Source organism: Streptosporangium jomthongense, assembly GCF_042650425.1.
GTDB lineage: Bacteria > Actinomycetota > Actinomycetes > Streptosporangiales > Streptosporangiaceae > Streptosporangium.
This window is the reverse complement of record NZ_JBHSBC010000012.1, coordinates 381,238-495,669: the sequence shown is the minus strand read 5'-3', so window position 1 is coordinate 495,669 and position 114,432 is coordinate 381,238. Positions and strand designations below refer to the sequence as shown.

Here is a 114,432-nt window from a genome sequence, read left to right as displayed (position 1 = left end):
GGTCAGGTTCGCGGGCAAGCTCGTGGACGGCTTCCTGCTCGAACGGGCCGAGGACACCGAGCACGAGGGCGGACTGGCCAGGCTTGAGCGGGTCGTCTCGCCGGAGCCGGTGCTCGCCCCGGAGATCGCCCTGCTGGCCAGGATCGTGGCCGACCGCTACGCGGGGACCATGGCCGACGTGCTCAGGCTCGCCGTCCCGCCCCGCCACGCCAGAGTCGAGGCCGAGCCGCAACCCCAGCGGGAACCGGCAGAGAAGCCGTCCGGGGAGAAGACCGGCGGAGACCTGGGGCCGTGGGCCGGCTATCCGGAGGGGGCGGCCTTCCTCACGGCCCTGGCCCAGGGCCGCTCACCCCGCGCGGTGTGGAGCGCGCTGCCCGGGACGGGACGGGACGGCCTCGAATGGCCGAGGGCGGTCGCGGTCGCCGTGCGGGAGACCCTCCGGGGGGACAGGGGCGCCCTCGTCGTCCTCCCCGACGGCAAGGACGTCGCGCTGGCCGACGCCGCGCTCGGCGCGGTCCTGGACCCCGGGACGCACGTCGCGCTCACCTCGGACCTGGGCCCCGCGGAGCGCTACCGGCGCTGGCTGCGTGTCCGCAGGGGCCACGTGCGCGTCGTCGTGGGCACCAGGGCGGCCGTCTTCGCGCCGGTCAGGGATCTGGGCCTGGTGGTGATCTGGGACGACGGCGACGATCTGCACGCCGAACGGCTCGCGCCTTATCCGCACGCCAGGGAGGTCCTCGCGCTGCGCGCCCACCACGGCAGGGCGGGACTGCTCATCGGTGGCCACGCCCGTACGGCCGAGGCCACCAGGCTCGTCGCCACCGGCTGGGCCGGTGCCATCGTCGCGGACCGGGAGACGATCAGGGCCAGGGCGCCCAGGGTCCGCCCCGCGGGGGACGACGCGGAACTGGCCAGGGACGAGGCGGCGCGGGCGGCCAGGCTGCCCAGCCTCGCCTGGCGGGCGCTGCGCGCGGGCCTGGAGACGGGGCCGGTGCTGATCCAGGTCCCCCGGCGGGGATACCTGCCCGGCCTGGCCTGCCAGAGTTGCCGGACCACGGCCAGGTGCGGGCACTGCGGAGGGCCGCTCGCGCTGCGCGGGGGACACGCCATGCCGTACTGCCGCTGGTGCGGCCGGATCGCGGGACAGTGGCGCTGCCAGTCCTGCGGCGCGGCGCGGATGCGGGCGCAGGTGGTCGGCGCCCGCCGTACGGCCGAGGAACTCGGCAGGGCCTTTCCCTCGGTGCCGGTCAGGACCTCGGGCAGGGACGGGGTGCTCGCCGCGGTCGGTGACGCGCGTGCCCTGGTCGTGGCGACCCCGGGGGCCGAGCCCGTCGCGGAGGGCGGCTACGCGGCGGCGGTGCTGCTGGACGGCTGGGCCATGCTGGGCAGGCCCGACCTGCGGGCCGCCGAGGAGACGCTGCGCCGGTGGATGAACGCGGCCGCGCTGCTGCGGCCACGGGCGGAGCTGGTGGTGCTCGCCGACTCCTCGGTGCCCGCCGTGCAGGCGCTGCTGCGCTGGGACCCGGCCACCCACGCCGAACGTGAACTGGCCGACAGGACAGAACTCCGTTTTCCCCCGGCGGTAAGGATCGCCACCCTGACCGGGTCCCCCGGCGCGGTACGGGAAATGCTCGGCGACGTCGAACTGCCCGGGCAGGCGCAGGTGCTCGGGCCCGTCCCCCTCGACACGCCAAGGGGCGACCAGGTGCGGGAACGTGCCATGGTACGGGTCCCGCAGGCGGCGGGGGCGGCGCTGTCCGCGGCGCTGAAGGGGGCGGCGGGAGTACGCTCCGCCCGTAAGTCACCGGAGGTGGTCCGGGTGTGCATTGACCCCCTGGACGTCATTTGAGTTGTTTCCCCGATTCGCGGTGCTGACAGTAAGCCGTTAATTTTCCTCTGTGTCGATCGAATGGGTGAATCAGGCCGTAGACGATCTGCGCGCGTGGGGGCGTGCGCACGGCCTGGCCGTTGACGTGGACGAGGTACGTCTGCTCTGCGACTACGCGAGCGACTATCTGGACGTGAACGAGCTGGGCGACTTCACCCCGGGCACCTTCGAGGAACTGCTGCTCAACATCTACCCGCGGAAGGTCATCGCCCCGCCGGAGAGTGCCCCAGAGACCGTCGCCGCCGCCCGTACCCTGGTCGACTTCCTCCTCGCGACCGAGGAGATCGGCGGCAAGATGGCGACCAGAATGCGATCCGTACTGGACCGAATCGAACCGGAGATGCCGATCGCGCTCGCCGACACCTCCCGGTTCGGCATGGCCAAGAGCCTGTTCAGCGCGATGGGCGCCGAAGCCCTCGAACAGGGCTTCTCCCTCACCCCGGCCGAACGGCCCGCGGCCCAGGCCGTCCGGGAGGAGAGCGAGGACGGGCCGTGCGACTGCCCGGGATGCGCCCCCCTGCCCCCCGTACGGCTCGCCGCCCGCGAGGCACTGGCCGAGGCGGCGCTACGGGTCCCCATGGTGACCGACGCCCGGCGGCTGGTGCAGTGGATGCTCGCCGGAGGCCGCACTCCGACCGTCAAGGGGCGCCTCAGAGTCCGCGACGCCGCCGAGGCCACCGCCCAGCTCTCGGTCGCCGAACCCGCCCTGCTGTGGGACCTGGCGGTCTACGCGGGACTGGTCGAGATCGAGGGCACCGCCGTCTTCGACGCCGACGACCTCGACCCGCTCGACGTCTGGGCCTCGGTGGTCGAGTTCGTCGTGGAGAAGGAGACCGGCGGCGCCGTCACCGGCAATCCGGCCCTCGACGAGGAGCTCTACGGCCTGTGCGACGTGCTCTACCGGCTGCAGACGCCGATGCCGGTCCCGCTGCTGATGGAGTACGCCCAGGAGGCCGGGCTGACCGACGAGGCCGAACTCGACCCTGAGGAGGCCATCGGGCGCCTGGCCTACTGCGGCGTCGTCGAACCGGACCGGATGGAGCTCGCACTGACCCCGCAGGCCGTGTGGGCCCTGCGGGAGCTCTACACCGGGCTCGGCATCGACGCCCCCGAGGCCGCCGACCTGGCCGCCGTGGACGCCTCCGAACTCATCGAGGGACTGCTGTCCGGCATCCCCACGGAACTGGCCGAGGCCGAGATCGAGGAGTGGCTGCGGAGCAGAAGCGCGGCCGAGGCCGCGGCCGAGCTCCTCGGCGCCGTCACCGGCGCCCCCTCCGTCGCCAGGGGGATCGCCGTGACGATCGTCGACAGGCTCGGCCCCGAGGCAGAACGGGCGGTCAGAGGGCATCTGCAGGAGGCGGAGCTGCGCCCCCACGTCATCCACTGGCTGTCGGCGCGCGGCCTGCCCGCCCCGGCGCTCACCCAGGAGGAGGTCCTGTGGATGAGCGTGGACACCCTCGCCCTGGCCGTCTCCGCGGCCGAGGACGACCCCGAGACGTTCGCCGAGAACATGGCGGCGTCCGGTCCGCCCGCCCATATGATCGACGAGATGTGGCGGGTCGACCACCCGGACGTCGTGCAGGTCCTCGAACTGCTCGGCCGCTCCCTGCACGACCAGAACGTCGCCAAGGCCGCGCGCAAGGCCGCCTTCAAGGCCAGATCGCGCGCGATCGGCTAGCCGTACACCCGTGGGGCCTGAGTGCAGTAAGTTTCACGAGTGGCAAAGAGCGGGAACACGGGCAACGTCTTCGACCTCGGCGAGTTGCGCAGGCTCGTCGGCGAGCTCGGGGCGGCACCCGGAGAGCTGCGCGCGGCCGTGCTCGACGCGGTCGGCGCCACCGAGGCGGACGGCGACTGCGACTGCTCCGACTGCGGCACCGAGGTGCTGAGCTTCCCACCGGTCGAGCTGGCCGCCGACGGCGAGCTGGCCGAGGCCGTGCTGAGGGTCCCCCTGGTGCTGGACGCCCAGCGGCTGGCCGTCTGGACCGGCACCAGGCCGGTGACCCCGGAGGGCCTGCTGCCCGACCCCTTCCTGGCGTGCGCCGAGCTCGGCCTGCCCGGCCCGGCTCGGTTGCACCTGCTGTGGGTCGTCGCGGTCAACACCGGCATGCTCCGCATCTCCAGGGGCATGGCGACGGAGGGCCCGCTGGCGCTGTCGGCAGAGCTGCCGCACCGGGCGATGCTGGAGTTCTGGGACGGCGTGGTCATGGACGTGCTCGACCGGGCGGACGAGGGCCTCACGGGCTCCGCCGTGGTCGACGACCACCTGGCCGAGATGCTCGCCACGATGTACGCGGTGAGCGACGGCCTGTCCGCCGCCACCCTCGTCAAGGGCATCCTCCAGTCGCACGAGGTGGCCTGCCAGGCCCGCCCCGCCGAGATGCGGGCGCTGAGCGCCTCCCTGCCCGGCGAACTGGACGCCGCGCTGTCCCTGCTCGGCTACTGCGGTCTCATCGAGCCGTCCGAGACGGGCAGGCCGAGGCTGACCCCCCTGGGCGTCTGGGCCGTCCGCCAGGACCTCATCCGTGAGGGCCACGACGCGCCGACGGGGGCCGAGGTCGCCGTCTTCGCCGACCTGGGCGCAACCGAGCTGGTCGACGCCATCATCAAGCGCTCCGCGGCCCCCAGCGCCGTCACCGTCTGGCTTGAGTCCCGCACCCCGGAGACCGCCGCCCGCGAACTGGTCAGGGTCGCCGCCTCGGGTACGGCCGGCCAGCGCGGCACCGTCGGCACGATCCTCGAAGAGCTGGGCCCCGAGGCGGAGGCCCCCCTCAGGGAGGCGCTCCAGGAGCCGTCCCTGTGGCGTTACGCCGCCTCCTGGCTGCACATCCGCGACCTCCCGGCCCCGGCCCTCGCCCAGGAGGACCGCACCTGGAGCGCCGTCGACACGCTCGCCTCGCTGGCCCAGCTCGGCAGGACGGCCGAGGCGATCCGCGAGTTCGACGCGCTCGAACCCGGTGAGGACCTGGTCAGGCTGGCCGAGGAGATGGCCGCGGCCGACCACCCCGACACCATCGCCGTGCTCGACCTGCTGGGTGCCCGTCACCCGGACCCCACGGTCGCCAAGGCGGCCCGCAAGGCGGCGATGAAAACCCGCTCCCGTTAGTCCGGCGGCGCCCGAGGGGCGCCGCCGGACTAACGGGGTGCCTTTTTGCGCCGCCTTCGGCGTCGCGGGCTTGGGCGCTTCGAGCCGGCGCTTTCCCTCGTCGCTCATCCGCTTCGCTCCTGCGTTCCTCAGTCCAAGCACCGACGCGCCCAAGCCGGAACCCCTCACTCCCGGCACCGGTAAAGCACAAGATCAAACCCCTCACTCCCGGCACCGGGGCGTCGGAACCGACTCTGAACAGGACGGCCGACAACGTCCGAGAGCGAGGAGTCCAGCGTGGACTTACCGACACCGGGCGCGAGGGGTTGGCCTGTGCCTTACCGGTGCCGTGTGTGAGGAGTGTCCGGCTTGGGCGCCGTCGGCGCTTGGACTGAGGAACGCAGGAGCGAAGCGACGGAGTGACGGAGTGACGAGGGAAAGCGCCGACTCGGAGGCGCCCAAGCCCCGCGACGCCGTCAGGCGGAGCAAGGAGACACAGTGACGAGGGAAAGCACCGACTCGGAGGCGCCCAAGCCCGCGACGCCGCAAGGCGTCGCAAAGAGACACAGCGCCCGAGCCCGCGACGCCGAAGGCGGAGCAAGGAGACACAGATACACTGAGGCTTCCGAAAAGCACTGAGGAGATCCCTGTTGGCCATTCAGCCGATCCGTCTTTTCGGCGACCCGGTGTTGCGTACGCCGGCGGAGCCGGTGAAGGACTTCGACAAGGAGCTGCGCAGGCTCGTCAAGGACCTCACGGACACGATGATGGACGCGCCGGGGGCCGGGCTCGCGGCGCCGCAGATCGGGGTCGGCCTGCGGGTGTTCACCTACTACGTCGACAACCAGCTCGGTCATCTGATCAATCCCGACCTCGACCTGTCCGAGGAGAAGGACGAGGAGGGTGAGGAGGGCTGCCTGTCCTTCCCCGGTCTGTCGTTCCCGACCCCCAGGGCGATCAGGGCCGTGGCGACGGGGTTCAACATGCACGGTGACCCCGTCACGCTTGAGGGCACCGACCTCATGGCGCGCTGTTTCCAGCATGAGACCGACCACCTCGACGGGGTGCTCTTCATCGACCGGATGGACCTCAAGCAGCGCAAGCTCGCGATGAGGGAGATCCGCGCGGCCGAGTGGAGCGGTCTGTCCGCCCCCGCGTTCAAGTTCTCCCCGCACGCGACCCACGGGAAGGCTCTGTAGGAACCTTGCGTCTGGTCTTCGCCGGAACTCCGGAAACCGCCCTGCCCTCGTTGAGGGCCCTGCTCGACTCGCCGCGCCACGAGGTCGCCGCCGTCGTCACCCGCCCGGACGCCCAGTCGGGCCGGGGCCGCAAGCTTCAGCCGAGTCCGGTCGCCGAACTGGCGCAGGAGGCGGGGGTGGAGATCCTCAGACCGGTCAGGGCGGGGGACCCCGAGTTCCTCGACCGGCTGCGGCTGATCGCCCCCGACTGCTGTCCCGTCGTCGCCTACGGGGCTCTGCTGCCGCAGAGCGCCCTGGACATCCCGCCTCGCGGGTGGGTCAACCTCCACTTCTCGCTGCTGCCCGCCTGGCGGGGCGCCGCGCCCGTGCAGCACGCCGTACTGCACGGTGACGAGATCACCGGCGCGGCCACCTTCCAGATCGTCAGGGAGCTGGACGCGGGACCGGTCTACGGCGTGGTCACCGAGGAGGTCAGGCCCGCCGACACCAGCGGGGAGCTGCTGGCCAGGCTCGCCGAGTCGGGCGCCGGGCTGCTGGCCGCGACCCTCGACGGCATCGAGGACGGCACGCTGGAGGCGGTGCCCCAGCCCGCTGAGGGGGTGAGCCTCGCCCCGAAGATCACTGTGGACGACGCCAGGGTCGACTGGTCGGCGCCGGCCATGCGGGTCGACCGGCTGATCCGGGCCTGTTCCCCCGCTCCCGGCGCCTGGACGGAGTTCCGCGGCCTGCGGGTCAAGCTCGGCCCGGTGCGGCCCGCCCCCGGGGCGCCCTCGCTCGTCCCGGGGCGGATCGCGGCCTCGAAGAACACGGTGCTGGTCGGCACCGCGACGCACCCGGTCGAGCTGGGTGAGGTGCGGCCACAGGGCAAGCGCGCGATGAGCGCGGGGGAGTGGGCCCGCGGCGTGCGGCTCACCGAAGACGATCGGCTGGGCTAGGACATGAACGAGCGGGGGAGCGGTGGCCGCCGTGCGGCGGGCCACTCACGGGACGATCAGACCGCCTCTCGCGGCGGAGAGCGGCGGGGGGCGGGTCGTGGAAGCAGGCGCCCGCGCCCGCCGAAGCCGGTCCGTGACGAGGCCAGGAACGTCGCCTACGACCTGTTGCGCGCGGTGGACGAGCGGGACGCCTACGCCAACCTGCTGATGCCCGCCCTGCTGAGGGAGCGCCGCCTCTCCGGGCGTGACGCGGGCCTGGCGACCGAGCTGGCCTACGGGACGCTGCGCGGGCTGGGCACCTACGACGAGGTCATCGCCGCCTGCAGTGACCGTCCCCCCGAGGACCTCGATCCGCCGCTGCTCGACGCGATCCGGCTCGGTGTGCACCAGTTGCTCAAGACGCGTGTCCCGCCGCACGCCGCCGTCGGCACGACCGTCGACCTGGTGCGGCTGCGGGTGGGGACAGGCGCGTCGAAATACGCCAACGCGGTGCTCAGGAAGGTCGCGGGCCGTTCGCTCGACCAGTGGGTCCCGATCGTGGCTCCCGATCCCGGGCAGGATCCGGTCGGCCACCTGGCGGTCGCCCACAGCCACCCCCGGTGGATCGTCAACGCGCTGCGCGACGCCGTCGGCGGTGGTTTCGACGAGACCGCCGCCCTGCTGGCCGCCGATAACGAGCGTCCCCGCGTCACCCTGGTCGCCCGTCCCGGACGGGCCTCGGTCGAGGAGCTCCTGGCCTCGGGCGCCGAGCCCGGCGAGTACTCCCCGTACGCGGCCTACCTGAAGGAGGGTGATCCGGGCTCCATCCTGGCGGTGGCCGAGGGGCGCGCCGCCGTACAGGACGAGGCGAGTCAGCTGGTCGCGCTGGCGCTGACGCGGGTCCCGGTCGAGGGCGGGGACAGCCGCTGGTTCGACATGTGCGCCGGTCCCGGCGGGAAGGCGGGCCTGCTGGACGCGCTGGCCGTACGGGGCGGGGCGAGGCTGCTGGCGGCCGAGCTGCAGTATCACCGCGCCCGTCTGGTCAGGCAGGCCACCCGTCAGGCCGCGGTGGTCGCCGCGGACGGTACGGTGCCCGCCTGGCGGCCGGGTGTCTTCGACCGGGTCATGGTCGACGCGCCCTGCACCGGTCTCGGCGCGCTGCGCCGTCGCCCCGAGGCGCGCTGGCGCCGTGATCCCCGTAGCCTTCCCGAGCTGGGCGCGCTCCAGCGGGAGCTGCTCTCGCACGCCCTGGAGGCCGTCCGTCCCGGAGGGGTCGTCGCCTACGTGACCTGTTCGCCGCATCTGGCGGAGACGGTGGCCGTCGTGGGTGACGCGCTGCGCAGCCGTGCGGACGCCGAGGCGCTGGACGCCCGTGCCTTCCTGCCCGGCGTCGAGGGGCTGGGTGAGGGGCCGTACGCGCAGTTCTGGCCGCACCGCCACGGTACGGACGCGATGTTCCTCGCCCTGCTGCGCCGCCGGTAACGGGATTTGAACTCTTTGTGAAGATAGGTTAAGGAAGTCCGAATCTTGCCCCCACGTTGAGATGAATATCGGTTCTGCGGACAATGCAGGAAATCGCCGATGGGACGTGGGGATTTACTGATGTGTGGAATCTCCGGGTGGGTGGACTTCGAGCGTGACCTTGGGCCGTCCCGGGACGTCGCGCAGGCCATGACCGACACGATGGCCTGCCGGGGGCCCGACGACGAGGGGTTGTGGACGGCCCCGCACGTCGCGCTCGGCCACCGCAGGCTGGCCGTCATCGACGTCGAGGGCGGGCGTCAGCCGATGGTCGCCGACCAGGACGGTGAGCCGCTCGCCGTCCTGGTCTACAGCGGGGAGCTGTACGACTTTCCCGAGCTGCGCGCCGAGCTGGCCGCGCGGGGCCACCGCTTCCGCACCCGGAGCGACACCGAGGTCCTGCTGCGGGCCTACCTGGAGTGGGACGAGGACCTCCTCGACCGCCTGAACGGCATGTTCGCCTTCGCGATCTGGGACGTCCGGCGTCAGGAGCTGCTGCTGGCGCGCGACCGGATGGGCGTCAAGCCGCTGTACTACCACCCGACCCCCTCGGGGGTGCTGTTCGGTTCGGAGCCTAAGGCGATCCTCGCCAACCCGCTCGCCCAGCCCGCCGTGGTCGATCTCGACGGCCTGCGGGAGATCTACGCGTTCAGTAAGACGCCCGGACACGCCGTCTACCGGGGAATGCACGAGGTGCGGCCAGGCCAGGTGATCCGGGTGAGCCGTGCGGGCCTGAGCAGGCGGTTCTACTGGCGGCTTGAGGCCCGCGAGCACCCCCACGACCTCGGGACGACCGTACGGACGGTGCGCGGGATGCTGGAGGACGTCGTCGGGCGCCAGCTGGTCTCCGACGTGCCGCTGTGCACCCTGCTGTCCGGCGGCCTCGATTCGAGCACGGTCACCGCGCTGGCCATGGACCGGCTGCGGAAGGACGGCAAGGAGGGGGTCCGCTCCTTCTCCGTCGACTTCGCCGGCTACGACGAGAACTTCACCCCGGACGCGATTCGCTCGACCCCGGACACGCCGTACGTCCTCGACGTCGTCCGGCACGTCGGCTCCGACCACACCTCCATCGTCCTGGACCCGGCCGACCTCATGGACCCCGCCGCGCGCGCCGCCGTACTGCGGGCGCGCGATCTGCCGCTCGGGCTCGGCGACATGGACACCTCGCTCTACCTGCTGTTCAGGGCGATCAGGGAGCACTCGACGGTCGCGTTGTCCGGGGAGTCGGCCGACGAGGTCTTCGGCGGCTACCGCTGGTTCCACGAACCGGCCGCGGTCGGCGGCGACACCTTCCCGTGGCTGGCGATGCCGGGCGTCGAGCGGTTCAACGGGGTGGTCGGGATCCTCAGCGAGGAGCTGCTGCGGGAACTCGACCTGCCCGCCTACCGCGCCAGGCGCTACCGGGAGGCGCTCGACGAGGTGCCCAGGCTGCCGGGGGAGGGCGGGCTGGAGCGGCGGATGCGGGAGATCGGCTACCTGAACCTGACCCGCTTCGTGCAGAACCTCCTCGACCGCAAGGACCGGATGAGCATGGCCGTCGGCCTTGAGGTCCGGGTGCCGTTCTGCGACCACCGGCTGGTCGAGTACGTCTTCAACATCCCCTGGTCGATCAAGAGCTTCGACGGGCGCGAGAAGAGCGTGCTGCGCGCCGCGGCGGCGGACATCCTGCCCGGTTCGGTGCTCGAACGCCGAAAGAGTCCCTACCCCACGACCCAGGACCCCGCCTACGACCAGGCCCTCAGCAAGCAGGTCGCCGGGCTGCTCGACCGGGGTGGGGTCGCGGCCGCGCAGCTGGCCGACCTCGGCAGGGTGCGAGCCGTCCTCGACCGGCAGGAGGGGGAGGCGGACCTGGACGGCAGGGCGGCGCTGGACGGCTTCCTCGGGCTCAACGCCTGGCTTGAGGAGTACGACGTGCGGCTCAAACTCTGAGCGCGCGCGGGGGCTCCGCCCGCCCGGTGACCGGAGGGCGGCGCCCAATAGACTCGGCCGCACTATGGCCGTACAGATCTCGCCCAGCATCCTGTCCGCCGACTTCGCCCGCCTCGCGGAGGCGGCCGCGGCGGTGCCCAACGCCGACTGGTTGCACGTGGACGTCATGGACAACCATTTCGTGCCCAACCTGACTCTTGGCCTGCCCGTCGTCGAGTCGCTGCTCAAGGCGACCTCGACGCCGCTCGACTGCCACCTGATGATCGAGGACCCCGACCGCTGGGCACCTGCCTACGCCGAGGCGGGGGCGGGCAGCGTGACGATCCACGTGGAGGCCGCCAAGGCCCCGGTGCGCACCCTGCGGCAGATCCGCGCCGCCGGGGCCCGCGCCGGGCTCGCGCTGAACCCCGCCACGGCGGTCGAGCCGTACGAGGACCTGCTCGGCGAGGTCGACATGCTGCTGATGATGACCGTGGAGCCCGGCTTCGGCGGCCAGCGGTTCCTGGACATCGTGCTGCCCAAGATCCGCCGGGCCCGCGGGCTGATCGACGGGCACGGCGGCCAGATCTGGCTGCAGGTCGACGGCGGGGTCTCGGCCGAGACGATCGAGCGCTGCGCGGAGGCCGGGGCCGACGTGTTCGTCGCGGGCAGCGCCGTCTACGGCGCCGCCGACCCGGCCCGTGCGATCGACGAGCTGCGGTCGGCGGCGGAGAAGGCCTGACGGCCTCCAGATGTTCGAAGGCCCCGGGACGCCATTGGGCGCCCCGGGGCCTTCGAGAAGCCGCGAGAGTGCGTGGAGCGGGCGGGCTAGCCCTGCAGGGCCGGGTCGAGGATCACGCCCTCGCCGCTGACGGTCGGCTCCTCGGGGAAGTGGCAGGCGGTCAGATGCCCCTCCTTGTTGCCCTCCAGCCGGACCAGGGGCGGCTCCTCGGTCGCGCACTTGTCCTGTGCCTTCCAGCAGCGGGTGCGGAAACGGCAGCCGGACGGCGGGTCGATGGGGGAGGGCACGTCCCCGGCGAGGCGGATGCGCTCGCGGGCACCCGCCTCCGTGGTCGCCTCGGGCACCGCCGACAGCAACGCGTGGGTGTAGGGGTGCCGGGGGCGCTCGTAGAGGGAGGACCTGTCGGCTATCTCGACGATCTTGCCGAGGTACATGACCGCGACCCGCTGCGAGAAGTGCCTGACGATGGCCAGGTCGTGCGCGATGAACAGGAACGCGATCCCCAGGTCCCTCTGGAGCTGCTGGAGCAGGTTGACGACCTGCGCCTGGATCGAGACGTCAAGCGCGGAGACCGGCTCGTCGGCGATGATCAGCTTGGGGTTGAGGGCCAGCGCGCGGGCGACCCCGATGCGCTGGCGCTGACCGCCGGAGAACTCGTGCGGGAAGCGGTTGTAGTGCTCGGGGTTGAGACCGACGGTCTCCAGAAGCTCCTTGACGCGCTTCTCCCTGCCACCGGGCGGCTCGATGCCGTTGATCTCCATCGGGCCACTGATGATCGTGCCCACGGTGTGGCGGGGGTTGAGCGACGAGTACGGGTCCTGGAAGATCATCTGGATCTCGGACCTGATCGGCTTGAGCTCCTTGCGGCCTGCGTGCGTGATGTCGTGGCCCCGGTAGCGGATGGAGCCCCCGGTGGGTTCGAGCAACCGGGCGGCGAGCCGTCCCGTGGTCGACTTCCCGCAGCCGGACTCGCCGACCAGGCCGAGGGCCTCACCGGTGTGCACGGTCAGGTCGAGCCCGTCGACCGCGTGCACCTTGCCGACCTGCCGCTTGAAGATCAGCCCGCCCGTCACCGGGAAGTGCTTCTCCAGCCCGGACAGCTCCAGCAGTTCCTCGCTCACGCGTCCTCCCTCGCAGACGGCGTCCGCGAGCCGCCAAGCCCGTTCACTGGCCGTCCTTGCTTCACTTGTGGATCTCCCGCTTCTGGGCGAGGGTCAGATAGCACGCGTCGCCGTGGCCGCGGTGCGGGGACAGTTCGGGCCGCTCACCCTTGCACAGCTCGGGTCCCGCCTGGTCCATGTAGTCGCACCTGGGGTGGAACGGGCAGCCGGAGGGAACGTTGAGCAGGCTCGGCGGGGTGCCGCGGACCGGCTTGAGCGGGATGTCGACCGAGGAGCTCAGCCGCGGCATCGAGCCGAGCAGACCCCAGGTGTAGGGGTGACGCGGGGTGTCGAGGACCTCCTTGACCGTGCCGCGCTCGACGGCCCGGCCCGCGTACATCACCAGCACGTTGTGCGCGGTGTTGGCGACCACGCCCAGGTCGTGCGTGATCATGATGATGGAGGTGCCGGTCTGGTCCTGGAGCTCCTTGAGCAGGTCCAGGATCTGGGCCTGCACGGTCACGTCAAGCGCGGTGGTCGGCTCGTCGGCGATCAGCAGGTCCGGGTCGCAGACCAGGGCCATCGCGATCATCGCGCGCTGCCGCATGCCGCCGGAGAACTGGTGCGGGTAGTCGTCCACACGGGTCTTCGGCTGCGGGATGCCGACCCGGGTCAGCATCTCGATCGCGCGGGCCCTGGACTCGGACTTGCTCGCGCCGGTGTGCTTGCGGTAGACCTCGCCGATCTGCCTGCCGATCGTGTGGTACGGCGAGAGCGCGGTCAGCGGGTCCTGGAAGATCATCGCGACCTTGTTGCCGCGAAGCTTCTCCATGGTGGACCGGGAGGCGCCGATCAGCTCCTGACCGTCGAGGTGGATCTCACCGCTGATCTTGGTGGTCTCCGGGTTGTGCAGGCCGAGCACGGTCAGGTTGGTCACCGATTTGCCGGATCCCGACTCGCCCACGATCCCCAGGGTGGTGCCCTTCTCCACGTCGAAGGAGAGCCCGTCCACCGCGTGGACGAGGCCGTCCTCGGTGTGGAAGTCGACGGTCAGGTCACGGACCGACAGGAACGGGTTCGACACTTCTTCCAGCTCCTAGCTCAGCCGCACGCGGGGGTCGATGACGGCGTACAAGACGTCCACGATGATGTTGAACACGACGATGGCGCCTGCGGCCACCATCACCGTCGCCATCAGCATAGGCAGGTCCGAGCTCCAGACGGCCCTGATGGACAGCTGCCCGATTCCCTGCAGGCCGAAGGTCTGCTCGGTGATGATCGCGCCGCCGATCAGGGTGCCCAGGTCGACGCCGAGGATGGTGACGATGGTGATCAGGGTGCCGCGCAGCGCGAACCTCATCACGACCGAGCGGTTCTGCATGCCCTTGGCCCGAGCCGTCCTGACGTAGTCCTCGGAGAGCTGCTCCACCATCGTCGAACGGGTCATACGGGTGTAGTTGGCGGTGAAGATGATCGCCAGCACCACCCAGGGCAGCATCAGCCCCATCGCCCAGTCCAGCGGGTTCTCGGTGATGGGGACGTAGCGCGGCTGCCGCAGGATGTGGTTGTGGTAGACGAGGAAGTACAGCGCCAGCGTGCCGACGAAGTAGATCTGCAGCGAGGCGCCGATCAGGGAGGAGACGCTGGCGATCTTGTCCAGCGCCTTGCCCTGCCTGAGCGCCGCGACGATACCGGTCGCCACTCCGAACAGGAGGAAGACGATGGCCGCGCCGATCGTCAGCGAGACGGTCAACGGCATGCGGTCGAGGATCGTGTCCAGCACCGGGGCCTTGTTGACGAAGGAGAACCCCAGGCAGGGGGCGGCGCAGTTGCCCAGGCCCTCGTAGTCGCGGCCGACGAAGATGCCGGCGACCCAGGTCAGGAACTGCACGAACAGCGGCTGGTCCAGTCCCAGGTTGTGCCGCGCCTGCTCCAGCAGCTCGGGCGGGCAGACCTTGCCGCAGGCGAGCCGGGCGGGGTCGGCTGGAACGGCGAAGAAAAGGAAGAACGTGCACGCGGCGATGATCAGCAGGGTGACCACGGCGCCGAGGGTGCGGCGAGTGATGAATCGAAACATGGCCCGTTTCCCGACGGTTGCTGGGAGACCGCCGCGGGGGCCGTGAAGCCCCCGCGGGCCGTGGCCCCGCCTGTCAGCGGGGCCACGGCCTTTGCCGTCTCTACGGCTTCACGAAGATGGTGTCCGGCTGAACGATCCACTGCTGCGGGTCGATCTCGGCACCGCCCACCTTGGAACCGTGGAGCATGGTGGCGATCCGGTTCTCCGCGACGACCAGCGGGGTGATCGTCTCCTGGATCTTCTTGTCGAGCGCCATCCACGCGGCGTTGGCCGCGTCGATGTCCGTCATGGCGGTGATCTTGTCCATCTCGGCGGTGAGCGCCGGGTCCTTCAGGTGCGAGTAGTTGGGCGCACCCTCGGCGACCGGGCCGAAGATGATCGGGAGCACCGTGGAGCCGGACGGCCAGTCGGCGCCCCAGCCGCCCCAGTACATGTCGAACTGGTTGCCGAGCTTGCCGATCGAGTCGTAGTAGGTCTTGCGGTCGAGCGGCTTGGCCACGACGTTGATGCCGGCCTTCGCCAGGGCGCTCTTGATCGCGACGGTCACCTGCTCCTGGACCGGCGTCTGGTTGTAGGCGTAGACGATGGTCGGCGTCGGGGTGCTGGTCTGAGCCAGCAGCTCCTTGGCCTTCTCGACGTCACCCTCGGGCTTGGTCTCCTTGTTGAACAGGTCGTAGGACTGGTAGCCGACCGTGGTGTTCTCGTTGAGAATCGTGGTCGGCAGCGCCGCGGCGGCCGGGCCGCCCATGACCTGCTGGATCTGCTTGGACGGCCAGGCGTAGTTGATGGCCTGACGGACCTTGGGGTCCTTCACCCGGTCAAGGTTGAAGTAGTAGTAGTTGCCGTACGGCGAGGGGCTGTTCATCCGGCGGGAGGCCAGGTTGGGGTCGCTCAGCACCTGCTGCAGACGCTCCGGCGGCGTCGAGGCGTAGAAGGTGAAGGCGGTCTGGTCGGCGCCGGAGTCCGCCACGAGGCGGTCGGTCACCTGCAGGGCCTCGAAGCCGAACTCAAGGTGCCACTTGTCCGGGTAGGCGCCGCGGATCGGGTCGGTCGCCGGGTCCCAGTTCGGGTTGCGCTCAAGGTCCATGGTCTTGTCGACCACGTGCGACTTGATGATGTACGGCCCGCTGGAGACGGGCTCCTTGTCGTACTGCTCCTTGGTGTCCTTGGCCTTGGGCACGATGCCGTAACCGGCCATGGCGAAGGCGTAGGCCGCGTCGGCGTGCGGCGTCTTGAACTTGTAGATGATCGTCTTGTCGTCCGGCGTCTCGATCGCGTCGAGTTCCTTGCCGTCGTACGGGCCGGGGTAGGCCTTCTTGAAGTCGACGTCGGTCAGCCACTGCTGGATGTAGGTGGGGCCCTGGGTGACGAACGGCGCGAAGGTCCGCTCCATGCTCCACTTGACGTCCGCGGAGGTGATCGGCGTGCCGTCCTGCCACTTCACGCCGTCCTTCAGCGTGAACTTCCAGGTCTTGCCGCCGTCGGACTGGGTGCCGGTGTCGGTGGCCAGGTCGCCGACCAGCTTGAACTCGCCCTTGGCGACGCGCTTGTAGCCGGTCAGGGTGCGGGAGATCAGCCGGGCGAAGTTCGCCTCGGTGTTGACGTAGATCTGCGCGGGGTCGAGGTGGGAGAAGTCGTCACGGTCGATCATCGTGACCGTTCCGCCCTTGACGACGCCCTCCGGCGGGATCGCGGGGCCCTTGGAGTCCTCCGCGGTGCCCTGGGTGATGACCGCGGGCTTGTAGGCGGCGGCGGGGGCCGAGGAGGCACCGTTGGAGCTGCCGGACGGCTGGGCGGCCGGAGCCCCCTGGTTGCCCTCGGCGCAGGCGCTGGTGACGGCCAGCACACCGATGGCCAGGACGGCCACGGCTGACCGCTTTCTGACTGTCATCTCTCTCCTATCTGTTCAGCGCTTGAGCTGGGGCTAGCGCTTGAGCTTGGGGTCGAAGGCGTCGCGGACGGAGTCGCCGAGAAGGTTGAAGGCGATCACGAAGATCACCAGCGCGACGCCCGGGAAGATCAGGTACGTGATGTCGTTCTGGTAGACCTCGGTACCGCGCCGGAACATCCTGCCCCAGTCGGGGATCGGCTCGATCATGCCGACGCCGAGGAAGGACAGGGCGGCCTCCGAGGTGACCAGCGCGGGCAGCAGCAGCGTCGCCTGGATCAGGATCGGCGTCCACAGGTTGGGCAGCAGTTCCTTGAACACGATCCGCGCGGGGGAGGCGCCGGTCACCCGGGCGGCCTCGATGAACTCGCGTTCGCGGAGCGTGAGGACCTGGCCGCGCAACAGGCGGGCCAGACCGGCCCAGCCGAACAACGTCAGCACGAGCACCAGCGTCACGGCGCGCAGCCAGACCGGCGTCTCCTGGTCGGGACTGACGAAGAGGTTCTCCACCACGGGCATGAACGCGATGATGAACAGCACCGAGGGGAAGGACAGCACCGTGTCGATCACGCGGCCGATGACGTAGTCCGTCTTGCCGCCGGAGTATCCGGCCACGATGCCGATCACGATGCCGATCAGCGTGGTGAGGATCGTCGTGATGAGCGCGATCAGCAGCGAGGTCCTGATTCCGTAGACCAGCTGGGTGAACACGTCACGGCCGAGGTTCGGCTCGATGCCGAACCAGAACTCCGAGCTGATGCCGCCGTTCGGGGCGATCGGATAGCCGAAGTCATTGAGCAGGCCCGGGGTGTCCTGGCCGTAGAGGGTGTACGGGTCCTTGCCGTACAGCCAGGAGATCACCGGTGCGAGTATCGCCACCAGGATGAAGAAAATCACCACGATGGCCGAGGCGACCCCGGTCCGGTCACGGCGGAAGCGGAGCCACATCAGCTGCCCTGGTGAGCGGCCCACCGTTTCCGGTGCCTTCACCACGGGCGCCTCATCGGCGGTGGTCGCGGCAGGTGCAGGGATGGTCATCGTGCGGGAGCCCCCAACGAGCATGACTGAGCGGGATCTGGGGGAACCATTGCAAAACAGTCAGGGGCAAATCAATGGCCTAGCTGTTACTTGTTTTTTTGTTGTGCAATATAGATCAGGTTGTGGCTGCAATTCCATTGACCTGGGTGGGGGGTCGGATGGAATGATGAGATTCCCCACCGTCTCTTATTCACGGATTTGTGACATACCTATGACACGACCATGACGGTCTGTGTGGTCGTCGTGTCACCTCTCGTCGTGTGGTGTCCGCAGGTGGGGCGGAAGGCGGTCCGGCCGCCGGGTGAGTGCGTGAACGCGTGTTGACTACGGGTGACCCGTCCGGGTCCCGCTCGGCCCCCTGTGGCCCCGCGCCCCCTTCGTCCCTGTTCCCTTCGTACCACCGTGCCCGGCCCGGGCGCGAGGGTGCGCGGCGTGCCTCTCCCCGATGTCCGGTTGTTCCATCTGGTGGGAGGGGGACACGTCATCTTTTGCCGGACGTGGCACACTGGAGGGAGAGCAGCGTGCTCCGGGGTCGGTGAAATTCCGAGCCGGCGGTTACAGTCCGCGACCCGTCCGAAGCCATCGGCCGGTTGACCTGGTGAAACTCCAGGACCGACGGTCAAAGTCCGGATGGGAGGAAGCGCGCGGGCGGCAGGGACGTCCCTTGGCGGGGCGCCTCGCCGCCAATGGGTGTACGTGCCTGTGATCCCCCGGGGCCCGCCGTGGCAGAAAGCTACCGGCGAGTAGGAGTCCCGGATGTGTGGTCGGGCGCACCCGCGTCAGCCGACCGGCCTGCCCGCGCGTGGTCGCGGCGCCGCCGGTCCCCTCTTCCGTCTCGCCCGCCGTGTCCCCGCGATCTCCACGGCCTCTCCCGGTGAGCCCGTACGGCCTGGCCGGCTTCCACGTGCCCACGTCCTGGGAAACGCCCGCCGTACCGGCTCCCCGGTCCCGGCGGGCCCCGTGAGGCCAGGAAGACGGGCGGCCCCGCGCGGGTTCACTCCCGATGTCATCTACGCACGCCCTGCGAAGGAGCTGTGAATGTTCACCGGAATCGTTGAGGAACTCGGCGAGATCGCGGAGATCGAGACGCTGCGCGACGCCGCCAGGCTGTCGATCCGCGGCGGGGTCGTCACCGGCGACGCCGGGCACGGCGACTCGATCGCCGTCAACGGGGTCTGCCTGACGGTGGTCGACGTCGAGGGGGAGGTCTTCACCGCCGACGTGATGAAGGAGACCCTGGACCGCAGCAGCCTGGGGGCCCTGCGCCCCGGCTCCAGGGTCAACCTGGAGCGCGCGGTCCGCGCCGACCAGCGCCTCGGCGGCCACATCGTGCAGGGCCACGTGGACGGTACCGGCGTGCTGCTCGCGCGTGAGCCGGACGAGCACTGGGAGGTCGTGCGGATCTCCCTGCCCGCCGCGCTGAACCGCTACGTGGTGGAGAAGGGCTCGATCGCCGTCGACGGGGTCAGCCTGACCGTGGTCGGCGTGGACGACGAGGGCTTCTCCGTCAGCCTCATCCCCACCACGCTGCGGCTGACCACCCTCGGCGCCAAGCAGCCGGGCGACCCGGTGAACCTCGAAGTCGACGTGATCGCCAAGCACGTGGAGCGGCTCGTCGGCGCCTACGCCCCCGGGAACGGGTCATGAACTGGGTGAACGAGGGCTTCCAGCTTCTCGGGGTCAAGGTCCTGTGGACCGACCTGGTCGGCAACGTGGCCGCGCTGGCCACCGTGCTGCTGGCGATCCGCAGATCGATATGGACCTGGCCGGTGCAGCTCACCGCCGCGGTCCTGCTGTTCGTCACCTCCCTCAGCGCCCACATCACCGGCAACGCCCTCAAACAGCTCATGTTCGGCGGCCTGGCCGTCTACGGCTGGTGGCGCTGGACCCGCGGCACCCGGGCGGGCCAGGGCCTGGCCGTACGGCCCGCGACCGGCTGGGAACGGCTGGCGATGGCCGCCACGATGCTGCTGGGCACGGCCGTCGTCGGCGTGCTGTTCTTCGTGACCAAGCTCTCCTGGGGCGCGCTGGTGCCGCCGCCGAGGGGCTATCTGCTGGTCGCGGCGGACGCCTACATCTTCGTCGGCAGCGCCGTCGCCACCTGGGCCCAGGGGCGCGCGCTGGTGGACTTCTGGATCATCTGGGTGGCCGTGGACCTGGTCGGCGTGCCACTGGCCTTCAGCTCGGGTCTCGTCGTCTCGGGGGCCGTCTACGGGGTCTTCTTCGTCCTTGTCCTCATCGGACTCTTCAACTGGCTCAAGGAGTACCGGTCCAGGACCGTGCTCGTCCCCAAGGAGGCTGTGTGACCGAGCTTGACCCCATAGAGCGGGCGATCGCCGACATTCGCGAGGGCAGGCCCGTCGTGGTGGTCGACGACGAGAACCGTGAGAACGAGGGTGACATCATCTTCGCCTCGGCCAAGGCGACACCGGAGCTGCTGGCCTTCACCATCAGGCACACCAGCGGCGTGATCTGCGTCTCGCTGCCCGGTGAGGACCTCGACCGGCTCGGCCTGCCGTTGATGGTGCACGAGAACAGGGAACGCCTGCGCACCGCCTACACGATCAGCGTCGACGCCCGCGACGGGGTGACCACCGGCATCTCCGCCTCCGACCGCGCCAGGACGATCCGCACCCTGTGCGACTCGGCCACCGAGCCCGACGATCTGGTACGGCCCGGCCACGTCTTCCCACTGCGCTACCGCGAGGGCGGCGTGCTGGTCAGGCGCGGCCACACCGAGGCGGCCGTGGACCTGGCCAGGCTGGCGGGGTTGCGGCCCTCCGGAGCCCTCGCCGAGGTCGTCAACGACGACGGGACCATGAAGCGGCTGCCCGAGCTGCGCGAGTTCTGCGACGAGCACGACCTGGCGCTGGTCTCCATCGAGCAGCTGGTCGAGTTCCGGCGCCGCACGGAACGGATGGTGAGCAGGGTCGCGGAGACCCGCCTGCCCAACGCGTACGGGATGTGGCGCGCCTACGGCTACGCCAGCGCCCTGGACGGCGGCGAGCACGTCGCCCTGGTCTACGGCGATCTGGAGGACGGGGAGAACATCCTGGTCAGGGCGCACTCCGAGTGCCTGACCGGGGACGTGTTCGGCTCCCTGCGGTGTGACTGCGGGGTCCAGCTCGACCACGCGATGTCGGAGATCGCCGCCGAGGGCCGTGGTGTCGTGGTGTACCTGCGCGGGCACGAGGGCCGTGGCATCGGGCTGCTGGCCAAGCTGCGGGCCTACGGCCTGCAGGACGCGGGCAGCGACACCGTGGACGCCAACCTGGAGCTCGGCCTGCCGGTCGACGCCAGGGAGTTCTCCAACGCCGGCCAGATCCTCGCCGACCTGGGGGTGAAGTCGGTCAGGCTGCTGACGAACAACCCCGCCAAGCTGCGGGGCATGGACGGCTACGGGGTCAAGGTCCTCGGCCGTGAGCCGATGCCCGTGGCGATGAACCCCCACAACGAGAGGTACCTGACGGCCAAGCGCGACCGTCTGGGCCACGAGATCAACAAGGAGAACGTATGAGCGGCGCGGGACGTCCCCAGGCCGAGGCCGTCGAAGCGGCCGGGCTGACCGTCGGCATCGTGGCCGCCCGCTGGCACGAGAAGATCACCGATCAGCTCGTGGCGCGGGCGGTGCTGGCCAGCGCGGACAGCGGGGCGAGCGCGACGGTGATCCGCGTCGCCGGGTCCCTGGAGATCCCGGTCGTCGCCCAGGCGCTGGCCAGGCGCTGCGACGCCGTGGTCGCCCTGGGCGCGGTGATCCGCGGGGAGACCGCCCACTTCGACTACGTCTGCGAGTCGGTCACCTCGGGGCTCACCCGTGTCTCGCTCGACGAGGGAACGCCGGTCGGCAACGGGGTGCTGACGTGTGACTCCCTCGACCAGGCCCTCGACCGCTCCGGACTGCCCGGCAGCCACGAGGACAAGGGCTACGAGGCCACCGTCGCGGCCCTGGAGACGGCGCTGCTGCTGCGGGACCTCAGGGACGCCTGAGGTCCCCGAGCGTCTTGGACGCGGGGCCGGCCGGGGCGTGCGGTAGGTTTCCTATCGCCGTGACCGGTGCTTTTCCCGAAGGAACGTGATCTCCAGGTGAGTCAAGAGAACGTCTCGCCCCCCGAGCTGCCCGTCGTGTGGCGGCCGAGGAAGGGACGCGTCGTGGCGTACGGCTTCGCCGGTTTGATCATCGTTGGAGCCGTGGTCCTGGCGATCCTCCTGCCGCCGCCGTTCACCGTGGTCGACAAGGTCGCGATGGTGGTGCTCGGCGCCGCCGTCGCCGGGGTGCTGCACCTGCTCGGCCGCTGCCGGGTCGAGGCGGACGAGACGGGCGTCACCCTGGTCAACGCGCTGCGGGTGCACCGCTACGAGTGGCCGGAGGTGCTCGCGGTGACGCTGACCGACAGCGAGCCCTGGGCGAAGATCGACTTCACCGACGGCGCGACGATCGGCGCCATGGGGCTGCAGGGCTCGGAGAAGGAACGGACCGTCCAGCAGGTCCGTCAGCTCGCCGCGCTCATCAGGGAACGCGGCGAGGCCAGGGACGAGGGCGGCAACGGCGGACGGGCTGGGGACGACGACTGAGGCCCGGCCTGCGCGGCCGGGCCGGAGACGACGCCGGGCGTCTCAGGTCTCCTCGGCGAAACGCTCGGCCATACCCGTCTCGCCCGCGACCAGCAGAACCGTGTTCCCGTGGATGGCCGTGTCGGAGGTGGCGTAGGTGAACCTGCCGCCGGGGCTCTTGATCCCGACCACGGTCACGCCGTACTTCGTGCGGATGCCCAGCTCGCCCAGCGTCCTGCCAACCGCCCAGCCCGGCGCCTTGGTCTTGACCAGGGCGTAGCCCTCGTCGATCTCGACGTAGTCGAGCATCCGCCCGGTCACCAGGTGCGCGACCCGCTCTCCCATGTCGTACTCGGGCTGCACCACGTGGTGCGCGCCGACCCGGTCCAGGATCCGGCTGTGCTGGCGGCTGATCGACTTGGCCCAGATGTCCGGCACACCGAAGTCGGCCAGGATCGAGGTGGTCAGGATGCTCGCCTCGATGTCGCCGCCGATGCCGACCACGACCCTGCCGAACTCCTCGACGCCCAGCTGGGTCAGCGCGTCCGGGTCGGTCGAGTCCGCGCAGGCCACGTGCGTGAGCTGCCCGGACAGCTGCTGCACGATCTTGGGGTCGCTGTCCACGCCGAGCACCTCGACGCCGCGCTCGGCCAGTTCGAGCGCCAGCGCGCTGCCGAACCGGCCGAGGCCGATCACCGCGACTGCGTCGCCGCGGTCCTTCCTGTCAGCCAACGAGAGGGCCCTCCTCCGGATAACGGAACCTGCGGGTCTGGACGTGCAGCGCCAGCGCCGCGCCGAGTGTCACGGGCCCCAGTCTGCCGACGAACATCAGAACCGTCAGCACCAGGTGTCCCGGGGCGCCGAGATCGCCGGTTATCCCGGTGGACAGGCCGACCGTGCCGAACGCCGAGACCACCTCGAACAGCACCCGGTCGAGCTTGAACGGGGTGAGGGCCATCAGGACGAACGTGCCCAGCGCCACCGAGGCCACACTGAGCAGGGCGATGGTCAGCGCCTGGCGCTGGAGTTGCTCGGGCAGGCGGCGGCGGCCGACCGTGACGTCGGGCTCACCGCGCAGCTCGGCCAGGATGACGTAGCCGAGGAGCGCGAACGTCGTCACCTTGATGCCGCCGCCGGTGCTCGCGCTGCCCGCTCCGACGAACATCAGCACGTCGCTGATCAGCCAGGTGGTCTCGTGCATCTGCGAGACGTCCACGGAGTTCATGCCGCCGCTGCGGGTCATGGAGCTGTGGAAGAACGCCGCCATGATCCGCTGCCAGGGCGGCAGCCCGCCCAGGGTCGCGGAGTTCTCCCACTCGGTGAGGGCGACGGCCAGCGCCCCGCCGAACAGCAGGACCGCGGTCATCCCCACGGTGATCCTGGCGTGCAGCGACCAGAGCCTGGGACTGTGCCAGCTGCGGCGGAGCGCGGTGTAGACGGGGAAGCCGAGCCCCCCGACGACCACGGAGATCGCCAGCGGCAGGCAGATCCACGGGTCGTGGACGAAGCGCACGACGCCGTCCGGCCACAGGGTGAAGCCGGCGTTGGTGAAGGAGGAGACCGCGTGGAAGAGCCCCTGGTACAGGGCGCGGCCGGGCGACTCGCCGTACCCGATGAGGAAGCGGGCGGCCAGCACGGCCGTGGTCAGCGCCTCGGCGGCCAGCGTCACCTTGGCGACGCCCGCGATCAGGCGGCGCACCTCGCCGGGACCCAGGGTCCGGGTCTCGGCCTGGGCGTTGAGCCTGGCGCGCAGGCCGAGCTTGCCCGAGACGACCAGCGCCAGGATGGAGGCCATCGTCATGATCCCGAACCCGCCGATCTGCATCAGCGCCAGGATCACCAGCTCACCGAAGACCGACCAGTGCGTCGCGGTGTCCTGTACGGCCAGGCCGGTCACGCAGACCGCCGACGTCGCGGTGAAGAGCGCGGACGTCCACGACGCCGCCCGCCCGGCCTCGACCGCGACGGGCAGCGACAGCAGCGCCGAGCCCGACATGACCACGACCAGGAAGGCGGCCACGACGACCCTCGACGGCGTGTTGATCCGCCGCAGAACGTTCTTCACGAGGGGTGAGAATACGCCGGGGAGACGACCGCCACGTCCGCCCCACGTGCCCTGTCCCGTCAGCGCCCCATCAGTGCCCCATCAGTGCCCCGTCGGTGCCTCGTCAGCGGCCCCCGCGGCGTAGCCTGAGGTGATGCTGAGGGGGACGGTCAAGACCTCTGACGTGGAGTCACCGGGACATCTGGGGGAACTCCTCGACCGGTGCGCCTACCTCGCGGACGAGGGGCTGGCCACGGCGGCGTTCCTGGCGCTGCGGATGGGCCGCCCGCTGCTGCTCGAAGGTGAGGCCGGGGTCGGCAAGACCGAGCTGGCCAGGACGCTCGCCACGGTGCTCGGCGCGCCGCTGATCAGGTTGCAGTGCTACGAGGGGCTCGACGGCCCCCAGGTGCTCTACGACTGGGACTTCGCCCGCCAGCTGCTGCACCTCAAGGCCGCGGAGGCGAGCGGGATCACCGACGCGGCGCGGCTTGAGGGGGAGGTCTACGACCGGCGCTTCCTGATCGCCAGGCCGTTGCTCAAGGCGGTGGAGACCCAGCCGAGCGTGCTGCTCGTCGACGAGGTCGACCGGGCCGACGTGGAGTTCGAGGCGATCCTGCTTGAGGTGCTGTCCGACTTCGCGATCTCCATCCCCGAGCTCGGCACGGTCCGGGCGCAGAGCCCGCCGGTCGTCGTGCTGACCTCCAACCGCACCCGCGAGCTGCACGACGCGCTGAGACGCCGCTGCCTCTACCACTGGCTCGAACACCCCTCCTTCGAGCGGGAGGTGACGATCCTGCTGCGCAGACTCCCGGGCTGCTCCAGGGCCCTGGCCGAGCAGGTGGCCGGGGCCGCGGGGCGGCTGCGCGAGGCCGGTCTGGTCAAGCCGCCGGGCGTCGCCGAGAGCCTCGACTGGGCCGAGGCACTGCTGACCCTGGGCGCCAGGGAGCTGGACCCCGGCCTGGCCGCGGCGACGCTGGGTGCCCTGCTCAAGCACCGCGAGGACCACGAGACGGTCCTCGGGAACGGATTCTTCGATGTCTCCCGTGGCTGAGGGCCCCCTGGAGGGGCCGGTGGACACAGTGGAGGACGCGGTGGAGGACGCGGGGCGCGACCTGGTCGCGGTCATGACCGGGTTCGCCAGGACGCTGCGCGCCGCCGGGGTGCCCGCCGACCACGAGCGGACCCAGGCCCTGTTGCGCGCGCTGGCCGTCCTCGGCGCGGCCGTCCCGCGCGGGGTCTACTGGGCGGGCAGACTCACCCTGTGCGCCTGTCCCGACGACCTGCCCCGCTACGACCGTGTCTTCGACGCCTACTTCGGCGGCACGCGGGCACGTCCGGTTCCCCCGCCCACGGTCAACGTCACCCGGGGCGTCACGACCCTGACCGGCACCCGGGGACAGGCGGGGGACGGTGAGGAGCGGGCGGCGGCCGCCAGCCCGGCGGAGGTCCTGCGCAACAGGGACGTGGCCGCGATGACCGGTGCCGAGCTGGCCGAGGTACGACGCCTGCTCGCCCTGCTGCGGGTGGATCGCGAGCGGCGCGGGTCACGACGGTTCGGCCCCTCCCACAGGGGGCGCCTCGACGGCGGGGCGACGATCCGCGAGACCCTGCGGCACGGCGGCCAGACCGTACGGCTGCGCCGCCGCGCCCACCGCACCAGGCCCCGCGGGGTCGTGCTGCTCGTCGACGTCAGCGGCTCCATGGCCCCCTACGCCGACACACTGCTGCGCCTGGGACACGCCCTGGTGCGCGCGGAGCCGAGGGCGACCGAGGTGTTCAGCGTGGGCACCCGCCTGACCAGGATCACCGCCGAGCTGCGCCCGCGTGACCCGGCGGCGGCGATGGAGGCCGTCTCCGCCGCCATCCCCGACTGGAACGGCGGAACCCGCCTCGGTGAGGAACTGCGGAGCCTCCTGCGGCTGCACGACGCGGCGGGCGCGACCGTCGTCATCGCCTCCGACGGGTGGGAGCGGGGCGACGCCTCGCTGCTCGGCGCGCAGATGGCCAGGCTGTCCAGGACCGCCCACCGGGTGATCTGGGTGAACCCGCACAAGGGGCAGGAGGGCTACCGCCCGCTCACCGCCGGGATGCGGGCGGCGCTGCCGTACGTGGACGACTTCGTGGCCGGGCACAGCCTGGCGGCCTTCGAGGCGCTGGCCCGGCTGCTGGGAGGGCGGAATGCGTGACATCCTCTCGCAGATCACGCGCTGGTGGGAGGCGGGTGAGACGTTCGGCCTGGCGACCGTGGTCGAGACCTTCCGCAGCGCGCCCCGGCCACCGGGAGCCTCGATGGCCGTCCTCGGGGAGGAGGCGGCGGGCAGCGTGTCCGGTGGCTGCGTCGAGGGAGCCGTCTACGAGCTGGCCCGTGAGGTGGCCGCCTCGGGGACCCCGGTGCTGCGGCGCTACGGGGTGAGCGACGACGACGCCTTCTCCGTCGGGCTGACCTGCGGGGGGATTCTGGACGTCTTCGTCGAGCCGGTCTCGCGCGGGACGTTCCCCGAGCTGGGGGAGGTCGCCGCGGCGGTGCGGGAACACGAGCCGGTCGCGGTCGCGACCGTGCTGTCCGGCCCGGGCGCCGTCGGGGCCCGCCGGGTGGTCGGCCCTGAGCGCGCCTCCGGCTCGCTGGGCCCGGCCAGGCTGGACGACGCGGTCGACGACGACGCCCGCGGCATGCTCGCCCAGGGTCTCACCGGGATCCGCCGGTACGGCCCGCATGGTGAGCGGCGCCTCGACGACCTGGCGGTCTTCGTGCACTCCTTCGCCCCGCCGCCCAGGATGCTGGTCTTCGGCGCCATCGACTTCGCCGCCGCGGTCGCCAGGATCGGCAGGTTCCTCGGCTACCACGTGGTGGTGTGCGACGCGCGTCCCGTCTTCGCCACGGCCAGGCGCTTCCCCGAGGCCGACGAGGTGGTCGTCAAGTGGCCGCACGACTACCTCAGCTCGGTCACCGTGGACGAGCGGACCGTGATCTGCGTGCTCACCCACGACCCCCGCTTCGACGTCCCGCTGCTGGAGGTGGCGCTGCGCACCCCGGCGATCTACGTCGGGGCGATGGGCTCCCGCCGTACGCACGAGGACCGGCTGGCGCGGCTGCGCGAGGCGGGCCTGGGGGAGGAGGAGCTCGGGCGGCTGCGCTCGCCGATCGGCCTCGACCTGGGCGCGCGGACACCGGAGGAGACCGCGGTCTCCATCGCCGCCGAGCTGATCCAGTTGCGCTGGGGCGGCTCGGGACGGCCGCTGAGCGACGGCTCGGGCCGCATCCACGCACCCGGCCGCCGGACATGACGCGGGCGGCGAGCGCGGGGCTGCTGCTGGCCGCAGGCGGCGGTTCCCGGCTCGGCACCCCCAAGGCGCTGGTCGAGCTGGACGGTGAGCGGCTGGTCGACCGGGGGGTCAGGCTGCTGCGTGAGGGCGGCTGCCATCCCGTGGTCGTCGTGCTCGGGGCCGCGGACGCTCAGGTGCGCGGGGCGGTCGTCGTGCGCAACCCGGACTGGCGGAGCGGCATGGGCTCCTCACTCAGGACCGGCCTGGCGGCGCTTCCCGGTGACGCGGAGCGGGTGGTGATCGCCCTGGCCGACCAGCCGTCCATCGGGCCGCGGGCCGTGCTCCGGCTGGTCGAGGCCGCGCGCCTGGGGGCCTCCGTGGCCGTCGCGACCTACGCGGGCAGGCGGCGGAACCCGGTGCTGGTCGCCAGGGAGCACTTCGCCGAGGTCGCCGGGCTCGCGGCCGGTGACGTGGGCGCCAGGGCCTTCCTCAGGGCGCACCCCGAACTGGTCGTCGAGGTGCCCTGCGACGACGTGGGCGACCCGGCCGACATCGACACCCCCGGCGACCTGGCGGCTTGGCGACGGCGGGGCTGAGATCAGGGGGTCTCCCGGTGCAGCCGGAAGGAGGCGACGGCGGCGCGGTGGTCACTGCCCGCCGCGGCCTCGACGCCCGCGGTGGCCGCGGTGAGGCCCCGGTAGAGGATGTGGTCGGGCCTGGTCACGGGGAAGGAGGCGGGCCAGGTGAAGCCGAACCCGGTCCCGGCCTCCTGCTGGGCGTCCAGGAGCGGCGGCACCAGGCCGGAGCGCTTACGGTCGGTCGTGGCGGTGTTGAGGTCGCCGAGCAGGAGAAGGCGCCGGCTGCCGTCGCGCTCGACGAGCCTTCCCGCCTGGGTGAGGGTCTCGTCCCGCTGGGCGGTCTGGCCGGGACGGGCCGAGGCCAGGTGCATCACGTAGACGGTCAGCCTGCCCTTCGGCGTCTGGACGACCGCCCGCAGCGCCCTGGTCCAGCCGAGGCCGATGTCCACCCGGCGAGCCTGCAGGATCGGGAACCTGCTCCACAGGCCGACCGTGTTCACCTGGTAGCGGTGCGGGAAGCGGTTGTCGAGCTCCTTGGCCGCGGGACCTCCCTCGGTCAGCTCCTGCACGGCGACCAGGTCCCGTCCGCCGGAGACGGTCCGTACGGCCCGCGCCGAGTCGCCGTTGGCCGCCCCCACGTTGATCGTGGCGACCGAGACGTCGCTCGGGCCGCCGGGGACGGCGCGCAGCAGCGTGGGGCCGAACATGATCCCCCAGACGGTCGCGGGCAGCAGCGCGGCGACGATCACCGGCCATGACCGGGTGACCAGGGCGCCGAGCAGCAGGAAGGGGACGGTGACGCCGAGCCAGGGCAGCAGGCTCTCCAGCACCGGGGTGAACCCTCCCAGGTCGGGCAGGAGTCCGTGGCCGCCGAGAACGAGGGCGAGCGCCCCCGCAAGCACCATGATCGCCCGCCTCAGCACACCGCTCCTCGTCCGCGCCACCATCGCGGGCCGTCCGCCCCCGCCCGCACGGGCCTCCCGAGCCCGAGACCCGTACGCTACCGGCCTCGTGCGGGCGGCGCGGGTCTTGGAGCGGGCCGGAAGGAGTCGATAGCCTTCTGGGCAGAGAGAACGGAATAACATTCGGTTCCTGTGGCGCGGGAAGGACGATCCTGACGATGCGTATCGGTATGGCCCTGAGTTACGCGGGGGGCTTCAAGGAGACCGTGGACGAGCTGGCCGACTACGAGAGGGCGGGGCTGGACATCGTCTTCGTCGCCGAGGCGTACAGCTTCGACGCGGTCAGCCAGATGGGCTACATCGCGGCCAGGACCGAGCGGCTGCAGATCGCCTCGGGCATCCTGCCCATCTACTCGCGCACCCCCGCCCTGCTGGCCATGACCGCGGCCGGCATGGACTACGTCTCGGGCGGCCGTTTCACCCTGGGCATCGGCGCCTCGGGGCCGCAGGTGATCGAGGGCTTCCACGGCGTGCCGTACACCGCGCCGCTCGGCCGCACGCGGGAGGTCGTCGAGATCTGCAGGCAGGTGTGGCGGCGCGAGCGCCTGGAGTACGAGGGAAGGCACTACACCCTTCCGCTGCCCGAGGGGGAGGGGACGGGGCTGGGCAAGTCGCTGAAGCTCATCAACCACCCCGTCCGCGAGCGCATCCCCATCGTGATCGCGGCCATCGGCCCGAAGAACGTCGAGCTGTGCGCCGAGCTGGCCGAGGGCTGGGAGCCGATCTTCTACATGCCGGAGAAGGCCGCCGAGGTCTGGGGGGCCTCCCTGGCCGTGGGAGGGGCCAGGCGCGACCCCTCGCTGGGAGCCCTCGACGTCATCGCCCAGGCCCCGCTGGCCATCGGCGACGACGTGTCCGGCCTGGTCGACCTCGGACGTCCCGTCGCGGCCCTCTACATCGGCGGCATGGGCGCCAAGGGCAGGAACTTCTACAACGACCTGGCCCGCCGCTACGGCTACGAGAAGGAGGCCGAGGAGATCCAGGACCTCTACCTCGCGGGCAAGAAGGAGGAGGCGGCCGCGCTGGTCCCCAGGGAGCTGCTTGAGGCCGTCTCGCTGATCGGGCCGGAGGGTCATGTGCGCGACCGCCTGCAGGCGATGCGCGACTCCGGCGTCACGACCGTCAACGTCACCCCGCTCGGCCGTACCCACGCCGAGCGCGTCCGGCTCGTCGAGAAGGTCGGGGAACTCGCCTCCTGAGCCCTGTCCGGGCCTTCTCTGGCCGGGGAGAACGTGATACTGATCACAGGTATAGATGAAATTTCCTACCAGAATAGGTGGTTTCACGCCCTGTGAGGTTCTCCCCGGTGACCCCTCTGCTCGTCGGGCGGCCGTATGTGGATCTGTGCCGCCTGAACGGCCAGCTCTGTCACTGAACGCATTTCCCGCTCCCTCCCGCCCCGCGCGGGCACGTTCTCACGTCGGAGTCGCGTTCATGAAGAAAGTCTCCTTCTCCCTGCAGTTGCTGCTCGGCCTGGTGGCCGGTGCCGCACTCGGCTTCCTCGCCCGCGCGGGCGAGATCGCCTGGCTGACCACCACCCTGACCGAGGTCGGCAGGCTCTTCGTCCAGCTCCTCAAACTCGCCGTCCCGCCGCTCGTCCTCACCGCGGTCGTGGTCAGTGTCGCCAACCTGCGCAACGTCGGCGGAGCCGCCAGGCTCGCGGGCAAGACACTGCTGTGGTTCCTGGTCACCTCGCTGATCGCGGTGGTCATCGGCCTCGGCCTCGGCCTGGTCATCAACCCCGGCGAGGGCGTCACGATCTCCACCGCCGGGGCCAAGGCCCCCGACCTCGACGGCGCGGGGACCTGGCTCGACTTCGTGACCGGGATCATCCCGACCAACGTCGTCACGGCCTTCACCGAGCTTAACGTCCTGCAGATCGTCTTCATCGGGGTCGTCCTCGGCGCGGCGGCCCTGGCGGTCGGCGAGGCGGCCGAGCCGTTCCTCGTCCTCAGCCGCTCGGTGCTCGAACTGGTGCAGAAGGCCCTGTGGTGGGTCATCAGACTGGCCCCGATCGGCACCGCGGGCCTGATCGGCAAGTCCGTCGCCGCCTACGGATGGGACCTGCTGGCCCCGCTGGCCAAGCTCGGAGCGGGCGTCTACATCGGCTGCCTGCTGGTGCTGCTGGTGAGCTACCCGCTGCTGCTCGCCCTCGTCGGCCGGGTCAGCCCGCTGACCTTCTACCGCAACGCCTGGCCCGCGATCGAGCTGGCCTTCGTCTCCCGCTCCTCGATCGGGACCCTGCCGCTGACCCAGCGGGTCACCGTCGAACGCCTGGGCGTCGACCGCGACTACGCCTCCTTCGCGGTGCCCTTCGGGGCGACCACCAAGATGGACGGCTGCGCCGCGATCTATCCCGCCCTCGCCGCGATCTTCGTGGCCCAGGTGTACGACGTCCCGCTCGGCCTCGGCCAGTACCTGCTGATCGCGTTCGTCTCGGTGGTCGGCTCCGCCGCGACCGCGGGCCTGACCGGCGCGGTCGTGATGCTCACCCTCACCCTGAGCACGCTCGGCCTGCCCCTTGAGGGCGTCGGCCTGCTCCTGGCCGTCGACCCGATCCTCGACATGATCCGTACGGCGACGAACGTGGCCGGGCAGATCGTGGTGCCCGTGCTCGTCGCCCGGTCCGAGGGCCGTCTCGACGAGGCGGTGCTGAACGCCCCGCCGCTGCCCCTGGACGAGACGTCCGCCAGACCACTGGTCACCGGGGGCGCCCCCGCCCCCGCCTGACGCCCCGAGATGGCGGGCGGCACCTGCGGCCCGCCACCGCCTCTCCCGCCCGCCGCCGCCCAAGGTGTGGCGGGCGGGGGTGGAGACAGGGGCGGAGGAGGTCAATAGCATGCGAGGCATGACCGCCACCCACGCCACGCGCCGTACGCGTCTGGCGGAGCTGCTGCCCGCCCACGACGTGGACGCCGTCCTGGTCACCCGGGGGGTGAACGTGCGCTACCTGACCGGCCTGGCGAGCTCGAACGCCGCGGTGCTGGTCACGGCGGACGGCACCGCCACGCTGGCCACCGACTCCCGATACACGGAGACCGCCAGGCGCCTGTGCCCGGATGTCGAGGTGCGCCAGGAACGCGACGTCGCGGGAAGCCTGGTCGCGACGGCGGCGGGCCGGGTCGGCGTCGAGGCGCACCACATGTCCGTGGCCGACTACTTCCGTCTCGGCGGGGACCTGCCGCGGCTGAGCGGGCTGGTCGAGTCGGTGCGCAGGGTCAAGGACGAGGAGGAGATCGACCTCATCCGCACCGCCTGCGCGCTCACCGACCAGGCCTTCGGCGACGTGCTGCCCAGGCTGCGGCCCGGAGTGACCGAACGGGAGGTCGCCAGGGCGCTGGAGACCCGGATGATCGAGCTGGGCGCGGACAAGCCCGCCTTCGACTCGATCGTCGCCTCGGGCCCGAACGGCTCGATCCCGCACCACTCGCCCTCGGAGCGTCCCCTGCAACGGGGAGACCTCGTGACCATGGACTTCGGGGCGCTGTACGACGGCTACCACGCCGACATGACCAGGACCGTGGCGATCGGGGAGCCCGCCGCCTGGCAGCGGGAGCTCTACGACCTGGTCAGGGCCGCCCAGCGGGCCGGCCGCCACGCCGTACGGCCGGGCGCGCTCACCCACGAGGTGGACGCCGCGGCCCGCGACCTGATCACCGCGGCCGGGCACGGTGAGCGCTTCGGGCACGGCCTGGGACACGGCGTCGGGCTGGAGATCCACGAGGTGCCGTTCCTGGCTCCGCCGAAGCCAGACAGCGATGCCGGGCACGCTAGACTAGAGGATCGAGTTCCGGTCACCGTCGAGCCTGGTGTCTACCTGCCGGGTATGGGCGGCGTCCGCATCGAGGACACGCTCGTGACGCGTGATGCCGGACCGGAGCTTCTCACACGGACGACCAAAGAGCTGCTTGTCCTTTAAAGAGCGGCCGTACGCAGGAGAAACTAGTGGCGACGACGAACGACCTCAAGAACGGCCTGGTGCTCAAGCTCGACGGCGGTGAGCTCTGGACGGTTGTGGAGTTCCAGCACGTCAAGCCCGGTAAGGGCGGTGCGTTCGTCCGCACCAAGCTGAAGAACATCAAGTCGGGCAAGGTCGTCGACAGGACCTTCAACGCGGGCGTCAAGGTCGAGGTGGCCAACGTCGACAAGCGCGAGATGCAGTTCTCCTACATGGACGGCGAAGAGTTCGTCTTCATGGACACCGAGACCTACGACATGCTCAACGTCTCCCGGGTGGCCGTCGGCGACAGCGCCAACTACCTGCTGGAGAACATGCTCGCCACCGTCGCGGTCAACGAGGGCAACGTGCTCTACGTCGAGCTGCCCGCGGCCGTCGACCTGATCATCGCCGAGACCGAGCCGGGCCTGCAGGGCGACCGCTCCACCGGCGGCACCAAGCCCGCCAAGCTGGAGACCGGCGCCGAGATCAAGGTGCCGCTGTTCATCACGACCGGTGAGAAGGTCAAGGTCGACACCCGCACCGGCGAATACCTCGGCCGCGCCTGATGTCCGCACGGGGTAAGGCGCGCAGGCGCGCGCTGGACATCCTCTTCGAGGCCGAGGCGCGCAGCCAGGACCCGCTCGCGGTTCTGGCCGAGCGTCTCGAAAGGGCGGAGCCGCCCGTCAACGAGTACACCGCGACCATCGTCGAGGGCGTGTGCAGGCACCGCGCGCGCATCGACGAGCTGATCACCACCTACGCCGAGGGATGGACGCTCGACCGCATGCCCGCGGTCGACCGCAACCTCCTGCGCGGCGGCACCTACGAGCTGCTGTGGATGCCCGACGTGCCCGAGGGCGTCGTCATCAGCGAGTGGGTCGGGCTGGCCTCCGAGCTGTCGACCGACGAGTCCCCGCAGTTCGTCAACGGCCTCATGGCCCGGTTCAAGCAGCTCAAGCCGTCCCTGGCGCTGTAGGTCACATCCGTGGGGAGGACCCCTCTCCGGTCCTCTCCACGGACGCGCCCGCGGGAGCCGTGAACGGACCTTTCCGTTCCGACCTCCTGAACCACGCGGCCCCGGTCCGAACTCCTTCCACGCCGGGGAAAGAGCAGATCGAGCCCGGCCCCGGTTCCTCCCCGGACGGCACCGGGTACGGCCCGGCGTAGGCTGGGGCTCGTACCGCGAAAGAGGAGGCGATCTTAAGTTGCGCGCCGTAGGCATCTCACGCCCGTCGGCCACTCCGGCGGTCCGCACCGCCGTCGTGTGGGACGTGTTGCGGGCAGTGCTCGCCGACCGGGTGGCCGCGACCGGCAGGGATCGGCTCGACATCGTCGACGCCGGAGGGGGCACGGGCGGCTTCGCCGTACCGCTGGCCGGGCTCGGGCACGCCGTCACCGTCGTCGATCCCAGTCCCGACTCGCTGGCCGCGCTCGAACGCCGGGCCGCCGAGGCCGGGGTCGGCGTTCGCGCCCTGCAGGGGGACGCGGCCGACCTGAAGGAGATCCTCCCCACGGACGGGGCGGACCTGGTGCTGTGCCACAGCGTCCTGGAGTACGTCGAGGACCCGGCGGGCGCCCTGGGCGCCATCGCGGGCCTGCTGCGCGAGGGGGGCGCCATCAGCGTGCTGGCCGCCAATCCGCTCGCCGCGGCCCTGCATCGTTCCATCGCGGGCCGGTTCGAGGAGGCACTGCAGGTCCTGGACGACCCGCAGGGGCGCTGGGGCGACCGCGACCCCACGCCGCGGCGGTTCACCTGCGAGACCCTGGCCGTGCTACTGTCCGCCGCCGGGCTCACCCCCGGTGAGGTCCACGGTGTGCGGATCTTCGCCGACCTGGTGCCCAGCCGCCTGCTGGACGGGGAGCCGGGGGCCGCGCGCGCCCTGGTGGCCCTCGAACAGGCCGCCGCGGCCCACCCCGTGCTCAGGGACATCGCCACCCAGCTCCACGTCCTCGGCAGAAAGTGAGTTCTCGCCGAACGTGTGTTCCCATGTGTCTCGTACAATGGCCTCGTGTCGAGGAAACAGCAGGTGCCGCGTCCGGTCTCGGCGCTGGGCACGGACGACACCGGTTGTCCGATCCTCCACGTCGACATGGACGCCTTCTTCGCCAGCGTCGAGTTGCGTGAACGTCCCGAACTGCGCGGCCTGCCCGTCATCGTGGGCGCCCCCGGCCCGCGGGGGGTGGTGCTCAGCGCCACCTACGAGGCCAGGCGGTTCGGGGTGCACTCGGCCATGCCCATGATCCGCGCCCGGCGCCTGTGCCCCAGGGCCGTGATCATCCCGCCGAGCCGGGGAAAGTACTCCGAGGTCTCCAGGGGCGTCATGGAGATCTTCCGGACCTTCACCCCCGAGGTCGAGCCGATCGCCTCCGACGAGGCCTTCATGGACGTCGGCGGAGCGCGCAGAAGGCTCGGCCCGCCCGCCGCGATCGCCGCCATGATCCGTGAACGGGTCGCCGGCGAGCACGGGATCACCTGCTCCGTCGGGGTCGCCAACAGCAAGTTCGTGGCCAAGCTCGCCTCACAGCACTGCAAGCCGGACGGCCTGATGGTCGTTCCCGCGGACCAGGTCGTCGACTTCCTCCACCCGCTGCCCATCGCGGCGCTGTGGGGCGTGGGGGAGCGCACCGAGCGCTCCCTGGCGCGCCTGGGCGTCAGGACGGTCGGCGACCTCGCCAGGATCCCCGTCGAGACCCTCCAGCACGAGCTCGGCCAGGCCGTGGGAACCCACCTGGCGGCGCTGGCCTGGGGCCGTGACGAGCGCCGGGTCACCCCGCACACGCCGGACAAGAGCATCGGCGCCGAGGAGACATTCGCCACAGACGTCGACGACCCGGAGCGGATCCACCGGGAGCTGCTGCGCCTGTCGGAGCGGGTCGCGGCCAGGCTCAGACAGGCCGGTCACGCGGGCCGCACGGTCAGCGTCAAGCTCCGCAGGGCCGACTTCACCACCATCTCCAGGTCCCGCACCCTCAGAGAGCCGACCGACGTCGCCCGCGTCCTGTACGCCACGGCCCGCGACCTTTACGGCGCCTCCGGCCTGCTGGGAGTGCGGTTGCGCCTGGTCGGGGTGCGGGTCGAGAACCTCGTGCCGGCGGCCGGGGTGACCAGGCAACTCGGCCTGGGGGAGCGCGAGACGGGCTGGCGGGAGGCCGAGCAGGCGATGGACAGGGCGGCCCGCAGGTTCGGTCAGGATGCGGTGCTCCCGGCGTCGCTTGTTCGCCCGTCGTTTGGTGAAATAGATCTATGACACCGCCTCCGGTTTGGACTACGTTGGACGTTTTCTTTCGTCTACGTCTACAGCCTCGTATTCTGGGGATAACCGACCGCGAGGTTCGGACACCCCGTGTCGTCCGTCACCGTCTTCCCCGTACTGGGGCTGTCCTTGGGAGGCGCCGTGCCGCTCTCTGAGCACGAGCAGCGCTTGCTCGACCAGATCGAGCAGGCCCTCTACGCCGAGGACCCGAAGTGGGCCAATACCGTAAGGATCAGTGATCCACGCAGCCATTACAAGCGCCGCCTGGTGAAGGCCTCCATCGGCTTCGTCCTGGGCGTCGTCCTGTTGATGGTCGGCGTCGTGAACTACATCCCGCTCGGAGTCGGCGGTTTCGTGGTCATGCTCGCCGCGTGTCTGTGGGGTCTGTCCAGCTGGAAGCGCATGAACGGCTTCGGTGAGACCTCAGGGGCCGGCGGCCCCTCCCGCCAGACGGGCAGGGCGGGCCGCAGGAGTGGTCCCAAACCGAGTTTCATGGAGCGGATGGAGGAGCGCTGGCGCCGTCGTAACGACGAGCGCTGAGCCTCTCCCCGCACCCTCTGGGACGGCACGCCCTCGGGGCACGGAGTCCGGCCGGGTCCTGTGCCGGCTGGACCGTGCCACCTGGGTCATGCCGTCCGGACGTCTCCCCGAACCGTCCCCCGTGACCGCCTCCCTGTGACCGGTCCCCGGCCGGTGCCGCCGAACGGACCACGCCCGCGCCCGGATCTGTCCGGACGCGGGCGTGTGGGCGCTTCGCGGTGGGGTCAGGCCTTCCTGCCGGTGAGGCGGAGGTTCTCCAGCCGGTCGAAGACGTCCAGCAGACGTGTGCCCAGGGTCCGCATCCCGGTCAGCGTCGAGGGCGGCAGCAGCACCGCGCGGATCCTCCTGCTCCGGGGCGCCGAGGCCGCCAGCGCCCGCCGTACCACGCGCAGGTCCTCACGCGGGGAGCCGGTCTCGCCGGGGGTCCTGGCGAAGAGCATCCGCTCGGCCGAGGCGGCGATCCGCGTCACGGCGGCCTCCGCGTCCGCGTCGAACCCGTGCTGGGCGCTCAGCCGTACGGCCAGTGCCCTGGGGGTCTCACTGGGCGCGCGAGACACCCCGTAGTCGTACAGCGTGTCACCGAGCTCCGCCCAGACGGCCGTCGTCGCCTGCTTCCACAGTCCCGTCCTGACCGTGACGGTTCCCGGCGCCTCCGCCAGAACGACGGCCGGTCGTGCCGCGCGGGAGCAGATCCGGCGGCGGTGCCCGCGCAGCCGCAGCCGCAGCATCGCCGGGATCAGCACGACGAACGCCACGGCCGCGACACCGAGGCCGATCCTGACCGCGAGAGGGGTCTCCTCCTCGACCACGATGGGCCCGCTGCCGCCGTAGTCGAGCTCGGGCCTGCGGTTGCGGGGGTTGCTCGCCGACCCGTTGGCCAGGTCGGAGGAGCCGGAACCGATCGCGGGAGCGGCCGAAGGCTGGTCGCCGGGCTCGTTCGCCGCCTGCGCGCGGCTGTAGGAGGGAACCGTGGCGCTGCCCTGCCCGGTGAGACCGGTGGGGGTCGGCTCGAAGCGCAGCCACCCCGTCCCCTCGAAGTAGAGCTCGGGCCAGGCGTGGGAGTCGTGCGTGCCCACCTGCCAGTGGTCTCCGACCCTGCTGCCGCCGGTGTAGCCGACGGCCACCCTGGCCGGGATGTGGAGCACCCTGGCCAGCACCGCCATCGCGGCGGCGAACTGCTCGCAGTATCCGGCCTTGTTGCGGATCAGGAAGTCCGTCAGCGCCTGCCCGCCGTGTCCCTGAGCGGCCAGGGTGTAGACGAAGCCGCCCTTGCTGGTGAAGAACTCCTGCAGCCGGACCGCCCGGTCGTAGGGCGTCCTCGCGTCCTTGGTCTCCCTCGCCGCCAGTTCCTTGACCTCCCTGGGCAGGTCCCTGGGCAGCTGCAGGTAACGGTCGGTGATCTGCTGGGGCGCGGCCGCGGCCGACCTCAGCCTCTCCGCGGTCGGCCTGGGCTCGTCGCTGACGACCGTGTAGGTCATCCCCTCCGCGGTGTCCTCGGTGGAGAAGACCATCAGGGAGTCACGGTCCGGCCGCCAGTCGCCCTCGATCCCGATGCGGTTCGGCGGGTACGGCAGCGGCAGGAACTCCAGCCCCTTGAGGGTCTTGCTCACCGTGATCCTGGTCGTCACGGTCGCGACGGGCGTCTCACGGCTCTGACCGGGAGGCGGGGGCAGCGGCCCGCGTGAGATCCGGTCCTCGGGAAGGCCGCTGGGCCCCGCCATCGTCCACTGCTGGCCGTCGAAGATGTCCAGCGAGTACATCCGCAGGTAGCGCGGCAGGTTGTCACTGGTGGTGTAGCTGAGGACGTCGGCGTTGGCCGGCAGCGACAGCGAACCCCGCAGGCCGACGATCGGGTTGGAGATGCTGATCGAGTTGTTGCCCTTCCCCCTGCCGTTGCCGACGCCGAAGCCGAACAGCGGGGAGGGTTCGAGTGTGGGCAGCAGCGCGGGCAGCAGGACGGCCAGCACCACCGCGGTGAGCCCGATGCGCTTGCCGGACAGGCGCAGCGGGCCGACGTCGGCGACGGTCCGCGCCGTCACCGAGGCACGGCGCACCAGTACGGCCCTGCCCCAGTGACCCACGCGTTCCCTGCCGTCGGCGACCAGCAGCCCGAGGTAGCCGGCGGCCGCGACGATGAACGCGGGCCAGCTGACCGGCTCGGTCGCCACCGCGGCGGGGACGGTGAACAGCGCCAGCAGCGGCAGCCCGCACAGCGCCGCCCTGCGCGCGCGGGAGGCGAGCAGGTCCACCAGGACGGCGATCAGGGCGACGCCCCCGCAGGTCAGCAGGGTGATGGAGGTCGTCGCGGGCACGGGCGCCGCGAAGCGCTGGATGTCGGCGAAGCCGCCGACCAGCATCCTGGCCAGCGCGACGACCGACTCCCTGGTCGGGACGACCCTGCCCCACGCCTTCTCCGGGGTGAAGACGGCCGTCAGATAGATCCAGATGGCGACGACCTGGCCGAGCGGCGCCAGCCAGCCCGGCAGGCTGTAGCGGCTGGCCGGTACGCCGACCGCCGTCACGACGACGACGGCCCCCAGACTCGCCCAGAACCAGGCGCCCCCCTGGAAGAGGGGGTAGAGCGAGACGGTGACCGCCATGGTCGCCGCGCCCGCCGCGATCGGAAGTCTCATGAGCCGCCCCCACTGAGTACGAATCGCCCGCCCTGCGCCGCCTTCGGCCACACGTTCGCGATCGTCGCGCCAGAGGGCAGTGGCACGACACGCCATCCGGCCCCGGCCAGCACGGCCTGGGCCGCCTGGTGGCCCTCATCGTCGCCGAGTTCCGGCCGTTCCCAGCCGGCGACGTCCAGCAGCACGGCGACCCCGGTCATGTTGCCGTGCCTGAGCCGGGCCAGTTCCCGGGCCTGCTCGGCGTCGACCGTGCCGAGCACGGCGACGATCAGGCCCTCGCCGCCGCCCTGCCGGAGAGCGGCCACGCCGTACTCCAGGGAGCGGGCGGAACTGGTGCGCATCTCGGCGAGGGTGTCGAGCAGCGCCCAGCTCAGCCCGGTCTCCGGAAGCCGTTCCGCGCCCTGGTCGGTGACCAGGCGCAGGCCGAGCCCCTCGTGCGCCAGATGGAGCCCGATGGAGGCCGCGGCGGAGACCGCGACCTCGAAGGAGGAGCGGGGTCCCTCACCCCGGTGGGCGTACCTGCGGGTGTCCAGCAGCAGCGCGCCCCTGCTCTGCCACTGCTGCTCCTCACGCCGCACCATCAGCTCGCCGTACCTGGCGGTCGAGCGCCAGTGCACCCGCCGCAGGTCGTCGCCCTGCCGGTACTCGCGCGGCGCGACGTCGTCGTCACCGGCCGCCGCCACACTCCTGGTACGGCTCTCGCCCCCGCCCGCGAGCTCCCCGGAGAGGCGGACCCGGGGCAGCGGGACGACCTGGGGCGTCACCACGAGCGTGTCGCTGATGGTGAAGGACCTGGTCAGCTCGACGAGGCCGAACGGGTCGGTGATCCGCACGGTGAGCGGGCCGATGCCGAACCGGCCGCGCAGGTCGGACCTGACCCGGTAGTCGATCTCGCGGATTCCCAGCGCCTCCACCCGGTCCAGGACGAACCTTGGACGGGCGCCCAGGGCGTACGGGACGGTGTCCTCGATCATCAGCAGACCGGTGGGCAGCCGGGTGACGTTCTCCAGGCGCAGCGTCACGGTGGTCTCGCCGCCGACCGGGACCCGGGGCGGGTCAAGGCGGCGCGCGCAGCTCAGCCGGTAGCGGGTGCGGCTGACCACCATCGCCGCGAGCAGCGGCAGCGAGATGATCAGCACCCCGATCCTGAGCAGGTCGTGCTCGCCGAGGAAGAAGGCGCACAGCAGCGCCGCGGCGCCGGAGGCGAGAAATGACCAGCCGCGGGCGGTGAGCGCTCTGAGGCCCGAGGTCACTTCGTCTGGACCTCGGGCACGGGCACCCGGCGAACCAGGTCTGCCACCACCTGCTCCGGCATGCGTCGCTGCCCCTGGGCCTCGACACTGGGCAGCAGCCGGTGCGCCAGCACCGGCACGCACAGGTCCTGCAGGTCGTCGGGAATGACGTAGTCACGCCCGGCCAGCGCGGCGTGCGCCCTGGCCGCCCTGACCAGCTGCAGGGTCGAGCGCGGGGAGGCGCCCAGCCGCAGCTCGGGGCTCTGCCGGGTCGCGGTCACCAGGTCGATGGCGTACTTCTTGATCGGCTGCGAGACGTAGACCGCGCGCACCGCCTCGATGAGCGCCCGCACCTCCGCGGTCGTGGCGACCGGCTCCAGCTTGTCCAGCGGCGAGGCCGCCCCGTGAACGTCGAGCATCTCCAGCTCGGCGCCGGGTTCGGGGTAGCCCATCGCGATCCTGGCGGTGAAGCGGTCGCGCTGCGCCTCGGGGAGGGGGTAGGTGCCCTCCATCTCGATGGGGTTCTGCGTCGCGATCACCATGAAGGGGCTCTCCAGCGCGTAGGTCGCGCCGTCCACGGTGACCTGGTGCTCCTCCATGCATTCGAGCAGCGCGGACTGCGTCTTCGGCGAGGCGCGGTTGATCTCGTCCCCGACCACGATGCTGGCGAAGACCGGGCCGGGCTTGAACTCGAACTCCCGGGTCTGCTGGTTGTAGGCGCTGACCCCCGTGATGTCGCTTGGCAGCAGGTCGGGGGTGAACTGGATACGGCGGACCGGACAGTCGATGGAACGGGCCAGGGCCTTGGCGAGCATCGTCTTGCCGACACCGGGCACGTCCTCGATGAGGAGGTGCCCTTCCGCGAGGAGAACGGTCAAGGTCAGGCGGACGGCGTCCCCCTTGCCCTCGATCACCGACTCGATCGCCTGGCGGATGCGATGCGCCGTGACGACCAGATCATCGAGCCGAGGTGAGATGTCATGGGTTACTGCCACCAGGCCTCCATGAAGCTGCGGCGGTTTCACGCCGGGGGTTGGTATTTGGGGGTCTTTATAGGCCCTTTTCCATTGTGCGTACCGACACTACGACGCCCGAGGTTCCAGAGCGACTCTATGTGGGTATTAGGGCTGTTTCCGGGTGGACAGCCACAGTGTGTGAGCTGAGCGTTCTGTTCGTGTGGAGGACGTGTCCGGATCTTGTGACGGGCCGTGGGGCAAGGCCTTCCGGCGGTCGCGCGCTCCACTTTCCCTCTGCGGTGCCGCCGATTGGTTCATTCCTCGATTGTCCGACTATCGCTTACCTTCTCGACACGCCCGTGACATACCGGAGGCGCCTTGCCCCTCCACTCCGCTCCACCTGTTCTGAGCTGGGAAAATGGCGGCGAAACCCATCGTTAAGAGCCGCGGAATCAGTTGACGGTGGAGAGAAGTGGAGTATGGTGGTGCGCAGTGGAGGGCAGGGGCCACAGCGCCAGGTGCTCCGCTAGGCACGGGAGGTGAGGCCGATGTTCCTCGGCACCCACTACCCGCGCCTCGATGACAAGGGACGGCTGTTCCTGCCGGCGAAGTACCGTGAGGAGCTGGCGGAGGGTCTGGTGATCACCAAAGGCCAGGAGCGCTGCCTCTACGTTTTCCCCGTAGAGGAGTTCCAGCGCATAACCGAGGCTCTGCGCACAGCGCCGGTGACCGCCAAGGCGGTCCGTGACTACAGCCGCGTCTTCTTCGCGAGCGCCTCCGACGAGGTCGCCGACAAACAGGGTCGGGTCACCGTCCCGCAGGCCCTGCGCGATTACGCCGGGCTCAGCCGTGACTGCGCCGTCATCGGCGCCAACACCCGGCTGGAGATCTGGGACGCCCAGGCCTGGGACAAGTACCTGGCCGACCAGGAACAGGCATTCTCCGACCTGTCGGAGGAGGTGCTGCCAGGGATTCTGTGACTGCACGGTCGACTCATCGGTGAAAACGTCGTTCGGCGAGGTCTCCACCCGCAACCACATGTTCGTCAGCTGATGCACCTTCCCCGGTGTCAGGTGGCGACGGAAAGCGGGTGCGGATGGGGACCTGGCCGGACGGCCCCCGGGGGTGGGAGCCAGGAGAAAGACACCGATGGGCGTCCGCCGCGTGACCGCGCGGGAGACGCGGCGAGAGGGGGGTTGGCGCTTCATGCGCGCCGAAGACGACAAGAGGGATTCCCAGGGCCGGGGCGGCCATGTTCCCGTGATGCTCGACCGGGTGCTTGAGCTGCTGGCGCCCGCGCTCTCCGGACCCGGCGCCGTCGTGGTCGACGCCAACCTCGGCCTCGGCGGTCACGCGGAGGCACTGCTCGCGGCCCACCCCGCGCTGCACCTGGTCGGAATCGACCGGGACCCCACCGCCATCGAACGCTCCACCGCCAGGCTCGCGCCGTACGCCGACAGGATCACGCTGGTCAAGGCCGTCTCCGACGAGCTGGCCGAGGTGCTGGCCGACCTCGGGCGCCCCCGGGTCAACGGGGTGCTGTTCGACCTGGGTGTCTCCTCTCCTCAGCTCGACGAGGCCGAGCGCGGCTTCGCCTACTCCTACGACGCGCCGCTGGACATGCGGATGGACGGGGGGCAGGAGCTGACCGCGGAGATCGTGGTCAACACCTACCCGATCCCCGAGCTGATCCGGATTCTCCGGGATTACGGCGAGGAGCGATTCGCCCCGCGTGTCGCGCACCTAATCGGCAAGGAACGGGCCAAGGAGGCCATAACGTCGACTAAGCGGCTTGCGGAGATTGTCCGTGAGGCCATCCCCGCCGCCACTCGACGAACCGGGGGCAACCCCGCCAAAAGGACCTTCCAAGCGTTGCGGATCGAGGTGAACGCGGAGTTGACGGCACTGGAACGCGCCCTCCCCGCGTCGCTCGACGCGCTGACGCTCGGCGGGCGCGTGGTCGTGCTCGCCTACCACTCCCTTGAGGACCGGCTGACCAAACGGGTCCTCGCGGCGCGGACCAAGGAGACGGGCCCTCCAGGGCTGCCCGTCCCGCTGCCGGCTCACCAGCCGCGGTTCGCCCTCCTGACAAGGGGAGCCGAGCTCCCGAGCGAAGAGGAGGTCGCCCGCAACCCGCGGGCCGCCTCCGCCCGGTGCCGGGCGGCAGAGAGGATTCGTGAGGCAGTTGACGAGGAGTGAGCAAGACGTCCGCCGCGGTGCACCGGTCCGCGGCGGGCGGCCCACGCGCGTTCCCCGCACGATGCCCCAGGTGCGCAGGACGCGTCCGGCCAGGAACGTTCCCGCGACGGCAGCGGCGGGGGCGGCCAAACCGTCCGCGGCCCGCGGGCGGAAGGCGCCGCGCACGCCGTTCGTGCTGCTCGTCATCGGCCTGCTCTGCGGTGGCCTGGTCAGCCTCCAGCTACTGAACACGATCCTCAACCAGGACTCCTTCAGGGCCACCGAGCTGCGTAACGGCAACAACCAGCTCCGCCAGAAGAAGGAGTCGCTCAAGCACCAGAACGCCCTGATGGACACCCCGGAGTGGCTCGCGGGCAACGCCGAGAAGCAGGGACTCGAACCCGACTGGGACAACCCGAACGTCATGGTCCCCGGCCGCCCCACTCCGGGAACGCCCAAGGAGGGCGCCCCGGTGGGGGCCGCGGGGGAGAGCCCCGTGGGCGCCGCCGGAAACGACGGCCAGACGCCCGCGGGGCAGGAGCGAGCGCCGGGCACGGGCCGGTGAGAGAGGCCGGCGGGCGGGGTCCGAGACCCGGCAGAGGCGGCTCGGGCGGCGGTTCCGCCGGAAACCCGGGCCGCAGGGGACCGGGCGGGCCGGGCCGTACCGGCAGACCCTCGGGCCAGGACGGCGCGGGGAAGCCGGGGCCGCAGGGCCGCCCTCCCCGCCAGGACGGGCAGGGTGAGCCCGGCCGCCCCCGGCGCCCGGAGGGACAGGGCGGCCACGACGGCGGCAGGCAGCAGGGCTCAGGACGGCCAGGCGCCCCCGGCCGTAAGGACGGTACGGGCAGGTCACGCCCCGACGGCTCGACCGGCAGGCCGGGCGGTACGGCACGGCAGGGCGGGCAGGGAGCCCAGGGCGGCTCCGGCAGGCAGGGCCGCCCGGAGGGCGCATCGGGCAGGCCGGGTGTTCCCGGTAAGCAGGGCGGTTCCAAGGGCGCTTCCCCGAACAGGGGCACCGGGTCCCAGCCGGCGGGCAGGCCGCGTCAGGAACGGCCGCCGGCCGGGGCGGACCTCAGAGTGGGTCTGCGGGCAGGCCCGCGAACGGGCAGCCGGGCCGTCCGCGCCAGGCAACCCCCCAGGACGGCTCCACGCGGGGCGGCAGGCCGGCGGGCCCCAGAACGACCGGGTCACGGGCGGAGGCCCCTCCCCCCGGGCAGGCACGCCAGGCGCGCCGGACGCCGGCGTCCGGGCCGGGGCCGGTGGGCGGCGGCCCCGCGCGACCGAGGGCGGCGGGGCAGGCACGCGCGGAGGCACCGGGCAGACCGGGCCCGCCGCGAGGCCGCAGGCCTCCGCGACCCTCACCCTTCTCCCAGATGGTCCAGGGGCTCGTCTCCAGAGCCGGCTGGACGGGTGATCCCGGCTCCGGCAGGGGCAGGCCTCCGGCGCGTCCGCCGGCCGTACTGCGCCTGGGCAACCCGGGACGGCGGATCAGCATCGGCCTGATCGGGATGACCTTCGTGCTGTCCATCTTCGCCGGGCGGCTGATCCAGCTCCAGGGCCTCGACTCCAAGGTCTACGCGGCCAAGGCGGCCGAGCGGATCAGGCCGGAGAAGCTGCCCGCACGGCGTGGGGCGATCACCGATGTCAACGGCCACGAACTCGCGCTGACCCTGGAGGCGCGCGAGATCTTCGTCGACCCCGGCGTGGTGACCACCCCGCAGCAGCGCGACCGGGTGGCCACGGCCCTGGCCGCGGAACTCAGCGTGCCCAAAGAGCAGATCATGGCGAAGTTCGCCGCGGGCGGCCGCTACCAGCAGGTGGCGGCGGCGGTCGACCCCGTCGTCGCCCAGCGGATCATGGACCGTGACTTCAAGGGCGTCGGCAGCAAGCACCGTTACCGGCGCGACTACCCGGGCGGTAACCTCGCGGGCACCCTGCTGGGCTTCATCGGCGCCGACGGCAGCGGCCTGAGCGGGCTGGAGAGCACCTACAACAAACTGCTCGCGGGCCGTGACGGGGAGCAACTCGTCGAGACGGGCGCCGGGGGGCAGCGCATCCCGATGACCGGCAGCACGCTGCAGACGCCGGTGGACGGCGGGAGCGTGCGCCTGACCATCGACCGCGACATCCAGTGGGCCGCGCAGAAGGCCATCGCCGACCAGGTCAAGGCCGTCGGCGCGCGCACGGGCAGCGCCATCGTCCTGGACGCGCAGAGCGGGCACGTGCTCGCCATGGCCAACGCGCCCGAGCTCGACCTGAAGAACTGGCAGAAGACCGCTCCGGAGGACTGGGTCAACCGCTCGGTGACGGACGTGTTCGAGCCGGGCAGCACCAACAAGGTCATCACGGCCGCGGCCGCCCTGGAGTCCGGGGCGGTCAACCCGGACAGCGTGTTCTCGGTCAGGGACAACATCCGCTGCGCCGACCAGGTGCTCAGGGACTCCCATCCGCACCCGGTCGAGCGGCTGACCTTCTCCGGTGTCGTGGCCACTTCGAGCAACGTCGGCACGATCCTGGCCGCGCAGAAGGTCGGCGACCAGAAGCTCTACGAGATGCTGAAGCGCTTCGGCTTCGGCACCAGGCCGGGCACCGGCCTGCCGGGCGAGGAGGCGGGACTGCTGCCCGACTGGCGCAAGTGGTCGGGCAGCCAGCGCTGCACGGTCGCCTACGGCCAGGGCGTCTCGGTGACCGCGCTGCAGACCGCCAGCGTCTACCAGACCATCGCCAACGGCGGGGTACGCGTGACCCCGCAGATCGTGGCGGGGACGACCGGCGCAGAGGGCGCCTTCACCCCCGCCGCGCCCGCCGGGCGGACCCGGGTGATCGGGCAGGACACCGCGGCGCAGATCTCGGGCATGCTCGAGGCCGCCGTGAGCGAGGAGGGCACCGGTAACCTCGCCGCCATCGACGGTTACCGTGTGGCCGGTAAGACCGGTACCGCGATGCGCTATGACGCCAAATGTCAGGGCTACTGTGGATACACTGCGACATTCGTGGGCTTCGCCCCCGCGGACAAGCCCCGCCTGGTCGTTCTCGCGGTGGTCCAGGACCCCCACAGGGGGTACTACGGTGGGGAGATCGCCGCTCCCGTCTTCAAGAAAGTGATGACGTTCGCGTTGAAGAGCAAGAAGATCCCGCCGACCGGAACCAAGCCGCCCGCGGTGCGGATACGCGCCGGGGAATGAGCAGGGAAGGTACGCTCTCGCCGTGCGTTTCCCGTCGTCCATGCGACCTTCGAACAACTCATCCCGCCCGCTCTCGGGACTGGCGAGCCTGCTCGGCGTGCCCTCGGGCGCGTCACGGGCGCCGCTGGCCCCGGTCTCCGGGGTCACCATCGACTCGCGTCAGGTCCAGCGCGGCGATCTCTACGTGGCCCTGCCGGGAAACACCTCCCACGGCGCGGACTTCTCCGCGCAGGCTCTGGCCGCGGGAGCCTGCGCGATCCTGACCGACCCCGACGGGCGTGAGGCGGCGGCCGCGACCGGCCTGCCCGTCCTCGTCGTGCCGGACCCGCGCGCCGTCCTCGGCAGGGTCGCCGTCTGGGTGTACGGCAGGCCCGCCGACGCCGTGACGGTCATCGGTGTGACCGGGACAAGCGGCAAGTCCACGATCGCCTTCATGCTGGAGGCGGGGCTGCGGGCCGCGGGCCACCGGGCGGGCCTGATCGGCGGCGTCGAGATCCACGCGGGCGAGCTGTGCCTCACCCCGAAGCTCACCACTCCCGAGGCCAGCGACCTGCAGGGATTGTTCGCCCTCATGCGGGAGCAGGGCGTGACGGCGGCGGCGATGGAGGTCTCAAGCCACGCCCTGGCGCTGGGCCGCGTCGACGGGGTCTTCTACGACGTCGCGCTGTTCACCAACCTGTCGCAGGACCACCTCGACTTCCACAAGGACCTCGACGACTACTTCGCCGCCAAGACCCGGCTCTTCACCCCGGAGATGAGCCGGGTGGGTGTCGTCAACATCGACGACGCCCACGGCCGGGAGCTCCTGGCCGTCGGCAAGATCCCGATGACCACCTTCTCCGCGTCGGGCGCGGCCGAGGCCGACTGGCGGGCAGTGGACGTCCGCCTGGACGCCGAGGGCAGCGCCTTCCGCGTGGTGGGCCCGGGAGGTGTCGAGGAGGAGGCGACGGTGGCCCTGCCGGGGCCGTTCAACGTCGCCAACGCGCTGGGCGCGATCGTCGCCCTCGTCGAGTCGGGGGCGCCGCTGCGCGCCGCGATCGCGGGCGTCGCGACGCTGACCGGGGTGCCGGGCCGGATGGAACGGGTGCCGGGCGGCGACGGTTTCCAGGCGATCGTCGACTACTCCCACAAACCCGGCGCGGTCGAGTCGGTGCTGAACGCCCTGCGCGAGGTCACCACGGGCAGGCTGACCGTGGTGCTCGGCTGCGGCGGTGACCGCGACAAGGGCAAACGGCCGATGATGGGGGAGGCGGCGGCCAGGCTCGCGGACGTGGCCATCCTCACCAGTGACAACCCGCGCTCCGAGGACCCGCTGCGGATCCTCGCCGAGATGCTGGACGGGGCCCTCGCCGTGTCCCCGCACGAACGCGCACATGTGATCATTGAGCCGGACCGGGCCGCCGCCATCGACCTCGCCGTCGCCGGGGCGGGCCACGGCGACGTCGTCGTCGTGGCGGGCAAGGGGCACGAACAGGGCCAGTACGTCGGGGACCAGGTGCTCCCGTTCGACGACAGGCGGGTCGTCGCCGACGCGATCGTCAGGCGACGCGACCGGCCCGGGCACGCAAGCACGTATGGAGAGTAGGGAAGACTCATCATGATCCCGTTGCCGCTGGCCAGGATCGCCGAGATCACCTCGGGCGCCCTCGCCGGCATGGCCGATCCCCGTGCCGTGGTGCGCGGCCCGGTCGTCATCGACTCCCGGGCCGTGGAGCCGGGGTCGCTGTTCGTGGCAATCAAGGGCACGCGGGCGGACGGGCACGACTTCGCAGCCGGGGCCGTCGAGGCGGGAGCCACCGCGGTTCTGGCCTCCAGGCCCGTCGACGCCCCCGCGGTCGTCGTCGGCGACATCCTGGCGGCGCTCGCCGCGCTGGCCAGCGCCGTGGCCGCCGAGCTGCCGCTGGCCACCGTCATCGGCGTGACCGGGTCGGCGGGCAAGACCACGACCAAGGACCTGCTGGCCCGGCTCGCCGCCAGGCTCGGTCCGACGATCGCCCCCGTCGAGTCGTTCAACAACGAGATCGGCCACCCCCTGACCGTCATGAGGGCCGATGAGGAGACCCGTTACCTGGTGCTCGAACTCAGCGCCAGGCACGCGGGTCACATCGCGGACCTCGCCCGCGTCGCGCCGCCCAGGATCGGTGTCGTCCTCAACGTCGGAACCGCCCACCTGGGCGTCTTCGGCGGCAAGGAGGCCATCGCGCAGGCCAAGGGTGAGCTGGTCGAGGCACTGCCCGCGGACGGCGTGGCCGTACTGAACGCCGACGACCCGCTGGTCGCCGGGATGGCCGGGCGCACCGCCGCCCGCGTCACCTGGTTCGGCAGGGGGCCGCGGGCGGCGGTGCGCGCCGAGGAGGTGACCCTCGACGAGCGGGGCCGTGCCCGTTTCACGCTGCGCACCCCGTCGGGGACCGCGCCGGTCGCCCTGCGTCTGTACGGCGAGCACGCAGTGGAGAACGCGCTGGCCGCCGCGGCCGTCGCCTACGAGCTCGGCCTGCCGGTCGCCGCCATCGCCGAGGAACTGTCAGAGGCCGAGCCGCGCAGCCGCTGGCGGATGGCGGTCAGCGACAGGCCGGACGGCGTCACCGTGATCAACGACGCCTACAACGCCAACCCCGACTCCATGCGCGCGGCCTTCGGCGCCCTGGACGCCCTGGCGGGCGGCAGGCGCAGGTTCGCGGTCATCGCCGCCCTGCGGGAGCTCGGTGAGGACGGCGACGCGCTGAACGCCGAGGTCGGGCGGATGGCCGCGAGCTCGGGCCTGGAGGCCCTGTTCGTGGTCGGCTCCGACGCCGCCCCGGTCCTGGCGGGCGCGGCGTCCGTCACGGACGCGCCCGAGGCGGGGGCACCACCGGGGGCACCTCGGCAGGCGCTGCCGGGAAGACCGACCAGAGTCGTTCACGTGGCCGACGTCGAGGAGGCCTCGGCCGGGCTCGAGGCGCTGCTCGCCCCAGGGGACGTGGTGCTGATCAAGGGGCCGCGCGTCACCGGCCTCGAACGCGTCGCGCAGGCCCTGACCGGGGGTGAGCGCCAATGATGGAGATCCTCATCGCGGCGGCGGTCGGACTGCTGCTGTCGATGTTCGGCACTCCGCTGGCGATCCGTCTGTTCTCCAGGCGAGGCTACGGCCAGAGCATCCGTGAGGAGGGGCCCTCCGGCCACCACGACAAGCGCGGCACGCCGACCATGGGCGGAACCGTCATCGTGATCGCGGCGCTGCTCGGCTTCACCTGCGCCCACCTGTACAGCAGGACCCTGCCGACCCCCTCCGCGAGCCTGGTGCTGTTCCTGATGACGGGCCTGGGCGCGGTCGGTTTCCTCGACGACTTCATCAAGATCTACAAGCAGCGCAGCCTCGGCCTGCGCAGCGGCGCCAAGGCCCTGGGCCAGCTCATCGTCGGCGCCGTCTTCGCGATCCTGGTGACCCGCTTCCCCGACGGCCACCTGATCACCCCGGCCGACACCCGCGTGTCGTTCCTGCGGGACTTCGGGCCCTCCATCGGCATCGTCGGGTTCACGATCTGGGTGCTCATCATGATCGTGGGCTTCTCGAACGCGGTGAACCTCACCGACGGCCTGGACGGCCTGGCCAGCGGCGCGACCGGCGTCGTGCTCGCCTCCTACGTCCTGATCGGCAACTGGCAGCTGCGCAACAACTGCACCACCCAGCTCGGTCCCAACTGCTACTGGGTCCGTGATCCGCTGGACGTGGCCGTCGTCGCGGCGGCCGTACTCGGCGCGTTGCTGGGCTTCCTGTGGTGGAACGCCCCGCCCGCCAAGATCTTCATGGGCGACACCGGGTCGCTGGCGCTGGGCGGTGTGATCGCGGGCCTGGCCATCACCACCCGCACCCAGCTCCTGCTGATCATCCTGGCCGGTATGTGCGTGCTCATCACCCTGTCGGTGATCATCCAGGTGGGCTCGTTCAAGATGACGGGTAAACGCGTCTTCAGAATGGCCCCCCTCCAGCACCACTTCGAGTTGTCCGGCTGGGCAGAGACGACCATCGTGGTCCGTTTCTGGCTCATCGCGGCCCTGTGCGCCGCCGCCGGTCTCGGGCTGTTCTACGTGGAATGGATGCCGAAGCAGTGATGATCTGCGTCGCCGGACTCGGCGTCTCGGGCGCCGCCGCCGCCCGTGCCATGGCCGCCAGGGGAGAGAAGGTGGTCGTCGTCGAGAGCGGCGACGGCGAACGGGTCAGGAAGACCGCGGCCGAGCTGGCCGAGGCGGGCGTCGAGGTCCGCCTCGGCGCCTCCACGCAGGAGCTTCCCGAAGGCACCGGCCTGGTGGTCACCACCGGCTGGCCGCCGGGTCACCCGTTGATGCTCGCCGCGGCGCGGGCGGGCGTCGAGGTCGTCAGCGAGGTCGAGCTGGCCTGGCGGCTGCGGCCCGAGGGCGCCGCGCCGTGGCTGGCGCTGACCGGCACCAACGGCAAGACCACCGCGGTCAGGATGCTCACCTCGATGCTGAAGGCCGCCGGGCACCGGGCGCTGGCCGTCGGCAACGTCGGCACCCCCGTCGTCGAGGCGGTCACCGGCCCCTGGGACGTACTGGCGGTCGAGTTGTCCAGCTTCCAGCTGCACCGCTCGCCGGGTCTGGCCCCGCACGCCGCGGCCCTGCTCAACGTCGCCCCCGACCACATCGACTGGCACGGCTCCCTTGAGGAGTACGCCCGGGTCAAGGGGGAGATCTTCGCCAGGGCGGGCACGGTCGTCTACAACGCCGACGACGACTGGCCCGCCCGGCTGGCGCTGCCGTACCTGGGGGAGGGGCGGGCGGTGGGGTTCACCCTCGGCGTGCCGGGGCCGGGACAGGTCGGGGTGGTCGAGGACCTGCTCGTCGACCGGGCCTTCGTGGCCGACCCGGTCCGTGCGGCCGAGGAACTCGCCTCCCTGTCCGACGTCAGGCCCTTCGCGCCGCACAACGTGGCCAACGCCCTGGCCGCCGCGGCGCTGGCCAGGTCCTACGGGGTCCCCCCCGAGGCCGTACGGCGGGGCCTGCTGGACTTCGTCCCCGACCCGCACAGGATCGCGCACGTCGCCCGGATCGGCGAGGTCGACTACGTGGACGACTCCAAGGCGACCAACCCGCACGCCGCCGCGGCCTCCCTGGCCGCCTACCCGTCGATCGTCTGGGTCGCCGGAGGGCAGCTCAAGGGCGCCGAGGTGGACGACCTGGTACGGCGGGCCGCCCCCCGCCTGCGTGGCGCGGTGCTGCTGGGTGCCGACCGTGAGCGAATTCGTCAGGCTCTGGCGCGACACGCCGAGAATGTTCCGGTGGTTGAGGTGGCGGGGCAAGACACTGGGGTCATGGACCGCGTCGTCACCGAAGCCGCCAGGCTCGCAGCCCCCGGGGACACCGTGCTGCTGGCTCCGGCGGGAGCCTCCCTCGACATGTTCGCCGGCTACCCAGCGAGGGGGGAGGCGTTCGCGCGGGCCGTACACCGGCTCGCGGACGGACGTGACGGCGGGCCGGAGTGAGCACCGCGGCGCAGGAGGACGTCGGTCGCCGCAGGACCGCGCGCCGCGCGGAGGCCGGGGGGACGGCGAGGACACACGAGCACCTGACCGCCTTCCGTGAGCTGCTCAACCGTCCCCTGACCTCCTACTATCTGATCCTCGGCTGCAGTGCGCTGCTGCTGGCCCTGGGTCTGATGATGGTGCTCTCCGCGTCGAGCATCGAGGCCATGCAGGAGATGGGGAGCCCGTTTTACTGGTTCTTCAAGCAGTCGATCTCGGTCGGCCTCGGCATCCCGCTCATGTGGATCTGCTCGCTGCTGCCCCAGCGGTTCTTCAGGCTCGCCGGATACCCGTTGATGGTCCTGTCGGTGCTCGCGCTGGTCCTGGTGCTGTTCGTCGGCACCTCCCAGCTCGGCGCGCAGCGCTGGATCGACCTGGGCCCCGTCTATCTGCAGCCCTCGGAGCCGGCCAAGCTGGGGCTGCTGCTGTGGGGCGCCGACCTGCTGGCCCGCAAGGCGCGGGGCGGGATGATCGAGTGGCGCAACCTGTTCATCCCGCTGATGCCGGGCACCGTGATCCTGGCCGTCATGGTCATGCTGGGCAGCGACCTCGGCACCACGCTGGTGCTGCTGTTGATCTTCCTGTCGCTGCTGTGGGTGGTCGGCGCCCCGCTGCGGCTGTTCGGCGGCGTACTGGCGGTCGCCTCGCTCGCGACCGTCATCATGATCAGCACCGAGGGCTACCGCTCGGACCGCATCGAGGGCTGGCTCAACCCGTGGGCCAACGCGCAGACGACCGGCTACCAGGCGGTCCAGGGACAGATCGCGATCGGCAGCGGCGGCTGGTTCGGGCTGGGGCTCGGGTCGAGCAGGGCGAAGTGGGGCAGACTCCCGCACGCGGAGAGCGACTTCATCTTCTCCATCCTCGGTGAGGAACTCGGCCTGATGGGCACCCTCGTGGTGATCGCCCTGTTCGGTCTGCTCGGCTACGCGGGACTGCGGGTGGCGACCAGGGTCAAGGACCCCTTCGTCCGTCTGGCCTCCGCGGCCGCCGTCGCCTGGATCGCCGGGCAGGCGATCGTGAACATCGGGGCGGTCATCGGGGTGCTGCCCATCACCGGCATCCCGTTGCCCCTGGTGTCCTACGGAGGGTCGGCGCTTCTGCCGACCCTGGCCGCCCTCGGCATGCTGCTCTCCTTCGCCAAACAGGAACCCGGAGCGCGCGAGGCTCTCGCCCTGCGTGGCCCCGGACCGGTTGCGCGGGGCCTAAGCTGGCTTGGCCTGGGTGGTCCGGCGCGGAAACGACGGCCGGCCCGAGAGAGACGATAAGTGAAAGGACCGACATGAGGGTGGTCCTCGCAGGCGGCGGGACGGCCGGTCACATCGAACCGGCGCTGGCTCTGGCCGACGCGCTGCGCCAACTGGACCCGAACATCGGGATCACCTGCCTCGGCACCGAGCGCGGCCTGGAGACCAGGCTGGTGCCCGCCCGGGGCTACGAGCTACAGCTCGTGCCCGCCGTCCCGCTGCCCAGGGCCCTCACGCCCCAGCTGCTCACCGTGCCGGGACGCCTGGCCGGGGCCATCAACACGGCCGCGAGCATCATGGAGCGGGTCCAGGCCGACGTGCTGGTCGGCTTCGGCGGTTACGTGGCGACCCCCGCCTACCTGGGGGCGCGCAGACGTGGTGTGCCGATCGTGGTCCACGAGGCCAACCCGAGGCCGGGCCTGGCCAACCGGCTGGGCGCCCGGCTCACCGACCACGTGTTCACCGGGCACCCGAACACGCCGCTGCCCAAGGCGCAGCACGTGGGCATCCCGCTTCGCCGGGAGATCGTGGGGCTGGACCGGCTCTCCATGGGGGACAAGGCGCGTTCCTGGTTCGGTCTTGAGGCCGACCTGCCGACGCTGCTGGTCACCGGCGGCTCGCAGGGCGCGCGGTCCCTCAACGGGGCCGCCCTGGGCGCCGCCGCCGCGCTGCGCCGGGCGGGGGTGCAGGTGCTGCACGTCATCGGCCCGAAGAACACACTGGAGTACGAGCCTCCTCGCGGTGACCCGCAGTACGTCGTGCTGCAGTACGTCGACCGGATGGACCTGGCCTACGCGGCGGCCGACTTCGCGCTGTGCCGGAGCGGCGCGATGACCTGCGCCGAGCTGACCGCCGTCGGCCTGCCCGCGGCCTACATCCCGCTTCCGCACGGCAACGGCGAGCAGCGGCTCAACGCCGAGCCGATCGTGCAGGCGGGCGGCGGTCTCATGGTCGACGACGCGGACCTGTCGCCGGAGTGGATCATCCAGAACGTGCTGCCGATCCTGTCCGACCCCGAGCGCGTGGTCGCCATGTCGGAGGCCGCGGTGCGGATGGGCCGCAAGGACGCCGACGTGACGCTCGCCCGCAGGGTGCTGCAGATCGCGGCAGAGGCGAAGCGGTGAGCCGGGAGCGAGCGGGAGTGACCCACGGGCGGGAACGAGCCCGGCGGAGTGAGTGGAGTGGTCGGCTGAGGGACGAGGCCGACCGCGGAGTGAGCGAGCGGGGGGAGCGGTTCATGGCGGGAAGGCGGGTCCTCGAAGGGCGGGAACGCCCGCGCGGCGGACGAGGAGGGGCGGACGAGCGATGAGCCTGGTCAAACTGGTCGACCCGGTCGCGGCCGAGGATCTCGGCCGGGTGCACTTCATCGGGATCGGCGGCGCGGGGATGTCCGGCATCGCCCGCATCCTGCTCAAGCGCGGCGTGCCCGTCTCGGGCAGCGACTCGCGCGGCTCGGAGCTGGTGACCGAGCTGCGCGAGCTGGGCGGCAGGATCCACATCGGTCACGCCGCCTCGCACATCAAGAACGTCGACACCGTCGTGGTCTCGACCGCGATCCGCGACTCCAACCCCGAACTCGGCGAGGCGCTGCGGCAGGGGTTGCGGGTGATCCCCAGGGCCGCCGCGCTGGCCTCCGTCATGGCGGGCCGTACCGGGATCGCCGTTGCGGGGACCCACGGCAAGACCACCACGACCTCGATGCTCACGGTCGCGCTGCAGAAGTGCGGCACCGACCCGTCCTACTGCGTCGGCGGCCAGCTGGTGACCACCGGTCTCGGCGCGGACGAGGGCGCGGGCGGGGTGTTCGTCGCCGAGGCCGACGAGAGCGACGGCTCCTTCCTCATGCTGGCCCCCGACATCGCGGTGGTGACCAACGTCGAGCCGGATCACCTGGACAACTACGGCGACCCCAGGGCGGTGTACGACAGCTTCGCCAGGTTCACCGAGCGGGTAGGACGATCGATGATCGTCTGTGCCGACGACCCCGGCTCGGCGGCCCTCATCCCGATCGCCCGCGCGCGCGGCCTGAAGGTGACCACGTACGGCGTGGCGGAGGAGGCGGACCTCAGGATCACCGATGTCGTCCCCGACGGTCTGGGCGTGTGCTTCACGATCGTCGACCACGGGGAGGTCAGGCTCTCGGTCCCGGGCCGTCACAACGCGCTCAACGCCGCGGCGGCCGTCGCGGTCGCGGCGGAGCTCGGGGTGTCCTTCGACGAGATCCGGGACGGGCTGGCCGCCTTCACCGGGGCCAAGCGCCGTTTCGAGGCCAAGGGCGAGGCGGGGGGAGTGGCGGTCTTCGACAGCTACGCCCACCACCCGACCGAGCTGGCGGCCGACCTGCGGGCGGCGCGTGACGTCGTGGCGTCCTTCTCCGGTTCGGGGCGGGTGATCGCGGTCTTCCAGCCCCACCTCTACTCGCGCACCAGGTTCTTCGCCGACGAGTTCGGCGTCGCCCTCGGCCTGGCCGACGAGGCGGTCGTCCTGGACGTCTACGGCGCCCGCGAGGATCCGGAACCGGGTGTCTCCGGCGCCATGGTCGCGGAAAGGGTGCCGCTCCCCGGGGAACAGGTGGTCTACGCGCCGCAGCGGGAGAGCGTCCCCGCCCTGGTCGCCGGGCGTGCCAGGCCGGGCGACATCGTGCTCACCATGGGCGCCGGTGACGTGACCGAACTCGGCCCCCTGATCGTGGCGGAGCTGGCCGTACGGTGACCCGGGCCGGGGGGCGGGACGGGGTGAGGCGGTGAACGGCGTGTGGCGGCCCGCCTTCCTGGCGCTGCTCACGGCGGGGGTGGTCGGCAGCGCCGCCTGGCTGGTGTTCCTCTCCCCTGTCCTGGGGGTGCGGGACATCCAGGTGGTCGGCAACCTGACCGTCCCCGCCGAGCAGATCCGGCAGGCGACGGGGGTGGCCGACGGCGCGCCGCTGGCCACCGTCGACGTGGCCGAGGTCACGGGCAGGCTCAGGCGGATCAGGCAGATCGAGTCGGCCTCGGTCAGCCGGGACTGGCCGGGCACCCTGAGGGTGAAGGTGGTCGAGCGCGAGCCGGTGGCGGCGATCCCGGTCGGCGGGAAGTTCGCGGTCGTGGACCGGCACGGCGTGGTCACCGAGGTCGCGGCCACCAGGCCGCCGATGCTTCCGCTGCTGCGGGTCGACCGTCCGCAGACGGGCGACCCGGCCACGTTGGCCGCGCTGAGCGTCATAGGCGCGCTGCCGCCGAGTCTGGCCCCGAGGGTGGCGGAGGTTCTCGCGCCCTCGTCGGAGACGGTCTCGCTGCGCCTCAAGGACGGCAGGGAGGTCGTGTGGGGAGGTCCCGACCGTCCGGCCGACAAGGCGGACATCCTCCTCACGCTGCTGAAACGTCCTGCAGACAGCTACGACGTGAGCTCTCCGGACGTCGTGACGGTGAAGTGATCCACGGCAGGACGGGCCTTCCGGGAAAAGGACGGCCCGCGACACGCCGGACACGCCTTGCGGCGCGGTTAGTTGACCCACCTGGAGGCAACTCCTACTGTCCGTATCACTCCTCAGGTTGACATAAATCTAAATCTCAACTTGAGGGTGAGGGTTTTGGAAACGACGGCACGGGCCCCGTGCCGCATGAAATGGCAAGTCAACGAGCGGAAAGGCCCCTCGTCGTGGCAGCACCGCAGAACTACCTCGCGGTCATCAAGGTTGTAGGAATCGGCGGAGGCGGAGTCAACGCCGTCAACCGGATGATCGAGGAGGGACTCAAGGGCGTCGAGTTCATCGCCATCAATACCGACGCCCAGGCGCTGCTGATGAGTGACGCCGACGTCAAGCTCGACGTCGGACGCGAACTCACCCGCGGCCTCGGCGCGGGGGCCAACCCCGAAGTCGGGCGCAAGGCGGCCGAGGACCACCGTGAGGAGATCGAAGAGGTCATCAAGGGCGCCGACATGGTGTTCGTCACCGCCGGAGAGGGCGGTGGCACGGGCACGGGCGGCGCTCCGGTCGTGGCCAACATCGCGCGCTCCCTCGGCGCGCTGACCATCGGTGTGGTGACCCGGCCCTTCAGCTTCGAGGGCAGGCGCCGGGCGATGCAGGCCGAGGCGGGCATCGAGACGCTCCGCGAGGAGGTCGACACCCTCATCGTGATCCCCAACGACCGGTTGCTGTCGATCTCCGACCGGCAGGTGAGCGTGCTCGACGCCTTCAAGGCGGCCGACCAGGTGCTGCTCTCGGGTGTCCAGGGCATCACCGACCTGATCACCACCCCCGGTCTGATCAACCTGGACTTCGCCGACGTGAAGTCGGTCATGTCCGGGGCGGGCTCGGCCCTGATGGGCATCGGGCACGCGCGTGGCGACGACCGGTCGGTCGCGGCGGCGGAGATGGCCGTCTCCAGCCCGCTGCTTGAGGCCAGCATCGACGGCGCGCACGGTGTGCTGCTGTCGATCGCGGGCGGCTCCGACCTCGGTCTCTTCGAGATCAACGAGGCGGCCCAGCTCGTCTCGAACGCGGCGGCGCCCGACGCCAACATCATCTTCGGTACGGTCATCGACGACGCCCTGGGTGACGAGGTACGTGTCACGGTGATCGCGGCCGGGTTCGACGAGCCCGTGGCGGAGGACAAGAAGGAGGCCGCGGCGCAGCCACCGCCGCGTCAGCAGCCCCAGGCACGCCCGGCCCAGGCCTCCCCGCCTCCCTCCGTAGGCGTGCAGATGCGCCCGCCCGCGCCGACGGTGAAGGCCGAGCCCAGGGTGGAGCCGAGGGCCGAGCAGTCCGCCGCCCAGGTCAGGCCGGTGGTCAGCACGTCTCCGCCGCCCGTCGTGGAGACCCCGCCGCACCACACGCCCCAGCCGGTCCAGCACGTTCCCCACACGCCGCCCGCGGCTGAGCAGGCCGAGCCGCCCAGGGCGGAGGAGCCTCTCACCCCGCCGGTGTCGATCCCGCGTCCGGCGCCCGAGCCGCCTCAGCCGACCCCGATCTCCGCCAGGGTCCCCGACCCCGCCAGGCGGCGTCAGGTGGTCTTCGAGGAGCAGGAGGAGGAGCTCGACGTCCCCGACTTCCTGAAGTGACATTGCTCACGGCCAGGCGGGCGACGGGCCACCTGGCCGTGGCGGGAAGAATGGGCTCCGCCGGTTTCCCAGCGTTCGAGCGGCGGAGATGTGACGGAGACAACACGACGTGACGAGATCGCGGCCGGGATGGCCGTGGTCGAGGCGACCATCACCGAGGCCTGCAAGGCCGCGGGCCGTACCCGCGAGGAGTTGACGCTCGTCGCGGTGAGCAAGACCTACCCCGCCTCCGACGTGCGCCTGCTGGCGTCGCTCGGGGTGCGGAACGTGGGGGAGAACCGTGACCAGGAGGCCTCCGCCAAGGCCCGCGAGTGTGCGGACCTTGGGCTGACCTGGCACTTCATCGGTCAGTTGCAGACCAACAAGGTCCGTTCCGTGGTCGGCTACGCGGACGTCGTCCACTCGGTCGACCGCCCACGCCTGGTGACCGCGCTCAGCCACGAGGCGGTCCGGGCGGGCAGGGAGATCACATGTCTGGTGCAGGTGGCCCTGGACGACGACCCGGGGCGAGGCGGGGTCGTTCCCGCCCAGGTCACGACCCTGGCGGACGCCGTCGCAGAGGCCGGGGGGATACGCCTCGGCGGGGTGATGGCCGTGGCACCGCTGGGGCAGGAGCCCGGCAGGGCGTTCGCGAGGCTTCGGGAGATCGCGGAGGCCGTACGGGCGGACCACCCGGAGGCGGTCGTCATCTCCGCAGGGATGAGCGGTGATCTGGCGGAGGCCGTCGCGAACGGCGCGACACACCTGCGTGTCGGTACGGCGTTGCTCGGTCGTAGAAAGCCCTTCGTCAGGTAATGTCCCTCCAAGTGGACCTTGGCGTCCACATGCCCACACAGAGGTCGTTCGGTGGTGAGCTCCAAGGGGGTGCGGCTACCGCCCCAGACAGGTCGAGGTAAGGCGGAGGAAGAAGTAGCGATGGCCGGCGCGATGCGCAAGATGGCGGTCTACCTCGGTCTTGTCGAGGACGACCGTTATGAGAGGTACGACAGCTATCCCGACGACGAGTACGAGGATTTCGAAGACTCGCGCAGACCCGGCGAGGAGAGGCCTGGCACGGTCCACGACCGTGAGGACGAGACCGACCCGGGGGTTCCCGCCCCGAGGCCCTCGACGGCCGTTCTGGAGCGCCGTACGACCGATCTGGCACGCATCACCACGCTTCATCCCAGGACCTACAACGAGGCCCGTACGATCGGTGAGCATTTCCGCGACGGTACTCCGGTCATCATGAATTTGACCGAGATGGTTGACAGTGACGCGAAGCGCCTTGTGGATTTCGCGGCAGGTCTTGTCTTTGGCCTACACGGCAGCATTGAACGTGTTACCAACAAGGTGTTCCTGCTGTCCCCTGCCAATGTCGAGGTGACCGCTGAGGACAAGGCTCGAATAGCGGAACGCGGGTTCTTCAACCAGAGCTAGAGTTCCACCATGAACAGTTACCGGCCGGACGGGTCCGTACGAGACCGGGGGCGGCGGAGCAGCGGAATGGAGGTGGGTACGGGCCGTGGGGATCATTAGCGAGATCGTGGTCGCCGTCCTGTCCCTCTACCTGGTTCTGCTGATCGGCAGGATCGTGCTTGAGATGGTGCAGTCGTTCGCCCGCCAGTGGCGTCCCACCGGGGTCGTCCTGGTCCTGGCGGAAGTCGTGTACACACTGACTGACCCACCCCTCAAGTTCCTCCGACGTTTCATTCCACCACTCCGGTTGGGTACGGTGGCCTTTGACCTAAGCTTCACCATGCTGTTCATTGGGGTCTTGGGCTTGATCCAACTCGTGTCCGCGCTTCGTTGATCGGGTACCGTCCTCCGGACAGACTCCAAGCGCGCCAAGGAGACCGAAATGCCGCTGACGCCCGCTGATGTGCGGAACAAGCAATTCAGTACCACCCGGCTGAGGCCGGGCTACGACGAGGAGGAGGTTGACGCCTTCCTCGACGAGGTCGAGTCCGAGCTCGACCGCCTCATCCAGGAGAACGAGGAGCTCCGCGCCAAACTGGCGGAGTGCCTCAGGGGCAAGGTGCCCGGCGGGATGGGCATGGCCATGGCGCCCGCCCCGGTGGCCGAGCCCAAGCCCGAGATGATGATGCAGCAGCCCGAGCCGATCAGGCCCCCCGAGCCGGCGCCGCACCAGCAGCCCGTCCCCGTCGCGATGGGCATGCCCCCCGCCGAGGACAACATGGACACCGCCGCGCGCGTCCTCGCCCTCGCCCAGCAGACCGCCGACCAGGCGATCGCCGACGCCCGCCGGGAGGCGGACGAGACGGTGACCAGGGCCCGCCGCGAGGCCGACGACATCCTCGGGAAGGCGCGCCGCCAGGCCGAGCAGGTCATCGGCGACGCCCGCGCCCGCGCCGAGACGCTTGAGCGTGACGCCCAGGAGCGCCACAGGCAGGCCATGGGGTCGCTGGTGCAGACCCGTGACGAGCTTGAGCGCAAGGTCGAGGAGCTGCGCAGCTTCGAGCGGGAGTATCGCAGCCGTCTGAAGCTGTACCTGGAGAACCAGCTCGCCGAGCTGACCGTCGCCGCTGAGGGCAGTGGTGGGTTCCCGATCGTGGGCGGCCCGCCCGCGATGTCCCACGCCGGCGCCCCCGGTGTCCAGCCGTCCATTCCGGCCGCCGCCAGCCCGTTCGGCGGAGAGCCCGCGCAGCACTCGGGCGCCTTCCAGGGAGTCGACGGCCCGCACAACGACCGCCGCTGACGACCGCCGCCGCTAGGGTTTCGGGTCATCCGTCTGACCCGTATCCAGGAGTTCCTCTGTGATCCTTATCAGCGCTGGGCTGGTGCTCACGGCCATAGTCCTGCTCATCGCAGGGTTCGTGATGTCCCAGCCGTTCCTGGTCATGTGGTCGATCGCGGTCAGTGTGCTGTCCGCGGTCTTCCTGGTGATCGGTGCGTTGCTACGCCGCCACGAGTTGTTCCCCGCTGGCGGACGCGGCGGGGCAGCTCCGCCGCCCCCGCCGAGGGGATCGGTCCCTCCGGGGCCGCCCGTGCCGAACCAGCCCGTCATGCGGACACCGCCGCCTACGGTGCCGCACGGTGTCAGGCAGACGGTTCCCGTCGCCCCCCAGCAGGGGCCGGGCCGTACGGCGGCCGCGAGGCGGGGTCACCTCGGTGACGACGCGATCGTCCTGGTGATCCCGGGCCGTAAGCGGTACCACGTCGCCGGGTGCCGCCAGCTGGCCGGACGGGATCATGAGGAACTCACTCACGAGGAGGCGCGGGAGGAGGGCTTCACGCCCTGCACCACGTGCCTGCCCGAGTTCACCGGAGGACTCCAGCAGGGAGCCCCGCCGGAGATTCGGGAACCCGTGTCCCCTTCCCCCCGGGGGCCGGGCTCCTCCGACCGGGCGGACGCCGCAGAGGCGGGCGTCCGTGACCCGGCCGGACTCGCCTCCCACGCCGCGGTCCCGCCGGACGTCCGCGACACCCCGGTGACCCGCCCCTACGTCCAGAGTCCCTCGGCTCCAGCCGAGCAGACCCGCAGGACGGAGCCGGAGCCGGGCCCCGCGCAGCCGCCCTCGGCAGGACAGCCGGACCGGCCACAGACCGAGGAACGGGTGGTACCGCCTCGCACCGCGGAAGCACCCGCCCACCCCCAGCCTTCGCAGGCCCCCGCCCCCGGTCCCGAGAAGACAGAGGACTCAGGGGAGGCGGAGGACCCCAACGCCACCAGTTGGTTCAGCCGTGACATCGTCCGGCACCTGGTGCCCGACGACGCCTCGGCTGAGTCCAAGGAGCCCGCGACCGGCCAGGAGAAGAAGGGCGTCCCCGCCGAGGCAGGCGACCGGGAAGCGGCCGAGGCTCAGAAGGAGCCCGCGGAGCCCGCCCGGAAGACGACGTCCCCGGCCAAGGCGGCCGAGCCCTCCCAGACCGAGTCCGCTCCTGTGAAGCCCGCCTCCACGGAACCGGCCGTCACGAAGCCCGCCGACGCCGGACAGGCCCCCGCGGAGGGAACCAAGCCGGTGGAGCCGGCCGAGACCGGACCCGGGCGCGCCGGGCGGCCGGTGCCGGTCGGCTCCACCTCGGCGGCCCCCGAGCAGGTCGCCGTACCCGAGAGTCCCGCGAAGCCGGAGGCCCAGGCGCCGGACGCGAAGGAGACCGGAGAAGGCGGTGCCGCGCCGGAGAAGAAGCCGGACGCGGGCGAGCCCGAGATGGTCAAGATCATCGTCGGCACCCGCCGCTTCCACAGCCCCACCTGCCCCCTGATCAGGGGCCTGGACGCCATAAAGGGCGTCGAGGGCAGCGGCCTTGAGACCATCTCCCTTGCCGACGCCGAGGCGGCGGGCATGCGCAGCTGCTCCGTCTGCCGGCCGATCACCTGAAGAACCTGAGGGTCCCCGGAAGGCCCCGGAAGCCCCGGAAGGCATGGTCTCCCGTGAGACGGACAAGGGGGCGGGTGGCGTATGACGCCACCCGCCCCCTTGGTTTCCCGAGCCGGATCAGACGCTACGGCGGAGCTTGAAGGTCAACCCCAGGTCGGCGTCGTGGTGGACGGGGAGGTCCTCGGCTGTGCCCTCGGTGCCCTCGGTGAGGGAGTCGGCGAGGATCTCACCGGCGACCGTCGCGCCCTGGGCCCGCAGGGCCTCGGCCAGCTCGGCGTCGGCGGCCGACCACCACACCTCGATCCGGTCGGTGATGGCCAGACCGGTGGACTTGCGGGCGTCCTGGAACAGACGGATGGCGTCGCGGGTCAGGCCCGCCCGGCGCAGTTCGTCGGTGATGGCCAGGTCGAGCGCGACGGTCTCGCCGGTGCCGGTGCCGATCGCCCCGGTCTCCACCGCCCAGCCGGCCTTCGGCTGCTCGGTGACGATCACGTCCTCGGTCGTCAGCTCGACCGTGCCCAGCTCACCGGCCTCGACCGTGACGGCCGATCCGGAGCGCAGCGCGCGGGCCAGCCCGGCCGCGTCGGCCGCGCCGACGGCCGAGGCGACCAGCTTGGTCTGCGAGCCGAACCGCTTGCCCAGGGCCCGGAAGTTGGGCTTGACGGTGAAGGAGACCAGATCGGCTCCGACGGCGCCGAGGTCCTCAAGCCGCTGCACGTTCAGCTCGTCGGCGATCAGGTCGCGCAGCTCCTGGGAGAGCGCGCCCCAGCCACGGGCCCCGACCAGCGCGCGGCCGAGGGGCTGGCGGGTCTTCACCCCGCTGGAGGCACGGGCCGAACGGCCCAGCTCGACCAGGCGGCGCACCAGAGCCATCTGCTCCGACAGCTCCCCGTCGAGCAGCTCCTCCTTCACCGTGGGCCAGGTGGCCAGGTGGACGGAGGAGGGGGCCCCGGTGTCGCGGAGCACGTCCCAGACGTAGTCGGTGACGAACGGCGTCACCGGTGCCATCAGGCGGGTGACGGTCTCCAGGCACTCGTACAGCGTGGCGAACGCCGAGGTGTCGCCGGACCAGAAACGGCGGCGCGAGCGGCGTACGTACCAGTTGGACAGGTCGTCGAGGAAGTCGGCCAGCCGCCGCCCGACCCTGGCGGTGTCGAACTCCTCCATCGACGCGGTGACCTCGGCCACCGTGCGGTGCAACTCGGCCAGCGCCCAGCGGTCGATCAGCGGGCGCTCGCCGTACGGCAGGGCCTCGGGGAGCTGGGACGGCGACCAGGACTCGGCGTTGGCGTAGAGGGTGAAGAAGGAGGCGGTGTTCCAGTAGGTCAGCAGGACCTTGCGGACGATCTCCTCAAGGGCGCCGTGCCCGACCCTCCGGGCGGCCCAGGGGGAGCCGGAGCAGGCCATGTACCAGCGCAGCGCGTCGGCGCCGTGCTTGTCCATCAGCGGGATGGGCTGCAGCACGTTGCCCAGGTGCTTGCTCATCTTGCGCCCGTCCTCGGCGAGGATGAGGCCCAGACAGAGCACGTTCTCGTAGGACGACCTGCCGAAGACCAGCGTGCCGACCGCCATGAGCGAGTAGAACCAGCCACGCGTCTGGTCGGTCGCCTCGCAGATGAACTGCGCGGGGTAGGCCTGGGTGAGCATCTCCTCGTTGCGGTACGGCGCGCCCCACTGGGCGAAGGGCATGGAGCCCGAGTCGTACCAGGCGTCGATCACGTCCGGTACCCGGCGTGCCTCGGCCCCGCAGGTGGGGCAGGGCAGCGTCACGTCGTCCACGTAGGGGCGGTGCGGGTCGAGGGCGGAGACGTCCTGGCCCGCCAGTCTGCCGAGCTCCTCCATCGAGCCGACGCAGGTGATGTGGGAGTCGTCGGCCGAGCAGACCCACAGCGGCAGCGGCGTGCCCCAGTAACGTGACCGGGACAGCGCCCAGTCCACGTTGTTGCGCAGCCACTCGCCGAAGCGGCCCCACTTGATCGTCTCGGGGTACCAGTTGGTCTTCTCGTTCTCGGCGAGCATCTGGTCCTTGACCGCGGTGGTGCGGATGTACCACGCGGGCAGCGCGTAGTACAGCAGCGCGGTGTGGCAGCGCCAGCAGTGCGGGTAGCTGTGCTCGAAGTGATCGCCCCGGTACAGCAGGCCGCGTTCCCGCAGGTCGGCGGTCAGGCCCTCGTCGGCGTCCTTGAAGAACTGGCCGCCGACCTGGGGTACGTCGTCCAGGAAACGCCCGTCGGGACCGATCGGGTTGACCACGGGCAGGCCGTACCGGTTGCAGGTGGTCATGTCGTCGGCGCCGAAGGCGGGCGCCTGGTGGACCAGGCCCGTGCCGTCCTCGGTGGTGACGTAGGTGCCGAGCACCACGTAGTGCGCGCCGGGGATGTCGACCAGGTCGAAGGGGCGTGAGTAGGTGGTGTGCTCAAGGTCGCCGCCCAGGAAGGAGGCCAGCACCTCGGCGCCCTCGCCCAAAGCCGCGGTCAGCAGCGGTTCGGCGACGACCAGCACCTCGTCGGAGCCCGCGGGGCGCGCCGCGACGTAGGTCACCTCGGGGTGCACGGCCACGGCGGTGTTGGACACCAGCGTCCACGGGGTGGTGGTCCAGATCAGCAGCGAGGCGCCGAGCTCGGCCAGCGGGCCGGAGGTCGCGGGCATGCGGACGTAGACCGACGGGCTGGTCACGGTCTCGTAGCCGCCGGGCTGGCCGAGTTCGTGGTCGGACAGGCCGGTGCCGCAGCGCGGGCAGTACGGCGTGATCCGGAAGGCGCGGCTGAGGAGGCCCTTGTCGAAGATGACCTTGAGCGACCACCAGACGGACTCCACGTAGGAGGGGTCCATCGTGCGGTAGGCCTGGGAGAGGTCGATCCAGTAGCCCATGCGCTCGGTCAGCTCTTCGAAGGCGTCCACGTGCCGCAGCACCGACTCGCGGCACTTGGCGTTGAACTCGGCGATGCCGTACGCCTCGATGTCCTTCTTGCCGGACAGGCCGAGTTCCTTCTCGATGCCGACCTCGACCGGCAGGCCGTGACAGTCCCAGCCGGCCTTGCGGGGCACGTTGTAGCCGAGCATGGAGCGGTAGCGGGGGAAGAGGTCCTTGAAGACGCGGGCCTCGACGTGGTGCACGCCGGGCATGCCGTTGGCGGTCGGCGGGCCCTCGTAGAAGACCCAGTTGGGGCCGTCGGCGTTCTGCTCGACCGAGCGCTCGAAGACCTTGCCGTCCCGCCAGCGGCCGAGCACCTCGTGTTCGAGCGCGGGCAGATCGACCTGCGCGGGAAGAGAGCGGAAATAGGCGGACATGACCGGGCTGGACCTCCACGCTGGTGCTGGCAGTGGCGTGGAGGGACGAGACCGTACGGCCCCGCGGTACCACCCTCCTTGACCTTCGCGAGAAGGCCCTCTTCCTTTGAGTCTGCTGCCGGTTCTACTGGGCGGCGCCGTTCGCGCGGCCGTTCCTCCGGCGGCTCAGGGGTGATCTTCCCTCCGGGCATCGCCCCGGGCTCGCACCGTCCCCGGGTCGCTCGTGCGAGGGGCTCGGAGGTACTCGTCCCCATCAACGCCTTGCAGGCTCACACCCTAACGTACGTCCCCGCGCGAAACTTCCCGATTTTCTCCTGCGATGTCAAGGCGCGGGCGGAATCCGGTGAGGGGGACCGGATGTTACGGGAGTGGTAAACATCCCGGCGGGTCGTTTGCCGTTCCGTTATGGGGGACCTAAGCTGCCCGCACCGTTTACCACACCGGATACGGTCCGATCGAGCAAGGAGGCCGCCATGGCCGCGACCGTACGCGCGGACGAGAGCGCGGTAGCCCCGTCGGGGAACGGCGGCACCGTCACCTGGACGGCCGAGGAGCTCGCCGAGGTCCGCACGAGGCTGAGCGTGGAGATCGACGAGCTGAACGAGGAGATCCTCAAGGCCGAGAGCGAGATCGCCTCGGGTGACGTCACGGACGGAGCCGGGGACGATCAGGCGGACGCGGGCGCCCGGACGTATGAGCGGGAACGTGAGATCGCCCTTACCCTGAATTCGCGCGACCTGGTCGCGCAGAACGAACGGGCGATCGCCCGGATCGACGCAGGGACCTACGGAGTGTGCGAATCGTGCCACAAGCCGATCGGCAAGGAGCGTCTTCAGGCGTTCCCGAGGGCGACGCTGTGCGTGGCCTGCAAGCAGCGGGAGGAGCGGCGCTGACGGGAGAGGCCGCCGGCTCGCGGACGCCTCCGCCCAGGAGGCGGCGTGTCGCGCTGCTGGCGGCTCTCGCGGTGGTCGTCTACGGCCTTGACCTGGCGACGAAGACGGCCGTGCTGCGGACCCTGGAGGGCAAGGACCCGCTCGTGCTGATCCCCGGGCTGCTGCAGTTCCGGGTGATCTTCAACGCGGGGGCCGCGTTCAGCATCGGCACCGGCATGACCATCGTCTTCACGATCATCGCGGCCGGCGTCGTGGTGGCCATCCTGCGTACCGCGCGCAAGCTGCGCAGCCTGCCGTGGGCCGTCACACTCGGCCTGATGCTCGGCGGGGCGCTGGGCAATCTGACCGACCGGCTCTTCCGTGCTCCCGGCGGGCTGCAGGGGCACGTCGTCGACTTCGTCGAGGTCTTCCCCAGCCATTTCCCGGTGTTCAACGTCGCGGACTCGGCGATCGTCTGCGGCGGGATCCTGGCGGTCTTCCTCGCCTGGCGCGGCTACCAGCTCGACGGCACGCGCGACGGCGGGCAGGAGACGGCGCCGGAGACCCACAAGGCCGAGGAAGGTTCCCAGGACAGGGCGGAGAGCAGGAATGATGGCTGAACAGCGGAGTCTTCCCGTCCCCGACGGGCTTGAGGGCGAACGCCTCGACGCGGCCCTGTCCCGGCTGTTCGGGCTGTCGCGCACCCGTGCGGCGGAGCTGATCGTCGACGGGGACGTGCTGGTCGACGGCTCGCCCGCGGCCAAGTCCGACCGGGTCCACGCCGGCGCGTGGCTGGACGTCACACTCCCGCCCCCGCCGAGCGCGCCCACCCCGGTCGCCGAGCCGGTCCCCGGAATGACGATCGTCTACGAGGACGACGACATCGTCGTGGTCAACAAGCCGATCGGGGTGGCCGCCCACCCGACCACGGGCTGGACCGGGCCGACCGTGATCGGCGGCCTGCTCGGCACCGGGCACCGGGTCGCGACCAGCGGCGCCGCCGAACGTCAGGGCATCGTGCACCGCCTGGACGCCAACACCACCGGTGCGATGGTCGTGGCCAAGAGCGAGCACGCCTACTCACGGCTGAAGCGGGCCTTCAAGGAGCGCACCGTGGACAAGCGCTACCACACGCTGGTCCAGGGGCACCCCGACCCGCTGCGCGGCACCGTCGACGCGCCGATCGACCGCCACCCGGCGGGGGACGGCCGTTTCGCGGTCGTGGCGGGTGGCAAGGACTCGGTCACCCACTACGACACGATCGAGGCCTTCCGGGCCGCCTCGCTGCTCGACATCAAGCTGGAGACCGGGCGGACCCACCAGATCAGGGTCCACATGTCGGCGCTGCGCCATCCGTGCGTCGGCGACATGATGTACGGCGCCGACCCCACGCTGGCCGCGCGGCTCGGTGTCTCCCGCCAGTGGCTGCACGCCGTCTCCCTGGCCTTCGAACACCCCGTCACGGGCGAGTGGATGACCTTCACCACCGACTATCCCGACGATCTCGCGCACGCGTTGAAGGTCGTCGGCGAAGAGTCCCGGTAGCCAGGTAGGGGTCAGGAGAGCACGGCGAGGGCGTTCAGGGCGTCGCCCGGGGCCACCTCGCCCACCGGCTCCTGCTCCTGGTCGTCCTCGGGGGCAGGCTCCTGAGTGTCCTGGCCGCCTTCCTCGGGCGGACCGGCCTCCTGCCCCTCGTCCCCACTCTTGTCTGGTTTGTCATCCTTTGGGGGCTTTTCTTTCTTTGGGGGATCGGGGGACTCGCTCGGCTTCGGCTTCTCGGTCCTCTCGGGCTTCTCCGGGCTCTGTGGGTTCTGTGGCTTCTCGGGCGGCGCCTCGGGGACGGTACGGCGGTCGTCGCTCTCCTGCGTCCGCTCGGGGGCGGGGTCCTTCCTGGCCGGAAGCCGTGCCTGCTCCGGCTTCGTCGCGGGGGTGCGCCCGCTCGGAGAGACCCCGGCCGGGGTGACCGGTCCCCGGGTCGCCGGGGGAACGGAGTTCATGGCGACCCAGGCCGCCGCGCTCGCGCTGGCGGCGACCGCGAGCGCCGCCGCGGCCACGACCGCCGCCCCTCTCCGCGGTCTCCGGGGGGCAGGAGGGCCGGACGCGGCCGCCTGTCCGGTCACGGCCACGCCCACGGGCCCGGCCACCGGTCCGGTCTCCGGCGGTGAGGACGGTGAGGGCGGTGAAGGCGGCGCGGGGACGGGCAGGTCGATCGGCATCGTCTCCTGCGGGGCGATCCCGTTCACGATGGAGCGCAGGCCGACCTGCACCTCCTCGGCGGACATCCGCTCGGCGGGGTCCTTGCGAAGCAGTCCGTGGATCACCGGCCCGAGCGGCCCGGAGAGCCGCATCGGGGCGGGTTCCTCGTGCATGACCGCGCTGAGGGTGGCCAGCGGGTGGGCGCGTTCGAAGGGGGAGCGTCCCTCGACCGCCACGTAGAGCGTCACCCCGAGTGACCACAGGTCGGAGGCGAACACCGCAGGTCCTCCGCCCGCCCGTTCCGGCGCGATGAACGCCGGGGTGCCGATCAGGGCGCCCGTCCTGGTGACGGAGGAGTCTCCTTCGAGCACCGCGATGCCGAAGTCGGTCAGCACGGCCCGGCCGTCCCTGGCCAGCAGTACGTTGTCCGGTTTGACGTCGCGGTGCAGCACACCCGCGTGACCGGCGGCCACCAGCGCCCCGAGCACGTCGAGCCCGACGCGGGCCGCCCTGCAGGCGGGCAGCGGCCCGTCCTCACGGACCACCGCCCCGAGCGTCCTGGACTCGACGAGCTGCATGACGATCCACGGCCGTCCGCGCTCCTCGATCACGTCGTAGACCGTCGCGACGCCGGGATGGCCGATCCTGCCCGCGGCCCGTGCCTCCCTGAGCGTCCTGATCGTGAAGACCTCACGCTCCGGGCCGGTCAGGTCGGGAGAGGGGATGACCTCCTTGACCGCGACGTCACGGCCGAGTACCTCGTCCTTCGCCCGCCAGACCGTGCCCATTCCCCCGCGGCCGATGGGTTCGATCAGCCGGTAACGCGTGCCGATGACCTCTCCAGAGTCGGACATGGGCCTCGTCTACCCGTGATGTGTCCCGGTATTCAGGATGAACTACGCAGATCACCGCAATAGTTGGCGCCGGGGGTCGCCGTCACGCTCCGGGTACGGTTCCCGCTCAGCCGATCAGCCACCGCAGCGCCGCGGTGACGACGGCCGCACCGGCGAGCACCACCAGGAAGGGCGCGCGCAGCAGCAGCGCGACGACGGCGGCGCCCAGCCCGGCGGTGCGCGGCCAGTCCAGATACAGCGACTGACCGTGGGCGAACATCTGCACCGCGATCAGCGCGGCGAGCAGCGCGACCGGGACCAGAGCGGCGAAACGCTGCACCCTGGGGTGGTCGAGCAGCCTGCGCGGCGCGGAGATTCCGGCCAGCTTCAGCGCGTAGCACCCCGCGCAGGTGGCGATCACGGCCCACCACACGGCACTCATCGGGGCCTCCTCAGGGTCACCGCGAGTACGGCGGTCGCGGCGATCAGCACGGGAACCCCGGGCGGGGCGAAGGGGGTCACGGCCAGCGCGATCGCGGCGCCCGTCCCCGCGACCAGTCGTAGCGCGCCGGTCTCCCGGCCGCCGCCGGTGAGCCTGGGCCACAGGATCGCCAGGAAGGTCGCGGGCCCGACCACGTCGAGGCCGAGCAGCGCGGGATCGGCCACCCAGGAGGTGCCCGCCGCGCCGAGCAGGGTGGTGAGGTTCCAGGTCAGGTAGAGGCTGGCGAACGTGACGAGGAAGCCCGTCCTGGCCGACTCCTCGTCGGGCTGGGCCAGGGCGACCGCCGTCGTCTCGTCGATCACGCCGTGGGCGGTGACGAACCTGGCACCGCCCCTGGCGCCGAGCACGTCGGCCATGCGCAGGCCGTACAGGCTGTTGCGGGCTCCCAGCAGCAGGGCGCCCGCGGTGCCCGCGACGAGGTTGCCGCCGCCCGCGATGACGCCCGCCAGGGCGAACTGTGAGGCTCCGGTGAAGGCGAACAGGCTCAGCACGCATGCCTGGGCGACGCTCAGCCCCGCGGTGACCGCGCTGGCGCCGAACGCGACGCCGGACAGCCCGACCGCGATCCCCACCCCCAGTCCGTCCCTTGTCGCTGAGGAACGAGTGGATATTTCCATGATGGTGAGGTTATGTGGAGTTTTCTGCCTCGGTCTTGTACGTTCCTGCACGTTGGTAGGCGGCCGGAGGGACACCGACGACCCGCTTGAAATGCCTGGTCAGATGCGCCTGGTCGGTGAAACCGACGTCCGCGGCGACCTGGGCCGCGGGTACCCCGGCGTCGAGCAGGCCACGCGCCCGGCTGACCCGCAGCGTGTTCAGGTAGGCGTGCGGCGGCAGCCCGGTGACCGCCTTGAAGGCCCTGATCAGCCCGAACGGCTTCGCCTTCACGGCCAGCGCCAGGTCCTCGATCGTGGGCGGATCGATGAGTCTCTCGTGCAGGATCTCCCGCGCGAGCCGTACGGCCAGGTCGTTGCCGACGGAGCGCGTCTCCGGCGGACGCCGGGCGGCGTGCAGGCGCAGCAGCGTGCCGAAGGCCGTACGGGCCAGCGTCGAGGAGGCCAGGCTGTCGCCGCGCTCGGCGGCGTCGTGCGCCCTCCTGAGCAGCGCGGCACCGCGCGCGCTGGAGACGACGGGTTCGGGGAAGTACGGCGTGCCCCGCCCGGCGAGCAGTTCCTCGGCGATCCCGGACAGGACCTCGACGGAGGGGTAGAGCATCCGGTACGCCCAGCCGTCCGGCTCACCCGCGTGACCGTTGTGCGCCTGGTCGGGGTCGACCAGCACCACGCTTCCCGCGCCCGCGCGGTGCCGGGCGCCCCGATAGTCGAACTCCTCGATCCCGGTCAGGATCACCCCGATCGCGTAGCCCGCGTGGGCGTGCCGGGTGAACCGATGGGTCACGTATCTCGCCTTGAGCAGATCGACCCCGGGCAGCGCCGGATTGCGCCAGAAGCGTGCCGCCTCCAGGCTTCCGCTCCCCGGCTCCAGCCCCGTCTCCGTCTCCAAGGACCGCGGTCGTGTCTCCAGTGGTGTCTCCCGGCCCGACCCCCGGCCGGTCACGGACGGAAGGTCTCGGTGAACCTGTCGAAGAACGCCCGGTCCCACTCGGACTCAGGACTCTCCCAGTAGATCGCGTAAGGACGGCCCGTGATCGTGTGGAACCCCCGGTCCAGGACGTGTGTCCGGACGCCGTTCTTCAGGTAGGTGAACTCCCAGTCGGCCGCCTCCACACCACGGTATCGCAGCGGGGTTATGCCGATGCGTTCGTAGCCCGGCCAGAGCTTCTTGACCACGCGGTCCTTCTCAAGGTTCTCCCAGTGTTTGACCGGGTCCTTCTCCGGATCGGCGGTCGACTCGATCCACAGCAGGGCGGACGAGCCGGGCCTCCTGAACTCCACCCGGTCACGCCCGGAGAAGCGCTTGCTCGTCCAGCCGCGCGGCAGGGCGACGGTGAAGCCCATCACCGGGTCCTTGTAGTACTGCCAGCCCTCGGGCAGCCTGGACGGGCGCACCGTTGGGGAGGCGGTGGGGGACGGGCGCGGGCTCTTCGACGGCTTGGCGGACGGAATCGACGGGGCGGAGGTGGCGGGGGGCGTCGGGGTCGCGGTCCGGCCGGCGCCGAAATTGTCCGCCAGCAGCCACCCTCCGGCGCCGAACCCCGCGACCAGTACCGGTATCCCCACGATCAGAACCGCCCGCCGTACGGCCGGCCGTCGCGGGGACGTCTGCGAGCCGGGCGCGGCACGCCTGCCCCGCCGTCTGCCGGGCCCCTGGTGGGCCGGTTCGGTGCCGTGGGGGAGGCCGGGAAGGGGGCCGCCGAACGGGTTTTCGGGCAGCGGGTGTCCGCCCTGGCCGTGCGAGGACGGATCGCCGGGATGAGCCTGGCCACCCGGGTGATAGGCCTGGAAGGGGTCGTTGGGGTAGGACGGCCGCCCGACCCGGGTCGCGTCGTCACGGTAGGGGGAATGTGCCGGATCTCCCGGGTATGGCGCCTGCCCGGCGGACGACGGGTCGCCGTGAGAGGCCCCGGCCTGGCCGGTGTGCCACGAGGCCGCCTGTCCCGGCCCCACCGGCTGCCCGGCCGGCTGCCCGGTCCACGGGGAGGCGTCCCACGGGGCCGCGCCCGGCCGCGTTCCCGGCTGGGGTCCTGGTTGCGGCATCGGTTGCGGGCCGGGCTGGAGTGCCGCCTGCCGCCAGGGCTCGCCGCCGTGGCGAGGATCGGCTGTGTGCCCTCCCGCGTACGGGCCCTCGTTCGGGTGCGGGAAGGCGCCGTTGCCGGTGTGGGGCGCCTGCGCCGGGTGGGGGCGGCCGTGCCGGGGGGCCGGGCCCGCCTGGGGAAGGCGGTCGTCCGTACCCGCCGCGGCCCCCGGGGCCTCGGTGCAGGCGCGGGTGAGCAGCGCCTCGGCCGCGTCGGCGGTCAGCCGGGCCGCGGGCTCCCTGGCCATCAGGCCGAGGATCGCCGAGACGAGGGAGCCGGTGTGCGACATGGGGCTCGGCTCGCCGTTCAGGACCGCCATCATGGTCGCCGCGGCCGTCGGCCGTTCGAACGGCGGACGTCCCTCAAGCGCCGCGTACAGCGTCGCCCCCAGCGACCACAGGTCCGACTCGGGGGTGGCGGGCATGCCGTGCAGCCGCTCCGGGGGCAGGAAGGCCGGGGTGCCGACCATCCCCCCGGTGCGGGTGATCCCGGTCTCCTGGGTCATCGAGGCGATGCCGAAGTCGGTCAGCACCACCCGGCCGTCATCGGCGAGCAGCACGTTCTCCGGCTTGACGTCCCGGTGCAGCACCCCGGCCGTGTGCGCGGCCCGCAGCGCGCCGAGCACCTGCAGCCCGACCTCGGCGACCCGCGACGGGGGCAGCGGCCCACCCCGGCGCACCACCTCGCCCATGGAGCGCGAACGGACCAGCTGCATGACGATCCAGGGCCTGCCCTCCTCCTCGACCACGTCGTGCACGATGATCACAGAGGGGTGGTCGAGCCGTCCGGCGCTCCTGGCCTCCCGGATCGTCCGCCGGTTCAGGTCGGCCCGCGCGGCCTCGTCGATCCCGCGGTAACGAACCTCCTTGACCGCCACGACCCGGTCGAGAAGCTCGTCGTGGGAACGCCAGACGACGCCCATCCCGCCTTCGCCGATGGGTTCGAGCAGGCGGTACCGGCCCGCGACCTTCCGTTCGGTCATTCTCTCCAGCCCCTCCCAAACCCACGCATCGTAGCCGGTCGGGAGGCTCGCCTACTTTTTCGAGGAGAAGGTCTCCGTGAATCCCTTGAAGAGGGCGAGGTTCTTGTCCCACTCGTCGGCCATGGTGTGCCAGTAGATGGCGTAACCCCTGCCGCCCTCGGTCACGAAGCCCCGGTCGATCACCCGCGCCTTACCGGCGCTCGTGTCCCAGGTGAACTCCCAGTCGGCGGCCTTCTTCATGTAGTCGACCTTCTCGATCCGGATGCGCTTGTAACCGTTGAAGTTGCCCCTGCTGTAGCGCTCCTGGTCCTCCCAGTCCTTCTTCGGGTCGGAGTTGGGAGTGTTGGTGTACTCGATCAGCAGGTAGCTCACCCGGTCGGGGCCGCGGAACCACACCGAAGGGCCGGAGCGCCTGTCGACGTCCCACCCCTTGGGCAGGCCGACGGAGAACCCGTTGGAGTCCTTGTGCGTGCGCCAGCCCTCGGGAAGCCCGGAGTCCTTCTCCTTGTCTTCCTTCTTCTTGTCGTCCTCATCGTCTTCGTCGTCCTTGGTGGGACTCTCGACGGGGCTGGGACTCGCGCTCTGGGAGGGGGAGCGTTCGGAGATCGGCTCGGTGGTCGTCTCCGCGGGCCGGTCGGCCGCCCCCACGGTCTCACTCGACTCACTCGTCCTGGGCTCCGGCAGCCCGACCTCCCTGCCGTAGCGCATTCCGAGATAACCCGCGACGAGCACGATGATCACCAGTACGGGCACCAGCAGCAGCGACCACCGCCGCAGCGGTGGCATGGAGTCCCAGCTCCAGGAGGGCTTCCCCGTCCCGGAGGGCGACGTGGGGAAGAACTCCGCCGCCGAGGGCGGCGGAGTGACGGGCGGAACGGCGGGGGGAGCGGAGGAGGGCTCAGGCCGCGAGACGGGGACCGGCGGCCGTACCGGTGCGGGCTCACGTCTGGCCGAGGGCTTGGAGAGCGGCGGCTGAGCCACCTTCCCGGCCTGGGCACGCGGCGGCGCCGGAGTCGCGGAAACCGGCTTCGCGGCGGGCTTCGGCGTGACCTTCCGCGTCGCGGCGGCCTGCTGGGCCTGCTGCGAAGCCTTCGGCACGGCCTGCCGCGGGGCATTCTGGGCGGGTTCGGCGGCCGGTTTCCGCGCTCCCTGCGCGGCGGCTCCCTGCCCCGTGCCGGAGGGCCGGTCCCTGCGCGCCTGTGTCGGAGGCTCCTCCGCGGGGGAGGCCGGGGCGGGCGCGGCGGAGCCCAGCTTCAGCCCCGTCGCGGGCACCCCCTCCGGGCGGTACCGGATGTCCGGATCGGTCTCGGCACCCGCCTCACCCGCGACGGCGGGCATGACGGTCGTCCTCGCGGGCTGCCGCCGTTCCTGAGGCCCCTCGGCCACCTGGCGCAGCAGCCGGGCCGCCTCGTCGTAGGACATCCGCAGCTCGGGGTCCTTGCGCAGCAGCCCCTCAAGCACGGGCGCCAGTGGCCCGGCGTGGACGGGGGGCTCCGGCTCGTCGTTCAGCACCGCGTGCATGGTCGGCAGCGCCCCGCCCCGATCGTGCGGGGGCTTGCCCTCCACGGCGGCGTACAGCGTCGCCCCGAGGGACCACAGGTCTGACTCGCGTTGCGCGGTGCCGGTCTTGATCCGCTCCGGCGGGATGAACGCGGGCGTGCCCGCGATCCCCGTCATGGTCAGCGCGGTCTCCGTCTCCAGAGTCGCGATGCCGAAGTCGGTCAGGACCACCCGGCCGTCGTCGGCCAGCAGCACGTTCTCCGGCTTGACGTCCCGGTGCAGCACCCCCTGGGCGTGGGCGGCGCGCAGCGCCTCAAGCACCTGCGACCCGATCTCCGCCACCCGCCGGTACGGCAGCGGCCCCTCCTGGCGCAGCACCTTGCCGAGCGAGCGGGACTCGACCAGCTGCATGACGATCCAGGGCCTGCCGTCCTCCTCGACCACGTCGTGGACGACGACCACGTTCGGATGCGTCAGCCGTCCCGCCGCCCTGGCCTCCCGCTTGGTGCGGCGGTTGAAGTCCTCCTGGCTGTCCTCGCCGAGCATGTCGGCGTAGCGGACCTCCTTGACGGCGACCTCACGGTCGAGGAACTCGTCGTGCGCCCGCCAGACGATGCCCATGCCACCACGGCCGATGGGTTCGAGCAGGTGGTAACGGGAGGCGACGCGACGTCCCTCAGGCTGTGCTTCGGCCATCGATCGCACCTCCCCCTCTCTTGGCCCCTTTCCGGAACCACCGAATACTCTCATAGGCCGAGGAGGGTGATCGACTCTCCGGAGATCTGGATCTCCCTCCCCCCTGCAGCCCCCTGGCCTGCGAGTGGCGCCTGGGGCGAGGATGCCCTATCGTCGTTTTCATGACGTTCTACTTCGTGTTTACCGAGCCGGCTCCGGGGAGCCGGTCGTGACAGCGTGACGTAGCGACCGTTCGGAGCCGGCACCAGGCAGAGACAAGGTCTCTGCCTTTTTTGTTTCTTACGATTCGCCGGCCCGGGGATGCGTGCCGGCTGAGCATGGGAGCCGAGATGTCGTTGACCGCAGACCTGGAGCGAAACCTGGAACGCGGAGCCGTACGGGTGGGGACGCTCAGCGTGGGAGCGGGACCGGCCGTGGTGATCGGCGGAGAGGGTGCCGACGCCCGCTGGATCAGCCTGCGCGACCACCACGGGCGGGTGCCCGCGGCCCAGACCGTGGCCGAGGCACGCGCCGGGTGGTCCGGGCCGCTGCTGGTCGAGCCCTTCTCCGCGGCCGATCTGCCGGAGATCGCGGCCCACGCCGACGGGATCGTGATCGGTGCGGCATGGATGCAGGACTTCCAGCTGGTCAGGGCGGTGGCCAGACTCGGGCTCCCGGTGCTCGTGCAGCGGGGACCCGCCGCGACCCTCCAGGAGTGGCTGGCCATCGCCGACTACTGCGTGGCCGAGGGCAACGACCAGGTGGTGCTGTGCGAGAGCGGCAGCCGTACGCACCAGGCGGACACGACCCTGGACCTGGCCCTGATGCGGGCGGCGCGGCGGACTTCGGGCCGCCCGGTGCTGGTCGGCCTCGGCGAGGACCCCTCGCTGGCCGCGGCGGCGGTCGCCGCGGGGGCCGACGGCCTCCTGCTCGACCCCGGCGCTCCGGAACAGGCCGCCCTGGACGCCGGGGAGGTCGCGCGGATCGTCGGCGTGGTCGTCCGCAGGGAGACGCCGGGCTCGGTGCCCGAGGCGCGTGGCGCCATCGACCGGGTGGACGCCGTCCTGGCCGTCCTGCTGGAACGGCGCGCCGAACTGGCGGGGACCATCCAGCGGCTCAAGCCCGTCGGCGGCTTCGCGGGGCGCGACATGGACCGTGAGCGCCGTCTCGTCGCCGAGATGGCCCGCCGCGCCCCCACCCTCGGTGAGGAGCGCCTGGCCCCCATCATGAACGCCGTCATCGAGGCGGGGCTCCACCTCGCCGAGGAACGCGCCGGGACGCGCCGGGACTGACCGGGACTCACGGCTCAGGCGCGGGACGGAGGGCGAGACGGCGGCGGGCGGTCGCGGTGAGGCGGATCAGGCGGGCGGTCTCCTCGGTGAGGATCTCGCGGCCGCGCTCCGTCAGATCGTAGTAACGGCGGTGACGGCCGTCGACGACCTCCTCGCCCGCCATGGTCACCAGACCGTCCGTGGCCAGCCGGTCCAGGGCGCCGTACAGCGTGCCCGCGCCGAGCCGTACCCGTTCCTCGGACAGTTCCCGCACCGTCTTGGTCACGCCGTATCCGTGCAGAGGCCCCTGTGAGAGGGCCAGCAGGATCAGATAGCTCTGCTCGCGTAAGCCCACGGTCGATATATATCGTGCAACGTACTATTGATCAAGAGGTGTTCCGGTGGAACGGCGTGAGCCGACGATCCGCCACCCGGCGGCGATCCCGGCGACCAGCAGCGGGACGCAGAAGAAGGCCACCCGCTGGTCGGCGTCGGCGAACGGCATCAGCAGCACCACCAGGCCGAGGAAGGCCAGACTGCCCCAGCCCGTGTACGGCGCGCCCGGCATCCGGAAGGAGGGGCGCACGAGCAGGCCCTTCCCGGCCGCCTCACGCAGGCGGATCTGGCACAGCAGCAGGGTTCCCCAGGTGGTGACGACGCCGAGGGAGGCGACCGCGGTCGCGATGTTGAAGGCGCGCTCCGGAACGAAGTAGTAGAGGACGACCCCGGCCACGAACACGCTCGCCGTGATGAGGATGCCCCCGTAGGGGACGTGGCGGGAGCCGATCCGGCCCGCGAACGCCGGGGCCTCGCCCTTGACGGCCATGGCCCGCAGGATGCGCCCCGTGGAGTACAGGCCGGAGTTGCACGACGACAGGGCCGCGGTGATCACGATGAGGTTCATGACGTCGGCGGCCCAGGGGGCGCCGAGAGCGGCGAAGACCGTCACGAACGGCGACTGGCCGGGGCCGTACGCGGTCCACGGCAGGACCATGGCCAGCAGCAGCACCGAGCCGACGTAGAAGATCGCGATCCGCCAGATCACACCGTTGATCGCCCTCGGGATGACCTGCCTGGCGTTCTTCGTCTCACCGGCGGCGATGCCGACCAGCTCGATCGCGGAGTAGGCGAAGATCACCGACTGCATGCTCATCAGGACCACGGGGAAGCCGTTGGGGAAGAAGCCCTTGTGCGCGACGAGGTTGCCCAGGCCCGCGGTGCCGCCGCCCAGCGAGGTGCCGAAGGCGACCAGGGCCAGGGCGACGACCAGGAAGGCGCAGATGGCCAGGACCTTGAGCATGGCGAACCAGAACTCGAGCTCGCCGAAGAGCCGTACCGACAGCAGGTTGACGACCAGCACGGACGCCAGCGCGATGAGCGCGGTGAGCCAGCGGGGGAAGTGCGGGGCCCACAGTCCCACGTAGGTGGAGATGGCGGTCAGTTCGGCGATGCCGGTGAAGGCCCAGTTGACCCAGTACATCCAGCCACTGGCGAAGGCGGCCCACGGGCCCAGGAAGTCGCCCGCGTACTCGACGAACGACCCGGAGGACGGTTTGTAGAGCACCAGTTCGCCCAGGGCCCGCATGACGAAGAAGGCCACGAGCCCGCAGGCGGCGTACGACAGCACAAGGGCGGGACCGGCCGCCTGCAGCCGCCCGCCCGCCCCGAGGAAGAGGCCGACGCCGATCGCGCCGCCGATCGCGATCATCTGCACCTGGCGATTGCCGAGCGCGTGGACGTAGCCCTCGTCCGTCTTCATGGGTCCCCCCGCCAGTCACCAGGAAACGACGTTACGGACAGTATCCAATCGTCGCTCAGGGTGTTCGCGCCGGGTGCCCCGAAGGCCGGAGAAGGACGCCGGCCTCCCCTCGCTCTCACGTTCTGCGCGAGGGTTTCCGGGAGGTCAGTCTTTCGCGGAGGGCCCGGCGCTCTCCTCCCGGTCCTCCGGGGAGAACAGGAGGGTGGGCTCGGAGAGGATGTCCCGGCCCGTCTCGCTGCGGTAGATCACGTCGACACTGCCGAAACGGGCCGTGGAGTAGTCGAATCCGAGCAGGGCCGAGGCCTGGCGGACCGCGGCCTCGTCCGGCCCCTCGACCTCGACGAAGGTCGGCAGGCCGGGCCAGGTGTCGATGTCGAAGACGACGTCGCCGAGTTTCCACTCCTCCCGGTAGTTCTCCTGGTAGCGGGCCTCCCGGAGGCCGAGACGCCGCAGGATCTCGGCCATGGCCCGCGCGTCGCCCACCTCGGTCTCGACCTCGACGGTGCCGTCGATGACGGTGGCGTCCGTGACCTGCTTGAGCGTGAGGGTCGAACGGCCCCCCTCGTCGCGCAGCCGGAGCCACTGGCCGTCGCCGAAGACGTCGCTCTCGAAGATCTTCCTGGTCAGGAGGGTGCGGGGGAACACCTGGACGGCCCCCAGGGAGATCAACCTGGTCCGGAGGTCGGCGACTTCGACGGACAGGAACGTGGCCTCGTACTCGTGCTTCATGGTCTCTTTCCTCCGGTGTCGGTCGTCCGGACGCGCGGGTCCTTGCGGCAGGCGGTCCGATGGGGCTCGCCCGGGGAACCCGTCCGTCCTCAAGATCAGCAGGATCTCACGGCCAGGGGAGGGCGGAGTGACTCCAGACCGGGTGCCGGACGTCGCGTGGATCCGATGGTCCCGGCGGTTTCCTCTGGCTCTCCTGGCCCTCCTGGCCGGAGGTAAACGGTGAAGTACGGGGCGGGGCCGTGTCACCACGTATACGTGTTTTCCTTTTCCCGTCGTGCACCGATTGCACGGTGGGATTCTTCGATTTTGACCGGGCGGAATATTCGGGAGGAGAAAGCGGATTCCTCTGCCCCTCGCGGCTTCTCTGGCTTCGAGGAGAGGCCGCCGCTCGGTGCGCGGTCCCGGACGCCGTGGGAGGTGCGCATCGCCGCCCGCGCCGACGATGCGGGGCCACCCGTGGCGAACCGGTGACCGGCCACGAGGCGGTGGCATCCGTTTCGCCCGCCACGGCATTCGGCCAGACACGCGACGAGTCGCGGGCGGACCGGTACGCGGTCGTTCGGCGGCGATTGTCATTCCTGAGAACGAACGTCGATTCGTCCGGAAAGGGGAGGCCCCGGGGCGGTGATTTTGTGATCGTGATGAGGTCGTGTTCCCGGTTCCGAGGAGATGGTGAATGGCGGCCTTCATGAGGCGTCGTGGGGTTGTGATCGTTGGGCTTGGGCTGAGCGCCGCGCTCGTGGCGGGCGCCGCCCTGCCCGCGCAGGCGGCGGGGCCGCCGGAGTCCGGCCCGGTGGCGCCGCAGGGTCTCGATCGCGAGGGACTGGAGGCGACCCTCAACGCGGTCCGTGACGCGGGCATGTACGGCCTCTACTCCAGCGTCCGGAACGGCAGGCAGGCGTGGGACGGGGCGGCCGGGGTCGCCGACGTGGAAACCGGCAGACCGGTACGGCCGGGCATGCGCCACCGGGTCGGCAGCATCACCAAGACCTTCACCGCGGTCGCGATCCTCCAGCAGGCCGGGAAGGGGCGCCTCGACCTGGACGCGCCCGTCGCGCGTCATCTGCCGAGGCTGCTTCCCGCCGACCTCGGGCGGAGGGTCACGGTGCGGATGCTGCTCAACCACACCAGTGGCATCGGCGACTACGTCCTGGGCGCCTTCCCCTCCCTGGCCCAGGGGTCGGCCGCGAGCCTGGACGAGGGGCGCTTCCGTTCCATCGCGCCGGCGGAACTGGTGAGGCTCGGCCTGCAGGCCCAGCCGACGGGGGAGCCCGGGGAGCGCTGGTCCTACTCCAACACGAACTACGTCATCGCGGGGCTGTTGCTGGAGGCGGTGACCGGCGAACCGGCGCAGCGGTACATCACCCGTGAGGTCATCCACAGGGCCGGGCTGCGCGAGACCTCCTTCCCCCGCACGCCGGTCATCCCCGGGCCGCACTCCAAGGCCTACGAGTCGCTCTACGGGCTCATCGACCCGCCGCGTGACTACAGCGTCTACGACATGTCGTGGGCGTACACCGCGGGCGCCGTCGTCTCGACGACCGGCGACCTCGACCGGTTCTACCGGGCGCTGCTCGAAGGCAGGCTGCTGCCCAAGGCCCAGCTCGCCCAGATGCAGACCACGGTGCCCGTCACCGACGGTCAGGGCAACGTCCTGGTGAACTACGGTCTGGGCGTCTACGCCCAGGATCTGCCCTGCGGCCGGTTCTGGGGCCACGACGGAGGGGTCTTCGGCATGGGCACCTTCTCCCTGTCCAGCCAGGACGGCCGCCGCCAGATCTCCCTCGGGATCAACCTGATGAAGTACCAGCGCCTCGACGCCCAGGGGATTCCGCAGCAGCATCCGATCGACCAGGCGCTCGGTGATCACATGCTGCGGGCGCTGTGCGGTCCCGGTGCCGCCCTGGCCCGGGGAACGGCCCTGGTGCCCTTCCCGACCCAGCAGGTCTTGGTCAAGAGGTAGGCCTTCGGGGCCGTCCCGCGCGGGGACGGCCCCGGGGCCCCTCAGCGGGCCCGGTGGCCGGGACCGGGCCGGTGATGTCGCTGCCGCCGGTGCGGCTGTTGCTGCCGCTGCTGGTGGCGGGGTTTCCTCCAGTGGGCCCTGCCGCCCCGGTAGCCGTGGTCGGCGCCGAGGCTGTGCCGTTCGTCCGGCTCCCCGGCGTCCTGCCCGTCCGCCCCGCCATCCCCGTCACCGCCCCCGTTCCGGCCGTCGCGTTTCTTCTCGGCCTCCAGCAGTTTGTCCATGCCCGGGGTGTATCCACCACCGAAGCGTGACATGTCCGGGTGGTGGAAGGAGGACGCCTCGACGTCGCGCAGGGCGGCCTCCATGGAGGAGACCCAGATGGGGCCCGGCAGGGAGGCGCCCTGCACCTGCCCGTAGTACTCGCCGCCGATCGTCACGTCACGCAGCGGGTAGCGGTAGGCGCCCCTGATGTCGCCGACACTGACCGCGGCGGCCAGGTCGGGGGTGTATCCGGCGAACCAGGCGGAGGTGTAGCCGTTGTTCGTGCCGGTCTTGCCCGCCGCGTCGCGCCCGATGTCCTGTCCCGTCATGGTTCCCTTGCTGAACACCCCGGACAGCACGTGGTTGACCGCGTCGGCCACGTCACGCTCGATCGCCTGCACACAGCTCGGCGGCACCGGGACGTGCGTGCCGTCCCGTTCGACGATGTCGACGATCGCCATCGGCCTGCAGTAACGGCCCCGCGCGCCGAACGCGGCGAACGCCGCCGCGACCGTCACCGGGTCCATCTCGTTGACCCCGAGCGTGAAGGTCGGCACCTCGCGCAGCGGCGTGCCGTCGGCGCGGACCACGCCGAGCGCCTTGGCGGTCTTGACCACCTGGCACAGGCCGACCCGGCGCTCCAGCATCATGTAGAAGATGTTCACCGACTTCCAGGTGCCCGTCGAGATGCTCTGCGGTCCGCCGCTGCCCTCGCCGCTGGCGTTGAAGATCTGGCTGCGCGGGTCGTTCACCCGGTGTCCCCGGCAGTCGAAGTAGCCCCCCGAGGGCACGAACCTGCCCGGCGTCATGAAGCCGTCGTCGAAGCGCCAGCCCCTGGCCAGGGCGGTCGCCAGGGTGAACGCCTTGAAGGTCGACCCCGCCTGGAAGCCCTGCCCGCCGCCGTGCGCCATGTCCGCCGGGAGGTTGTAGGTGGTGCTCGGGCCGTTCCTGGCGTTGCCCGAGTTGACGCCGTACCTCTTGCTGGCCGTCATCGCCCTGATCCGGCCGGTTCCCGGCTCGACCATCGCCTCCGCGGCGACCTCGGTGTCCTTCGGCGAGACGTGGGAGGAGACGGCGTGCTGCGCGGCCCGCTGGGCCGTCGGGTCGAGGGTGGTGCGCAGCACGATGCCGCCCCTGGCCAGCAGCCGTTCCCGCGCGGCCCTGGTGGGGCCGAAGGCGGGGTTGGTCACCAGTTCCTTGTGGACGTAGAGGCAGAAGTAGGGGTAGGCGCTCCCGGCGCATCCGCCGGGCTCGGGCCGCATGCGGATGTCCAGCGGGGTGCGTTTGACCGCCTCGGCCTGCGCCACCGGGATGTCGCCGAGCTGGGCCATCCGGTCGAGCACGATGTCCCTGCGCTCCCGCAGGCGGTGCCTGCGCTGCGGGCCGAGAGAGGGGTCGGTCGAGTACGGCGTCCGCACCGCCCCCGCCAGCGTCGCCGCCTGCTTCAGGGTCAGGTCGGCGGCCGAGACGGAGAAGAACCGCTGGGCGGCCGCCTCGACCCCGAAGGCCCCGGCGCCGAAGTAGGCGATGTTGAGATAACGCTCCAGGATCTCCGCCTTGGAGTACTTGTCCTCCATGGCCAGCGCGTAGCGCAGCTCGGTGATCTTGCGTCTGAGGCTCGGCTCGCGGGCCCTGTCCCGTTCGGCGTCGGTCTCGGCGCTCTCGACCAGGATGTTCTTGACCAGCTGCTGGGTGAGGGAGGAGCCGCCCTGCCGTACGCCGCCCGCCTGGGTGTTGGTCACCAGGGCCCGCAGGGTCCCCTTGATGTCCAGGCCCGCGTGCTCGTAGAAGCGGGAGTCCTCGATCGCCACGATCGCCTGGCGCATGGCCGGGGCGACCTGGTCGAGCTTAACGATCTTCCGGTTCTCCGTGTAGAACTGGGCGAACTGCTTGCCGTTCCTGTCCAGGAGGATCGTCCGCTCGGGGAGCGGGTCCTCCCTCGGGCTGGGGGGCAGGTCGATGAACAGGTGTGTGACCGTGTTGGTGGTGATGCCCGCGCCGCCGACCGCCGGCAGGGCGATGGCCGCGACCAGGAGCCCGCCGAGCACGCCGCAGGCCGTCAGACCCCACAGGCACCCGGCGAGCCCGCGTCTCACCTCGGATGATCGAAATGTCACAGACAGTAACGTGCGGCCGGACGGGCTGGGGCAAACGCCCGGCCGTGAATCTTTACCCTTCCCCGACCGCTTCCCTGCTGACCTGCAGACCCAGGGAGGCGAACTGCTCGAACGGGCGGTGGTAGCCCCGCTCGATGTGGTGCACGCCGCGTAGCGTCGAGGTGCCCTCGGCCGCCGCGGCGGCCAGCACGGCGGAGAAGCCGGCCCTGATGTCGGGCAGCGTCACGTCGGCGCCGCGCAGCTTCGACACGCCCCGCACGACCGCGGAGTGCTTGGCGTTGGTGTCGTGGTAACGGCAGGCGGGGCCGCCGAGGCACACGTCGAAGACCTCGATCTCGCAGCCCATCCGCTGCAGCGCGGGCACGTAGACCAGCCGGTTCTCGAAGACCGTCTCGTGCAGCACGGACATGCCCTGGGCCTGGGTGAACAGCACCATCAGCGGCGTCTGCCAGTCGGTCATGAACCCCGGGTGCGTGTCGGTCTGCACCGCGGCGGCCCGCAGCCCCTCGGGGGCCGAGGCCGAGACGTAGTCGTCGGTGATGTCCATCTCCGCGCCCATCCTGGCGAGGGTGGTGATGGCCGTCACCAGGCGGTCCTGCGGGCAGCCGTGCACCCTGACCTCGCCACCGGTGATCAGGCCCGCGGCGAGGTAGGAGAAGGCCTCGATCCGGTCGCCGTTCAGCCAGGTCGAGGCGCCGCGCAGCCGCTTGACGCCCTCGATGACGATGCGCCGGTCCGGGCTGAGCTCGATGCGCGCGCCCATCCGCTGCAGGAACAGGGCGAGCTCCACCACCTCGGGCTCCATGGCGGCGCCCTTGAGGACGGTCTTGCCCTCGGCGAGCACCGCCGACATCAGGATCGTCTCGGTGGCGCCCACACTGGGATAGGGAAGCTCGATCCGGGTGCCGCGCAGCCTCCTGGCCTTGGCGTAGACCCCGGTGTCGCTCACCTCGACCTCGGCGCCCATCGCGCGCAGCGCCTCGACGTGGAAGTCCACGGGCCTGCGCCCGATCGGGTCGCCGCCGACCAGCGGTACGAACGCCTCGCCGGCCAGGTGCAGCAACGGGCCGAGCATCAGGATGGGGATGCGGTTGAGGCCGGTGAACGCCGCGGGGACGTGCGGGTTGATCCGCTCTCCCCGGGCGACCCTGATCTCCCTGGGCGTGATCTCGACGTCGATGCCGAGCGCCCGTAGCATCTGCGCGGTGATGCCGACCTCACCCACGTCGGGGGCGTTGTGAATCGTGCTCTCCCCGGCGCCGAGCATCGCGGCGACCATGTGCTTGGACACGGCGTTCTTGGAGCCGCGGACCTCGACGTCGCCGCGGAGCGGTCCGGAAGGCTCGATCAGCCACACCTCTTCGTTCACCCGGACAGCGTAACGGGATTCGCCCTGACTCTCCGGGAACACGACCCGGGATCGGTAACATCGGGCACATCAGCACAGACATCAGTACAGCGGGTAGGGGGAGACTTTGCGGCATGCGCGCGACTTCGCCGTCACCGTACTGGCCCTGGGGATCCTCGGGGTGGTGGCAGGTGTCCTGTGGTCGACGCTCGCGCCGCGCCCGCCGTACGTGATGACCGGGCAGGGCCCGCTGCTGGCGGATCCCTCCACCCAGGCGCTGATCGCCGACGACGGCCTGTTCGCGGCCGTCACCGGCGTGATCGGGCTGGCCTGCGGCGCCGTCGGCTACAGCCTCTCGCGCCGGGGCAGGCCGCTGGCGATCGTCCTCGGCCTGGCGGCGGGGGGCCTGCTGGGGTCCTACCTCGCGAGCCTCACCGGAGGGGCCGTCAACCTGGCCCCGGCGGCCGACGTCGTGGCCTCCGGCACCTCCGTCTCCCTGTTCCCCGGCCCGCTCGCCCTGACCGCCACCGGAGTCATGTTCGCCTGGCCCACACTGGCGGTCGGCCTGTTCTTCGTGCTTGAGGGCGTCGCGGGCTACCGTGACTCGCCGCTGCGCACGCCGTTCGGCGGCCGGGACCCCTACGGCCCGCTGTCCGGCTACGACATCAGCGGGCACTGACGATCATCCGGGCGGGGGAGGCGGGATCACCCTCGCGGCGGGTTCGGCCGTCCTGGGCGCCGCACTACGTTCCTCTGCCATGACGACGGCGAGACGTATGTGGTTCGGAGCGGCCCTGGTGGCCGTGGCCCTGGTCCTGGCGGGACTGAGCACCCTGGCGTTCCTGCGGGCGGGCGAGACGGGGGAGCGGCTCGACGGGCATCGGCAGAAGGTGTCCGACCTGCTCGCCGAGGCGGAGACCGTCAAGGAGAAGGACCAGAGGCGATACGACGAGCTGACGGCGGAGGCGGAGCGCTACCTCGGCTTCGCCGGGACCGACGACGAGGAGCACCGCTCCCAGTTCACCTCCGCCGCGCTCCTGGGCGCCGGGGCCTCCGCGAGCCTGGCCGGATGCCTCATCCTGTTCCTCGTGCGCACGCGTGCTCCGAGGCCCCGGGGGGCCTGAGGGGGTCGTTCAGCGCAGGTCCGGCCTGCGCGCGCCGTGGCCGGTCACCTGTTCGAAGAGGCGGGCCAGGCGCAGCACGCCCAGGTCGTCGAACGGCCGTCCGACGATCTGCACGCCGACCGGCAGGCCGTCCCGGGTGAAACCGCAGGGCACGGAGATCGCCGGGGCGTGCAGCACGCTGATCCAGTAGGCCGAGCGCATCCACGCCAGATAGTCGGGCATCGGTTCGCCGTCGATCTCCGAGACGTACGGCTCGCCGACCGGGAACGGAGGCACCTGGCTGACCGGCGCCAGCAAAAAGTCGTGGTCGCCGAAGAAACGGCCCATCCGCCGGTACAGGCCGCTGCGCAGCCGTTCCGCCCTGGCCAGGTCGGCCCCGGTGACCTTCAGGCCCTGTTCGACGTTCCAGCGCACGTTGGCCCCGAGCCGCTCGGCGGGCATGCCGCCGTAGGACAGCGCGTAGTACCAGGCCCGGTAGACGCGGAAGGCCTCCTCGGCGTCCGACAGGTTGAGCCTGACCTGCTCGACCCGGGCGCCGAGCACCTGGAGGACCTCGGGGGCCGACGCGGTGACCCGGGCGGTCTCCGGGTCGACCGGCAGGCCGCCGAGGTCGGGGCTCCACGCGATCCGCAGCCGCGCCGGGTCGATCTCCAGCGACCCGGCGAACGCCTGCCCGCTCTCGGCGATCGAGAGAGGGGAAACGGCGTCGAAACCGGAGATCACGCTCATCAGCAGCGCCAGGTCCGTGACGGTGCGGGCCATCGGCCCCGGCACGCCGAGGGTGAACCACGCGGCGGTGGGGGAGGGGGCGGGCACGCGTCCCGGTGTCGGCCGCAATCCGACCACGTTGCAGAATGAGGCCGGATTGCGCAGCGAGCCGCCCATGTCGGAGCCGTCGGCCAGCGGGATCATCCCGGCCGCGAGCGCCGCCGCGGCCCCGCCGCTGCTGCCGCCCGCCGAACGCGACAGGTCGTAGGGGTTGCGGGTCACGCCGAACAGTTCGTTGACCGTGTGGGAGCCGGTGCCGAACTCGGGGGTGTTCGTCTTGCCGACCGTGATCGCCCCGGCCTCGCGCATCCGCCGTACCAGGATGGAGTCGCGGGGCGGGACGTGGTCGGCGAACAGCGGCGAGCCGTAGGTGGTGCGGATGCCCGCGGTCTCCGTCAGGTCCTTGTGCGCGACCGGCAGGCCGTGCAGCGGGCCGCGCGGGTGGCCCCGCGCCAGGTCGCGGTCGGCCTGCTCGGCCTCGGCGAGCGCGCGCTCGGCCGCCAGCGTGACGATCGCGTTGACGCGCGGGTTGACCTCCTCGATCCTGCGCAGGTGCGCCCGCAGCAGCTCCACGGCCCCCACCTGCCGGGTCCGCAGCAGCTCCAGCATCTCCAGGGCGGTCAGGTAGAACATCAGCCCGTCTTGCCGATGGGGGCCGTGACGGCCTGCGTCAGCCGTACCAGCCCGGCGGGGGCCGTCTCGATCTGCAGGCCCCTGCGCCCGGCGGAGAAGTAGATCGTGTCGAACTCCAGGGCGGAGTCGTCGACCACGGTCGGCAGCCGCCTGCGCTGGCCGAGCGGGCTGATCCCGCCGACCACGTAGCCGGTGACCCGCTCGACCTTGGCCGCCTCGGCCATGGCCGCCCGCTTGCCGCCCAGCGCCGCGGCGAACGCCTTCAGGTCGAGTTTGCCCGCGACCGGTACGACCGCGACGGCCAGAGCGCCCTCGACCTCGGCGACCAGTGTCTTGAAGATCCGCTCGTACGGCACGCCGAGCGCGTCGGCCGCCTCCTCGCCGTAGGTCTGGGAAGCCGCGTCGTGCTCGTAGGGGTGGAGGGTGAAGCCGATCCCGGCCTGGGCCAGCGCGACCGTCGCCGGAGTGCCCTGGCCGCCCTTGTTCCTGCTCTTGCTCACGGGGGGAGTCTAACCACCACGAAAAATCTACAACGTAAAGGACGTGTCCGTATGATGGTACGGAACAAGACCGGGTGCCGGACGTCCGTAGACTGGGCGGGTGATTTCTCGTACCGACCTGCGCGGGTCCCTGCCGAGGGACCTCCGCGCCGTGCTGCCCCGTGCCGAGCTCGACGTCGAAACCGCCCTGGAAGCGGTCCGGCCGATTTGCGAGGACGTGCATCATCGTGGGGTCGCGGCCGTACGGGAGTTCACCGCCAGGTTCGACGGTGTCGAGCTGGACTCCACCCGGGTGCCCGCGGAGGCGATCGCCCGCGCGCTGGAGGACCTCGACCCCAGGGTCAGGGCCGCCCTTGAGGAGTCGATCCGCAGGGCCCGCCTGGTCCACCGCGACCAGCGCCGCACCGACGTCACGACCCAGGTCGTGCCGGGTGGCACCGTCACCGAGCGCTGGGTCCCCGTCGAACGGGTCGGCCTGTACGTGCCGGGCGGCAGGGCGGTCTACCCGTCGAGCGTCGTGATGAACGTCGTGCCGGCTCAGGAGGCGGGCGTGCCCTCGCTGGCCGTCACCTCGCCCGCCCAGAAGGAGTTCGGCGGCCTGCCGCACCCGACGATCCTGGCCGCGTGCGCGCTGCTCGGGGTCGAGGAGGTCTACGCCGTCGGCGGGGCCCAGGCGGTCGCGATGTTCGCCTACGGCACCGAGGAGTGCGAGCCGGTCACCATGGTCACCGGCCCCGGCAACATCTGGGTCGCCGCGGCCAAGCGGCTGCTCAAGGGTGTCATCGGCATCGACTCCGAGGCGGGCCCCACCGAGATCGCGATCCTCGCCGACGCCACGGCCGACCCGGTGCACGTGGCCGCCGACCTGATCAGCCAGGCCGAGCACGACGTGATCGCCGCCTCGGTGCTGGTCACCGACTCGGTCGAGCTGGCCGAGGCCGTCGAGCGTGAGCTGCCCGGCCAGGTGGCGGCGACCAAGCACGGCGAACGCGTCACCGAGGCCCTGTCCGGCCGTCAGTCGGGCATCCTGCTCGTCGACGACATGGAGGCGGGGCTGCGGGTGGTCGACGCCTACGCCGCCGAGCACCTGGAGATCCAGACCGCGGACGCCGCCGCGCTCGCCGCCCGGGTGCGCAACGCGGGTGCGATCTTCGTCGGCGCCCACGCGCCGGTCTCGCTCGGCGACTACCTCGCGGGCTCCAACCACGTGCTGCCGACCGGCGGCTGCGCCTGTCACTCCTCCGGTCTGTCCGTGCAGACCTTCCTGCGCGGCATCCACGTCGTCGACTACAGCCGCGAGGCGCTGGCGCGCTCGGCCGCGCACGTGTGCGTGCTCGCCGACGCCGAGGACCTGCCCGCGCACGGCGCCGCCGTACGAGCCCGTTTCGGATGGGAGATCCCCGATGAGGCTTGAGGACCTGCCCATCCGTGACGACCTGCGGGGACGCACGCCGTACGGCGCGCCCCAGATCGACGTCCCGGTGCGGCTCAACACCAACGAGAACCCCTACGGCCCCTCCGAGTCCCTGGTCGCCGACCTGGCCGAGGCGGTACGGTCCCAGGCGGGCGAGCTCAACCGCTATCCCGACCGGGACGCGGTCGCCCTGCGTGAGGACCTGGCCGCCTACCTCGGGCACGGCCTGACCCACGAGCGGGTCTGGGCCGCCAACGGCTCCAACGAGGTCATCCAGCAGATCCTGCAGGCCTTCGGCGGGCCGGGGCGCTCGGCGCTCGGCTTCGAGCCGTCCTACTCGATGCACCCGATCATCACCACCGGCGCCTCGACCGAGTGGATCGCCGGGTCGCGTGAGGACGACTTCGGGATCGACCCGGACAAGGCCATCGCCGCGATCGAGGAGCACCGGCCCGCGGTCGTCTTCCTGACCTCGCCGAACAACCCGACCGGTACCGCGCTCGACCCCGAGGTCATCGCCAGGATCGTGGAGGCGGCGCCCGGCATGGTCGTCGTGGACGAGGCCTACTTCGAGTTCGCCCGTGAGGGAACGCCGTCCGCGCTGACGCTGCTGCCGGGCAACCCCCGGCTCATCGTGACGCGGACCATGTCCAAGGCGTTCGCCATGGCCGGGACCCGGCTGGGCTATCTCGCCGCCCACCCGGCGGTGATCGAGGCGCTGCTGCTGGTGCGGTTGCCGTACCACCTGTCGTCGCTCACCCAGGCGGCCGCGCGCGTCGCGCTCGCCCACCGCGGGGAGCTGCTCGGCACCGTCGACACGCTGCGCGCCGAGCGCGACGCGACGGTCGGATGGCTGCGGGCCAAGGGCCTTGAGGTGGCCGACTCCGACGCCAACTTCGTGTTGTTCGGCCGTTTCACCGACAGGCGCACCGTCTGGCGGGACATGCTCGACCGCGGGGTGCTGATCCGCGAGGTCGGGCCGCCCGGATGGCTGCGCGTGTCCATCGGAACGACCGAGGAGATGGCGGCCTTCCGCGCCGCCCTGGAAGGAACCCTGTGAGCAGTTCTGCCGGAGCCGAGCCCACCCGGCGCCTCGGCCGCGTCGAGCGCGCGACCAAGGAGACGTCCGTGCTGGTCGAGGTCAACCTCGACGGCACCGGATACGTCGAGGTGTCCACCGGGGTCGGCTTCTACGACCACATGCTGAACCAGCTCGGCAAGCACGGTCTGTTCGACCTGACCGTGAAGACCGAGGGCGACCTGCACATCGACTCGCACCACACGATCGAGGACACCGCGCTCGCGCTGGGCGCCGCGTTCCGGGAGGCACTGGGCGACAAGTCGGGCATCAGGCGTTACGGAAACGCGTCGTGCCCGCTGGACGAGGCCCTGGCGCAGGTCACGGTCGACCTGTCGGGCAGGCCGTACCTCGTGCACAGCGAGCCCGAGGGAATGGCGCCGATGATCGGCTCCACCTACGACACGACGATGACCAGGCACATCCTGGAGTCGTTCGTCGCGCAGGCCGCGATCTGCCTGCACGTCCACGTGCCCTACGGTCGCAACGCGCACCACATCGTGGAGGCGCAGTTCAAGGCGCTGGCCAGGGCGCTGCGGGAGGCCAGCGAGCCCGACCCCCGCGCCAGCGGCGTGCCGAGCACCAAGGGCGTCCTGTGACCGGCAACTGGACGGCCGTCGCCATGGCCTTCGTCGCCCTGTTCATGGTGGGCGGGATCGTGTCCTTCCTCAAGCAGGGCCTCAAGAAGGGCGCGCTGCTCCTGGGCGCGCTCGCGGCCCTGGCGACCACCGCGGCGGTGTTGTGGTGGTGAGGGTCACGGTTCTCGACTACGGGTCGGGCAATCTCCGCTCCGCCGAGCGGGCACTGGCCAGGGTCGGCGCGACCGTCACGGTCAGCTCCGACTACACGCAGGCGCTGGAGGCCGACGGCCTGGTCGTCCCGGGCGTCGGCGCCTTCGCGGCCTGCATGGCGGGACTGCGGGCCGTACGGGGAGAGCGGATCATCGACCGTCGCCTGTCCGCGGGCAGGCCGGTCCTCGGCATCTGCGTCGGCATGCAGATCCTCTTCGAGACGGGCATCGAGCACGGGGTCACGACCGAGGGCTGTGGCGAGTGGCCGGGCACCGTGGAACGGCTCGACGCGCCGGTCCTGCCCCACATGGGGTGGAACACCGTCAGCGCGCCCGAGGGCAGTGTGCTGTTCGACGGGCTCGACCCGCAGACGCGCTTCTACTTCGTCCACTCCTACGGCGTGCGCGACTGGGAGCTCAAGGCGGGCCCGGGGTTCACCGACCCCCTGGTCACCTGGTCGGAGCACGGCGTGCCGTTCGTCGCCGCGGTGGAGAACGGCCCGCTGACGGCCACCCAGTTCCATCCGGAGAAGTCGGGCGACGCGGGGGCGCAGCTGCTCACCAACTGGCTCGGCACCCTCGGGTGACGTCTTTCTCGCAGAGGTCGTCGTGAGCAGGGAACGGGCCAGGCGCAGGGCGGAACGCGAGGCCGAGCAGGCCAGGCAGGCCGCCCTGCGCGCCGTGCGGGAGGCCAGGCTCGCCCGGCGGCGTGAGCTGGCCGGGCGGGTCACCGCGTTCCTGCCCGGCAGGCCCGTCAGAATCGCAGCCCAGCGCGGCATCAAGGCTCGCCGCCGCAGGGCCCAGAACGGCGTCGTGGCGGTCCTGTTCCTCATCGCGCAGGTCATCGCCTGGCTGTTGTGGTCCTCGTGGACCGCACGGTTCGGGGTCTTTGTTATTTCTGTTCTTCTCGTACCGCTTTTTGTCACTCTCGTCTTCGACCGGAGGTCCTGATCAGATGTCGCTAGAGTTGCTGCCCGCCGTGGACGTCGCGGACGGCCAGGCGGTCCGCCTGGTCCAGGGGGCGGCAGGCACCGAGACCTCCTATGGCGACCCGCTGTCCGCCGCGCTCGCCTGGCAGGAGGCGGGCGCCGAGTGGATCCATCTGGTCGACCTCGACGCGGCCTTCGGCCGGGGCTCCAACCGTGAGCTGCTGGCCTCGGTGGTCGGCGCGCTCGACGTGAAGGTCGAGATGTCCGGCGGCATCCGCGACGACGCCTCCCTGGAGTCGGCGCTGGCCACCGGCTGCCGCCGCGTCAACATCGGCACCGCGGCGCTGGAGAACCCCGTCTGGTGCTCAAAGATCATCGCTGAGTACGGCGACCGCATCGCGATCGGCCTGGACGTGCGCGGCACCACCCTGGCCGCGCGAGGCTGGACCGAGGAGGGCGGCGACCTGTGGGAGGTGCTGGAGCGGCTCGAACGCGACGGCTGCCCCCGCTACGTCGTCACCGACGTCACCAAGGACGGCACGCTGCGCGGCCCCAACCTCGACCTGCTCCGCGAGGTCTGCTCCCGCACCGACCGGCCGGTGGTCGCCAGCGGCGGCGTCTCCTCCCTGGACGACCTGCGCGCCCTGGCGGAGCTGGTCCCGCTCGGCGTCGAGGGCGCGATCGTCGGCAAGGCGCTCTACGCCCAGGCCTTCACCCTTGAGGACGCCCTGGCGGCGGTCAGATGACTGTCGCGGTACGTGTGATCCCCTGCCTGGACGTGGACGCCGGACGGGTGGTCAAGGGGGTCAACTTCGAGAACCTCCGTGACGCGGGGGACCCGGTCGAGCTGGCCCGCCGTTACGACGCGGAAGGGGCCGACGAGCTGACCTTCCTGGACATCACGGCGTCCAGCTCCGACCGTTCCACGACCTACGACGTGGTGCGCAGGACCGCCGAACAGGTCTTCATCCCGCTGACCGTCGGCGGGGGAGTGCGCTCGGTCGAGGACGTGGACAGGCTGCTGCGGGCGGGCGCGGACAAGGTGGGACTGAACACGGCCGCCATCGCCAGGCCCGAACTGCTGACCGAGGCGTCCCAGCGGTACGGCGCGCAGTGCATCGTGCTGTCCGTCGACGCGCGCCGGGTCGTGGACGGCCCGCCGACTCCCTCCGGGTTCGAGGTCACCACCCACGGAGGACGCCGGGGCACCGGGATCGACGCGGTCGAGTGGGCCCGCAGGGCCGAGGAACTCGGCGCCGGGGAGATCCTGCTCAACTCCATGGACGGCGACGGCACCAAGAAGGGCTACGACCTGGAGATGATCCGCGCGGTGCGGGCGGTGGTCTCGGTGCCGGTGATCGCCAGCGGCGGGGCCGGGGCGCTTGAGGACTTCCCCCCGGCCGTCGAGGCGGGGGCGGACGCGGTCCTGGCGGCCTCGGTGTTCCACTTCGGGCAGTTGAAGATCGGCGAGGTCAAGGACACGCTCCGGCGGGCGGGGCATCCGGTTCGCTGACCTCACCGCCGAAGGCGGAGGGAGGGGCGCCAGGGCGGGTTCCGGCGGGCGGGAGACCGGGAGAACGCGGGACCACGGGTGAGCCGTGATCCCGCGTGAAGGTCCGCGGACCACCCCGGATCAGGTCCCGGCGGCGGAGACCGGCGGGAACCGCATCCGGGTCACGGCATCAGCCGTACTGCTGGAACCACGCGTTGACCGTGTGGGCCTTGGGGCTGAGCGTGATGACGGCACGGTAGGTGCCGGCCGGTACGTTGCGGATGCGGTGGTACATCTTCCCCCCGACGCAGTAACCGCTGCTTGATCCGCCTGCCGTTATCCAGAGGCCCGCGTACCTGCGCTGGATGTAGGCCTTGGCACGCGTGCCGTCGCCGCCGTTCCAGCACTGGACGACGATCTGCAGCACCTTGGCGCGGGTGTTCCGGGAGGGGCTCTGCAGCTTCTTGGTGTTCGCTCTGCCGCTCCAGAGGGTGGACCAGCGCGCCTGCGCCGAAGCGTGGACCGCCTCACCGGCCGAGGGGAGGGAGGCCGCGGCCGGCGCGAGCGCGGTTCCGGGGGCGGCCGCGTGGGCCGCCCCAGGAACGAGGAGACCCGCGGCGAGTACGCCGGCGGCGATGGTGGCGGAAAGATTTCTCATCATGTCGCCCTTTCCAATCGTTGTCCCAGGGGGAACGTCGTCTTCCTGGGTCGGAACATAGGACGGAAGATGTTGAGAACGCGTTGAGGATCGGTTGAGGTGGCCGTCCGAACCCGGGTCACCCGCTGGGACGGCCGGGGATCCAGGCGGACGGCTCCACTTCCGGCGGACACGACCGACGGTCCGCGGGGGCGCGGATCCCGGAGCACGTGACGGCCGTGGCAGGTGTGGGCCTCGACCACCTCCTCGGCGCCGGAAGCCGTTCACCGGGCCGCAGTTCGGCGTGAGGAGGCCGTCGGAGAACCGGTGGGCTCCTACCGCCGTGATGGATTCTCACCGGACGATCCACTACGGAACCGGTGACTATGCTGGTGGGCATGACCGCCATGGCACCGACCAGCACAGCGCCCGACCTGTCGTTCCTGCTGGACCACACCGGCCATGTCCTGCGGACCCGGATGTCGGCCGCGCTCGCCGAGATCGGGCTCACAGCCCGCATGCACTGTGTGCTGGTGCACGCCCTTGAGGAGGAGCGCACCCAGATCCAGCTCGCCGAGATCGGTGACATGGACAAGACCACGATGGTGGTGACGGTCGACGCCCTGGAACGGGCCGGTCTCGCCGAGCGCCGCCCGTCCGGCACCGACCGGCGGGCCCGGATCATCGCGGTCACCGAGGAGGGCGCGCGGATCGCCGAGCGGAGCCAGCAGATCGTCGACCGTGTGCACCGGGAGGCCCTCGCCACGATCCCCGACGAGGAACGGGAGATTCTCCTGCGGGCCCTCGGCCGTCTGGTGACCGGCCATCTGGCCACCCCCGTGGAGAACCCCCAGCCGGTACGGCGCGCCCGCCAGCGGACAACTTAGATCCGAAGAAAATCGTCTATTACAAAACCATCTGCTACGTTCTCTCCTGTCGCCTCATTCGACAGGAGAGAACCCATGTCCGTCACCTCCGCCCCTCCGGCAACCGGGTCACGCTGGATCGCCCTCGGAGCGATCGCCACAAGCCTGCTGATGACCGTCCTCGACGGCAGCATCGTGACCGTGGCGATGCCGGCCATCCAGAACGACCTGGGCTTCTCCCCGGCCGGACTGAGCTGGGTGGTCAACGCCTACCTGATCGCGTTCGGCAGCCTGCTTCTGCTGGCCGGACGACTCGGTGACCTGATCGGCCGCAAACGCGTCTTCCTCGCGGGCACCGTGGTGTTCGTCGCCTCCTCGCTGCTGGCGGGGGCGTCCACCGGCGCCGAACTGCTGATCGTGGCCCGCTTTCTGCAGGGGGTCGGCAGCGCCGCGGCCTCGGCGGTCGGCCTGGGCATCCTGGTGACGCTGTTCCCCGACCCCGGGGAGCGCGCCAGGGCGATCGCCGTCTTCAGCTTCACCGGCGCGGGAGGCGCCACCCTGGGATCGGTGCTCGGCGGCCTCCTCACCGACGCCCTCACCTGGCACTGGATCTTCTTCATCAACCTGCCGATCGGGATCGCGGCGCTCGCGGTCGCGGCGTCCGTACTGCCCGCGGACCGGGGACCCGGCCTCTCCGCGGGAGCCGACGTGCCCGGCGCCCTTCTGGTCACCGGCGGCCTGATGCTCGGCATCTACACCGTGGTCGGGGTCGAGGAGCACGGCTGGCTCTCGGCGCGCACCTTCGGCCTCGGCGCCCTCACCCTCGCTCTGCTCGCCGGGTTCGTCATCCGCCAGGCCACCGCTAAGGCCCCGCTCATGCCGCTGCGGATCTTCAGGTCACGCGGTGTCTCCGGGGCCAACCTGGTCCAGATCCTGATGGTCGCCGCGCTGTTCGCCTTCCAGTTCCTCCTGGCCCTGTATCTCCAGCGGGTCCTCGGGTACGGCGCCGCCCAGACCGGCTTCGCGATGCTCCCCGCGGCCGTGGTCATCGGCGTGGTCTCCCTGGGGGTCTCCGCCAGGCTCAACGTCCGCTTCGGGGAGCGCAGGGTGCTGCTGGCGGGGCTGGTGCTCCTGGTCGCGCTCCTCGGGCTGCTCACCCGGCTTCCGGTGCGCGCCGACTACGTCACCGACCTGCTTCCGGTGATGCTGCTGGCGGCGGGCTTCGGTCTCGCGCTCCCCGCGCTGACCACGCTCGGCATGTCGGGCGCCGGGGAGGAGGACGCCGGACTGGCATCCGGGGTGTTCAACACCACGCAGCAGATCGGCATGGCCCTGGGCGTCGCGGTGCTGTCGACCCTGGCGGCCTCCCGCACCGGGGACCTGCTCGCCGGCGGCGCAAGCCAGGCCGAGGCGCTGACCGGCGGCTACCGCCTGGCCTTCACCGTCGGCACGGGACTCCTCGCCACGGCCCTCGTCGTCGCCCTCCTCGTGCTGCGTGAGCCACACCGTACCCGGTGACCTCAGAAGACGCGGAAGTGGTTGAACAGCTCGTAGGAGACGTCCTCGGCCGCGAAGGCGCGGGCCTCGGAGCGTTTGACGGCCAGGTAGGCGGAGGAGCGGAGCGGGCCGAGGGCGTTCATCAGCAGATCGTCGGCCTCCAGGGCGTCCAGGGCCTCATCCAGCGACCGGGGCAGGCGGGGCACGCTCCCCTCGGGGAGGGTGGCGGGGTCCACGTCGACGGCCTCGCCGGGGTCGAGCCCCCTGCGGATGCCGTCCAGGCCCGCGTGGATGACGGCGCCGAGGGACAGGTAGGGGTTGGCGGAGGAGTCGGAGGGCTTGATCTCCAGATTGGCCGACGCCTCGGCCGCCCCTCGCATGGGGGAGCAGATCCGCACCGCGGCCTCCCGGTTGTCCATGCCGTAGCAGGCGTAGGCGCTCGACCACATCCTCGGGGCCAGCCGCCGGAAGCTGTTCACCGAGCCGCAGGTCAGCGCGGTGAGCGCGGGAAGGTGCGCGATGAGGCCGCCGATGAACCGGTAGGCGGTCGCCGACACGCCGTACCGGTCGGCGGGGTCGCTGAAGACGTTGGAGCGCAGCTCGGGGTCCCACAGGGAGATGTGCAGGTGCGCCCCGTTCCCGGCCTGGTCGGCGATCGGCTTGGGGGCGAGGGAGGCCCACAGCGACATGCCGAAGGCGACGCCGCGCACGGTCTCCCGGTAGATGACCTGGTTGTCGGCGGCGCGCATGGCCGGGGCGTGGCGGACGGACAGCTCCTGCTGTCCGTGGCCGAGCTCGGGATGGTAGTGCTCGACCCGCAGGCCCTGCGCCTGCAGGGCGCGGACCAGGCGCATGGCGTAGTCGTGGGCCTGGTCGAAACCGGACGTGGCGTAGCAGAGGCTGTCGTCGAGGGGAAGGAGCCTGTCCGGTTCCCCGTCCGTGCCGGGGACACGGCGGCCCAGGGTGAACTCGGGTTCGAAGGCGGCGACCGCGACGAGCCTCTCCTCGGACAGGGCGGCCACGGCCTCGCGGAGGAAGGTGCGCGGGCACGCCGCCCACGGGGAGCCGTCGATCTCGCGCAGGTCCGCGAGCATGGCCGCGGCGCCGGGGGCGTGGGGAAGGGCGACGAAGGTGGACGGATCCGGAACGAGACGGACCTCACCGACCGGGCCGAGTCCCTCGACCTCCTGAAGCTGGTCGAGCATGTTCATCGCCATCATCGCCACGGTGTGCCCGATGCCGGAGCCGAGCCGTTCCGCCAGCCGGGAGCGTGAGGCGGCCTTGCCGCGGATCACACCGCCGTGGTCGGCGTACAGGAAACGGACCAGCTCGATGCCCTCCGTCTCGACGCGTTCGAGGACGCGCCGCTCTTCGGGATCGAGAGGATGAACCCCGGTGACGCTGTAGCGCTCTGCCATGCTTCCTGCGTAACACGTCCCGCAGGACGGTGGAAGCACATCGCGTGGCGACGCGGCGTCACGGGGTACGCGGTCCCGCGTACGGAATGCGGAAACGCCGGAGAAACAGGTCAGGGGTGGGGCAAACCCCCACCGTCGGTCAGCTCAACACACGTGTGAAGAACAGCGACAGTTGGTCCGCCGCCCTCACGATCCCGTCGAAGACTCCGTTCACCGCGTTCGCCGCATCGGCGGGCCTGGTGAACAGATAAAAGGCCACGAACGCCACCGCTACATAGGTGGCGACCTTCTTGACCTGCATGGGGGGCCTCCTGCTGCTCCAGTCCCAGCCGTTATACCCGGATTTTAATGATCTTTGGCATCTTCGGCCCGGGTGGCTCCCGGATTTTGATGATCATACCTGTTGAGCGGTGGGAATCCATGGCCAGATCGTGAGATTGGCATGAGTCACCTCCGCAATGGTGCGGTGGCGAAGCGGTTCTGTCCAATCCCGAATGCCAGATATACCGCTAGCGTTAGGGCGCCGTGAAGATCGTTGACACCCGGGCAGGGGGTGTGACCAGCGAACCGGCCCCTCGCGCCGGCCGTGGAACCTCTCCCTCGTGCTGAGGCCCCTGAAGACCCCTGGCAGCCCTACGCCTCGACCGCGGCGGCCTCCCGCGCGTCGTCCGCGGACTCGGCGGGTTCGAGGGCGGGGGCGGGCGTGGTCGCGGCGGGGCTCACACGCCCGCCACGCAGCGGCAGCAGGCACAGGGGTACGGCGATCGCCGTACCGGCCAGCAGCAGGCCCGCCACGCCCAGGGTGAGGGCGTCGGGCCGTACCAGGGGCTGGCCGCGCAGTGCCTGCCAGGTCACCAGCGCCACCAGGCCGGTGTAGGAGGCTCCGGCGGTCAGGACCAGGCGCAGCCGGACGGCCTGGTCGCGGATTCCCCGGGTGAGCAGGGCCACCAGCGGCAGGGCCTGCAGGGCGTGCATGCCGAAGAAGTGCGGCACGCGCAGGTCGCCGCCGGTGGTGCTCCAGCCGAGCAGGGACAGGCCGGGACCGCCGTCGGGGACGCCGACGCCGTGCGCGCCGAGGACCGTGGTGGTGACGTCCGCGAGCTGGGCGGAGGTCGGCGGGAGCATCAGGACGGCCACGCCGAGACCGGCGGCCGAGACGACGAGCCCGACGCGGATCGCCCAGGTGTCGGCCGGGGTCGCCTGGCGCTCACGCAGCACCAGGAAGGCCGCGGCCAGGTTGACCAGCATGAGGAGCATGACGGTCGTGCCCATCAGGGCGTACAGGGAGGAGTCCAGCGCGGTGGAGAAGTTGAAGTGGCTGCGCCGCCCCCGGATGACCTGGCTGATGATCACCGTGATCTCGACGACGCACGCGATCGCCATCACGTTGCCCAGCAGCCGGCTCGCGCGCTGCGCCGTACGCCTCAGGGACAGCAGCCAGGCCCAGGTCAGCCCGTAGGCGACGAAGGAGAGGGTGAACTTCAGGGGCTTGAGCCAGATGGGCAGGCCGTCCAGGGTGCGGTGGTCGAGGAGGACACCGAAGAGGGAGATCACGGACAGGACGGCCATGATCGCGGACATGAGGAGGAGCGGGCGATGCCAGCGGGTCATCCAGAAGATCCTTCAATAGATAACGGATTTATCCGTTATCTATAGCTAAACTCAGGTGCGATCACAAGAGGAGGCAGTTGCGGTGCGGATGGCGGACCTGAGTCGGGCGACGGGTGTCTCGGTCCCGATGATCAAGTTCTACCTGCGGGAGGGGCTGCTCCCCAGCGGGGAGCGGACCAGTCCTAACCAGGCGAAATACGGCCAGGAGCACGTGCGGCGGATCAAGCTGGTACGGGCCATGGCCGACTACGCCGGTCTGTCGATCGCTGAGATTCGCGACGTGCTCGGTCATCTCGACGACCCCTCGCACGGTCTGCACGACCGTCTCGGTCACGCCCAGACGAGCATCACGCCCAAGCGCGAGCCGGGGGAGGGGGAGGAATGGGCCGCGGCGATGCGCGAGGCCGAGGAACTGATCGCCCGGCACGGCTGGCGGCATCACCCGGACAGTTCTCCGATGCGGAGCGTGGCCGGGGTGCTGCTGACCCTGCGCGGGCTCGGCTACGACGGCATCCTCGACCGGCTCGACGACTACGCGGAGGCGGCGGGCACGATCGCCAGGGCCGACGTCGCGGGCATGGCCGAGGAGCCGAACCTGGAACGCATGATCGAGATCGTCGTTGTCGGGACCTCGCTCGGGGACGCGCTGGTCGCGGCGCTGCGCCGGGTCGCGCAGGCCAACGTCTCGGCCCGTCTGTTCGGCGACGACTGGAAGGTCGCGCAGTGGGAGAACGTGGACTGGGAGGACGTCCGGCGGCAGGGGGGCGCCTTCGAGGGGCCTGCTCCCGAAGGGGAGATCTGCGGTGGGCCGGAGGCCTGAGTGTCCCGGGCGTGGCGGACTTGGGCAACGCCCGCTGTGTGGTGTCTTAGTACGAAAAATCACTTCAAGTAAGTCTCATAGAGACATCAACTGAAAAAGCAGATTCATGTCAACTGAGTATGTCAGGGTTGACGGGCGTATGTGGCGGCTTTAATGTCTGACACTGATCAGGGCATCTTGGTAAATCGGTCAGTATGTACGACGGGGTAGCTTTTTGTGATCAACGGGGAGTTGAGGGGGTGTGCCGTGCGGGTCAGGCGTTGTGTCGGGGTGACCGCTGTTTCTGCCGCTCACCGATGATGTGACCGGTCATGACCGACCAGGGGGGTCGGTGTCCTTGATACGGGCCTTCCTCCCGTGTGTCATCTCGCTTCGGGCGTTCTCCGACATCAAAGGACATTGACATTGGCTGTGAACTTCCTCCCGGTAAAGCCTTGTCTGCGAGCCTCCCTTCGCATCGGTGAGAAGGGTGAGGCGGAATTGCATACCCCCTCGGGGGTTCTGGAGGTCGAAGTCCCGGAGGGCATGAGCAGGGACGATTTTCTCGACCTGCTCAGGCGTCTCGACGGCAGCAGGACCATCGAGGACCTGGAACGCGAGACCGGCCTCGACGGTGAGGCGGTACGCGAGGTCGTCGAGCCCGCCGTGGTGCAGGGGCTGATCGACGAGGGCGCCGCCGTGCCGGCCTTCTCCCCGGGTACGGCCGCCCTGGCCCGCCTTGAGGGCCTCCTCAACCACCTCCTTGAGGACCTGGTCCTCACCGGCCCGTTCTGGAGGCGCATCCTGGAGCGCCCGCAGCGGTTGCACCCCAACGTCTTCTTCGGCTTCGGGCTGGAGAACTGGTTCCTGCTCTCCAGGGAGAGCGAGCTCGGCTCAGCCGTACGGGCTCTGGCGGAGAACGCCGACCTCAGAGGGGCGCTCGACGACTTCGACCGTAGGGGAAGGCGTCACGACGACGTCGCGGTCCACGCCTTCAGGTCTCTCGGCGCCACGCGCGGCGACCTGCTGCGCGCCCGTCCGCTGCCGACGACCGCCGCCCTGATCAAGATGTTGTCCTGGTGGGCGCGGACCGACCCGCTGTTCTTCGTCGCCACGATCGGCGTCATCGAGGAACGTCTCGAAGCGGAGGACGAGGGGCCCGCCGCCCGCTGTCCCTTCCTGGCCGCCTGTGACCGGGTGGGGCTGACCCCCGGCTTCGTCGAACCGATGCGCGCGCACGCCAGGGCCGGGGCGGCCCGTCGTCACGGGGCGCTCAGCCGCGCGCTGTTCGCCCGGATGCCCGGGATCGACGAGGGGACGGAGCAGAGCTGGCAGGCCAAGGCGCACCTGTTCATGGAGACGTACGCGGGCTTCTGCGACGGGGTCCTGGACCACTACTCCGACCCGCATCGCCCGCTGCTGCGCCTGTGCGGCTGACCGGCGTTCACGCCGGTGCCGGTCACAGGTCCAGCGGCGCGCCCAGCAGCCGGGAGACGGCCTCGTCGCCGCCGATCGTCTCGACCCTGGCGTGCCGCTGACGGCCGAGGCAGAACAGCGTCAGCTCACCCGCGGTGCCCCGCACCTCGACCCGGGGGCCTCCCCGGCCGCCGCCGAGGACGACGCCGCCGCCGGTGCGGTGCAGCACCACGCCGACCGGGGACCTGCGCAGTTGCAGGCGTCCCACGATCCGCAGCCGCCTCCAGAGGACCTCGTCGAGGCCGGGGGGAAGCTCGCGTGGCTCCCAGTCTGGACGGGCGCGCCGGACGTCCTCGTGGTGGACGAAGAATTCGAGGGGGTTGACCAGTTCGTCCAGCCGGGGAACCAGGCGGTAGACGCCTCCGGGGCCGGTGCGGATGAGCCGGGTCAGGCCCGCGTAGCCGTACCTGGCCTTCAGGGACTCCTGGACCGAGGCGGTGCGGCGGGCCAGCGGGGCGAGCGCGATGCCGCCCGCGGCGTCCGGGCGCCTCTCCCGCAGCACGAGATGGGCGGCGAGGTCGAAGGTCGTCCAGCCCTCGCAGAGGGTCGGGGCGTCCTGGCCGAGCCGGTCGAGCAGGTCGGCGAGCGCGGCGCGTTCGGCGCTGGCATGCGTCATCCGGCGATCCTAACAATGCCGCGTCGTGACAAATCGTGATATGCCCGACACTTGGTGAAGCCGGGGCCGGAAGCGGGTGAACCTCGTGGCCTCCACGCCCGAGAGGTGTCACTGATGCTACGAAAGCAGTTGATCCATGGGCGTGGGGGAATAAGTGCTTGATTGAGAGTGATAGTCACATAAGTAGTGACAACCTCAACGAAAGGACACCCCCCGAGTGGCGAGCAAGGTGACCTCCGCCGTCATGCGTCAAGGGTTCCGCGTCCTGGGGGTGGCCATCCGGTCCGAGAGAGGGGTCTTCGCCGTCGCGGTCCTGTCAAGCGCCGTCTACGGTGTCATGACGGTCGCCTCCGCGTGGGCTCTCGGGTGGGCCACCCAGAACCTCGTGCTTCCCTCCCTCGCCGAGGGCCGGGTCGCGGACGGCGCGCTCACCACCGCCGTCCTCCTCATCCTCGGTGTCGCGCTGCTCAAGGCGACGGGCGTCGCGGGACGACGCTACTTCGCGGGCGTCATGCAGTACCGGATGCAGGCGCGCTCCCGCAGGGAGGTCACCCGCCAGTACCTCAGGCTCCCCCTGGCCTGGCACCACAAGCACCCGACCGGCCAGCTGCTGTCCAACGCCAGCGCCGACGCCGAGGCGGCCTGGGCGCCGCTCGCCCCGTTGCCGATGGCCGTCGGCGTGGTCGTCATGCTGGTCACCGCGGCCGTGGCGCTGGTGGCCACCGACCCGGTCCTCGCCCTGGTCGGGTTCCTGATCTTCCCGGCCATCGCCGTGCTCAACTTCGTCTACCAGCGCAGGCTCAGCCCACTGGCCACCAGGGCCCAGCAGCTGCGCGCCGAGGTGAGCGAGGTCGCGCACGAGAGCTTCGACGGAGCCCTGGTCGTCAAGACCCTCGGCCGTGAGGACGAGGAGACCGCCAGGTTCCGCGCCGGAGCCGAGGAACTGCGCGACGCCAACATCGCCGTCGGCCGGGTGCGGGGCCTGTTCGACCCCCTCCTCGAAGCACTGCCCATCCTGGGCGTGCTCGCCGTGCTGCTGGTCGGCGCCGGACGCCTGGAGAGCGGGGCGATCACCCCCGGCGTGCTGGTCCAGGTCGCCTACCTGTTCACCCTGCTCGCCTTCCCCATCCGCGCCCTCGGCTGGGTCCTGGCCGAGCTGCCCCGCGCCGTCGTCGGCTACGAGCGGGTGCGGGCCGTGCTCGACACGACCGGCTCCATGGAGTACGGCTCGGCGACCCTGACCGGGGAGAAGCCCGCGGGCCTGCGGGTACAGGGCCTCGGCTACTCCTACGGGGACTCCGCGGTGCTGCACGAGGTCGACCTCGACGTACCGCCCGGCCGTACGGTGGCGCTGGTCGGGCCGACCGGCTCGGGCAAGTCCACGCTCGCCCAGACCTTCGTCCGCCTGGTCGACCCGGCGCGGGGGGCCGTTCTCATCGACGGGGTCGACCTGCGCGAGGTGGCCCGCGGCGGGGTCAGCGAGGCGGTGGCACTGGTACCGCAGCAGACCTTCCTGTTCGACGACACCGTGCGGGGCAACGTCACCCTCGGCCTGCCCGTGGGAGACGAGGAGGTCTGGGCGGCGCTGCGCCTGGCCCAGGCCGACGGCTTCGTCAGCGCCCTGCCCGGAGGGCTCGACACCAGGGTCGGCGAGCGGGGCACCTCCCTGTCCGGGGGCCAGCGCCAGCGCCTGGCCCTGGCCCGCGCGCTGGTCCGCCGCCCCAGGCTGCTCGTCCTGGACGACGCGACCTCCAGCGTCGACCCCCAGGTCGAGGCCAAGATCCTGCAGGGCCTGCGGGACACCGCCCAGGCATCGACCGTGGTCGTCGTCGCCTACCGGATGGCCACCATCGCCCTGGCCGACGAGGTCGTCTACCTCGAACACGGCAGGGTGACCGACCAGGGCCCGCACGAGCTGCTGCTGCCGAGGTGCGAGGGGTACCGCAACCTGGTCACCGCCTACGAACGTGAGGAGGCCGAGCGCGAGGCGCTCGACGCCGAGGAAGCCGAGAAAGAGGAAGAGGTCAGCGCGTGAGTTCGCTCCACGGCGTCGAAAGGTCGGCGCTGGCCACCGTACGGCACGGCCTGTCGCTGACACCGGAGTTCCGCAAGGGGATCGCCGGGACGCTCGCGCTCGCCGTGCTGGCGACGATCGGCAAGGTCATCGTCCCGATCGCCGTCCAGCAGACCATCGACACGGGACTGAAGGGCGCGGTCCCCGACCTGCCCTACATCCGCGGCGCCGTGCTGCTGTGCGCGGCGGCCGTCGTGCTCACCGCGCTGTGCGCCTACCTGATGAACGTGCGTCTGTACCAGGCGACCGAGGCCTCCCTCGCGACCCTCAGGACACGCGGCTTCCGGCACGTGCACGACCTGTCGGTGCTCACCCAGAACTCCGAGCGGCGTGGCGCCCTGGTCTCCAGGGTCACCGGGGACGTGGACCAGATCAGCGTCTTCATGCAGTGGGGCGGGCTGATGATCATCATCGCCCTGGGCCAGCTCCTCGTCGCGACCGTGCTGATGTTCGTCTACTCCTGGCAGCTCGCCCTGACGGTCTGGCTGTGCTTCCTGCCGCTCATGATCGTGCTGCCGCGCTTCCAGCGGTGGCTCTCCGGCGCCTACACGCAGGTGCGTGAGCGCGCGGGCGACATGCTCGCCGCGGTCGGCGAGTCGGTCGTCGGGGCGGCGGTGATCAGGGCCCACGGCTCGGAGGCCCGCACCGCCGAGCGGCTGGATGTGACCATCGAGGCGAACAAGGCCGCGCAGGCCCGCACCCAGCGCATCGTCGCCACGGTCTTCCCGGTGACTGAGATCGTCGCGGCGCTGGCGACGACCGCGGTCGTGCTGATCGGCGTACGGCTGGGCGTCGCCGGCGACATCACCGCGGGGCGCCTGATCGCCTTCCTGTTCCTGATCACGCTGTTCGTCTCGCCGCTGCAGACCGCGACCGAGATGCTCAACGAGGCGCAGAACGCCATCGCCGGCTGGCGCCGCATCCTCGGCGTGCTCGACACGCCGCCGGACGTCGCCGACCCCGGCGAGGACGGCGTCGAGCTGCCGCGCGGACCCATCTCCGTGTCCTTCGAGGAGGTCGGCTTCTCCTACCCGGGTGGCGCGCCGGTGCTGACCGGCGTCACGGTGGACATCCCGCCGCGCTCGCGGATCGCGGTCGTGGGGGAGACCGGTTCGGGCAAGACGACCTTCGCCAAGCTGCTGACCCGCCTGATGGACCCGGTCACGGGCCGGGTCACCGTCGACGGGCACGACCTGCGCGGGGTCCGTTTCTCCTCGCTGCGCGAGCGCATCGTCATGGTGCCGCAGGACGGCTTCCTGTTCGACGGCACCCTGGAGGAGAACATCCGCTTCGGCCGTCCCTCGGCGACGAGCGAGGAGATCCTGCTCGCCCTGACCGAGCTGGGGCTGGCCGACTGGCTCGAAGGACTGCCCGAGGGCCTGGCCACCCCGGTCGGTCAGCGGGGGGAGTCCCTGTCCGCGGGGGAGCGCCAGCTCGTCGCCCTGGTCCGCGCCTACCTGGCCGACCCCGACCTGCTGCTGCTCGACGAGGCCACCTCCGCCGTCGACCCGGCGACCGAGGTACGCCTGGCCCGCGCGCTGGACGGGGTGACGCGGGGCCGTACCGCGGTCTCCATCGCCCACCGCCTGTCCACCGCGGAGGCCGCCGACGAGGTGCTGGTCTTCGACGGGGGCCGCATCGTCCAGCGCGGCCCGCACGCCGAGCTGGTCGGCGAGCCCGGCGTCTACGCGGGCCTGCACGCCTCCTGGGTCTCGGCCGCCAGATCCTGACCACGGGTTCCCGGGCGGCGGCGCGCCGCCCGGGGCCGTCACTTCGCCGTCTGCCTGGGCAGGCCGGGCGGGTTGACCAGCGACTCGGGGATGGCCTCGTTGGAGAGGTTCCAGCGCTTGAGCACCTCGCCGTACTTGCCGTTCCCGATGAGTTCGTTGATCGCGGCGTTGAGCGGTTTGACGAGGCCGTTGTCCTTCTTGGTCATGGCCGCGATCAGGCCCTGCAGGTCGGGGCCCGCGCCAGAGACGGTGCCGACGATCTTGGTGTCGCCGCCGACGGCGTCCTGGTGGGAGAGGGAGGGGTTGGGGCCGAAGTAGGCCTCGATGCGGCCCGACTTCAGGGACAGCAGGGCGTCGACGTACTTCTGGTAGTTCTGGATCTGCGCGGGCTTCAGGCCCGCCTTCTGGTTCTGCGTGTCCCAGTCGACCAGGATCTTCTCCTGGTTGGTGCCCGAGCCGACCGCGACCCGGCGTCCGGCGATGTCCGAGGGCTGCTTGATCGAGGTGATCGGGCTGTTCTTCGCCGTCTGCCAGGCGAGCTGGTCGACCCGGTAGGTGGCGAAGTCGTAGATGTCCTTGCGCTCCTCGGTCACCGTGACGTTGTTGAAGGCCACGTCGTACTTTCCGGACTTCACCGAGAGGAACAGGTTCTCCCAGGAGGTGACCTCCTCCCTGGCCTTCAGGCCGAGGACGTCGGCCACGATGTGGGCGATGTCGGTCTCCACGCCGATGACGGTGCGGTCGTCGTCGGCGAGGAAGGTCAGCGGCGGCGCGCCTTCCCCGCTGAAGCCGACGACCAGCTCACCCTTCGCGCGGATCGCCTCGGGCACCTGGGCGGCGATCGCGTCGACCTTCTCCGCCCGGATCCGGTTCTGCTGCGGAGAGATGTTGATCTTCGAGCCGCCGGTTCCCGCGGGGGCGGAGGCCTGTTCGGCGGGCTTGGCGTCGCTCCGGGGGGCGGCGGAGGTGGTCCCGGTCGAGCCGCAGGCGGCGGCGAGCAGAAGCGGTGCGGTGAGGAGGGCGGGCTTGAGCCTGGAGAGGAACGACATTTCAGTCCTGTTTTTCTGGGAATCGCAGGGAGGGTTGTCACGGATCAGAGGACCTTGCTGAGGAAGGAGCGGGTCCGTTCGTGCCGGGGGGAGTCGAGAACCTGGGCGGGCGGGCCCTGTTCGACGACGCGCCCGTCGTCCATGAAGACGACGGTGTCGGCCACCTCGCGGGCGAACCCGATCTCGTGGGTGACGACGATCATGGTGGTGCCGCTCCTGGCGAGGTCCTTCACCACGTCGAGCACCTCGCCGACCAGTTCGGGGTCGAGCGCGGAGGTCGGCTCGTCGAAGAGGATGACCTTCGGCTCCAGGGCGAGCGCGCGGGCGATGGCGACCCGCTGCTGCTGCCCTCCGGACAGCTGCCCGGGGTAGGCGTTCTTCCTGTCGGCCAGGCCGACCCGGTCGAGCAGCCGTACGGCCAGCCGGTGCACCTCGGCCCTGGGCCTTCGCTGCGCGGACAGAGGCGCCTCGACGACGTTCTCCAGCGCGGTCAGGTGCGGGAAGAGGTTGAAGTGCTGGAAGACGAACCCGATCCGGGTCCGCTGCCGCAGGATCTCGCGTTCGCGCAGTTCGTAGAGCCTGTCGCCGGACTGCCGGTAGCCGACCAGCTCACCGTCGACGCGCACCGATCCGCTGTCCACCTTCTCCAGGTGGTTGACGGTGCGCAGCAGGGTCGACTTGCCGGAGCCCGAGGGGCCGAGGATCACGGTGACCTCGCCCCTGGCGACCCGCAGGTCGACGCCACGCAGGACCTTCAGGGGGCCGAAGCTCTTGTGCACGCCCCGCAGGTCGACCATCACGGCGCTCATCTGCGACCCCTGGCGTAGTGACGTTCGACGTAGTACTGCGCGACGGACAGCACGGAGGTGATGATCAGGTACCAGACGGTCGCGACGAGCAGCAGCGCGATGACCCTGCCGTTGCGGCTGTAGATCACCTGGATCTGGTAGAAGAGCTCGGGCAGGGCCATGATGTAGACCACCGAGGTGCCCTTGACCAGGCCGATGATCTCGTTGCCCGCGGTGGGCACGATCGAGCGCATGGCCTGCGGAAGGACGATCCTGAACAGCTGTCTTCTCCAGGGGATGCCCAATGCGGCGGCGGCCTCGCGCTGGCCCGGGTCGACCGAGAGCAGCCCCGCCCTGACGATCTCGGAGCAGTAGGCGGCCTGGTGCAGCCCGAGCCCGAGCACGGCGGCGGTGACCGGGCTGATCAGGTCCATGGTCCCGATGTCGAAGAAGGAGGGGCCGAACGGAACGCCGAAGGAGATCCGCTGGTACAGCAGCGCCAGGTTGTACCAGAACAGCAGTTGCAGGATGAGCGGGATCGACCGGAACAGCGCGACATAGCCCCAGGCGACCGAGGACAGCAGCGGGTTCCTCGACAGGCGCATGATCGCGAGCACGGTGCCGAGCAGGAAGCCGATGCCGATGCCGAGCACGGTGAGCTGGAGTGTGAACAGCACGGCGTGCAGCACCGAGGGCGCGAACAGGTACTCCCCGACGACGTTCCAGTCCCAGGCGGGGTTGGTGATCAGCGCGCTCGCCGCCATGGCGAGCAGCACGCCGACCCCGGCCGCCGCCGCCCACCGGCCGGGATGCCTGGTGGTGACGACCCGCAGCGCGGGCGGGGCGTCCGGGCCTGCCGTCCCGGCGTCCGTGTCGTCCTGCGGCCGGGTCTCGACCGCGGGGCGGCTCACCGGCCCGCCAGACTGGTCGCCGGGTACTGCCGGGACTCGGCGGCCTCACGCTCGCGGTCCCGCTTGGCCACCTCCTCGCGGACGATGGGGATGACGTGACGGCCGAAGTCGACGGCGTCCTCAAGCAGGTCGTAGCCGCGCGCGGACAGGATCTCCACGCCGAGGTCGTAGTAGTCGAGCAGCGCCTGGGCCACGGTCTCCGGGGTGCCGACCAGGGCGGTGGAGTTGCCCGCCCCGCCGGTGGCCGCGGCGGTCGGGGTCCACAGCGCGCGGTCGTACCTGTCGCCCCCGGCGGCGATCGCGACGAGCCGTTGTGAGCCCGCGTTCTCCGGGGCGTGGCCCGCGGGCAGCCGTCGGGAGGAGGCACCACGCGACTTGATCGCCTCAAGCGTGCGGGCCGCCTTCTCCCAGGCCTTCTCCTCGGTCGGCGCGATGACGGGCCGGAAGGCCACCTGGAACCTGGGCAGGTCCCTGCGCCCCGACGCGAGCGCCGCGCTCCTGACCGCGGCGATCTGCTCGGCGGTCTGGGCCAGCGGCTCGCCCCACAGGCAGTAGATGTCGGCCTCGGCGCCGCCCGCCGCGTACGCCGCGGGGGAGGAGCCTCCGAAGGAGACCAGCGGACGGGGCTGCTGCACGGGGAAGACGTCGGACAGGAAGTCGTCGAAGCGGTAGTGCTCTCCCTCGTGGGAGAAGGGGGTCCTGGACGTCCAGCCCTTCTTGACGATCTGGATGTACTCCCGGGTGCGCCCGTAACGCCGGTCCTTGGACAGGCGGTCGCCCTCGCGGGCCTGCTCGCGGTCGTTGCCCCCGGTGATGAAGTGCACGGTCAGTCTGCCGCCGCTGATCTGGTCGAGTGTGGCGAAGGTCTTCAGGGCGAACGTCGGGTAGGAGACGTTCGGCCGGTGGGCGAGCAGGAGCTGTATCCCCTCGACCTGCCCGGCGACGAGGGCGGCCACCTGCGCGGGGTCCGGCGAGCCCGAGCCGTAGGCGAACAGGATCCGGTCCCAGCCGTGCTCGTGGTGGGCCCGCGCCAGCCGTAGCGTGAACTGTCTGTCGAACACGGGCCCGGAGCGGGGTCTGGTCTCCGATCCGTCGTTCGTGGCGCCTATGCCTAGGAACTCGACGGGCATGACTGAGGCCTTTCTGGCAGGTCGTCTGGGCGGGGGCGTCCGGAGCGGGGACGGCGGCACGGTGGCTCGCGGTGGCTCGCGGTGGCTCGTGGTGGCGCGCGGCACCGGATGGGCGGGGCCGGTGGCGCGAGGTCAGTGGCGCGAGGTCAGTGACGACAGGAACGGGACAGCGCGCGGCACGGCGCGAGGTGACCGCGGACCGCCGGTGGGAGCTCAGCCTGCATGGCCTCACTCCAACACAGGAACCAAATCCCGTCAAGACCTACTGGTTTAGTGGGTTTATTGTCATGGGGGAAGTGAGGAGGGATGAACAGTGGCCTACAAGTCGTCAAATGGGCTGTTGATGTCCTTATGTCGGGGATTAACGTGCTGAGATGGAGGTAAGGGAGCCGCGGGACCACCGCCCCGGGCTCCCGCCGGGGGGAAGCGGGAAGGACGTCCATGACCGATCTGGTGGGTGAGGAACCCGCGCGGGGCAGCAGGTACCCCGTGCTCGACGCGCGCTCCGCCGCGTCCCGCAGCGACCTGCTCGACGAACTGCCGAACCTGCGGGTCCTCGACGACGACGATGACGACCCCGTGCTCGTACGGCTGGACGGCACCCCGGTGGACACCTGGCGGGAGAGGTATCCCTACCCGGAGCGGATGGACCGTTCGGAGTACGACAGGACCAAGCGGCTGCTCCAGATCGAGCTCCTCAAACTGCAGTACTGGATCAAGGACACCGGCGGGCGGCTGCTGATCCTGTTCGAGGGGCGCGACGCGGCGGGCAAGGGCGGCACGATCAAGCGGTTCATGGAGCACCTCAACCCGCGCGGGGCCACCGTGGTCGCCCTGGAGAAGCCGAGCGAGCGTGAGAGCACCCAGTGGTACTTCCAGCGCTACGTCTCCCATCTGCCCGCCGCGGGGGAGATGGTCTTCTTCGACCGCTCCTGGTACAACCGCGCCGGGGTCGAGCGCGTGATGGGCTTCGCCACGCCGGGGGAGTACACGGAGTTCATGGAGCAGGCGCCGGCCTTCGAGCGCATGCTCGTCCGCGACGGCATCCACCTGGTGAAGTTCTGGTTCTCGGTCTCCCGCTCCGAGCAGCGCACCCGTTTCATCATCCGCCAGGTCGACCCGGTGCGGCAGTGGAAGCTGTCGCCGATGGACCTGGAGTCGCTGGACAAGTGGGACGAGTACACCCAGGCCAAGGAAGACATGTTCCTGCACACCGACACGGAGGAGGCGCCGTGGACGGTGATCAAGAGCAACGACAAGAAGCGGGCCAGGGTCGAGGCCATGCGCTACCTCCTGAGCCGGTTCGAGTACACCAACAAGGATCACGAGATCGTCGGCGGGCCCGACCCCAGGATCGTCGTGCACGCGGCCGACCTGTTCGACGACGACCGCACCCGCTGACCGCCGGACGCGGGACCTCCGCCCAGGTGCGGCACAATTGCCACATGCCCCTTGACCCGGCCATCGTGGCCCGACTGAAGCGCACCGCCGACGGACTGGTGCCCGCCGTGGTCCAGCAGCACGACACCGGCGAGGTGCTCATGCTCGCCTGGATGGACGACGAGGCGCTGCACCGCACGCTCACCACCGGCCGTGCCACCTACTGGTCGCGCAGCCGCCGGTCCTACTGGGTCAAGGGCGAGACCTCGGGCAACGTCCAGCACGTCAGGTCCGTCGCCCTCGACTGCGACGGCGACACGATCCTGCTGAAGGTCGACCAGGTGGGCGCCGCCTGCCACACCGGTGACCGGACCTGTTTCGACGCCGACCGACTGGCGGTGACCCCGGCGTGAGAGCGGGCCGGGCGCTGTGGACCTGGGTCGCCGCGTGCGCGGCGGGCGCGGGCCTGGTGCTGCTGGCCGCGGGCCGCGACTGGGTCACGGTGAGGTACGGCACGCGCGCCGTGCCCGTCTCCGCCGCCGAACTCGCCCCCGCCCTGGCGCCCGCGGCCTGGGCGGCGCTGGCCGCGGTGGTCGCGGTGCTCGCGACGCGAGGCGTGTGGCGCAGGGTCATCGGCGTCGTGATGGCGCTGTGCGGGGCAGGGGTGATCGTCGCGGTGGCAGCCGGCGGCGGAGCCGACGCCGGTCTCGCCGCCGCGGCCGGGCACGCGCCCATGGCCGCGGCCGCCGGGACGGGGGNCCGCCGAGACGGCGCGGGCCACCGGCCACCTCCTCTGGCCGGTGCTCGCCGGGGTGGGCGGCCTGGTGCTGCTCGCCGGGGGAGCGGTCGCCGCGCTGTGGAGCGTGAACTGGCCCGGCATGTCGGAGCGCTACGAGCGCAGGGGCGCGGCTCGGGGGAGCGAGGCCCTCACGCGCGCCGGAGCCTCGGGCAGCGGCCGGGCCATGTGGGACGCCATCGACCTCGGCGCCGACCCGACAGCCGACCCCGCCACTGATTCCCCCACTGATTCCGCCACGGACTCCACCGCCGAGCCCGCTGCCGACCCAGGACGGGACGGGCGCTGAGCCGCGCCGTACGGTCACAACTTGCCCACGGACTAGGCGGCCCGCCGCCGCGATGATCTGATTTCGCTAGGATTTCGCCGCAACGTGTGTAGAGGGAGTAATTCATGAGCTATGGGAATCAGCCCGGTGGGTACGGGCCCCCGCAGGGCGGCTACGGGCCACCCGGCGGGTACGGCACGCCGCCCGGCGGTGGTTACGATCCCTATGGCTACGGAGCGCCGCCGCCCCGAGGCAACAACGGCATGGCCATCGCCGCTCTCATCATGGGCATCGCCGGGCTCTTCGTCTGCGGCGTGACCTCGATCGTGGGCATCGTGCTCGGTCACATCTCGCTGGGCCAGATCAAGCGCACCGGCGAGGAGGGGCGGGGCATGGCCATCGCGGGCCTGGTCCTGTCCTACTTCGGCGTCGCCTGCTGGCTGGTCGTGCTGGTGGTCTGGCTGGTCGCGATAGGCGTCCTGGCGGGCTCGGCCACCTACGGCTACTAGGACCTCCCGACCGTTCCCCGCCGGGGCGTCGCCGGTCATCCGGCGCCGCCTTGAGTATCGTTGCCGGTGACAGTCGTCGCGGGAGAAGGGGTGCGGGCGGGCAGATGGTGACCGGCGGGGCCGCGAGGGCGGGAGAGCCGAGAGCACGGCGGATGCGAGCCGTGCTGGCGCCGCTCGGCCTGGCCGTGGCGGCGGGTGCGGCAACCCTCCTGGTCGCGCTGGTCGATCCCGGCGAGCCGGGGCACTATCCCGCCTGCCCCTTCCACACCCTCACCGGGCTGTACTGCCCGGGTTGCGGAGGGCTGCGGGCGGTGCACGCGCTCACCCAGGGTGACCCGGCCGCCGCA

The 114,432-nt window shown here is 71.1% G+C and carries 103 protein-coding genes, 1 pseudogene and 1 riboswitch (2 of these 105 cut by a window edge); of the genes and pseudogenes, 70 read left to right on the top strand and 34 right to left on the bottom strand.

From position 1 onward, the window contains the following. The 8 genes from ACFOYY_RS13935 to rpe form a co-directional block, all read left to right on the top strand. A protein-coding gene (locus ACFOYY_RS13935; RefSeq protein WP_386189984.1) for a primosomal protein N' crosses the window boundary here: on the top strand, positions 1-1,849 show its 3' portion. It extends 230 nt beyond the left edge of the window; the window shows 1,849 of its 2,079 coding nt (coding positions 231-2,079); its start codon lies off the left edge, out of view; the stop codon is at positions 1,847-1,849. A 49-nt stretch (positions 1,850-1,898) separates the two neighbouring features. Continuing rightward, positions 1,899-3,566 carry a hypothetical protein gene (locus ACFOYY_RS13930; protein ID WP_352008959.1) on the top strand — a complete coding sequence of 556 codons (1,668 nt, stop codon included), beginning with the start codon at positions 1,899-1,901 and terminating at the stop codon, positions 3,564-3,566. Positions 3,567-3,605: 39 nt separating this feature from the next. Then, entirely contained in the window at positions 3,606-4,994 is a 1,389-nt protein-coding gene (locus ACFOYY_RS13925) for a hypothetical protein (RefSeq protein WP_386189983.1), read from the top strand. A 629-nt stretch (positions 4,995-5,623) separates the two neighbouring features. Next, entirely contained in the window at positions 5,624-6,172 is a 549-nt protein-coding gene (def, locus tag ACFOYY_RS13920) for a peptide deformylase (RefSeq protein ID WP_352008961.1), read from the top strand. A 5-nt stretch (positions 6,173-6,177) separates the two neighbouring features. After that, the gene (gene fmt / locus ACFOYY_RS13915; RefSeq protein WP_386189982.1) at positions 6,178-7,107 is read left to right on the top strand and encodes a methionyl-tRNA formyltransferase; all 930 of its coding nucleotides are present in this window, start codon (positions 6,178-6,180) and stop codon (positions 7,105-7,107) included. A gap of 3 nt (positions 7,108-7,110) precedes the next feature. Then, complete coding sequence (locus ACFOYY_RS13910; RefSeq protein WP_362778603.1) at positions 7,111-8,568, top strand: RsmB/NOP family class I SAM-dependent RNA methyltransferase; 1,458 nt, start codon at positions 7,111-7,113, stop codon at positions 8,566-8,568. A 120-nt stretch (positions 8,569-8,688) separates the two neighbouring features. Next, positions 8,689-10,539 (top strand): asparagine synthase (glutamine-hydrolyzing), encoded by a 1,851-nt coding sequence (gene asnB / locus ACFOYY_RS13905; RefSeq protein WP_386189981.1) that lies wholly within the window; start codon positions 8,689-8,691, stop codon positions 10,537-10,539. Between the two features lie 64 nt (positions 10,540-10,603). Further along, positions 10,604-11,260, top strand: a complete 657-nt coding sequence (rpe, locus tag ACFOYY_RS13900; protein ID WP_352008965.1) for a ribulose-phosphate 3-epimerase — start codon at positions 10,604-10,606, stop codon at positions 11,258-11,260. A gap of 86 nt (positions 11,261-11,346) precedes the next feature. Here the strand turns inward: rpe and ACFOYY_RS13895 are convergent, their stop codons facing one another. From ACFOYY_RS13895 to ACFOYY_RS13875, 5 genes are all read right to left on the bottom strand, one after another. After that, positions 11,347-12,381, bottom strand: a complete 1,035-nt coding sequence (locus ACFOYY_RS13895) for an ABC transporter ATP-binding protein (protein WP_352008966.1) — start codon at positions 12,379-12,381, stop codon at positions 11,347-11,349. 61 nt (positions 12,382-12,442) lie between these two features. Next, positions 12,443-13,444 (bottom strand): ABC transporter ATP-binding protein, encoded by a 1,002-nt coding sequence (locus tag ACFOYY_RS13890; protein WP_352008967.1) that lies wholly within the window; start codon positions 13,442-13,444, stop codon positions 12,443-12,445. A gap of 12 nt (positions 13,445-13,456) precedes the next feature. Continuing rightward, entirely contained in the window at positions 13,457-14,437 is a 981-nt protein-coding gene (locus ACFOYY_RS13885; RefSeq protein ID WP_352008968.1) for an ABC transporter permease, read from the bottom strand. Between the two features lie 100 nt (positions 14,438-14,537). Continuing rightward, positions 14,538-16,328: an ABC transporter substrate-binding protein gene (locus ACFOYY_RS13880; RefSeq protein ID WP_386189980.1), complete on the bottom strand. Its 1,791-nt coding sequence runs from the start codon at positions 16,326-16,328 to the stop codon at positions 14,538-14,540. 33 nt (positions 16,329-16,361) lie between these two features. Then, a complete protein-coding gene (locus ACFOYY_RS13875) occupies positions 16,362-17,315 on the bottom strand; it encodes an ABC transporter permease (RefSeq protein WP_362778594.1) in 954 nt (317 codons plus the stop codon). 565 nt (positions 17,316-17,880) lie between these two features. Then, positions 17,881-18,011: riboswitch (FMN riboswitch) on the top strand. 390 nt (positions 18,012-18,401) lie between these two features. On the opposite strand from ACFOYY_RS13875, the gene ACFOYY_RS13870 reads away from it, so the two are divergent. The 5 genes from ACFOYY_RS13870 to ACFOYY_RS13850 all read left to right on the top strand — a co-directional run bounded on the left by ACFOYY_RS13870 (position 18,402) and on the right by ACFOYY_RS13850 (position 21,935). After that, on the top strand, positions 18,402-19,010 hold the full coding sequence (locus ACFOYY_RS13870) for a riboflavin synthase (RefSeq protein ID WP_352008971.1): 609 nt from the start codon (positions 18,402-18,404) through the stop codon (positions 19,008-19,010). Beyond that, a complete protein-coding gene (locus ACFOYY_RS13865; protein WP_352008972.1) occupies positions 19,007-19,669 on the top strand; it encodes a nicotinamide mononucleotide transporter family protein in 663 nt (220 codons plus the stop codon). Before ACFOYY_RS13870 ends, ACFOYY_RS13865 begins: the two co-directional genes overlap by 4 nt. After that, positions 19,666-20,880 carry a bifunctional 3,4-dihydroxy-2-butanone-4-phosphate synthase/GTP cyclohydrolase II gene (locus ACFOYY_RS13860; RefSeq protein ID WP_352008973.1) on the top strand — a complete coding sequence of 405 codons (1,215 nt, stop codon included), beginning with the start codon at positions 19,666-19,668 and terminating at the stop codon, positions 20,878-20,880. Before ACFOYY_RS13865 ends, ACFOYY_RS13860 begins: the two co-directional genes overlap by 4 nt. Then, entirely contained in the window at positions 20,877-21,350 is a 474-nt protein-coding gene (gene ribH / locus ACFOYY_RS13855) for a 6,7-dimethyl-8-ribityllumazine synthase (protein WP_352008974.1), read from the top strand. Before ACFOYY_RS13860 ends, ribH begins: the two co-directional genes overlap by 4 nt. Before the next feature lie 96 nt (positions 21,351-21,446). After that, positions 21,447-21,935: a PH domain-containing protein gene (locus ACFOYY_RS13850; RefSeq protein WP_352008975.1), complete on the top strand. Its 489-nt coding sequence runs from the start codon at positions 21,447-21,449 to the stop codon at positions 21,933-21,935. A gap of 42 nt (positions 21,936-21,977) precedes the next feature. Here ACFOYY_RS13850 and ACFOYY_RS13845 read toward each other — a convergent pair whose 3' ends face one another. Next, on the bottom strand, positions 21,978-22,646 hold the full coding sequence (locus tag ACFOYY_RS13845) for a potassium channel family protein (RefSeq protein WP_352008976.1): 669 nt from the start codon (positions 22,644-22,646) through the stop codon (positions 21,978-21,980). Further along, positions 22,639-23,979, bottom strand: a complete 1,341-nt coding sequence (locus tag ACFOYY_RS13840; RefSeq protein WP_352008977.1) for a TrkH family potassium uptake protein — start codon at positions 23,977-23,979, stop codon at positions 22,639-22,641. Before ACFOYY_RS13840 ends, ACFOYY_RS13845 begins: the two co-directional genes overlap by 8 nt. Positions 23,980-24,112: 133 nt before the next feature. Here ACFOYY_RS13840 and ACFOYY_RS13835 point away from each other — a divergent pair, with 133 nt between their 5' ends. The 4 genes from ACFOYY_RS13835 to ACFOYY_RS13820 are packed head-to-tail and all read left to right on the top strand — an operon-like array spanning position 24,113 to position 27,818. After that, a complete protein-coding gene (locus ACFOYY_RS13835; protein WP_352008978.1) occupies positions 24,113-25,009 on the top strand; it encodes an AAA family ATPase in 897 nt (298 codons plus the stop codon). Between the two features lie 19 nt (positions 25,010-25,028). Further along, a complete protein-coding gene (locus ACFOYY_RS13830) occupies positions 25,029-26,144 on the top strand; it encodes a vWA domain-containing protein (protein WP_386189979.1) in 1,116 nt (371 codons plus the stop codon). Continuing rightward, positions 26,137-27,243 carry an XdhC/CoxI family protein gene (locus ACFOYY_RS13825; protein WP_352008980.1) on the top strand — a complete coding sequence of 369 codons (1,107 nt, stop codon included), beginning with the start codon at positions 26,137-26,139 and terminating at the stop codon, positions 27,241-27,243. Before ACFOYY_RS13830 ends, ACFOYY_RS13825 begins: the two co-directional genes overlap by 8 nt. Further along, positions 27,240-27,818, top strand: a complete 579-nt coding sequence (locus ACFOYY_RS13820) for a nucleotidyltransferase family protein (RefSeq protein ID WP_362778585.1) — start codon at positions 27,240-27,242, stop codon at positions 27,816-27,818. The genes ACFOYY_RS13825 and ACFOYY_RS13820 overlap by 4 nt, the downstream gene beginning before the upstream one ends. Positions 27,819-27,820: 2 nt before the next feature. On the opposite strand, the gene ACFOYY_RS13815 is transcribed toward ACFOYY_RS13820, so the two are convergent. After that, positions 27,821-28,723: an endonuclease/exonuclease/phosphatase family protein gene (locus tag ACFOYY_RS13815; protein WP_386189978.1), complete on the bottom strand. Its 903-nt coding sequence runs from the start codon at positions 28,721-28,723 to the stop codon at positions 27,821-27,823. A 197-nt stretch (positions 28,724-28,920) separates the two neighbouring features. Between ACFOYY_RS13815 and ACFOYY_RS13810 the strand changes: the two genes are divergently transcribed. The 8 genes from ACFOYY_RS13810 (at position 28,921) to ACFOYY_RS13775 (ending at position 36,496) form a co-directional block, all read left to right on the top strand. Next, positions 28,921-29,961: an LLM class F420-dependent oxidoreductase gene (locus tag ACFOYY_RS13810; protein ID WP_386189977.1), complete on the top strand. Its 1,041-nt coding sequence runs from the start codon at positions 28,921-28,923 to the stop codon at positions 29,959-29,961. A 235-nt stretch (positions 29,962-30,196) separates the two neighbouring features. Beyond that, positions 30,197-31,492 (top strand): dicarboxylate/amino acid:cation symporter, encoded by a 1,296-nt coding sequence (locus tag ACFOYY_RS13805; RefSeq protein WP_362916563.1) that lies wholly within the window; start codon positions 30,197-30,199, stop codon positions 31,490-31,492. A 118-nt stretch (positions 31,493-31,610) separates the two neighbouring features. Further along, positions 31,611-32,681, top strand: coding sequence for a M24 family metallopeptidase (locus ACFOYY_RS13800; RefSeq protein ID WP_352008985.1), 1,071 nt, complete (start codon positions 31,611-31,613; stop codon positions 32,679-32,681). A 26-nt stretch (positions 32,682-32,707) separates the two neighbouring features. Continuing rightward, positions 32,708-33,268 carry an elongation factor P gene (gene efp / locus ACFOYY_RS13795; RefSeq protein WP_352008986.1) on the top strand — a complete coding sequence of 187 codons (561 nt, stop codon included), beginning with the start codon at positions 32,708-32,710 and terminating at the stop codon, positions 33,266-33,268. Next, positions 33,268-33,678 carry a transcription antitermination factor NusB gene (gene nusB / locus ACFOYY_RS13790; RefSeq protein ID WP_352008987.1) on the top strand — a complete coding sequence of 137 codons (411 nt, stop codon included), beginning with the start codon at positions 33,268-33,270 and terminating at the stop codon, positions 33,676-33,678. The genes efp and nusB overlap by 1 nt, the downstream gene beginning before the upstream one ends. A gap of 229 nt (positions 33,679-33,907) precedes the next feature. Continuing rightward, positions 33,908-34,666 carry a class I SAM-dependent methyltransferase gene (locus ACFOYY_RS13785; RefSeq protein WP_386189976.1) on the top strand — a complete coding sequence of 253 codons (759 nt, stop codon included), beginning with the start codon at positions 33,908-33,910 and terminating at the stop codon, positions 34,664-34,666. Positions 34,667-34,711: 45 nt separating this feature from the next. After that, the gene (locus ACFOYY_RS13780) at positions 34,712-35,950 is read left to right on the top strand and encodes a DNA polymerase IV (protein ID WP_362778577.1); all 1,239 of its coding nucleotides are present in this window, start codon (positions 34,712-34,714) and stop codon (positions 35,948-35,950) included. Positions 35,951-36,097: 147 nt separating this feature from the next. After that, entirely contained in the window at positions 36,098-36,496 is a 399-nt protein-coding gene (locus ACFOYY_RS13775; protein ID WP_352008990.1) for a DUF3040 domain-containing protein, read from the top strand. A gap of 224 nt (positions 36,497-36,720) precedes the next feature. Here the strand turns inward: ACFOYY_RS13775 and ACFOYY_RS13770 are convergent, their stop codons facing one another. Genes ACFOYY_RS13770 through ACFOYY_RS13760 form a run of 3 tightly spaced genes read right to left on the bottom strand, consistent with a single transcriptional unit; the run spans position 36,721 to position 41,356 of the window. Continuing rightward, positions 36,721-39,129: a transglutaminase TgpA family protein gene (locus tag ACFOYY_RS13770; protein ID WP_386189975.1), complete on the bottom strand. Its 2,409-nt coding sequence runs from the start codon at positions 39,127-39,129 to the stop codon at positions 36,721-36,723. After that, positions 39,126-40,382, bottom strand: coding sequence for a DUF58 domain-containing protein (locus ACFOYY_RS13765; protein ID WP_352008992.1), 1,257 nt, complete (start codon positions 40,380-40,382; stop codon positions 39,126-39,128). Before ACFOYY_RS13765 ends, ACFOYY_RS13770 begins: the two co-directional genes overlap by 4 nt. Then, complete coding sequence (locus ACFOYY_RS13760; RefSeq protein ID WP_386189974.1) at positions 40,379-41,356, bottom strand: AAA family ATPase; 978 nt, start codon at positions 41,354-41,356, stop codon at positions 40,379-40,381. Before ACFOYY_RS13760 ends, ACFOYY_RS13765 begins: the two co-directional genes overlap by 4 nt. 509 nt (positions 41,357-41,865) lie before the next feature. On the opposite strand from ACFOYY_RS13760, the gene mraZ reads away from it, so the two are divergent. The 18 genes from mraZ (at position 41,866) to ACFOYY_RS13670 (ending at position 62,808) form a co-directional block, all read left to right on the top strand. Continuing rightward, complete coding sequence (mraZ, locus tag ACFOYY_RS13755) at positions 41,866-42,297, top strand: division/cell wall cluster transcriptional repressor MraZ (protein WP_352008994.1); 432 nt, start codon at positions 41,866-41,868, stop codon at positions 42,295-42,297. Between the two features lie 226 nt (positions 42,298-42,523). Continuing rightward, positions 42,524-43,516 (top strand): 16S rRNA (cytosine(1402)-N(4))-methyltransferase RsmH, encoded by a 993-nt coding sequence (rsmH, locus tag ACFOYY_RS13750; RefSeq protein ID WP_386189973.1) that lies wholly within the window; start codon positions 42,524-42,526, stop codon positions 43,514-43,516. Between the two features lie 70 nt (positions 43,517-43,586). Continuing rightward, positions 43,587-44,060: a hypothetical protein gene (locus tag ACFOYY_RS13745; RefSeq protein ID WP_352008996.1), complete on the top strand. Its 474-nt coding sequence runs from the start codon at positions 43,587-43,589 to the stop codon at positions 44,058-44,060. Between the two features lie 943 nt (positions 44,061-45,003). Then, on the top strand, positions 45,004-46,680 hold the full coding sequence (locus tag ACFOYY_RS13740) for a peptidoglycan D,D-transpeptidase FtsI family protein (protein WP_449343616.1): 1,677 nt from the start codon (positions 45,004-45,006) through the stop codon (positions 46,678-46,680). Positions 46,681-46,720: 40 nt separating this feature from the next. Beyond that, positions 46,721-48,265, top strand: a complete 1,545-nt coding sequence (locus ACFOYY_RS13735; RefSeq protein WP_386190057.1) for a UDP-N-acetylmuramoyl-L-alanyl-D-glutamate--2,6-diaminopimelate ligase — start codon at positions 46,721-46,723, stop codon at positions 48,263-48,265. A 12-nt stretch (positions 48,266-48,277) separates the two neighbouring features. Next, on the top strand, positions 48,278-49,717 hold the full coding sequence (locus tag ACFOYY_RS13730; RefSeq protein ID WP_386189972.1) for a UDP-N-acetylmuramoyl-tripeptide--D-alanyl-D-alanine ligase: 1,440 nt from the start codon (positions 48,278-48,280) through the stop codon (positions 49,715-49,717). Continuing rightward, the gene (gene mraY, locus ACFOYY_RS13725) at positions 49,714-50,772 is read left to right on the top strand and encodes a phospho-N-acetylmuramoyl-pentapeptide-transferase (protein ID WP_352008999.1); all 1,059 of its coding nucleotides are present in this window, start codon (positions 49,714-49,716) and stop codon (positions 50,770-50,772) included. The genes ACFOYY_RS13730 and mraY overlap by 4 nt, the downstream gene beginning before the upstream one ends. After that, entirely contained in the window at positions 50,754-52,160 is a 1,407-nt protein-coding gene (murD, locus tag ACFOYY_RS13720; protein WP_386189971.1) for a UDP-N-acetylmuramoyl-L-alanine--D-glutamate ligase, read from the top strand. Before mraY ends, murD begins: the two co-directional genes overlap by 19 nt. Continuing rightward, complete coding sequence (gene ftsW, locus ACFOYY_RS13715; RefSeq protein WP_352009001.1) at positions 52,157-53,467, top strand: putative lipid II flippase FtsW; 1,311 nt, start codon at positions 52,157-52,159, stop codon at positions 53,465-53,467. The genes murD and ftsW overlap by 4 nt, the downstream gene beginning before the upstream one ends. Positions 53,468-53,481: 14 nt before the next feature. Continuing rightward, positions 53,482-54,570: an undecaprenyldiphospho-muramoylpentapeptide beta-N-acetylglucosaminyltransferase gene (gene murG / locus ACFOYY_RS13710; RefSeq protein ID WP_352009002.1), complete on the top strand. Its 1,089-nt coding sequence runs from the start codon at positions 53,482-53,484 to the stop codon at positions 54,568-54,570. Positions 54,571-54,751: 181 nt separating this feature from the next. Then, positions 54,752-56,158, top strand: a complete 1,407-nt coding sequence (gene murC / locus ACFOYY_RS13705) for a UDP-N-acetylmuramate--L-alanine ligase (RefSeq protein WP_386189970.1) — start codon at positions 54,752-54,754, stop codon at positions 56,156-56,158. Positions 56,159-56,189: 31 nt separating this feature from the next. After that, positions 56,190-56,858, top strand: coding sequence for a cell division protein FtsQ/DivIB (locus ACFOYY_RS13700; RefSeq protein WP_362778560.1), 669 nt, complete (start codon positions 56,190-56,192; stop codon positions 56,856-56,858). A 224-nt stretch (positions 56,859-57,082) separates the two neighbouring features. Continuing rightward, positions 57,083-58,486 carry a cell division protein FtsZ gene (gene ftsZ, locus ACFOYY_RS13695; RefSeq protein ID WP_386189969.1) on the top strand — a complete coding sequence of 468 codons (1,404 nt, stop codon included), beginning with the start codon at positions 57,083-57,085 and terminating at the stop codon, positions 58,484-58,486. 129 nt (positions 58,487-58,615) lie between these two features. Then, on the top strand, positions 58,616-59,281 hold the full coding sequence (locus ACFOYY_RS13690) for a YggS family pyridoxal phosphate-dependent enzyme (RefSeq protein ID WP_352009459.1): 666 nt from the start codon (positions 58,616-58,618) through the stop codon (positions 59,279-59,281). Between the two features lie 120 nt (positions 59,282-59,401). Then, positions 59,402-59,905 (top strand): cell division protein SepF, encoded by a 504-nt coding sequence (locus ACFOYY_RS13685; RefSeq protein WP_352009006.1) that lies wholly within the window; start codon positions 59,402-59,404, stop codon positions 59,903-59,905. 103 nt (positions 59,906-60,008) lie between these two features. Beyond that, complete coding sequence (locus ACFOYY_RS13680) at positions 60,009-60,278, top strand: YggT family protein (protein WP_386190056.1); 270 nt, start codon at positions 60,009-60,011, stop codon at positions 60,276-60,278. A 48-nt stretch (positions 60,279-60,326) separates the two neighbouring features. After that, the gene (locus tag ACFOYY_RS13675; RefSeq protein ID WP_352009008.1) at positions 60,327-61,184 is read left to right on the top strand and encodes a DivIVA domain-containing protein; all 858 of its coding nucleotides are present in this window, start codon (positions 60,327-60,329) and stop codon (positions 61,182-61,184) included. A 58-nt stretch (positions 61,185-61,242) separates the two neighbouring features. Further along, entirely contained in the window at positions 61,243-62,808 is a 1,566-nt protein-coding gene (locus tag ACFOYY_RS13670; RefSeq protein WP_362778553.1) for a hypothetical protein, read from the top strand. A 117-nt stretch (positions 62,809-62,925) separates the two neighbouring features. Here the strand turns inward: ACFOYY_RS13670 and ileS are convergent, their stop codons facing one another. Beyond that, on the bottom strand, positions 62,926-66,099 hold the full coding sequence (gene ileS, locus ACFOYY_RS13665; RefSeq protein WP_386189968.1) for an isoleucine--tRNA ligase: 3,174 nt from the start codon (positions 66,097-66,099) through the stop codon (positions 62,926-62,928). 473 nt (positions 66,100-66,572) lie between these two features. Here ileS and ACFOYY_RS13660 point away from each other — a divergent pair, with 473 nt between their 5' ends. Genes ACFOYY_RS13660 through ACFOYY_RS13650 form a run of 3 tightly spaced genes read left to right on the top strand, consistent with a single transcriptional unit; the run spans position 66,573 to position 68,516 of the window. Beyond that, a complete protein-coding gene (locus ACFOYY_RS13660) occupies positions 66,573-66,992 on the top strand; it encodes a TraR/DksA family transcriptional regulator (RefSeq protein ID WP_352009011.1) in 420 nt (139 codons plus the stop codon). Beyond that, positions 66,956-67,591, top strand: a complete 636-nt coding sequence (gene lspA / locus ACFOYY_RS13655; protein ID WP_362778548.1) for a signal peptidase II — start codon at positions 66,956-66,958, stop codon at positions 67,589-67,591. Before ACFOYY_RS13660 ends, lspA begins: the two co-directional genes overlap by 37 nt. Then, positions 67,584-68,516 (top strand): RluA family pseudouridine synthase, encoded by a 933-nt coding sequence (locus tag ACFOYY_RS13650; protein WP_352009460.1) that lies wholly within the window; start codon positions 67,584-67,586, stop codon positions 68,514-68,516. Before lspA ends, ACFOYY_RS13650 begins: the two co-directional genes overlap by 8 nt. 11 nt (positions 68,517-68,527) lie before the next feature. On the opposite strand, the gene ACFOYY_RS13645 is transcribed toward ACFOYY_RS13650, so the two are convergent. The 6 genes from ACFOYY_RS13645 to ACFOYY_RS13620 form a co-directional block, all read right to left on the bottom strand. Next, positions 68,528-70,021, bottom strand: coding sequence for a serine/threonine-protein kinase (locus ACFOYY_RS13645; RefSeq protein ID WP_386189967.1), 1,494 nt, complete (start codon positions 70,019-70,021; stop codon positions 68,528-68,530). A gap of 106 nt (positions 70,022-70,127) precedes the next feature. Next, positions 70,128-70,442, bottom strand: coding sequence for an AzlD domain-containing protein (locus tag ACFOYY_RS13640; protein WP_352009014.1), 315 nt, complete (start codon positions 70,440-70,442; stop codon positions 70,128-70,130). Continuing rightward, positions 70,439-71,119 carry an AzlC family ABC transporter permease gene (locus tag ACFOYY_RS13635; protein ID WP_352009015.1) on the bottom strand — a complete coding sequence of 227 codons (681 nt, stop codon included), beginning with the start codon at positions 71,117-71,119 and terminating at the stop codon, positions 70,439-70,441. Before ACFOYY_RS13635 ends, ACFOYY_RS13640 begins: the two co-directional genes overlap by 4 nt. Positions 71,120-71,129: 10 nt before the next feature. Then, positions 71,130-72,005, bottom strand: a complete 876-nt coding sequence (locus ACFOYY_RS13630; RefSeq protein WP_352009016.1) for an AraC family transcriptional regulator — start codon at positions 72,003-72,005, stop codon at positions 71,130-71,132. A gap of 50 nt (positions 72,006-72,055) precedes the next feature. Continuing rightward, a complete protein-coding gene (locus ACFOYY_RS13625; RefSeq protein ID WP_386189966.1) occupies positions 72,056-74,179 on the bottom strand; it encodes a serine/threonine-protein kinase in 2,124 nt (707 codons plus the stop codon). Between the two features lie 51 nt (positions 74,180-74,230). Continuing rightward, entirely contained in the window at positions 74,231-76,375 is a 2,145-nt protein-coding gene (locus ACFOYY_RS13620; protein WP_386189965.1) for a serine/threonine-protein kinase, read from the bottom strand. Positions 76,376-76,704: 329 nt separating this feature from the next. Between ACFOYY_RS13620 and ACFOYY_RS13615 the strand changes: the two genes are divergently transcribed. Beyond that, positions 76,705-77,646: a chorismate mutase gene (locus tag ACFOYY_RS13615; protein ID WP_386189964.1), complete on the top strand. Its 942-nt coding sequence runs from the start codon at positions 76,705-76,707 to the stop codon at positions 77,644-77,646. A 7-nt stretch (positions 77,647-77,653) separates the two neighbouring features. On the opposite strand, the gene ACFOYY_RS13610 is transcribed toward ACFOYY_RS13615, so the two are convergent. The 3 genes from ACFOYY_RS13610 to ACFOYY_RS13600 form a co-directional block, all read right to left on the bottom strand. Then, entirely contained in the window at positions 77,654-77,980 is a 327-nt protein-coding gene (locus ACFOYY_RS13610; RefSeq protein WP_352009020.1) for a PadR family transcriptional regulator, read from the bottom strand. A 24-nt stretch (positions 77,981-78,004) separates the two neighbouring features. Then, entirely contained in the window at positions 78,005-79,384 is a 1,380-nt protein-coding gene (locus ACFOYY_RS13605; protein ID WP_352009021.1) for an amino acid permease, read from the bottom strand. Between the two features lie 144 nt (positions 79,385-79,528). Next, positions 79,529-80,113 (bottom strand): class IV adenylate cyclase, encoded by a 585-nt coding sequence (locus ACFOYY_RS13600; protein WP_386189963.1) that lies wholly within the window; start codon positions 80,111-80,113, stop codon positions 79,529-79,531. A gap of 706 nt (positions 80,114-80,819) precedes the next feature. On the opposite strand from ACFOYY_RS13600, the gene ACFOYY_RS13595 reads away from it, so the two are divergent. Next, complete coding sequence (locus ACFOYY_RS13595) at positions 80,820-82,076, top strand: serine hydrolase domain-containing protein (RefSeq protein WP_386189962.1); 1,257 nt, start codon at positions 80,820-80,822, stop codon at positions 82,074-82,076. Between the two features lie 41 nt (positions 82,077-82,117). Here ACFOYY_RS13595 and ACFOYY_RS13590 read toward each other — a convergent pair whose 3' ends face one another. Both ACFOYY_RS13590 and murA read right to left on the bottom strand, forming a co-directional pair. Then, complete coding sequence (locus tag ACFOYY_RS13590) at positions 82,118-84,454, bottom strand: transglycosylase domain-containing protein (RefSeq protein WP_386189961.1); 2,337 nt, start codon at positions 84,452-84,454, stop codon at positions 82,118-82,120. Between the two features lie 52 nt (positions 84,455-84,506). Beyond that, on the bottom strand, positions 84,507-85,823 hold the full coding sequence (gene murA / locus ACFOYY_RS13585) for a UDP-N-acetylglucosamine 1-carboxyvinyltransferase (RefSeq protein ID WP_352009025.1): 1,317 nt from the start codon (positions 85,821-85,823) through the stop codon (positions 84,507-84,509). Positions 85,824-85,929: 106 nt separating this feature from the next. Between murA and ACFOYY_RS13580 the strand changes: the two genes are divergently transcribed. Both ACFOYY_RS13580 and ACFOYY_RS13575 read left to right on the top strand, forming a co-directional pair. Further along, positions 85,930-86,481 (top strand): hypothetical protein, encoded by a 552-nt coding sequence (locus ACFOYY_RS13580; protein ID WP_352009026.1) that lies wholly within the window; start codon positions 85,930-85,932, stop codon positions 86,479-86,481. Between the two features lie 79 nt (positions 86,482-86,560). Further along, positions 86,561-86,926 (top strand): hypothetical protein, encoded by a 366-nt coding sequence (locus ACFOYY_RS13575; RefSeq protein ID WP_386189960.1) that lies wholly within the window; start codon positions 86,561-86,563, stop codon positions 86,924-86,926. A gap of 9 nt (positions 86,927-86,935) precedes the next feature. On the opposite strand, the gene ACFOYY_RS13570 is transcribed toward ACFOYY_RS13575, so the two are convergent. Together ACFOYY_RS13570 and ybaK are read right to left on the bottom strand one after the other, a co-directional pair. Next, the gene (locus ACFOYY_RS13570; RefSeq protein ID WP_386189959.1) at positions 86,936-88,327 is read right to left on the bottom strand and encodes an amidase; all 1,392 of its coding nucleotides are present in this window, start codon (positions 88,325-88,327) and stop codon (positions 86,936-86,938) included. After that, entirely contained in the window at positions 88,327-88,827 is a 501-nt protein-coding gene (ybaK, locus tag ACFOYY_RS13565; protein ID WP_386189958.1) for a Cys-tRNA(Pro) deacylase, read from the bottom strand. Before ybaK ends, ACFOYY_RS13570 begins: the two co-directional genes overlap by 1 nt. A 100-nt stretch (positions 88,828-88,927) precedes the next feature. Between ybaK and hisD the strand changes: the two genes are divergently transcribed. From hisD to hisF, 8 genes are read left to right on the top strand one after another with little or no spacing between them, the layout of a single operon-like run. After that, positions 88,928-90,241, top strand: coding sequence for a histidinol dehydrogenase (gene hisD / locus ACFOYY_RS13560; RefSeq protein WP_386189957.1), 1,314 nt, complete (start codon positions 88,928-88,930; stop codon positions 90,239-90,241). Beyond that, on the top strand, positions 90,231-91,301 hold the full coding sequence (locus ACFOYY_RS13555) for a histidinol-phosphate transaminase (RefSeq protein WP_352009031.1): 1,071 nt from the start codon (positions 90,231-90,233) through the stop codon (positions 91,299-91,301). Before hisD ends, ACFOYY_RS13555 begins: the two co-directional genes overlap by 11 nt. Further along, complete coding sequence (hisB, locus tag ACFOYY_RS13550; RefSeq protein ID WP_386189956.1) at positions 91,229-91,918, top strand: imidazoleglycerol-phosphate dehydratase HisB; 690 nt, start codon at positions 91,229-91,231, stop codon at positions 91,916-91,918. The genes ACFOYY_RS13555 and hisB overlap by 73 nt, the downstream gene beginning before the upstream one ends. After that, on the top strand, positions 91,915-92,070 hold the full coding sequence (locus tag ACFOYY_RS13545; protein ID WP_352009033.1) for a hypothetical protein: 156 nt from the start codon (positions 91,915-91,917) through the stop codon (positions 92,068-92,070). Before hisB ends, ACFOYY_RS13545 begins: the two co-directional genes overlap by 4 nt. Further along, positions 92,061-92,696 carry an imidazole glycerol phosphate synthase subunit HisH gene (hisH, locus tag ACFOYY_RS13540; protein WP_352009034.1) on the top strand — a complete coding sequence of 212 codons (636 nt, stop codon included), beginning with the start codon at positions 92,061-92,063 and terminating at the stop codon, positions 92,694-92,696. The genes ACFOYY_RS13545 and hisH overlap by 10 nt, the downstream gene beginning before the upstream one ends. Positions 92,697-92,718: 22 nt before the next feature. Further along, positions 92,719-93,060, top strand: a complete 342-nt coding sequence (locus ACFOYY_RS13535; RefSeq protein WP_352009035.1) for a hypothetical protein — start codon at positions 92,719-92,721, stop codon at positions 93,058-93,060. Between the two features lie 4 nt (positions 93,061-93,064). Then, on the top strand, positions 93,065-93,784 hold the full coding sequence (gene priA / locus ACFOYY_RS13530) for a bifunctional 1-(5-phosphoribosyl)-5-((5-phosphoribosylamino)methylideneamino)imidazole-4-carboxamide isomerase/phosphoribosylanthranilate isomerase PriA (RefSeq protein ID WP_352009036.1): 720 nt from the start codon (positions 93,065-93,067) through the stop codon (positions 93,782-93,784). Continuing rightward, positions 93,781-94,551 carry an imidazole glycerol phosphate synthase subunit HisF gene (gene hisF, locus ACFOYY_RS13525; protein ID WP_352009037.1) on the top strand — a complete coding sequence of 257 codons (771 nt, stop codon included), beginning with the start codon at positions 93,781-93,783 and terminating at the stop codon, positions 94,549-94,551. The genes priA and hisF overlap by 4 nt, the downstream gene beginning before the upstream one ends. A gap of 169 nt (positions 94,552-94,720) precedes the next feature. Here hisF and ACFOYY_RS13520 read toward each other — a convergent pair whose 3' ends face one another. After that, a complete protein-coding gene (locus ACFOYY_RS13520) occupies positions 94,721-95,188 on the bottom strand; it encodes a hypothetical protein (RefSeq protein ID WP_362778510.1) in 468 nt (155 codons plus the stop codon). A 377-nt stretch (positions 95,189-95,565) separates the two neighbouring features. Between ACFOYY_RS13520 and ACFOYY_RS13515 the strand changes: the two genes are divergently transcribed. Together ACFOYY_RS13515 and ACFOYY_RS13510 are read left to right on the top strand one after the other, a co-directional pair. Next, a complete protein-coding gene (locus tag ACFOYY_RS13515; RefSeq protein ID WP_352009039.1) occupies positions 95,566-96,054 on the top strand; it encodes a MarR family winged helix-turn-helix transcriptional regulator in 489 nt (162 codons plus the stop codon). 75 nt (positions 96,055-96,129) lie between these two features. Then, on the top strand, positions 96,130-97,551 hold the full coding sequence (locus ACFOYY_RS13510) for an MFS transporter (protein WP_386189955.1): 1,422 nt from the start codon (positions 96,130-96,132) through the stop codon (positions 97,549-97,551). A gap of 2 nt (positions 97,552-97,553) precedes the next feature. Here ACFOYY_RS13510 and ACFOYY_RS13505 read toward each other — a convergent pair whose 3' ends face one another. From ACFOYY_RS13505 to ACFOYY_RS13495, 3 genes are all read right to left on the bottom strand, one after another. Beyond that, positions 97,554-98,948, bottom strand: a complete 1,395-nt coding sequence (locus ACFOYY_RS13505; protein ID WP_386189954.1) for a glutamine synthetase family protein — start codon at positions 98,946-98,948, stop codon at positions 97,554-97,556. A 139-nt stretch (positions 98,949-99,087) separates the two neighbouring features. Next, positions 99,088-99,249, bottom strand: coding sequence for a hypothetical protein (locus tag ACFOYY_RS13500; RefSeq protein WP_184714415.1), 162 nt, complete (start codon positions 99,247-99,249; stop codon positions 99,088-99,090). 332 nt (positions 99,250-99,581) lie between these two features. Then, positions 99,582-100,559, bottom strand: coding sequence for a hypothetical protein (locus tag ACFOYY_RS13495; protein WP_352009042.1), 978 nt, complete (start codon positions 100,557-100,559; stop codon positions 99,582-99,584). Between the two features lie 88 nt (positions 100,560-100,647). Here ACFOYY_RS13495 and ACFOYY_RS13490 point away from each other — a divergent pair, with 88 nt between their 5' ends. Together ACFOYY_RS13490 and ACFOYY_RS13485 are read left to right on the top strand one after the other, a co-directional pair. Further along, entirely contained in the window at positions 100,648-101,379 is a 732-nt protein-coding gene (locus ACFOYY_RS13490) for a MerR family transcriptional regulator (protein WP_352009043.1), read from the top strand. Positions 101,380-101,904: 525 nt separating this feature from the next. Next, a complete protein-coding gene (locus tag ACFOYY_RS13485; RefSeq protein WP_352009044.1) occupies positions 101,905-102,795 on the top strand; it encodes a hypothetical protein in 891 nt (296 codons plus the stop codon). Between the two features lie 22 nt (positions 102,796-102,817). Here ACFOYY_RS13485 and ACFOYY_RS13480 read toward each other — a convergent pair whose 3' ends face one another. After that, positions 102,818-103,450, bottom strand: coding sequence for a TIGR03085 family metal-binding protein (locus ACFOYY_RS13480; protein WP_362916494.1), 633 nt, complete (start codon positions 103,448-103,450; stop codon positions 102,818-102,820). Between the two features lie 244 nt (positions 103,451-103,694). On the opposite strand from ACFOYY_RS13480, the gene ACFOYY_RS13475 reads away from it, so the two are divergent. Both ACFOYY_RS13475 and ACFOYY_RS13470 read left to right on the top strand, forming a co-directional pair. Further along, on the top strand, positions 103,695-105,485 hold the full coding sequence (locus ACFOYY_RS13475) for an ABC transporter ATP-binding protein (RefSeq protein WP_352009046.1): 1,791 nt from the start codon (positions 103,695-103,697) through the stop codon (positions 105,483-105,485). Next, entirely contained in the window at positions 105,482-107,254 is a 1,773-nt protein-coding gene (locus ACFOYY_RS13470; protein ID WP_352009047.1) for an ABC transporter ATP-binding protein, read from the top strand. The genes ACFOYY_RS13475 and ACFOYY_RS13470 overlap by 4 nt, the downstream gene beginning before the upstream one ends. 38 nt (positions 107,255-107,292) lie before the next feature. On the opposite strand, the gene ACFOYY_RS13465 is transcribed toward ACFOYY_RS13470, so the two are convergent. From ACFOYY_RS13465 to ACFOYY_RS13450, 4 genes are read right to left on the bottom strand one after another with little or no spacing between them, the layout of a single operon-like run. Beyond that, positions 107,293-108,303 (bottom strand): ABC transporter substrate-binding protein, encoded by a 1,011-nt coding sequence (locus tag ACFOYY_RS13465; protein WP_386189953.1) that lies wholly within the window; start codon positions 108,301-108,303, stop codon positions 107,293-107,295. 44 nt (positions 108,304-108,347) lie between these two features. Further along, positions 108,348-109,112, bottom strand: coding sequence for an amino acid ABC transporter ATP-binding protein (locus ACFOYY_RS13460; protein WP_386189952.1), 765 nt, complete (start codon positions 109,110-109,112; stop codon positions 108,348-108,350). Further along, complete coding sequence (locus tag ACFOYY_RS13455; RefSeq protein ID WP_352009050.1) at positions 109,109-110,002, bottom strand: amino acid ABC transporter permease; 894 nt, start codon at positions 110,000-110,002, stop codon at positions 109,109-109,111. The genes ACFOYY_RS13460 and ACFOYY_RS13455 overlap by 4 nt, the downstream gene beginning before the upstream one ends. After that, positions 109,999-111,063 carry an LLM class flavin-dependent oxidoreductase gene (locus tag ACFOYY_RS13450; RefSeq protein ID WP_362778493.1) on the bottom strand — a complete coding sequence of 355 codons (1,065 nt, stop codon included), beginning with the start codon at positions 111,061-111,063 and terminating at the stop codon, positions 109,999-110,001. Before ACFOYY_RS13450 ends, ACFOYY_RS13455 begins: the two co-directional genes overlap by 4 nt. Before the next feature lie 510 nt (positions 111,064-111,573). Between ACFOYY_RS13450 and ppk2 the strand changes: the two genes are divergently transcribed. The 6 genes and pseudogenes from ppk2 to ACFOYY_RS13420 form a co-directional block, all read left to right on the top strand. Next, positions 111,574-112,533 carry a polyphosphate kinase 2 gene (gene ppk2, locus ACFOYY_RS13445; RefSeq protein WP_352009052.1) on the top strand — a complete coding sequence of 320 codons (960 nt, stop codon included), beginning with the start codon at positions 111,574-111,576 and terminating at the stop codon, positions 112,531-112,533. A gap of 44 nt (positions 112,534-112,577) precedes the next feature. After that, on the top strand, positions 112,578-112,925 hold the full coding sequence (gene hisI, locus ACFOYY_RS13440; RefSeq protein WP_386189951.1) for a phosphoribosyl-AMP cyclohydrolase: 348 nt from the start codon (positions 112,578-112,580) through the stop codon (positions 112,923-112,925). After that, positions 112,922-113,245 (top strand): annotated as a pseudogene (locus tag ACFOYY_RS13435) (Trp biosynthesis-associated membrane protein); the annotation flags it as partial. The gene hisI and the pseudogene ACFOYY_RS13435, both read left to right, overlap by 4 nt. Before the next feature lie 67 nt (positions 113,246-113,312). Continuing rightward, positions 113,313-113,597, top strand: a complete 285-nt coding sequence (locus ACFOYY_RS13430) for a Trp biosynthesis-associated membrane protein (RefSeq protein WP_386189950.1) — start codon at positions 113,313-113,315, stop codon at positions 113,595-113,597. 104 nt (positions 113,598-113,701) lie between these two features. Beyond that, positions 113,702-114,085, top strand: coding sequence for a DUF4190 domain-containing protein (locus ACFOYY_RS13425; RefSeq protein ID WP_352009055.1), 384 nt, complete (start codon positions 113,702-113,704; stop codon positions 114,083-114,085). A 152-nt stretch (positions 114,086-114,237) separates the two neighbouring features. Next, on the top strand, positions 114,238-114,432 hold the start of the coding sequence (locus tag ACFOYY_RS13420; protein WP_386189949.1) for a DUF2752 domain-containing protein. It continues 198 nt past the right edge of the window; only the first 195 of its 393 coding nucleotides appear in the window; its start codon is at positions 114,238-114,240; the stop codon falls past the right edge of the window.

Coding starts and splice junctions, on each gene's coding strand:
- ACFOYY_RS13650 (WP_352009460.1), top strand. CDS start 67,584: ATGGCTGAACAGCGGAGTCTTCCCGTCCCCGACGGGCTTGAGGGCGAA.
- ACFOYY_RS13690 (WP_352009459.1), top strand. CDS start 58,616: ATGGCCGTGGTCGAGGCGACCATCACCGAGGCCTGCAAGGCCGCGGGC.
- ACFOYY_RS13645 (WP_386189967.1), bottom strand. CDS start 70,021: ATGTCCGACTCTGGAGAGGTCATCGGCACGCGTTACCGGCTGATCGAA.
- ACFOYY_RS13520 (WP_362778510.1), bottom strand. CDS start 95,188: ATGAGAAATCTTTCCGCCACCATCGCCGCCGGCGTACTCGCCGCGGGT.
- ACFOYY_RS13740 (WP_449343616.1), top strand. CDS start 45,004: ATGACCTTCGTGCTGTCCATCTTCGCCGGGCGGCTGATCCAGCTCCAG.
- ACFOYY_RS13810 (WP_386189977.1), top strand. CDS start 28,921: ATGCGTATCGGTATGGCCCTGAGTTACGCGGGGGGCTTCAAGGAGACC.
- ACFOYY_RS13605 (WP_352009021.1), bottom strand. CDS start 79,384: ATGAAGACGGACGAGGGCTACGTCCACGCGCTCGGCAATCGCCAGGTG.
- ACFOYY_RS13600 (WP_386189963.1), bottom strand. CDS start 80,113: ATGAAGCACGAGTACGAGGCCACGTTCCTGTCCGTCGAAGTCGCCGAC.
- ACFOYY_RS13640 (WP_352009014.1), bottom strand. CDS start 70,442: ATGAGTGCCGTGTGGTGGGCCGTGATCGCCACCTGCGCGGGGTGCTAC.
- ACFOYY_RS13685 (WP_352009006.1), top strand. CDS start 59,402: ATGGCCGGCGCGATGCGCAAGATGGCGGTCTACCTCGGTCTTGTCGAG.
- ACFOYY_RS13675 (WP_352009008.1), top strand. CDS start 60,327: ATGCCGCTGACGCCCGCTGATGTGCGGAACAAGCAATTCAGTACCACC.
- ileS (WP_386189968.1), bottom strand. CDS start 66,099: ATGTCCGCCTATTTCCGCTCTCTTCCCGCGCAGGTCGATCTGCCCGCG.
- ACFOYY_RS13460 (WP_386189952.1), bottom strand. CDS start 109,112: ATGAGCGCCGTGATGGTCGACCTGCGGGGCGTGCACAAGAGCTTCGGC.
- ppk2 (WP_352009052.1), top strand. CDS start 111,574: ATGACCGATCTGGTGGGTGAGGAACCCGCGCGGGGCAGCAGGTACCCC.
- ACFOYY_RS13805 (WP_362916563.1), top strand. CDS start 30,197: ATGAAGAAAGTCTCCTTCTCCCTGCAGTTGCTGCTCGGCCTGGTGGCC.
- hisB (WP_386189956.1), top strand. CDS start 91,229: ATGGCTGCGCGTGTCCATCGGAACGACCGAGGAGATGGCGGCCTTCCG.
- ACFOYY_RS13770 (WP_386189975.1), bottom strand. CDS start 39,129: ATGAGACTTCCGATCGCGGCGGGCGCGGCGACCATGGCGGTCACCGTC.
- ACFOYY_RS13620 (WP_386189965.1), bottom strand. CDS start 76,375: ATGGCCGAAGCACAGCCTGAGGGACGTCGCGTCGCCTCCCGTTACCAC.
- ACFOYY_RS13480 (WP_362916494.1), bottom strand. CDS start 103,450: ATGACGCATGCCAGCGCCGAACGCGCCGCGCTCGCCGACCTGCTCGAC.
- ACFOYY_RS13570 (WP_386189959.1), bottom strand. CDS start 88,327: ATGTTCTACCTGACCGCCCTGGAGATGCTGGAGCTGCTGCGGACCCGG.
- ACFOYY_RS13485 (WP_352009044.1), top strand. CDS start 101,905: ATGAGCAGGGACGATTTTCTCGACCTGCTCAGGCGTCTCGACGGCAGC.
- ACFOYY_RS13490 (WP_352009043.1), top strand. CDS start 100,648: ATGGCGGACCTGAGTCGGGCGACGGGTGTCTCGGTCCCGATGATCAAG.
- ACFOYY_RS13425 (WP_352009055.1), top strand. CDS start 113,702: ATGAGCTATGGGAATCAGCCCGGTGGGTACGGGCCCCCGCAGGGCGGC.
- rpe (WP_352008965.1), top strand. CDS start 10,604: ATGGCCGTACAGATCTCGCCCAGCATCCTGTCCGCCGACTTCGCCCGC.
- ACFOYY_RS13500 (WP_184714415.1), bottom strand. CDS start 99,249: ATGCAGGTCAAGAAGGTCGCCACCTATGTAGCGGTGGCGTTCGTGGCC.
- ACFOYY_RS13820 (WP_362778585.1), top strand. CDS start 27,240: ATGACGCGGGCGGCGAGCGCGGGGCTGCTGCTGGCCGCAGGCGGCGGT.
- ACFOYY_RS13475 (WP_352009046.1), top strand. CDS start 103,695: ATGCGTCAAGGGTTCCGCGTCCTGGGGGTGGCCATCCGGTCCGAGAGA.
- ribH (WP_352008974.1), top strand. CDS start 20,877: ATGAGCGGCGCGGGACGTCCCCAGGCCGAGGCCGTCGAAGCGGCCGGG.
- nusB (WP_352008987.1), top strand. CDS start 33,268: ATGTCCGCACGGGGTAAGGCGCGCAGGCGCGCGCTGGACATCCTCTTC.
- rsmH (WP_386189973.1), top strand. CDS start 42,524: ATGCGCGCCGAAGACGACAAGAGGGATTCCCAGGGCCGGGGCGGCCAT.
- murC (WP_386189970.1), top strand. CDS start 54,752: ATGAGCCTGGTCAAACTGGTCGACCCGGTCGCGGCCGAGGATCTCGGC.
- murG (WP_352009002.1), top strand. CDS start 53,482: ATGAGGGTGGTCCTCGCAGGCGGCGGGACGGCCGGTCACATCGAACCG.
- ACFOYY_RS13800 (WP_352008985.1), top strand. CDS start 31,611: ATGACCGCCACCCACGCCACGCGCCGTACGCGTCTGGCGGAGCTGCTG.
- ACFOYY_RS13515 (WP_352009039.1), top strand. CDS start 95,566: ATGACCGCCATGGCACCGACCAGCACAGCGCCCGACCTGTCGTTCCTG.
- ACFOYY_RS13910 (WP_362778603.1), top strand. CDS start 7,111: ATGAACGAGCGGGGGAGCGGTGGCCGCCGTGCGGCGGGCCACTCACGG.
- ACFOYY_RS13555 (WP_352009031.1), top strand. CDS start 90,231: ATGAGGCTTGAGGACCTGCCCATCCGTGACGACCTGCGGGGACGCACG.
- ACFOYY_RS13870 (WP_352008971.1), top strand. CDS start 18,402: ATGTTCACCGGAATCGTTGAGGAACTCGGCGAGATCGCGGAGATCGAG.
- ACFOYY_RS13635 (WP_352009015.1), bottom strand. CDS start 71,119: ATGGAAATATCCACTCGTTCCTCAGCGACAAGGGACGGACTGGGGGTG.
- ACFOYY_RS13735 (WP_386190057.1), top strand. CDS start 46,721: ATGCGACCTTCGAACAACTCATCCCGCCCGCTCTCGGGACTGGCGAGC.
- mraY (WP_352008999.1), top strand. CDS start 49,714: ATGATGGAGATCCTCATCGCGGCGGCGGTCGGACTGCTGCTGTCGATG.
- ACFOYY_RS13730 (WP_386189972.1), top strand. CDS start 48,278: ATGATCCCGTTGCCGCTGGCCAGGATCGCCGAGATCACCTCGGGCGCC.
- hisF (WP_352009037.1), top strand. CDS start 93,781: ATGACTGTCGCGGTACGTGTGATCCCCTGCCTGGACGTGGACGCCGGA.
- ACFOYY_RS13825 (WP_352008980.1), top strand. CDS start 26,137: ATGCGTGACATCCTCTCGCAGATCACGCGCTGGTGGGAGGCGGGTGAG.
- priA (WP_352009036.1), top strand. CDS start 93,065: ATGTCGCTAGAGTTGCTGCCCGCCGTGGACGTCGCGGACGGCCAGGCG.
- ACFOYY_RS13880 (WP_386189980.1), bottom strand. CDS start 16,328: ATGACAGTCAGAAAGCGGTCAGCCGTGGCCGTCCTGGCCATCGGTGTG.
- ACFOYY_RS13865 (WP_352008972.1), top strand. CDS start 19,007: ATGAACTGGGTGAACGAGGGCTTCCAGCTTCTCGGGGTCAAGGTCCTG.
- ACFOYY_RS13495 (WP_352009042.1), bottom strand. CDS start 100,559: ATGACCCGCTGGCATCGCCCGCTCCTCCTCATGTCCGCGATCATGGCC.
- ACFOYY_RS13885 (WP_352008968.1), bottom strand. CDS start 14,437: ATGTTTCGATTCATCACTCGCCGCACCCTCGGCGCCGTGGTCACCCTG.
- ACFOYY_RS13510 (WP_386189955.1), top strand. CDS start 96,130: ATGTCCGTCACCTCCGCCCCTCCGGCAACCGGGTCACGCTGGATCGCC.
- ACFOYY_RS13575 (WP_386189960.1), top strand. CDS start 86,561: ATGACGACGGCGAGACGTATGTGGTTCGGAGCGGCCCTGGTGGCCGTG.
- mraZ (WP_352008994.1), top strand. CDS start 41,866: ATGTTCCTCGGCACCCACTACCCGCGCCTCGATGACAAGGGACGGCTG.
- murD (WP_386189971.1), top strand. CDS start 50,754: ATGGATGCCGAAGCAGTGATGATCTGCGTCGCCGGACTCGGCGTCTCG.
- ACFOYY_RS13835 (WP_352008978.1), top strand. CDS start 24,113: ATGCTGAGGGGGACGGTCAAGACCTCTGACGTGGAGTCACCGGGACAT.
- asnB (WP_386189981.1), top strand. CDS start 8,689: ATGTGTGGAATCTCCGGGTGGGTGGACTTCGAGCGTGACCTTGGGCCG.
- ACFOYY_RS13465 (WP_386189953.1), bottom strand. CDS start 108,303: ATGTCGTTCCTCTCCAGGCTCAAGCCCGCCCTCCTCACCGCACCGCTT.
- ACFOYY_RS13625 (WP_386189966.1), bottom strand. CDS start 74,179: ATGACCGAACGGAAGGTCGCGGGCCGGTACCGCCTGCTCGAACCCATC.
- ACFOYY_RS13615 (WP_386189964.1), top strand. CDS start 76,705: ATGTCGTTGACCGCAGACCTGGAGCGAAACCTGGAACGCGGAGCCGTA.
- hisI (WP_386189951.1), top strand. CDS start 112,578: ATGCCCCTTGACCCGGCCATCGTGGCCCGACTGAAGCGCACCGCCGAC.
- ACFOYY_RS13505 (WP_386189954.1), bottom strand. CDS start 98,948: ATGGCAGAGCGCTACAGCGTCACCGGGGTTCATCCTCTCGATCCCGAA.
- ACFOYY_RS13660 (WP_352009011.1), top strand. CDS start 66,573: ATGGCCGCGACCGTACGCGCGGACGAGAGCGCGGTAGCCCCGTCGGGG.